Source organism: Chloroflexaceae bacterium (assembly GCA_025057155.1).
Lineage (GTDB): Bacteria > Chloroflexota > Chloroflexia > Chloroflexales > Chloroflexaceae > JACAEO01.
This window is the reverse complement of sequence record JANWYD010000009.1, coordinates 1-115,343: the sequence shown is the minus strand read 5'-3', so window position 1 is coordinate 115,343 and position 115,343 is coordinate 1. Positions and strand designations below refer to the sequence as shown.

Genomic DNA, 115,343 nt, shown 5'->3' with positions numbered 1-115,343 from the left:
GCGTCTCCGGCATGCGCCAGGTTACCGTCACCGGCCAGGGTGAGGTGCGCGTCACTCCCGACATGGCCGTGGTGCACCTCGGCGTCGAAACCAGCGCCCCGACCACGCAGGAGGCCCTGGCGCAAAACACCGCCCAGGTGCAGGCCATTATTGACCGGCTCAAGGCCCTCGGCGTGGCCGAGAAAGACATTCAGACCAGCAATTTTAGCATCTACGCCGCATATGCCAACGAAGGCCGCACCGTTACCGGCTACACCGTCAGCAACATGGTCCAGGTCACCATCCGCGACCTGGCCCAGGCCGGCGCCCTGCTCGACCAGGTGGTGCAGGTTGGCGCCAACCGCGTCTACGGCATCAGCTTTGGTCTGAGCGACCCTGCGGCCGCTCAGGCGCAGGCCCGCGACGCGGCGATGGCCGACGCCCGCGCTCGCGCCGAACAGTACGCCCGCGCTGGCGGGGCCTCGCTTGGCAGTGTGCTGGTGATCACCGAGAGTCTCGGCGCCGTCACCCCTATGCCCGTGCTTATGCGCGAGGAGGCCGCCCAGGCCGGCGCGCCGGTTCCGGTGCAGCCCGGCGAGCAGACCATCACCGCGCAGATTCAGGTTACCTTTGAGCTGCGCTGAGAAGGCGCGGCAGACCCATGCCCTGCCAGGGCGACGCCCGTCACCCCCAGGGTGTCGCCCTCATCCCCGGCAGCGACGATCCGGCGGGCCGTCGCTGCCGGCGCTTCTGGACACGCGCCAGATACACGGTTTTGATACAATGCCCTTACCTGATCGTCATCTGCACGTATAAGGCGCATCCGGCAATTCTGCTTGCCCTTTAGTTACACCATACATTCAGGGAAGAGCGTTTCGCAAGCCCAAAGTCCCTCTAGAACCCTCTCGCGCTCAGGGATCCTTGTAACTTCACCGCGCACCAAGCAAATATGAGGAGAGGTTCTTCGATGAGGGGTTTGTTCTCTTATCCGGCGGGCCAGAGCGTAGGGAAATCCGGTTGCCTGTTGTGACGGGCCGTTTCTTTACAGGACTCTTAGGGAACCGGGTATGGCGTCTGCAAACCCCTCTTGCGAACTGGAGGCCCTGCGCCAGCAGCTGGCCGGACTCGAAGCCGAGAATCGACGCCTCCGCGACCTGATCACAATGCCCCCTGCGCAGATCCTGGCGCGGTTGCGCATTTTTGAAACCTTGCCCCTGTATGCACAGGCAGCCATTGTCATCGTCGAGGCTGTTCCTCTTGACCTGCCCGGGCCACGGGTCATCTATGCCAACCCGTCTTTCGAGAGGTTGAGCGGAACCCCGGCAGAGCAGGCTATCGGCCAGCCCCTTGCCCCCCTGCTTGATCCCGAGATCGCCGCCGTCGTGTTGTTTCACCTGCGGCAGCTCCACCCCAACCAGCCCTCTCTTCGCACCACGTGTACCACCCGAATGGAGAAGGGCGAAATACGTGCCTTCGAACTTGAAGCGGTGATGGTTCCCGACATGCAGGGGCACGTTCCGCACGTCATCGTGTACCTGCGTGACATCACCGCCCAGCAGCGCGCCCAGTTTGAGCGCGAGGCCCTGCTTGCCCGTCTGGCCGAGGCCAACCGGAAACTCCTTGCCGAACTTGAGGCCCGCCGCCGGGCCGAACGCAAACTGGAGCGCCTGAACTGGCGTCTGGAGCAAGAGGTTGAGGATCGCACGACCCGGCTCCGCGCCACGATTGCGGAACTGCAAGCCGAGGTCCGCGAACGCCAGCGGATCTCGCTTGAATTGCAGCAGCACCAGGCCTTTCTGCAGGGCTTCCTCGATCACGTTCCGGCGATCATCGCGGTGCAGGATCTGGAGGGACGCTTTATTCTGGTGAATAAGAACCTGTTGCGCTCGCTTGGCCTGACCATGCCCGAGCAGATTCTGGGCCAGAAAGCCGATCGGTTCTATCCGTCCGAGGTCGTCCAGAGCGCCCGGCAGGATCACCACCACATCCGGCAGACCGGCGAGCACATTACGCGCGAATATGGCAGTCTCGACCAGACCGGCAAGGTGTGGCTGGCGCATACCTTTCCCATCCGCGCGGCCGATGGAACGATCATCGCTATCGGGCGCATCGCGATAGACATCACCAGGCGCAAGCGCCACGAAGAGGAGCGCCTGGCCTTCGAGCGCCGGCTCCAGGAAACCCAGCGCCGTGAGAGCATCGGCATCCTGGCCGCCGGTCTGGCCCACGACTTCAACAACCTCCTTGCCGCTATCAATGGCCATGCCGAACTGGCAATGCTTGATCTACCCCCTGGTTCGCCCCTTCGCGAGTGCGTTGACGCCATTGTCCGGGGCGTCCAGCGAGCAACCGATCTGACCGCGCAGATGCTTGCCTATGCCGGCAAGGGCCGGTTCCTGACCCAGCCCGTCCAGCTCAACGAATTGATCAACGAGATGGTCAACCTGCTGCGATCAACGCTCAGCCGCCACACGACCGTACATCAGCGCCTCGGCGCCGATCTCCCTCTCATCGAGGCCGACGCCTCCCAGATCCGTCAGGTGATCCTGAACCTCCTGGTTAACGCCGACGAAGCTCTTGGCGACCAGCCAGGCCAGATCACCCTGGAGACAGCTGTTGAGGATCTTGAGCAGGCCCGGCTCGAACAGTTGATTGGCGGCGCCGGTCTTGCGCCGGGCCGCTACGTGCGTATGAGCGTTAGCGATACCGGCTGTGGCATGGACGAAGCCACGCGCGCGCGGATGTTCGAACCGTTCTTCAGCACCAAGTTCACCGGGCGTGGTCTGGGTCTGGCCGCGGTGCAGGGGATCGTCCGCAGCCACCGCGGCGCGATTGAGGTCTTCAGCGCGCCTGGTCAGGGCACCACGATGCATATCTACCTGCCGGCGAGCGTCTCGACAGCGCTGTCCGAGCCGGATCCTCTGCCGGTAGGGTTGTCTTCTGCACTCTAGAAACTTGCCATTGTGGGTTGGCGCAAAGGCGCGCAGACGCAGGGCGTTCGTGGTTGCAAGGCTTTGCCCCTGTGCGTCGTGGCAGGAAGCGCGCGCAGGGGGGCCGTAGCCGCTACCCGGGGTGCGAGCCTGGCCTGCCGGCGGGCGAAGACCGTGCCTGCCCATGCAAACCTCTGCCCGGTGCGCTATAATGAACATGGTTTCGCGGCAACCACCTCCCAGAAAGAATCGCTACTTTTGAACACGCCATGTCTTTCCGTGTTGAAGCGCCCTATGCGCCTACCGGCGATCAGCCCCAGGCGATAGAAAAACTCGTCCAGGGCCTGCGCAATGGCTATCGCCATCAGACCCTGCTCGGGGCCACCGGGACCGGGAAGACGTTCGTCATGGCCAACATTTTTGCCCAGGTCCAGCGCCCCACTCTGGTCCTCGCCCACAACAAGACCCTCGTCTCCCAGCTCTGGGCCGAGTTTCGCGACTTTCTGCCCGATGCCGCGGTGGAGATGTTTATCTCCTACTATGACGAGTACACCCCCGAGGCCTATGTTCCCTCCAAGGATCTCTATATCGAAAAAGAGGCCAAGATCAACGAAGAGATTGACCGCCTGCGCCACGCCGCCACCCAGGCTCTCTTCACCCGTCGCGATGTGCTGATCGTGGCCTCGGTGTCGGCCATCTACGGCCTCGGCTCTCCTCACGACTATGGTCAGGTGGTCGTCTCTGTGCGCCAGGGCGAGGTTCGCAACCGTGACAAACTGCTGCGCCAGTTGATCGATCTACAGTTTGAGCGCAACGATGTTGATTTTCACCGCGGCACGTTCCGTGTGCGCGGCGACACCCTCGACATCCTGCCCGCCAACAGCGAGACGGCTGTGCGCATCGAGTTCTGGGGCGATGAGGTCGAACGCATCAGCGAGTTCGATCCCCTCACCGGCGAGGTGCTCCTTACCCGCACCGCTGTGGACATTTACCCGGCAAAGCACTTCGTCACTACCAGGGAACAGCTTGCCATCGCTATGCGCAGCATCCAGGACGAACTCGCCGAGCGCCTGCGCGAACTGGAGAGCGCCGGCAAGGTCCTGGAGGCCGCCCGGCTCAAGCAGCGCACCATGTACGACCTGGAAATGCTCAGCGAGGTCGGCTACTGCTCCGGCATCGAGAACTATTCCCGCCATATGGACGGGCGCGCCCCTGGCCAGACACCCTGGACGCTCCTCGACTATTTTCCCGACGATTTTCTGATCTTCGTTGATGAGAGCCACATCACCCTGCCCCAGTTGCGCGGCATGTACCTCGGCGACCGCCAGCGCAAACAGACGCTGGTGGATTACGGCTTCCGCCTGCCCTCGGCCCTCGACAATCGCCCGCTGCGCTTCGAGGAGTTTGAGCAACACATCTACCAGGTCATCTATGTCTCGGCCACGCCCGGTCCCTACGAGCGCGAGCACAGCGAACAGATCGTGGAACAGATCATCCGCCCCACCGGCCTGCTCGATCCGGTGGTTCACGTGCGGCCCACCAGGGGCCAGATTGATGACCTGATCGCCGAGGTGCGCCAGCGCGTCGAGCGCAAGCAGCGCGTGCTCGTCACCACCCTCACCAAGCGCATGGCCGAGGACCTGGCCGATTACCTGCGCGAAGTCGGCATTCGCACCATGTACCTCCACGCCGACATTGACACCCTCGAACGGGTGGAGATCCTGCGTGACCTGCGCCTGGGGGTGTACGATGTCGTCGTGGGCATCAATCTGCTCCGCGAGGGCCTCGATCTGCCCGAGGTCAGTCTGGTCTGCATCCTCGATGCCGACAAAGAGGGCTACCTGCGTTCCGAGACCTCGCTGATCCAGACGATTGGCCGCGCCGCCCGCCACATTGACGGCCAGGTGATCATGTATGCCGATAGTATGACACCCTCGATGGAGGCCGCCATTCGCGAGACCCGGCGCCGTCGCGATATCCAGATGGCCTACAACCTGCGCCACAACATCACCCCGGTAGGCATCTCCAAAAACGTGCGCGATCTCACCGACCGCATCAAGCGCATGGCCGAAGAACGCGCCGCCTACAGCGTCAGCGCCCGCGACGAGCCTCCGCGCCCCGTGCTGGCCGAGATCCCGCGCGATGAAGTGAACAAGCTGATCAAGGATCTGGAGAAACAGATGAAGCAGGCCGCCCGTGACCTCCAGTTCGAGAAGGCCGCCAGCCTGCGCGATCAGATCATTGAACTCAGGAAGACCCTGGCCCTCGATGCTTGATCCATCCGGCAGGAAATCGGGCAGGCCCCTTAGACGCATCATCACCAGGTCTGATCGGAAAGCTATCTCCAGCCATCCAAAATCCAAAATCTAAAATCCACAATCAAAGACACATCACCCGTTACGCCCATGGCAGTTCAGGTCTGGATCGGCGAAAAACCAGAGCACCCCAACGAGCGCCGCGCGATTATGGCCCTGGCGCAGGGCCTGGATCGTCTGGAGGGGCTGTACCTGATTCTGGCCAACTTCAGCGTGGGCGGGCGCACGATTGACCTGGTGATCGTCAAACACGACGCCGTTTTCATTATTGAACTGAAGCAGTGCGATGGGCGGGTGATCGGCAGCGTCAACGGCCCCTGGTTCGTCGAAGGGCGCAACGGCGAACGCAAGCGCCTTAATCCGGGTCGCAAGAACCCCTACAATCAGGTCATCTCGTACTTCCACGCCCTCACCAACTATCTCAACGAGCACCGCAGCGAGTTTTTGCCCGCCCAGAAGATCAACGACGTTGATTTTCGCACCTGCAAGCGGGTGGTAGTGATCGCGCCCTCCATCCAGGAAGGCTCGGAGATCGAGCTTGACTGGAAGGTCGAACTGAAGGGCATGGACGAATTGCCGGCCTACCTGATCACCGAGCGCTCCTCGGAGATCGAGTTGACCGACGAAGAGATGCTGGCCATCCCTCAGATGTTGCGCCTGACGCCCTGGCAGGAGATCAACGCGGTGCTTCGCGGGGTGATCGGCGACCCGGAGCTGGCCGCCGACCCGGTCGAAGCCGGGGGCGGGCGGGAAAAAGCCGTCGCAGCAGTGTCGGGTTCGCCACCAGGCGGCCCTACCACGGCTCCTGACGGCGATGGCGCCCCCGCGCCGCCCGCGGGCGAACCCGACACTGCTGGCGTTGCGCCTTCCGGCGGCCTCTGGCAGCGCGCCCTGATAGCTTTCCGCAGCGCCAGCGGGCGCCTGGCCCTGGCTATGGCGGCGCTGGTCATCGTCCTGGCCCTGGCCCTGTTCCTTCGCCCTGCCCGTCTCATCCCCGTTGCCGATGCGCCCCCCGCGCCGCTGGTCGAGGTCACTGGCCTGCCCGCTGGCGGCGCTGCCTTTCCCATCGGCGCCGCCGAACAGGGCTGCCTGTGGATCGGCTACCAGGTGGTGGCTAAACGCTTCGACACCGCCAGCGGCAACTGGCTCAGCATCGCCGAAGGCGGCAGCGCCACCGCCGATCAGCCAGAGGTGGTGGTGGCCCTGGAACGCATCTCCGCCTGCGATGGGGCCGTCCATCTCACCTGGAGCGTGCAAAACAACTCCGACCGCATGATCGAGTTCCCGCTCGATCGCGACAACATCCACATCAGCGATGGTCTTGGCAACGAGTATCTGATTGATGACGACGCTTCGGAACCCTCGGCTATTCGCGTGGCCCCTGGCGCGCAGGAGCGCGGCACGGCCGTCGTCAAGCAGCCGTTGAATAGCAGCGCCGCCACCCTGCATGTGCGCCTCAAAGATCAGCCGTTTGGCGAGGCGAGTTTCGTAGTCGCCTTACAGCGCTAGGTCCGGTTGCTCGCCGCGGCCTTACACCCCATCACCCGCCTCGCCCTCATGGGAAGGGTCGCGCTGCGCCTGGCGCCGGGCCACCGCCGCGCGCAGCGCCTCGGGCACGGCGACGGTGCGCTCCGTCGCGTAATCATAGGCCACCTGCACGCTCTGGCCGGTGGCAATCATCGCGCCATCGCCTGCCCGCGCTACCACGTATTCCATTGTGAAACTCTTCGTGCCAAACATGGTCACCCGCACCCCGATCCCCAGCCGTTCTCCGAAATAGGCCGGCCGTTTGTAGCTGATGGTCTGCTCGGCCAGAATGATGCCTATCTCCATTAGCGAGGCCCCGGTCAGTTCGAGCAAATATGCGATGCGCGCAGCCTCCAGATAGGTGGCGTACACGGCGTTATTCACGTGCCCGAAGGCGTCGAGATCGCGGAAGCGCACCGTCTCCCAGTGTACGAACGGATACTCGGCCAGCAGCGGTGGGAGGTCACTCATACGGCTCCTGCGGGTACAAAGAGAGGAATAGCGCAACCTGGAGGGGTGCGCTCCCGTTCTTCCCCAAGAAAATACAACGTGTAAAAATACGGGCCGGAAACCCTGTTATAATGGCGAACAATTCTCGTGACGCCCGGCACGTTACAGCGTCGCCACGACTGGCAGTGCGGGAGGGGACCATGGCGGAGACGAAGGGTACGATTTTCATCATGGACGATGACCTGGCGCTGCAGGCCGTGTTAGAGTACGCCCTGCGCAACGCTGGTTACGACGTCGTGCTGGCGCCCGATGGTCTTGAGGGGTTGCAGATGCTTGAAACCCTCAAACCAAGCCTGGTGTTGTGCGATGTGATGATGCCCAATATGGATGGCGTTGAAGTGTTCCAGCGCATCAAAGAGCGCCTCCAGGACGACGGCATTCCGATCATTTTCATGACCGCGTTGAGCCGCAAGCCGTGGTTTGCCGATCTGGAGGCCGAAGGCGCGGTGATTATCCAGAAGCCGTTCGATGTTGATCGCTTGCTGGAGATGATTGATATTACGTTGTTGTAGCGCGGCGCCGCCATGCACCTGCGGGCGGCAAAAGGGTTTCTCGAGAGGGCGCAGTCCTTCCAGACGCTCACAGCAGGCAGGTGCATGGCGTTATCGCGAAGGGAGCAGGGTCCTCCCAGAACCGCCCCTCTAACCTTCAACGCTAGAGCAACAGACCGACCCGCTCGAACGTTCTTTACCCTCCTGGCGCGGCATCGCGCGCAGTGCGTCGAACCGTGGTCGCAGCCGCTGGTAGGTGGCGCTCAGATCTTCGGGGATCAGCCGGGTGCCGCCCACGATTGGCAGGAAGTTGGCGTCCCCGTTCCAGCGTGGCACGATGTGCATATGGAGATGCTCAGCAATGCCCGCCCCCGCCGTTCGTCCGAGGTTGATCCCCAGATTGAAGCCGTGCGGCGCGTACTCTGCTTGCAGGATCCCCACGCTGTGCCGGGTCAGTGTGAACAGTTCTTCGGCCGTAGCTGCGTCGAGGCCGGCGAGGTCGGCGGTGTGAGCATTCGTCACCACCATCAGGTGGGCAGGGTTGTAGGGGTAGAGGTTCATCACTACGAAACAGCGTTCGCCTCGATACAGCACCAGGCGCTCCGCATCGCTTTCGGGCTCTGACGCTGCCATGGCGCAGAAGATGCACCCTCCATCCGCTTTGCCGTCGCCTTGCTTGATGTACTTCATCCGCCAGGGTGTGAATTTGATTTCCATCCTTGGCTCCTCGTTGAGCGTGTCTGGATCGTCGAGGGAGGGTTGGGAAGGCGAGTCCCTCCCGAAGGCGGTGTGTAACCGCGAAGGTTGCGCTGGCGTGACGGGCTGAGGCGCGGGGGGCGGTGATCGCCCCTCAGCGCCTCTTTGTGGCTGTCGAACGCCAGGAGCGAACCAGCGCCACCACTCCGGCTAGCAGGAGAGCGGCGCCACAGAGCAATGCTCCGACCGCCACGGGCCACAGAGGAACTCCCGCTAACCCTGGCCCGCCAGGCGATGTCACGCCTGCACCCGGGAGACTCGCTGCCGGTTCGGTGAAGCGGTCGGCAGGCGCGGTTTGTGGGACCGGAGTGGCGACCGTGGTCTGCTCTGGAGACGGGAGGGTCGCGCGCCACTCGGCGTCCAGTTCGTCTACGCCGCGCCCGAGCACCGTTTGCAGCGCCTGGTCTACCGGCATTGCCGCAGCGAAGGCCAGCGCCAGCGCCCGCACCCTGTCGGCGCCGTAGGTCGCGATAAGGTACTCTACCACTGCCTGGCTCTGGGCATAGGAGAGCAGGGCCTGATCGGCGTCGGCGGGAAAGCTCGCCGCGAGGGCCTCCAGCGGGATCAGGCGCCCCTCTCGCGCGGCTTGCTCCAGTTGCGCGTCGATCCAGTCGTCGCGCCGGGCCTGGGCGTACATCGCCAGCCCTTCATCGAACCATGACGGCGGCCCGCCATAGGGGTTATCGGTCAACTGCGCCAGCACCTGGTGGGCCAGTTCATGGGGGATCAGCCGCCCGGCCTCGGCTTCGTCGCCGGGCGCGATCGCCCCGATGATGACGCCCAGGTCGGTGAAGGCCTGCCCGCCGATCCAGTCAACCGAGTTCGCCTGGAGCGCCGTGCGCAGATCGGCATTGGAAGCGTAGATATAGATGCGCACCGGTTGTTGCAGTTCTGCGCCCAGCGCTGCGGCGATGCGGTCAAGCCCGGCAGTCGCCGCGGTAATCAGCGCCTCGCCGAAGGCCGCGCCGCCCTGGTACCAGAACACGGTGACGTTGCGTTCCGTGCGTTCGGCCCAGGGAAAGCGCTCGTCGTGATGGATCACCTCGGCGAGCGGGGTAGTCACCTCGGCGCCGCTGGCATCGCGGAGCGCCCAGCGGTAGGCGATGGCCGTCCCCGGCGGATAGTAGTACACCTCGGTGTCCAGCACGTGGCGCGCCTCGATCCGCCGGCCCGGCGTGACGGGCACGTCTACGACCGTCAGCACACGCTGGCGCGTCGCGCCGTAGAGCAACTGCGCCGCCACGATCTCAGCACCCTCCGCCCTGGCGGTGAGGTTGAAGGTGATGCGGGCAGGAAACTCGGAACGCGCGCTCGTCGAGACCACCTCGATGCCCGCCACGGCGCCGGCGGTTTCCACCGGCGCCAGCAGGCCAGCCATCAGCAGCGCCAGGATCAGAAAGTGGCGGGCAAGCGGTTTCACTGGTTGGCGACGTTCCAGCGCAGGTAGGCTTCAATAAAATCGTCAATCTGCCCATCGAGCACCGCCTGCACGTTGCTCGTCTCGTAGTTGGTACGGTGGTCCTTGACCAGCGTTGAGGGATGCAGATAGTAGGTGCGCATCTGGCTGCCGAAGGCGGCATCGCGATACTCGCCGCGCAGGCGCGCTCGCTCTTCGGCCTGCCGCTGCAACTCGCGCTCGAGCAAGCGGCCGCGCAGCACTCGCAGCGCCGTCTCGCGGTTCTGCAACTGTGAGCGCTCATTCTGGCAGGTCACCACGATGCCGGTAGGCAGATGGGTCAGCCGCACGGCCGAGTCGGTGGTATTCACCCCCTGGCCGCCGTGGCCGCCTGAGCGAAACACGTCTACGCGCAGATCTTCGGGCTTGATCACCACCTCGGGCGCATCATCCACCTCGGGCATCACCTCGACGCGGGCAAAGGAAGTTTGCCGCGTATGGGCGGCATTGAAGGGCGAGAGGCGGATCAGGCGATGCACGCCGGCCTCGGCCCGCGCGTATCCGTAGGCGTAGGGACCGCGCACTTCCAGCGTGGCGCTCTTGATCCCCGCCTCGTCGCCCTCGCTCCGGTCAACCACGTGCACGTCGTAGCCTCGCGACTCAGCCCAGCGGATGTACATGCGCAGCAGCATTTCGGCCCAGTCCTGCGCATCGGTGCCGCCCATCCCCGCCTGAATGGAGATGAAGGCGTCGCGGTCGTCGTAGGGGCCGCCGAGCAAGAGGGCCAGTTCAAACTGCCGCAACTCCTGCGCGGCGCCGCGGAGATCGCTGGTGATCTCGTCGCGCAGCGAGTCGTCGCCTTCCGCCTCGGTCAGTTCAAGCAACTCGCCCAGGCTGCGCAGGCGCTCCTCTAGAGACGTTAAGCGGCCGACTTCTTCTTTCAGGCGCGTCAGGCGCTGCATCACCGTCTGCGCCGTGCGCGGATCGTTCCAGAGGCTCGGATCGGCGGCCTGTTCTTCGAGGGTCGCGATCTGCGCCTGTTTGCCGGCCAGGTCAAAGATGCCCCCGGATCAGAGCCAGCCGTTCGCGTAGTTCATCAAGTTCGGTGTCGAGTTCTTGCATGGGTCGGGTCCTCCTCCAGGTAATGAGCGGTTGCTTCATGGTACCACATGTCGTCGGGTGTTGCCCCCAATGCGGGCAGACGCAGCGCCCGACCCCGCGCGCGACTCGGGGGGCGTTGCCGCCCATTCCTGGAAGGGCAAGGGGGAGATCCGGGCTCCATGTCATCGTATCAGACTGTCAAGATCACCGATAATACGTAGACCGTAGTAAAGGCATGATCGCCTCAAATACCCTTGACAACACACCGCACGGCGCTATAATGCGCATAGAGCCTTTTCCCCCCGTGACGCGCTGGAAGGGCGATGGGTCATCGCGGGCATGGTTGAACCGGGCGACCGGAGCGACGTTTCTGGCGCTTTGCTTTCTGAACCCGCGCCATCTTCACGTCCGTCGTGGTGCAAGTTTGCCTCAGAGGCCGGTACCGGGCCGCCGCGTACCATCAGGATGAACAAGAGGTTTCCCGAAAGGCCGAAGCCTTTCTGCCGCTTCCCATTGATACGGATGTGCACAGCAGGAGTCGATCATGCGCTTCCGGCTCACCCGCCGCTTTCTCGAGGCGTGCGTCGTCAGTCTGGTGCTGGGGATCGTTGTCGGGGCGTGGGTGGCGCCGCGCCGGAGCGTGGCGATGGATCAGGCGCTTTTCTTTGCCGCCACGGGCCAGCGTTTGAGCAACGAGTACGGCTTTCTGGGCCACTGGCGCGATAGCAATGGCCCGCTAACCCTTGGCCCGCCGATCACCCCGCACCTGGTGGAGAACGGGTTGACGGTGCAGTACTTCGAGCGCGGGCGCCTGGAGTTGCACCCGGAGTATGGAGGCGCCATCCTGCGCGGGCGGCTGGGGGCCGAATACAGCGAAGCGCTCTGGCGGCGCTTCGAGCCGCCGGCGCCCGTGGCCGACCTGCCGCTCGACACGCGCCTGTTTCCCGAAACGGGGTACACGGTCGGCCCGCCATTTTTGAGCTACTGGGAAGCTAACGGCGGCCTGGAGGTCTTCGGCCTGCCGATCAGCGCGCCAGCCTGGGAGTACGTCGGCCCGCGGCTGGCGCTGGTCCAGTATTTCGAGCGCGTGCGTCTCGAGCATTACCCCGACGCGCCAGCGGCGGAGGCCGTCCAGATCGGCAGCCTGGGGCGCGATCTGGTCCTGCTCCGCGGCTTGCCCACCTTGCCGGGCGCGCCTGAAGGGGCGGTGGTGGTTGATAACGGCGGCCAGCCCCTCGCCCAACCGGCCCCGCCCGCCCAACCATTCGTTGTGGCCGCCGATGCTCCGCCGGCCACCGAGGCGCCCGCTGCGCTGGCGGCGCCGGCGCCCCCGCCCACCGTCGCCCCTCCCGCGCCATCCCCGCCCCGGGCCGCCCCCGCCCCCTCCTCCGGCGGTAAAAGCATCATTGTGGATCTGAGCGACCAGTGGCTCTACGCTTACGAAGGCCAGCGCCTGGTCTTCGACGCTCCGGTTTCCACCGGGCGCGATGGCTTCAACACCCCGGTGGGCCGCTTCGCCATCTATTACAAGGTGCGCTCGCAGACGATGCGCGGGTGCGCTGGCGGCGAGTGCTGGAACGTGCCCAATGTGCCCCACGCGATGTACATTGTTGGCGGCGTGGCGCTGCACGGCACCTACTGGCACAATCAGTTCGGCACGGGCGTGCGTCGCAGTCACGGTTGCATCAATCTGCCGCTTGCGTCGGCGGCCTGGCTCTACGGCTGGGCGCCCCTGGGCACCCCCGTGAACGTGCGCTGGTGAGCGCCACCTTACGCCTCAGGCCCCCTCCCATCAGGCGACGCCAGCGAGCCGGCGTCGCCTGGCATGCCTTCGGCGCGCAGCCGGCGTCGCCGGGTCCGACGGTGTGCTGACGGCTATCTCCATCCAATGCATACGCATCATTCCCGGCCCCTGTTCAGATGACGTGGGCAACAACCCGAAATCCAAAATCCAAAATCCTAGATCCAAAATCAGTCAGGCGGAGTGCCGGAGGGCGAACCATGCTATAGTTCTTCCACCACCAAGCGGATCCTGGAGGAGAGACCCATGCCCCCATCCCGTAACCGCCTCGGCGTCGTCGTTAGCGGCTCACTCAGCGAGGGGCTGACCGTCCGGCTCGACGCGCATACGAGCGTCGAAGACATGCGCGTCGGCAAGTTCGTGGTGATCCAGGGCGACCGGCACGCCTTCTTCTCAATGGTCACCGATGTCGCCCTTGCCGCAACCAACCAGGAGGTGCTGCTCGACCCGCCCGACGGCGACCGCTTCGTCCATGAGGTGCTCGCCGGAACGGCCACCTATGGCGCCCTCGAACTCACGCCGCGCCTGATGCTGCCCCTGGAGCGGAGCGAGCAGTCCCTGCTGCCGGTGAAGACCATTCCCCGCCACTTCGCGCCGGTGTATGAGGCCGAGGCGGAGGATTTCGGGCGCGTGTTCGGGCAGGCCGGCGGCGCCTCGTTCGAGATCGGTCGCCCCCTGGATATGGACGTGCCCGTGTGCCTGAACCTGGAACGGCTGGTGGAGCGTTCCAACGGCATCTTCGGCAAGAGCGGCACCGGCAAGAGCTTTCTGACCCGCCTGCTGATCTGCGGGACGATCTATGCCGATGTGGCCAGTAACCTGATCTTCGATATGCACAGCGAGTACGGGTGGGGCGCGCCGTCGGAGGGCGGGACGTTCGTCAAGGGCCTGCGGCAACTCTTCGGCAGCGACGTGCTGGTCTACACGATTGATGCAGAGGCCTCGCGGGGACGGCCCTACGACGGAGACCTGGTCATCGGCCTTGACCAGATCGAAGTCGAGGATGTGATCGCTCTGGAGGAGGAACTCAACCTCAGCAGCACCGCTACCGAGTCCTCGTACCTGCTCTTCGACCGCTACCGGCAAGGGTGGCTGGAGGCGCTGCTGGAGATGGACAGCGAGGCCATCCGGGAGTTCGCCGAGCGCAGCGGGGCCCACGCCGGGGCGATCAGCGCGCTCAAGCGCAAACTGGCCCGCATCGCCCGGCTGAGCTTCGTGCGCGAGCGAGCCGATTTTTCCGCCGTTGACCGGTTGATTGACGCCCTGGCCGCCGGGCGTCACGTGGTGCTGGAGTTCGGGCGTCACGACAACAGCCTGATCTACGTGCTGGTGGCGAATATCATCACCCGGCGCATCCACCGCCGCTGGGTGGAGCAGACCGACCGCGCCATCCAGACCCAGAACCAGGCCGACCGGCCCCGCCCGCTGATGATCACCATTGAGGAGGCCCACAAGTTTCTCAACCCGCGCGTGGCGCGGCAGACGATCTTCGGCACGATTGCCCGCGAGATGCGCAAGTACGGGGTGACGCTGCTGGTAGTTGACCAGCGCCCGTCTTCGATTGACCCGGAGGTGATGAGCCAGCTCGGCACGCGGGTCACTGCCCTGCTCAACGACGAGCGCGACATCGAGGCGGTATTCACCGGTGTGAGCGGCAGCGCGGGGCTGCGGGCCGTGCTGGCGTCGCTCGATAGCAAGCAGCAGGCCCTGGTGCTCGGGCACGCTGTGCCGATGCCGGTGGTGGTCAGAACCCGAACCTATGACACGGGCTTCTACGCGGCGATGGAACGGCGCGGGCCGCGGCGTAGGACGGCGTCGCCCGGCCCGGCCCGCCCGGCTCAGGAGGAAATGGACGAGTTGTTTCCCGATTGAGTGAGCGGGGGAAAGCCATGTTCTCAGGTGTAGAGTCTTTCGAGCGAGAAGCGGTTTTCGGCATTCCAATGCGCTTACGATCCTCACCCCCCGCCCCCCTCTCCCGCGCGCGGGAGAGGGGGGAGTCAGGCGTCCCAATGCCCCGGATGGCGCATGCGACGCGAGCATGCGCCGGAAAACCCTACATCTGAGAAAGAAAGCCATGCCCGCCCTGGAGGGAAAGCGCCTGGGAGGCTGCTGGCGCCGCTGGTTGGCGTGAAGGAGCAGGCGAGTCTGGCAGGTGTCACTCGCCGGATATCCCGGCCTCTCTGAGAGCGGCAGCTTGCTCCTCAGTGGCCTTCGCCTCAGCATCGGCGAGCCGTTCGACTTCGATCGTGCGCGCCATTCGCCGGTCGAGGGGATAGGTGGCGCTGCCAAGCCGAATGGTCAACGGTCCGTCGAAGGGGGCGCTGCCGGTCACTTCAATCTGCGCTCCGGGCACCAATCCCAGATCGGCCAGGTAGCGCAGGCGCTCGCCGCTCTGATCGCGCACCCGCACAACGCGCCCGCGCTCATGGACGGCAAGGTCCGCCAGGCGCGTGCCGGTGGACGCCGGGAGGTTGCCCTCGAGGGTGGGTATCGGGTCGCCGTGGGGGTCAAAGGAAGGGTGGCCCAGGTGCTCGGCGATGCGCGCCTCCAGCTTCTCGCTGATATGGTGCTCGAGCCGCTCGGCCTCTTCGTGCACCTCGTCCCAGCTATATCCGAGGGCCTCGACCAGGTAAAGTTCGAGCAGCCGGTGATGGCGGATCACCTCCAGGGCGATGCGTTCCCCGGCCGCGGTAAGCATAACCCCCTGGTAAGGCGTATGCTGCACCAGGTTCATCTCGGCGAGCTTCTTGATCATCCCGGTGACCGAACCGGGCTTTGAGCCGCGCTGTTCGCCGAGCAGTGAGGTGGTGACCACGCCGTGCTGCTGTTGCAGGGTATAGATGGCTTTCAGGTAATCTTCAATGGCAGGTGTGACGCGACCGTGTTCCTCTGAGTCGGGCATCAGAGCGCTCTCTTTCTGCGGGCGAGCCGGCGCCGGATTGCTGTCCTGGTCAGGACAACTTTATCACACCCCCGCACATCGTCGCAACCACCGTTGCGGGGGTAATGCCGCCGTGCTATGCTGATGTGAACATAACCGGCTGCCTGCAGGGCAACCTTCAGGGTCGCCCTGCTCCAGCCGCATCACTCCGAATTAATGCCATCGGATAGCCTGGGAAGGGAACCATGACCATCACTGATCGGATGCTCACTGGAGCGATTGCCAACAACCCGGCCAACTATGAAGGGGATGGCGAATGGCGCTACTCCATTCCCCATCGCACCCTCTACTTCACCAGGGCCTCCGAACCCGATCCGCGGGACGCCGAACCGTATTTCGCCCTCCCTTCGCTCAACCCCGACGGCTCGCAGCGCATGGAGCATGCCTTCCGGCAGTTCATCAAGCGGCGCTGGCCGCCAAGCCGGCAGCGCGAACTGGAGCGTTTTGCCGAGAAGCGCGGGTGGCACCTGGCGATGGAGCTGAAGTACGGCGGCGGCGCTTTGGAGGATCACGAGGCCGAGGAATGGCAATACGTGGTCAACCGTGAACTGCAGCGCCTCGCCGCCCAGGTGCGGGCGAAGATCGCCGAGATTGAGGGCAACGCCTGATGCCAGGCAAGCGCGGCGGGCAGGACGCTTCGCCAGGAGTTGCCTTTTGATGATCGTGCAAGCGCAGGAAAGCCGTGAGGGACGCAGGGCCTTTCCCCAGAGACTTTACTGGATGGCGCCCCCCGCTTCCTTCTCCTCGAAGCGGCGCACCTGCGTATAGGGAAACCCGAATAGCCGGTAGGTGGCGCTGGCAGTGATGCGACAGGGGCCGTTGGGCGCGGCGCTCAAGGGGATCTCGGCCTCCAGCGCCTCGCCGTCGGTGGTGGCGCTGCCGTAGCTGTCCCCCAGTTGCAGATCAAAGATGATGCTGATGGGGCGCACCCCCAGGCCATACGACCAGGTGATTGTCGCGTAGAACGGGCCAGGGCCGCTGATCGCCGCCAGTCGCGCCTGGCGCACCCGACCAGGCAGCAGGGTCGCGCCCGCCAGCCAGAGGCCGCCGATGAGCAAGGCCGCGCGCCAGAGCCATTTCTTGCCGGTGCTGCTACCCATAGGCTCCTGGCCGGGGCAACCCGGAGGATTGTCCCGGCCTGTGTGGTTTCCAGAGGCAAGGGGGAGGAAGACGTGACCTGCCCGGAACACCGAGTATCTATCGCGTTTCTCGAAAAGATTGACCCGCAACGCCAGGCGTCCGCAGCGGATCAAGCGTTCCGGTCAGTGCTCTAATGATGGTGAATGGTTTCCGGATCGCTGATGTATCGGGGAGCTTCACGATAGCGCCCCCGGAGATCGTTCAGGCGCACGGCGAACACGTCACGCAGATTGCGGAGCGAGTCGCGCACCGGGTTCACCTTGGTCTCGGCGCCGTAGCGCCAGCGTACCGGCACCTCGGCGATGCGGTAGCCGCATTTGCGGGCCAGGAACAGCACTTCGACATCGTAGGCGGTCACCGCGGCGCCACGCACCACCGGCGCATTATCGCCGTAGATCCGCACGCGGGAGAACAGATCCCGGGCCACCTCGCGGCGCAGCGCCTTGAAGCCGCACTGTGTGTCGTTGATGTCCCGCAGGGCCACCAGGCGAATGATCCAGTTGAAGACCCGGCCCATCACGTGGCGATGCCAGGGCTCGCCTTCGCGGGTGGCGCCGATCCCTTCGCGCGAGCCAATCACCACATCATAGCCGCTGGCGAAGAAGCCCTCAAACTTCACCCATTCCTCGATCGGCACGGCGAGGTCGGCGTCGCACAGCAGCACGTAGGCGCCGCTGGCCGCCAGCGCGCCCGCGCGCACGGCAAAACCCTTGCCGCGATGCTCGCGTCGCAGGACCTGAACCTCGGGGAAACTGGCGGCCACGGCCGCGGTCCGGTCATCGCTTCCATCGTCAACCACGATCAGTTCGCTGGCGAAGGACTGGGCCGCCAGGTAGGCGCGCAACTGCTGGAGCGTGGCGGGAAGCCGGCGCTCCTCGTTGTAGGCCGGGATGACAATCGAAAGGTAGACTGGCTGATCAGAAGGTTCAAGCATGAGCGTGGTGGCTGCACTTCGGCTATAGCGCCAGGGAAAGGGTCTCATCAGGTTGGAGGCGCCGGCGTTTTCGCAGGAAGAGGGGCAGGGCGCGCAGGGCGGCGAGCTGGCCGCGCAACCGGGCGCGGGCCGCCGGTTCACGGATATGGCGCAGGCTATGGAGGGCGAAACGCGCCTGTGAAGCCAGCAGCGCCGGCCAGTAGCGCCGGGCCAGGGGGCCGGGCATATTCTTGGCCCACACCAGGGCGAAGTTGCGCCCACAGTAGTAACTGGCCAGCGTGCCGCCGCCGGTGGCGCTGAGGCGATGGTACACCACAGCCGTCGGCACGAAGATCGTCCGCATGCCGCGGCGCCGGGCCCGCAGGTTCAGGTCCACATCTTCACAGTACATCCCCAGATCCTCGTCGAACACCTTGCCGTCCTCTGCCACAGCCTCCAGGGCCGCGCGGCGGTAGGCCGCGGCGCCGGCGCAGGGGCCGAACACCTCCATCACCGCATCGTACTGGCCGCGGTCGCGCTCCCATACGCCCCGGCTGCCTGGTTCGCCGTCGGGGCGGTAAAAATCGCCCGCCGAGTGCAGATGATCGCGCCGGTCAAACAGCAGCAGCTTGCTGGCGGCGAAGGCATATGCGGGGTAGCGTTCCAGCGCGCCGATCAACCGTTCGAGCCAGGCGGGATGGGCCTCGGTGTCGTTGTTCAGCAGGGCGACGAAGGGCCGCTGCGTGGCGGCGATGCCCGCGTTGACCGCGGCGGCCAGGCCCCGGTTACGTGGCAGGGCCACGACCTGAACCTCACGGTAGCGCGTGGCGAGCAGGGCGCGCGAGTCGTCGACGCTGCCATCGTCCACGACGGTCACCAGGAAATCGCGGCGCGTCTGCGCCCGCAGCGCGTCGAGGCAGGTGGGCAACAGCGCTGCTCCATTGTAATTCGGGACGATTACGTCAATCATACCGCAGCCAGCGTGGCGAGATAGGCGGCGACGGCTTCTTCCCAGGGGCGCAGGGTCAGCCCGATGGCCGCTCCGGCGTGGTTTGCGAGGGGCGAGTAGGGGGGCGGCGTGCTATCGCGGCGGTAATCGGCCAGCTTGATCGGGGTCACCGGCGTGGTGAGACCGGCCAGGCGCAGCACCGTCTGCGCCAGTTCATAGCGCGAGCAGGCCCCGGCGTTGACCAGGTGATAGGTCCCAAAAAAGCCCGTTGCAATCAGAGTGGCCACCGCCTCGGCCACATCGGGCGCATAGGTCGGGCTGCCCACCTCATCATCCACCATCCGCAGGCCGGTAGGGGGAGGCTCCTTGGCGAGACGCAGCACCGTGCGCACAAAATTGCGTTCCCCGCCAAAAAGCCAGGCCACGCGCACGATATAAAAACTATCCAGCAGCTCCCGTACCGCCTGCTCGCCAGCCCACTTGGAGCGCCCGTAGGCATTGATGGGACAGGGTGCATCGTATTCGACGTAGGGACGGCCGGCATCGCCGGGGAAGACCTCATTGGTGCTGATGTACACCAGCGGCGCGTCGAGCCGGCGGCAGGCGAGGGCGACATAGCGCGTCCCCAGGCCATTCACACGGTAGGCCAGATCGGGGTTGCGGGCGCAGCCGTCCACATCGGTATACGCGGCGGCATGGATAACCAGATCGGCGCCGGTGGCGACAACCCGTTCAACGGTAGCGGGAGAACTGAGTTCGAGTTGATCGTGGCCGAGAGGAACCAGTTCGTAGCCCGGCGCCAGGGCGTCGCACAGGGCGCGCCCTAGCTGGCCGCGGGCGCCGGTGATGGCGATCCGCACGTCGGTTGCTCCTTGCTTATGCCAGTTCCGGTTGAGGCATGCGCGGCAGGCCAGGTCGCTCTGGAACGCCGGATATGGCAATCCGCCATTCGAAACGGCAGGAATGAGCGCCACGGCATACTGCCGCGCAGGTCTCGAAGAGGAAGAGTAGCAGAAGGGCGGAGAAGCGTCAACCTGTCTGATGGGCGCCGCGGAGGCGGTGTCAACGGCGCGGCGCCGCAAGACAGTGCGACCTGCGGGGCCGGGGCGGCCGGTGAAGACACTGTAACCGCCGCGGAACAGCTTTTTACCGTTTCTAACCGGCGAAGGATGTACCCTTCATAACGTGGGAGATCAAGCGGCATACAGCGATCGTACGCCATAGGGGGCGACTCGTTCGCGCATCGGCGTGACGCCGGCTGGAAGCGTCGGGGGTCGCCCGCAGGCGGCAAGCGCGCTAGAGCGGCCCGACACGCCCGCGAGCCAGTTGCACCAGGGCCAGCAATTCTTCATCAGAGGGGCTGCCGCCATGCTGCTCCCACCAGCGCCGGTACCAGCGCAGATTCTCGGTAAAGGCCGCCAGTACCTCCTCACGGGTCAGGGGAGGGACTTTCTGGCGCAGCGCCTCCATGGCTTCGGCGCGGTCGCTATCGCTCAGTTCGGCGATGGAGTCGAGAATGCGTTCGGCGCGGAGGAGAAACAGTTCGCGCTCGATGGTCGGGAACTGATCGCCGATTTTACGGATGTTGCCCAGGTAACAGATAGTACGCTGACGGGGCGCCCCCTGATCATCGCGATAGCTTTCGACCAGGTAGGCGTCGTAGAAGCTGGTGTCGGCGCTCAGCAGGTTCTTATGGCGTCGGACAACCCAGCGGACGTACATGGCCCGCCTCCGTGTTTGCAGTGACTTTCAGTATAGCATAAAAGGAGCTTTTTTGAATATAAGAACAGAGCCTTTCTTTCCTTTCGAGCGACTCGTCGGGTAATATTGTTGCTGATCGCACAAGTTTTTAATGGTCTCGGAGAACGCTTTCGATCTGGCGTGCAATCCGTTAGTTGCTTTTCATCCATTGCTCCTAAAAGAGGAAGGAGCGTCGTTCGTCCGAGGCTTTGCCCAAGGTGATGTCATAAAAACAACATCGCGATACATCGAGGTTTTGCACAAAACTTGCAAACGTTGCGGCCTTTTTTACCATATGCTATACTCAGGCCGTCGTACCCTGCCATGCCGCTACTGTGCTGGTGAAACCGCACCTTCCCCTTGTTCCGTCTGCGCGATGGGCGCCAGCGTCTGAGAACCTTCCACGAGGCCCCAGCCTCGACGATATATCAACACAAGGCGATTTAAGGTTCATACCATGGTTGTAGTTCACAGCCTGTACTACAATCGTCTGGTCCCCATCCTCTGTTGCAGAAAGGGGAAGTGTGTATGGCCCTCCTGCGTCTCCTGGTCAAGACCATCCGCCTGTCCATCTTGCGGATCGGGGCGGGGTGGATGTTCGCCCTGCTGACGTTCAACTTCAACCGGATCACCATCGCTGACCTGGGCGCCATCGCGGTGATCGTCACCACATTGATCGGCATGCACCATTTTATCTCATTCTTCCAGGTCTACTGGGGACGCCTGGCCGATCGTCACCCGATCTTCGGTTACCGGCGCACACCGTATATCCTGCTCAGTTCCCTGGTAGCCTCGCTGGTCTTCCTCTTCCTGCCCTCAATCGCCATTGGCCTGGGACAGCGCGATCCTGTCGCGACCGTTGAGGCCTTCCTCTTCATCGGCCTCTTCGGCGTGGCCATGGCGATGAACGGCAGCTCGTCCAACGCCTTGATGGCCGAGGTGACCACCGAGAAGGATCGCGGCTTTGTGGTGGCGGTGATCTGGGCCACGGTGATTATCAGCGGAATCGTCTCTGCCGGGGTCTCGCGGGTGATGATGCCGGTCTACTCGCCCGAGGCCATGCAGCAGCTCTACAATCTGACGCCGATTGTGGTCATGGTGACGACCCTGCTGGGCGTGATCGGCATGGAGCGGCGCATCAGCAAGGAGGAGCACGCTGCGCTCCTCGCCGAGCAGCCCGCCGAGGGGGCCTCGCCCCTTGAGACCTTTCGCGTGGCGCGGCGCTTGATGGCCGTCAATCCCCACGTCCGCGGCTTCTTCTTCTTCGTTCTTCTTGGCATTTTCGGGATTTTCCTCCAGGACGCCATCCTGGAGCCGTTCGGGGCCGAGGTGTTCGGAATGACCCAGGCCGAAACGGCCCGCTTCCAGCAGGTCTGGGGGGCGGGGGCGTTGCTCGGCATGCTCATTATCGGCATTCTGTGTAGCTTGTTCCCCATCCCGAAGAAGCTGATCGCCACCATCGGCGGCGTAGGGATCGTCGCCAGCCTGGCGGCCATCGCCTTCTCGGCTTTCTCCCACCGTCCGGAGTTGATACTGCCCAGCCTGATCGTGATGGGGCTGAGCATCGGCCTGTTCGATGTCGGCGCGCTCTCCATGATGATGGATATGACGCTCGTGGGGCAGGCCGGGCTCTTCATGGGCATCTGGGGCATGGCCCAGGGCTTTGGCAACGGCTTCGCCAATGTGCTCAGCGGCGCGTTCCATACTATCTTGATCGAGCAAATGTCGCTGGCGCCGACGGTGGCCTACGGGCTGATCTTTGGCTTCGAAGCCGTGATAATGGGTCTGGCCATTGTCATCCTGCGCACTGTCAGCGTGCAGGAGTTCAAGGGCCTGACCCGCAAGGAAATCGGTACGGTGCTGGCGATGGATGCAGCCGGTTGAGATGGATTTCGGCTCGCCCGGAAAGCGCGCTCAGCAGCGCTGCGCTTTCCGGGCGGTCACCCGCTCGCCCGCGGAGTCACGAGCGATGATGTACACCCCGGAACAACTGCGGCGTCGTGAGGCTTCACGCTGGACGCGCGTGCAGATCATCCTCGCGCCTATCCAGTTCATTGTCTTTATCATCAGCTTCGCCCTGGTGATTCGCTATCTTATGACCGGCGAGGGGTACTGGATCACCACGATCAGCATCTGGGTCAAGATTGCGCTCATCTGGGCCCTGACGATCACCGGGATGCTCTGGGAACACGATATGTTCGACCACTACTTCATGGCCAGGGAGTTCTTCTGGGAGGATCTCGGGAATCTGATCGCCATTATCACCCACAATCTGTACTTCGTCGTCCAGTGGCTCGGCGCCGATACTCAGACGGTGATGTGGGTAATGGTGTTTGCGTATGTGACCTATCTGTTTAACGCCGGGCAGTTCCTGGCGCGAGGCATCCGCTCTGCGCGCCAGCGTCGCGCGCTGGCCAGGCAGGCAGTGAACCTGGGCGCGTCCACCCAGGATTGATGCGGCCGCCTGTGGTCCAGACGCGCTTTGCGTGCCGATAGCCGCTTCCGGCAGACTCCTTTGCGGCGAGCCAGGCGCTCAAAGCGGCGCCCGCTCGCGATCTAGAAAGTGATACCGGTATGCCGATCAAGTCACGCGCCGTGGTGATCCCGCGCCGTAACACGGTTGAATTGCGCACCGTGCAGGTCCTGGAACCGCGGGCCGGCGATGTGTTGATCCGCACCGCCTATACCTCGATCAGCGCCGGCACGGAACGGATGCTCCTCGATGGACGCATGCCCCATCCGGCGTTGCTCTTCCCCGTGGTGCCGGGTTATGAGACGGTGGGAAAGGTGGTCCAGGTGGGGGCCAGGGCGCCGCAGTCCCTGCTTGGCCAGTGGGTGTACGTTGGCGGCGCCCGTTGCTTCCGTGGGGTGAATCCGGCCTGGGGCGGCCAGAGCGAATATATCAGCGCCGAGGCCGAACGTGTCGTTCCTCTTGGCTCGATTGATCCGCCCACCGGGGTGGTTCTGGCCCTGGCGGCTTCGGCGCTCCATGGCGTCAATGTAGCCTCGATCCATCGCACGGATCGCGTCCTCGTTCTGGGCCAGGGCATCGTCGGCCAGCTCGCCGCCCGCATCGCCAGGATCCGGGGGGCGCAGTTCGTGGCCGTCGCCGACCGCGTGGCCGTCCGGCTTCAGGTTTCGCAGGCCGATCAGATTATTGATGTGACCCGCGAATCGCTTGATGAGGCCATTCCCGAGGCCAATATCAATGTGCTGATCGAAGCCACCGGTTCCATGGCGGCTCTCTCCGGGGCGCTGCCCCTGCTGGCCAACCACGGCCGGGTGTTGCTGCTGGGCTACTATGACCACGTGGATTTTCCCTACGCTCCGGTCTTTATGCGTGAGGCTCAGGTGCTGGTGGCCCGCGAGTGGGTCTTCGGCCCCGATGGCGACCTGCCCCGCGTGCGCGATATGATCGCCTCGGGCGAGCTTGATGTGCGCGGCCTGCTGACCCACCGGGTGCCCCTCGAACGCATCCAGGCCGCCTATCGCCTGGCGCTGGAGGATCCGAGTTGCCTCAAGGTGGTGATTGAGTGGCCGCACGACGGCAATGGCGTCGTCAAGTCGTGAGGACGTGGGGAAGCGAGGTTGCGATGCCCGCGAATCGTAAGCCCGCCGCGCCTGGCGCCGCGCGCATGCTGGCGATCTATGGCAAAGGGGGCATGGGGAAGTCGTTCTTCACCACCAACCTGGTGAGCAAGCTCGCCCTGCTCGGCTATCGCGTGTTGCAACTGGGGTGCGATCCCAAGCACGATAGTTGTAATGCGCTGTTCGGCGGCGTGAGCCTGCCCACCCTGGGCGATGTGTGGCGCGCCTTCAAAGAAGCCGGACGGGAAGAAGAACTCCAGGCGCAGCATGTGATCTTTAAGACCCGGATCATGGGCGGGGCGGCCACCGTGTATGGCTGCGAAATCGGCGGCCCGGAGGTGGGGCGCGGCTGCGGCGGCCGTGGGATCACCTTCGGCTTCGATCTGCTTGAAAAGCTGGGCCTCAGCCGCTGGGCCCTCGACTATGTGGTCATGGATTTTCTCGGCGATGTGGTCTGCGGGGGCTTCGCCACGCCCCTCTCGCGCTCGCTGGCCGAGGAGGTGATCATCCTCTGCGGGAATGACCGCCAGAGCCTCTACGCGGCCAATAACATCGCCAGCGCCGCCAAGTACTTTGCCAGCATGGGCGGCCGCACGCGCCTGATTGGCCTGGTGGTCAACCGCGACGATGGCTCCGGTGTGGCCGCCCGCTTCGCCGAACGGATCAACCTGCCGGTGCTGGCCAGCATCCCCCTCGACCGCACCGTGCGCGAACTGGCCGACGCATGCAAGCTGGCCCTCAGCGAGCCGCGCTTCGACGCCATCTTCGACCGCCTGGCGCGCCAGATCGTCGCCCGCGCCACCCCGCCGGTGGAGATGGACGCTGTGCGCCCCCTTGAGTACCGTGAGTTCCTCAGCGTCTTCGGCGCCGATGAACCCGATATCGTTCCCGAAGGCGCCTGCGCCGACGAGTTGTTTGGCGGCCAGCCCGCTCCGAGCGTGCCCGTAATCGAACTGGAGTTGATCAGCCGCGCCGTGGGCGATCAACCCGACCTCGATCCGGCCGCCCGCCGGGTGGTTAACCGCCTGCTCAAGGATCTGGGCATGTATGTTACCGAGGCCAGCCGGGATCCCCGCAAGGGCCTGACCCTCACCGTTGATGGCCATACGACCATCTGCTTCGGTGATGAGCGCGAACTGGATAGTAAAGTGGCCATTCTGGCCGCTCTGCAGAAGTCTGGCGAGCCGTTTCGCTATGTTGACCTGCGACGGCCCGGCAGTCCGGTGTATCGGTAAGATATGTTTCGGACCCGGGCCTTCCACGGTGACCGTTGCTCCACTCAGGCAGTGAGGTGCTGCGATGAAGCTGCGAACACCCTCCACAACCGCCCTGACCGAGTATCGTCTGGCGCCCTGGCATCTGCGCCTGCGCTGGTGGTTCGCAGCGTGCTTCTGGCGCTGGTGCCGCAGCTTTGCGGAGGTCGGCGCGGAGACGCCTGAACAGGTGAATCCCTTCTGGCATCGCTAAACGTTGTTACCCCTGAGCGGATGTGTGGTACAATACAGGAGGAAAGTTCATAGAGGTTCAAAAAGTTGCGCGAAGTGATATGGCGTCTTTCTTCGCGCAAGTTCTGGAGGCTAGATAGGAGCAGCGCCATGACCGAGACCTACGCTCAGGCTACGCAAATGATCGGGCCGCTTTCCCCGGCGCTGGTATGTTGGGCCTGTCTGATCATCACTGTGCTCGCATTGGGCCTGTCATTCCTCTGGACGAATATTACCGCCTTTGCCCGTCGCCTGCCGAATGGGCAGCGGCAGCCGACCGTCGGTTCGACGCCCAAGGAACCTAGAGTTCGCTGAGGCGCCGGCGCAGCGCTTGATGCGTTTCGTGACCGGCGTCTGACGCCCGTATACTGGCCCGCCGCCCTGCGCGACGAGCTATGCTGGGAGGGCCCACCGGAGGGAAGCACCCTCCCTGGTAGGCTTTCCTGCTTTTTTCTAATACCGAAAGTCGCGCCCCTATGGCAACAGAGACAGAGACGCTCGCGCCCCGTCCCGCCGAGAATGGCGCTACACCCGCTCCCCACGGGCCCGTGCCGCCATATCCGTTTGTTGCGATTGTCGGTCAGGCCGAGTTGAAGCTGGGCTTGATCCTCTGTGTCGTGAACCCGACCATCGGCGGCGTTATGGTGATGGGCCATCGCGGTACGGCCAAGTCAACCGCCGTGCGCGCCCTCGCCGCCATGCTCCCGCCGATCAAGGCGGTTGCCGGTTGCCCCTACTCCTGCGCCCCCGAGGCCGATGGCTTCTGCGAACATACCCGGCTCCAGCAGCCGCCTAATGGCAAGGCGCAGCCGCGTAAGCCGCGGGCCATAACCATTCCCGTACCCGTGGTCGATCTGCCCCTCGGCGCCACTGAGGACCGTGTCTGCGGCACCCTCGATATCGAGCGCGCCCTGACCCAGGGGGTGCAGGCGTTTGCCCCCGGCCTCCTCGCGCGCGCCAATCGCGGCTTCCTGTACATTGATGAGGTGAACTTGCTGGAGGACCATCTGGTTGATGTGCTCCTCGATGTGGCCGCCAGTGGCGTGAATGTGGTCGAACGCGAAGGGATCTCCGTCCGCCACCCGGCCCGATTCGTGCTGGTTGGCTCCGGCAACCCCGAAGAGGGCGATTTGCGTCCCCAGTTGCTCGACCGCTTTGGCCTGCACGCCCGCATCACTACAATTACCAATGTGGAAGAGCGAGTAGAGATCGTCAAGCGCCGCCGCGCCTACGATGCCGATCCCTTCGCCTTTGCCGCCGCCTGGGAGAAGGAGACCGCGCGCCTCCAGCGCAAGATCAAGCAGGCCCAGAAACGGCTTCCCGAGGTGCAGCTCCCCGATCCGGTGCTCTACAAGATCGCCGAGTTGTGCGTCAAGCTGGAGGTGGACGGGCACCGCGGCGAGCTGACCCTCAGCCGCGCCGCCACGGCCCTGGCCGCCTTCGAGGGGCGCAATGAAGTGCGCATCGAGGATGTGCGCCGCATCGCCATTCTTGCCCTGCGCCATCGCCTGCGCAAGGACCCCCTCGAAACCCAGGACGACGCCACGCGCATCGAGCGGGCCGTGGAAGAGGTGCTGGCGTGACCACGGCGACCCTGCCCTTCTCCGCCCTGGTCGGGCTGGACGCGGGGCGCCAGGCGCTCTTGCTGCTCGCGGTTGACCCAGGTCTCGGCGGGGTGGTGATCGCCGCTGGTGTGGGTACGGGCAAGAGCACCCTGGTGCGCGCCTTCGCCCGCCTGCTCGCCGGCGGCGCCGACGCAGCGGCGCCGGGCCACGGCGGGCTGGTCGAGTTGCCCGTCGGCGTCACCGAGGACCGTCTCCTCGGCGGTCTTGACCTGGAGGCGACCCTGGCGCGGGGTGAGCGCGTCCATCGCAGCGGCTTGCTGGCTCGCGCTCACGGGGGCTTGCTGTACGCTGACGGGGTCAATCTGCTCGACGATAGCACCGTCAACCATCTGCTGGCGGCCCTCGACAGCGGCGTGGTGCGCGTGGAGCGGGACGGTCTCAGCCTCGTGGAACCGGCCCGCTTCGCGCTGATCGCCACCTACGACCCCGCCGAGGGGCCGCCGCGCCGCCATCTGCTCGACCGCGTCGGCCTGATTGTCGCCCCCGTGTCGCAGGCGCCCGGCCATGCCCGCGCTGAGGTGGTGCGCCGCAACCTGCTCGTGGATCGGGCGCGGCTGGTCGCGGCGGCGCGGCGCAAACCCGGCGCGGAGAATGCCGAAGGGGTGGCCGAGGAATGGGCCGATGAGGATGCCATGCTCCATGCGATGATCATGGCTGCCCGCGAGGCCCTGCCGCAGGTGCGCATCAGCGAGGCTCAGATGGCGCAGTTGAGCCAGGCGGCGCTGGCGCTGGGGGTGGAGGGGCACCGGGCCGATATTTTCGCCGTGCGCGCGGCCCTGGCCTCCGCGGCTCTCGCCGGGCGCGATGAGGTGGGTGAGGAGGATCTGGAACGGGCGGTGCGCTTCGTGCTGTTGCCCCGCGCTACCCGCGTTCCCCAGGCCGCCGAGCAGCCGCCACAGCCGGAGCAGCCCCCGCCGCCGCAGCCCGAGCAACCGCCTCCCGATGAGCAACAGCGTAACGACGATGAGGACGAGAGCGAGCAACCGCCAACGCCTCCTGAGGATCTAACAGTCGAGGATCTCATTCTCTCCGCGCTGGACGCCGAGGTGCCCCCTGACGTGCTGGAGACGCCCTTTACCGTGCGCCGGAGCGGGCGCAGCGGCTCGCGGGGCAGCACCTCCGGCACGCGCGGACGGCACATCCGTTCCATTCCCGGCCTGCCCTCCCAGGGCCGGCTGGATGTGGTGGCGACCCTGCGCGCCGCCGCGCCATGGCAGCCGGTGCGCCGCCGCGAGGCCCCGCGCCACCACGGCCACATTCGCCTCAAGGCCGATGATCTGCATATCAAGAAGTACCGCAGCAAGGCCGGAACGCTCTTCTGCTTCGTGGTTGACGCCAGCGGCTCGATGGCTCTCCACCGCATGCGCCAGGCCAAGGGCGCGGTGAACACGCTGCTCCAGCAGGCCTATGTGCATCGTGACCAGGTGGCCCTGCTGGCCTTCCGCGGCGAGACGGCTGAACTGCTCCTGCCGCCCTCGCAGAGCGTGGAACTGGCCAAGCGCGCCCTCGATGTGTTGCCCACCGGCGGCGGCACCCCCCTGGCCGCCGCGCTGCTGGCAGCCTACCAGGTGGCCGAACAGGCCCGCGCTCGCGGCATCCACCGCACCACCCTGGTGCTGATCACCGATGGGCGCCCCAACGTCCCCCTGCGTCCCAACCCGGCCCACGACAAGCAGCAGCGCCTGGAGGCGGCCCGCGCCGAGGTGCAGACCCTCAGCGCCCGCATTCGCGCCGCTGGCATCGGCGCCGTGGTGATTGACACCCAGCGGAGCTTTATCTCCCGCGGCGAGGCCCAGCAACTGGCGGCCTGGCTCGGAGGCCGTTACGTGTACCTGCCGCAGGGTCGCGGCGAGCAGATCGCCCAGGCCGTGCTCGAAGCCAGCAGTGAAGCGTAGCGAATACCATACACTGAGGACGCTGAGACGTTGAGACGCTGAGGAAGTTGAGAACGTTGAGCCATGGGGCTTGCTGCGCTCGCGCCGCCATCATCAGTCGTTTCGATAAACGCCATAAAATCCAAAATCACTACGGGATGCTCGTCTACATCGCCTACCCGACCAGCCTGACCCTCCAGGCGGCCAATGCCATCCAGACCTACGCTACCCTCCGCGAGCTACGCGCCCGCCGTCCCGATACGCTGGCGCTTATCCCCCGCTGGGGGCGCGAGCCGAGCCGCTTCGGCGAAGTTGGCGCTGTCCATCTGCCGCGACCGGCAATTGGCAAGCTCTCACGGTTCTACAAGAGCACGCTGCTCTACTACCTGGAGCACAGCGTCTTCGCCCTGATGACCGCTGCCTGGCTTGCGCCCCGGCGCCGGGCGGTGGAGGCCGTATACGTGCGCCAGGTGATCGCTGCGGCCTGGTGGGCGGGTGCGCTGGGACCGCGCCTGGGCCTGCCGGTGATCTACGAGGCCCACGATCTCGAAACGCGAAATCCCTCACGCGCCCGCGAGCCATGGGCCGAGGGGTTGCTGCACCTGATTGACCGCGTGGCGCTGACGCGCTCCGCGGCGGTGGCGTCGCTCACCGCCGACTTCCGGCGCCTGCTTGCCGCCATCGGCTGGCGCGATCCCGCCGATGTCTTCGTGATTCCTGACGCCTACGATGAGCGCCTGTTCGCGCCCCGTCCGCGCCTGGAGGCTCGCGCCGCATCGGGGTTGCCCGCCGATGGGCCGATCATCGCCTACGCCGGGATGACCTTCGCCCATCGCTGGCTTGATGGCCTGCTCGTCGCCGCCGCTCGCCTGCGCTCCCGCTATCCCGATCTGACCCTCGTGCTGGTTGGAGGAAGGCTGGCGGAGCGCGAAGACCTGCGCTGCGAGGCCACCCGTCTCGGCATCGCCGCGGCCCTGCGTCTCGTCCCGCCGCTGCCCCAGGCCGAGGTCGTCACCTATCTGACAGCTGCCGATGTGCTGGTCATTCCCGATACGGTGACCGACGTGACGGCCTCGCCGCTGAAGCTGTTCGAGTACCTGGCCCTGGGCCAACCGCTGGTTGTGCCGTCCATCCCCGCGCTGCACGAAATTGTGCCCCCGGCGCTGTGCCACACGTTTCCCCGTCGTGATCTCGAGGGCCTCACGGCAGCTCTCGGCGCCGCCCTGGAGGCCGCCCCCGACGCCGCAGGCGCGGCGCTGCGGCGCGCCATTGCCGCCGAGTATACCTACGGTCGCCGCGCCGAGCGTATTCTTGAAGTCGTGGAGAGGGTGCGCGTCTGACAACAGGAGGGTCCAGGAGGGCGAAGCACTTCCGGGGACGCCTTCCTGGTCTGGAAGCAAAGTCCTTCGCTGAACCCCCACCCCCTCCCCGGCTCTCCCCCGCCGGGGGAGGGCGCCCGGCTCCTCACCCCAACGGGAGGAGGCTGGGAGGTGTGGCGGAAAGGCCAGGAAACGTACCTTACAGACTACTTACGTCCCCGAAATCTTCCAGAGGTAGATCCGCCCATCACGGGCGCCACTGGCGATTATTGACCCGTTGGGACTGTAGGCGAGACTGGCTACGCCTGCACGGTGTTCCAGCGTAGCAGGCAGGCCGGTCCAGTCACTGGCGCGCCACAGGCGAATCAGCCGATCTTCGCTGGCGGTGGCAAGGAAACGCCCATCGGGGCTAAAGGCTATCGCGTGGACCGGCCCCTGGTGCCCCGACAGGCTCTCAATCGGCTTCTGGTCGTCCAGCCGCCAGACGCGAGCCTGGTTGCCGCTGCTGGCGACGAGCCAGGTTCCGTCGGGACTGAAGGTGACGCTATTGATAAAGGTGGCTGATCCGCTCAGCACGCCCACCGGGTGCGCATCGTCAAGTTGCCAGAGGTAGACCGAGCCGTCATAGGCGCCGGCAGCGATCAGGCGATTGTCGGGACTGAAGGCCAGGCTGTGGACGAAGGGCGCCGACAGGCTGTTGATAATCGTGATACGATCCTTCTCCACCTCGCAGAGAGTAATCGCGGCGCCCCACCCTCCCACGGCAAGATAGCGCCCATCGGGGCTGAAGGCGATGCTCTCAATCGGGCAACCCGGCACGCGCAGGAGCCTCAGAAACGCGCCGTCGGCGACCTGCCAGAGCCGCACCGTCTCATCGTCGCTGGCCGTGGCAAGGATGCCACCCGTCGGGGCGAAACGCAAACAACGGATTCCGCTGGTATGCCCTTTCAGCGTTGCCAGGTGAGTAAAATCGGCGAGACGCCAGAGACCGGCCGTGTGGTCGTCGTACCCGGCGCCCAGCAGCGCGCCGCTGGGACTGAAATCAAGAGAGCGGATGGGGCTGCCGGTTGTGAGCATGCGCAGCAGGGTTCCTATAGGCTTCGCTGTCAACTGCGTGGATGGACCGGCGATATTGGGAGTGATTGCGCCGGGGTGGCTCATCGCGCTGGTGCTCAGGCCCTCAACTGGTGGGCGCGGTTCTGACGCTGGCGTCTGATCAGGGACCGCGCGGGCCTGCGGCGCAGGCCGGTCGGCAGGTTGGCCGGTCGCAGCGGCGCGAGCCGGAGGAAGGCCGCCACGCAGGCGTAGCAGGGTCTCGCGCATCTCTCTGGCCGTCTTCGGGCGCTCGTCAATGGTCACGCTCAAGGCTTGTTGCAGCAGCTCAGCGATACCCTCAGGAACGTGGGGCGCCAGTTCACGGATCGGGCGCAGCGGATCGGGCTGTCCGCTGGCCAGTTTTGCCATACGCGACATGGCATCAACCGGCATTGTTGCCGTCAGCAGGTGGTAGACGGTCGCGGCCAGGGCGTACAGGTCACTGCGGGCATCCGGTTCGCCATCGCGCATCTGCTCCAGAGGAGCGTATGGCGGCGTAAAACCGTAGATCTTGCGGGCCTGCGCCTGCGAGGCAGTGGTCTGATTCAGATCATACGCCACCGTCACACCGCCGCGGGCCAGCCCGAAGTCGAGCAGAATAATCTCGTAGGTCGCGGTAAGCTTCAGGTTCTTGGGCTTGATATCGCGATGGTAGACGGGAACCGGCCGCGTGTGCAGGTAATGCAGGGCGTCGAGGAGCTGGTCGGCCCAGCGTAGAATGGTGGGCATTGCCTGGGGGGTGGCGAAGCGGGAGCCGAGACGAGCAAGCTGGCTGCCCAGATCCTCGCCGGGGATGTATTCCATAACTAGAAACTGGCCCTGGCCCTCACTGAAGTGGTCGAGCACCCGCGGCAGAGCCTGATGGCGCAGACGCGCCAGGATCTGCGCCTCCTGCTGAAAGGCGCGGCGGTAAGCGGGGTCGGCGAACAGGGTCTCCTTCAGCGCTACATCGGTGCGTAGCCGCAGATCGCGCGCGCGATATACGGCGCCCATACCGCCTTTCCCGATAGGCGCGACGATCTGGTAGCGATTTTGAAGTATTGTGCCTGGTTCAAGCATCTTGCCTGTCCTGGCGAGGCTGCGGTCTGCCTACGCCATCTGCGATCCGTTAAGGTTAAGTATAGCCGCAAAGTTGCGCTCCAGTGTTACCACGCACCAGTGGAATCAAACATCCTGGCTGCGTCGCGGCTGGCAGGCCCGACGGGTGTTCAATGGTATTCGAGTATCTATCCAGAGTATACTAAAGAACACGGATATTGAGACAGAGAGATCATGTCGCACGGCGCCTGGCGGATCGTGGCGCCGGCCGGCAGTGGCCCCGGCGACGATGCAATGAGGTGTGCTATGACGGTGCCAATGGAGGAGCCATCACAGTATCGCACGCTCACTATGACGGTGTTAATGACACCGGACACGGCAAACTTCGCCGGAAATGTCCATGGCGGGCACATCTTGCGCCTGCTCGACCAGGTGGCCTATGCCTGCGCCTCACGCTATTCAGGTACGTATGTCGTGACCGTCTCGGTGGATCAGGTTGTGTTCCACGAGCGTATCCATGTCGGTGAACTGGTGACGTTCCTGGCTTCAATCAATTATACCGGCAGCACTTCGATGGAAGTGGGCATCCGGGTGGTGGCCGAGAACATCACCAGCCGCACCCAGCGTCATGTCTTGACGTGCTACTTCACGATGGTGGCGGTGGATGAACATGGGCGGCCCTGCAAGGTGCGCCAGGTGCCGATCGAGACGCCAGAGCAGCGCCGGCGCTGGGCAGCAGCCAAACTGCGGCGCGAGCTGCGCCGCGAAATTGAGCAGCGCAGCCTGGAGATCCGCCAGCACCCCGAGGAGTTGCTGAGCGAACTGGATAATGAGCCGCATTGAGGTAACCTTCCAGGTTGCGCGCGCATCGGCTCTCAGCCTCGCGCTCCTGCCCGGAAGAAGCCGCGCGGAAACAAGAGCGGCGCCAGGTGTTATCCTGGCGCCGCTGTATACTGGTAGCGGCGGTAGGATTCGAACCTACGACCTTCGGGTTATGAGCCCGACGAGCTGCCACTGCTCCACGCCGCGTCGCCTATAGGATAGCAAACATGTCGCGCCGTGTCAAGGGAAATATACTCCATTTGGTCGCCTGTACGGCTGCGTCGCGGACGCCGTCAGGGGTATGGGCAACGCCGGGTTCCCTACGCTTCACCGGGCAGGAATCGGGCCGTCGCTCCTCACCCTCCCCCGCTTCGCCGCGCTCGGCGCCCCTCCCTCTCGCGCAGGTGGAGAGGGTTGGGGGAGGGTGAGAACCTTCTACATCAGAGCCTCGGCCACCACCCGGTGGGTCACGGCGCGAAAGACGCCCCAGGCGCGCCAGGCGCCGCCGATGGCTTGATCGCGACGCGGCTCGAGTTGTTCGAGCCGGGCGGCGAGGGCCGGCAATTCGTCGGGCGCGATCTCGCGGAAAGCCTCGACGCGTTCGTGGGGGTCCTGCGCAGCCAGCCTGCCGCCCTGTTCGTCGAGCAGAAAGGCAAAGGTGTAGAACGCGGCATCCCTCGTGGCCGTGTCGGGAATGTAGTAGGCAATAACGGCCAGAAAGCGGCTGATGCGCACCTCCAGGCTGGTCTCCTCGGCAACTTCGCGCAACAGGCCGGCCTCGATAGGCTCGTCGGGAGCGATGCCGCCGGTTGGCAGGCGGAACACGCCGGGCGGGTAGATCTCCTTGCGCATGGTCAGGAGGCGGCCATTTGGTCGCCGGATGACCATGCAAACCTCGCCGATGCGGTCGGTGCGGGTCAGCGGGTCGAACACGCCGTCGCTCAGATGCGCTTCGACGCGGGCCGGCGCGCCGTAGCGAGCGGCCAGGGCGGTGATTTCCGCCAGGTGCGCTGGTGACAGGGGCGCCATGCGGTGAGCCTTTCTTAGCGGATAACTCCTTCGGGAGGGTCCGGAAGGACCAGGTCCTCCCAGGGACCTTCGTTCCTCGCTCGATCAGGAAGGTGGGGGAAACCGGGTTTCCCCACGCCCCTGCCTGAGCCGGAGGGGTCGCCTAGCTCCGCGCCTGGCGCGGCTCGGCGACGGCCAGGCGCTGGTGTTCGGCCCTGATATTAATCCAGATTCCAGCAAGCATCACCACGGCGCCGAGCAGCACGGTCCATTCGAGCGGCTCGCCGTAGGCCAGGGCGCCGACGATGGCGATCAGCGGCAGTCGCAGAAAGTCCATTGGCACAACGACAGTGGCCGGCGCCAGGGCCAGAGCGCGCGCCATACAGTAGTGGGCGCTCAGCGCGCCCAGACCCACGATGAGCACCCAGGGCCACAAAGGGAGCGATGGGGTGGTCCAGCCGACCAGGGAAGGCGCCAGCGCCAGCGGGGTCTGGATCAGGGTCATGTAGAACAGGATTGCCAGCGGCGTTTCACTCAGCGCCAGGCGGCGCGTCAGGGTGTGGGTGAGGGCGAAACACACTGCGCCGGCAAGAACGGCCAGGGCTGCCGGATGCACGCTCTGCATGCCAGGGCGCAAGATGATCAGCAGGCCGGCGATGCCCAGACCAATGGCGGCCAGGCGTGGCGCTGTGATGCGTTCGCCGAGCAGCAGCGTCGCCCAGATCGCCGTCCAGATCGGCACGGTGAACTCGATTGCGAAGACTTCGGCCAGGGGGATGAAGGCCAGCCCGTAGAACCAGCCAAACTGCCCGCCGAAGTGGGCCAGGTTGCGGACCAGGTGCAGCCCGAGGGGCGGGTTGCGTACCTGTCGCCATCCGCTGCGTGTGAGGAGCCAGCCGACGACAAGCAGGCCCGCCAGGCTGCGAAAGAACAGGATCTGAAAGGTGCTCAATTCCGCCGAGAGTTCGCGCCCCCCGACAGCCATAGCCATGAAGGAGAACAGGGCGCCGCTCATCCAGAAGGCGGCTGACACGACCGTATTGGAGGTTGAGCGTGCGGGCACGGCCACCTCGTCGCTACGGCTCAACGGGGTGACCCGCGTCGCGCCAGGCCTGGAAACCGCCCTCCAGGGCGATCACGCGGGGGTAGCCGAGCTCCATGAAGATCTGCGCGCCCCGCTGCCCTGACTCAGGGCGCTCGGCGTCGCCATAGGCGATGATCACCGTGCCGTCTGGCAGGTTCTTCAGACGCTCTTCCAGTTCCCGCGAGGTGATCGTCAGGGCGCCGGGGATGTGACCGGCGCTGTAGGCGCTGCCGGAGCGCACATCAACAAAGATCGCCCTGCCGGCGTCAAACAGCGCCCGCGCCTCGGCCAGGCTGATCACTTCTACAGGCGGTCCCTCTGGCTTCAGCCCCCCGTGAGCCTGGGTCACCGCCTCGCTGGTGGCGCCGGCGTGGGCAGTCGCAGCGGCCTGTTGTTCCGGCGACATCGCCGCGGGCGACGGGCGGGCCGGCCCCAACCCGCCGGTCAATACGACGGCCACCAGAGCCGCCAGCATGATGATGGCGCCCACCAGGGCGGGCAACAGCCAGCGCGGTACGCCGCGCTCGCGTTCGGTGTCAGGTTGCGGTGTCATAGGTGGTATTGTAGCACAGGGCGAGTCGCTGGAATCATTCCGCAGGCAAGCTGGAAAGTTGCCCTGCGAGGCTAAACAGACCCCGACAATAGTTTGCTATGATACGGCAACCAGTTGCCATCACCCTGGAGCAAAGCCATGTCCATCAGCGAAGTTGCCCGCAACGTCTTTCTCGTGCGCTTGCCGTTACCCTTTGCCCTCAACAGTGTGAATTGCTACCTCTTGCGCGATTCCGAGGGGTGGACGGTGTTCGACGCCGGGTTGCACACCCCTGACGGCGAAGCGGCCTGGCGCGCTGCGCTGGCCAGCCTCGATGTAATGCCGGAGGCAATCCGGCGGATCATCGTCAGCCACCATCACCCCGACCACTACGGGATGGCCGGCTGGCTCCAGGCGCTCAGCGGCGCGCCAGTGCTGATGACGCTCCGCGAGACGGACCTGGCGGCAGGGGTCTGGGGCAAGCCGCCCGATGCGCTCGAACCAATCGCGGCCCTTTTTACCGTCCATGGCACGCCTGATGACCTGGTAGCGACCATCGCGCGTGACGTGGCGCTGCTGCGCCGGGCAACGTTTCCACATCCACAGGTGCAGTTCATCACCCCCGGCGAGCGACTGCGGATGGCCGGACGTCACTTCGTGGCCCTGCATGCGCCGGGCCACAGCGACGGGCAACTGATCTTTTTCGACGAAGCCGATGGGTTGCTGCTCTGCGGCGACCATGTACTCAACACCATTACGCCGCACATCGGGCTATGGCCGGGGAGCGAGCCGAACCCGCTGGGGCGCTACCTGGCTTCACTGGAAGCGTTAGCCGATCTGCCGGTTCGTCTGGCCCTGCCAGGGCACAGGTCGCTCATCCATAACTGGCGCGAGCGCGTGGGGGAGTTGCAGCGCCACCATGCCGACCGGCTGGCGGCGATGCGCGCCGCGCTGAACGGCGACGCGACCGCCTACGAGGTGGCCCGACGGGTGTTTCCCTTCGACGAGTACACCACCCACGAGATGCGCTTCGCTGTGGCCGAGACGATCGCCCATCTGGAGTATCTGGTGCATGCGGGGGTCTTGCGGCGCTTTGAGGAGGAGGTGGTGCGGTACGGGTAGGTGTGGAGGTGTGGAGGTGTAGAGGTGTGGAGATGTGGAGGTGTTTTCGGATCTCCTAGAAGATCTACAACTCTACACCTCCACACCTCCACACCTCCACACACACCTACGGTGTGGGGCTGGGATTGCTGCGGGTCGGCAGCCCGCGCTCGACGATCAGGTCCATAGCCCGATCAATGGGGATATGAATGTTCCCTTCGCTTGTTTTGCCATAACTGTTGAGCAATTCGCGGTCAGGAACGACATAATCCTTGTAGGTTGGCCCATCGAGCGGCGTCACGCTCGGCACGAAGGGTACGCGTCCGGCGAGCATCACCAGCAGGCTGACTACGAGGAAGGCCACCAGGAGGCCACTCATAATCTGCACCGCCCCCGGCGCTCCTCGCTGGGCCGGCCGGTAGGCAGCCTGCCGTTGCTCAGGCGGGTACGAAGACTGAAACCGGTAACTCATCAGTGGTGACCTCCGGCGTGCAAGCTTTCCATTTGAGGAGCATTCAGCGGCAAGAGCGAGGCCCGTTGCATAAAGAAGGCCCACAGGGCCACCCAGACCCCCAACAGGCCAATGGGGGCGGCCAGGTTCGTGAAGGCGAGCAGCGCCTCGGTGGGGGTGGCGTGGAACTCGGGCAGAATGATCCAGGCGGTGTCAATAAGACGGACAACGACGATCCACGCGGCGACAATCGCCAGGTAGTTCAGATTCCGTTTTGGCTTGCGCCCAAGCAGGGCGAAGAAGGGCATCAAGAAGGCGGCGAGCATCAGGAAGATCACCACGACCAGCCAGCCCGACTCACTACGCCGCGCGTACCAGGGCGTGAACTCGGCCACGTCGCCCGACCAGATGATCACGTACTGGCCGAAGGACATGTAGGTCCACAGCACGGTGAAGGCGAACATCAGCTTGCCCAGGTCGTGGATCGGTTTGACGCCCACGTGTTCCTGAAAGATCTCCGTATGGCGAACCTGAGTCAGGGCCAGGATGGTAAAGGCCAGAACGGTCAGACCGGTGTTGACAATATAGTGCGCGCCGTAGATCGTCGAGTACCAGTGGGCGTCGAGCGACATACCCACATCGATGGCGAAGAAAGTAACGGTCAACACGAACAGGGCCACACCGATGCCGCTGAGGCGGCGCATGCGCGTCGCGGTCACGATGGGATCGGCCCCGCGATCCTGCTGGAGCGACCATGTGCGCAGCAGGAAGGCCAGGATGCTCCAGACGGCGAAGTAGAGCACCATCCGTCCGGCGAACCAGGGCGGACTCATCCACGGCACCTTGTGAGCGACAATCGGGTCAAACTCCGGGCTGCCGGGAGTGATGATCTTGGGATCGGCCCAGTGGTAGACAGCATGCTCGAAGCCGAAGGTATTGTAGGCCACCATGATCACCGGGATGCTGGCGATGAAGAAGATCGGCAGGACCATGGCCCCGGCCTCGAAGATGCGCCGCGCCGTAACGCCCCAGGCGCCGCCGGTGAGGTGCTGCACCATCAGGAGGCCCAGGCAGCCCAGGGAGAAGGCTATTGTGTAGTAAAAGCCAAAAATGTAGGATTTGGCGAATTGCTCGGGGTTGAGCACAAAGCCCAGACCAAGCAATACCAGGCCGATCACCGCGGCGCCGATGCCAATTACCTGCACGCGGTTCAGTTGGGGCGCCTGGGTTCGGGGAAAAGTGGTTGTCGCCATACGCAGCTCTCTAGATACACCGCAGCCCGTTACTGCCCCAGATTGGCCCGCTGCTCGGGGGGCACGTCCTCGAGCGTCGCATTCTGGCTAAGTTGCAGCGCGCGAATGTAGGCGGCAATCGCCCAGCGATCCTCGACGCTGATGCGCGAGGCGTAGGAGTACATGGACTGGTAGCCGCCCTTCTCCGGGTCGCCGCGGTACACGCCATTGGTGATAATCACGAAGAAGTGGCCAATCGGCGCGTCGCGGAGGCGTTGCTGGTGGAAGTTAGCCGGCACGATGCCACCGCGCTGGGCCACGACGCTCTGGCCGTAACCGGCTTCACCGTGGCACACGGCGCACCAGATATTGTACTGCTGCTGGCCGCGTTCCAGGACGGCGCGGGTCACCTCGAAGGGCATCACATCACCCTCGACCCCGTCAATCAGTCCGGTGTAGAGGTAGGTGTCGGTCTGGGCTGCGCCAACGGCGACCGTGCCGGGCACATTCGGCCGCGACCCGCGCCCGTCGGCGAAGAAGGCGCTGGGGTCGTAGGTCTGCACCTTGGGCTGGTTGTACATATCCTGGTGGCAGGCGGCCAGCAGCAGCGCCAGGAAGGCGACCCAGCCGTAGCGCAACAGGCGCGTCGGTGAGACATTCCGGCAGAAGCGTAGCGGTTGCATCGTCGCCCCCTAGTTGGCAACCTCGGACACCTGAACAGGGCCGAGGCTACGTAGGAACTGCGCGGTCTGGGCGCGGTCAAACAGCGGATCGCGGGCCTCGATGCAGAGGAAGAAACTGTCCTGGGAGGCGCGATCGAAGCGCGGCGCGTTGAACACCGGATGGTAGGGCATTGGCAGGCCGTTGAGCACCACCATGCTGATTGCCGCGGTAAAGGCCGCGAGGAGGACCATCGCCTCGAAGGTGATCGGGATCATCGCCGGCCAGTTGGCGATATCCAGCGGGCGCCCGCCGATATTGACCGGGTAATCCACCAGGTTGCCGATGTACTGGATGATGAACCCGGTGGCGGCGCCGATCAACCCGGCCAGCAAGACCAGGCGCGGCACGCCGGTATCGCCAGGCGCTATCTCCTCGATGACCTCTTCGATAGGGAAGGGCGTAAAGGCATCGAGCCGGCTGTAGCCCGCCTGCTTGACCTGATGGGTGGCGGCAATGAGTTCCTCGGGAGTGCGGAACTCAGCCATCAGGCCATAGATATCGGTTGCGGTTGCTGCTCGTCTCTGCATAGCTGTGCTTCCAGGCTAGGGGAAACCGCCGGGGCTCCCTGAAGGCGCCTCCCGCGCTAATCGGCGCCAGCGGCGCCCGGCTCGCTCTTCCCGGTCACAATATCGCGGCCCGTATCGCCGTGGCCGGCCTTTTCGCGCCGGTGCAGGCGCTCATTCTCCTGGAACTGGAACATGCGCATCTCAAAGATGTTGATCATCGGCAGGAAGCGGATGAACAGGAACAGCAGAGTGAAGAACAGGCCGAAGCTGCCGATGTAGAGCGACCAGTCCCAGATCGTGGGGATGTAGATGTCCCACGATGACGGCAGGAACTCGCGTTCGAGGGAGATGACGATAATGACGTAGCGTTCGAGCCACATCCCCACGCTGACGATCAGCGAGATAATGATCAGGGCGGGGATGCTCTGGCGCACGCGCCGGAACCAGAGGGGCTGGATGGCCACCGCATTGCAGAAGAGCAGCCCGTAGTAGGCCCAGGCGCTCGGCCCGTTGAGGCGGTTGAAGAGCAGGTACTCCTCATAGCGGCTGCCGCTGTAGAGGGCGGCCCACACTTCCATGAAGTAGCCGTAGACCACCACCATGCCTGTGGCGAGCATCACCTTGGCCATCACATCGAAGTGACGTATGGTGATGTAGTTATGGAAGCCATACCAGGCGCGCACAGGGGCGACGAGCAGGATCACCATCGCGAAGCCGGCGAACACCGCGCCGGCGACGAAGTAGGGCGGGAAGATCGTCACCTGCCAGCCGGGCACCTGCGAAATGGCGAAGTCGAGGGAGATGATCGAGTGCACCGACACCACCAGCGGGGTGGAGAGGCCAGCCAGCAGCAGCGAGGCCATCTCGTAGCGATGCCAGTGGCGGGCCGAGCCGCGCCAGCCCAGGGCGGCGATGCCATAGGCCCGCTTGACCCAGATGTTGGTGGCCCGGTCGCGCAGGGTGGCGAAGTCGGGCAGCAGGCCCACGAGCCAGAAGATCAGCGACACGCTGGCGTAGGTCGAGATGGCGAACACGTCCCAGGCCAGGGCGCTGCGGAAGTTAGGCCACATGCCGTGGGTGTTGGGGTAGGGGATCAGCCAGTAGAACAGCCAGGGCCGCCCCAGGTGCAGAATGGGGTAGAGACCGGCGCAGGCCACGGCAAAGAGGGTCATCGCCTCGGCGAAGCGGTTGATCGAGTTGCGCCAGCCCTGATTCAGCAACAGCAAAATGGCCGAAATCAGCGTCCCGGCGTGGCCGATGCCGATCCACCAGACGAAGTTGATAATGTCCATGCCCCAGGCCACGGGGATGTTGATGCCCCAGATGCCGACGCCTTTGATAAACAGCCAGGCAATCGACACAAAGTACACCATCAGCAAAATGAAGGCGATGGTGAACCCCAGCAACCACCCTCTGGGGGTTTGCAGCGGGCTGACCAGCGGCACATCGCCGATCTTGCGGCTGATGGAGGTGTACGTTTCACCCGGCAACAGGTACGTTTCCCCGGTGTCGGGTTGCGGACCGGTGCGTAATGGTTGCGCCTGTGCCATTGGCAATCCTTGCTAGAGCTTGGTCTGATCTACCCTGGTACGAGCCTCCGGGTCGCTGGCCGCAGCATAACCCGGACCATTGCGCTCAGGAAAGCAGGTTCGTCCCCGCTGCTGTTGAAAAGGCGACCTTTGCCAGGAAGCATATTCCGGGCTCACCGGCGGCCAGGCCGTCCTCACCCTTCGCCGTGGGCCTCCAGTTCCTCATTCGGGTTCCGGATGCGGGCCAGGTAGGTCGTGCGCGGGAAGATGTTCAGCAGGTTCAGCACGCCGTAATTATGCGGCTCCGCCTTCCACTTCGCCACCCGGCTCGCGGGGTCGTTAATATCGCCAAAGACAATCGCCTGGGTCGGGCAGGCCCCCTCGCAGGCCACCACAATCGCGCCATCTTCGATGGTGTAACTGCTCTGGCCATTCTGCACCGCGGCCTTCTTGGCGGCGATACGCGCCGCGCTGATGCGCTGGATGCAGTAGGTGCACTTCTCCATCACGCCCCGGTTGCGGACAGTCACTTCGGGGTTGCGCGCCAGTTGCAGGCTGGGGGTGTTCAGATCGGCGTACTGCAAGAAGTTAAAGCGGCGCACCTTGTAGGGGCAGTTATTGGAGCAATATTTAGTGCCGACGCAGCGATTATACACCATGTTGTTCAGCCCCTCATAGTCGTGGACTGTAGCGATGACGGGGCAGACCACCTCGCACGGGGCCTGTTCGCACTGCACGCAGGCCATCGGCATCATGTAGGTGTCAGGATTGTCGAGATTGTCGCCAGCGTAGTAGCGGTCAATGCGGATCCAGTGCATTTCGCGGCCACGGGAGACCTGATCCTTGCCGACGATGGGGATGTTGTTCTCCGCCTGGCAGGCCACCACGCAGGCGTTGCAGCCGATGCAGGCGTTGAGGTTGATGGTCATGCCCCAGGCGTTGCGTCCGGAGTAATCCACTCCCGGCTGCAACGAGATGTAGCCATCGGTGCCGGGGCCGGGCGTCTTCTTGCCGTACTCCTCCATGTACACTTCTTCGGCGATGTACTTGGGGTTCTGCTTGAACTCTTCGAAGACGCCGACGCGCACAATGTCGCGCCCCTCGAGCGTCCAGTGGTCCTGCGTGGAGACGAGGAGGTACTTGCGGTTGGCGTTGCGCACCTCCACCCCCGTGCCGAACCAGGGCGCGGCGCTGGTGCGTACCGGATACACGTCAACGCCCACGCCATTGCCGACCCGCCCGGCGTTACGGCGGCCATATCCTAGGAACACCGTCATCGAGTTCTCGGCGTGGCCCGGAGTGAGCCAGAGGGGCAGTTCCAGCGCGCCGCCAGCGTAGCGGATGCTGACCATCGTGCCATTGGCGGCGGTCATGCGCTCCAGGGCGATCTGGCGCTGGTCGCTGTCGGGATTCTTCAGATCGTCCACATTAAAGCCCAATCCCAGCAGCCGGGAGGCGGTGCCGATGCTCATAAGCACCGCATTGTCCCAGACCAGCTTGGTCAGGGGGCGGGGCAGTTCCATCATCCAGCCGTTATTGGTATAGGCGCCGTCCCACACTGAGGGATCAGGGCGGAAGACGATCTCCAGTTCTTCAGCGGCGGGAGCGGTCACCGCGCCACCCGCGGCCGGCTGCAACGTGGGCGTGACGGTGGGCGCGGCGCTGCCGCTGATCACTCCGCTGGCAAGGGCGCTCTGCCAGAAAGCCTCGAAGTTGCCGTTGACCAGGTTGCTCTTCTGCCAGAAGGCGCGCACCAGATCATACGGTCTGGCATCGGGCTGACCAAGCAGCGCGGCGAGCACTTCGTGCTCGGTCTTGCCGCCATAGAGCGGCTCGATCAGGGGTTGCACGATGCTGGCGGCGCCATCGTAGGCCCGGGCGTCGCTCCAGCTTTCGAGCTGGTGGGCCGCCGGAATGTGCCAGGTGCTCAAAGCCGAAGTCTCGTCAACAAACAGGCTGTGGTGCACGCTGAGCGACACCCGCTGGAGCGCCTCGGCGAAGCGCAGATCGCCGGGGGCGTTATAGGCCGGGTTGCCGCCGAGCATCACCAGCAGTTCCACCTGCCCGGCGTTGATCTCATTGACCAGCCCGGCAATCTCATCCGTCTGGTTGGTGGGGCGGGCCTCAACCGGCTCGGTATAGATCACCGTGCTGCCTACATTGCCCAGAGCGGCATTGATGCGATGGGCCAGTTCGTGCACGATCGGCGGCTGCTGATCGCCGGGGATCACCACACAGGCCCCGCGATGCGCCTCCAGGTCTTCGGCTGCCACCTTCAGAAAGGCAAGCGCCTCTTCGGACAGACCGGCGCCGGCTCCGCCGAGACCCAGCTTCTCGGCCAGAGCGAAAGCGAACACGCCCACATTACTGGCCTTGAGCGCCAGGCGGTGGTCGGCGGCGGCGCCGGTGGTCGAAGGCGTCGCCTCGACCACATAGAGGCGGTTCATCTCCTTGCTTGCCTTGGTCACCCGGCGGCCATCGGCGAAGGCGCGGGCGTAGGGGATGAAGCCGGGACCGGGGGCGAGGAAATCGGCGTCGAGGGCGAGGATCACCTGCGCCTTCGACAGATCGTAGCGCGTGCTCACGTACTCGCCGAAGGCCGCGCGCGCACCCTCGTAGACATTATCGCGATTGATCGGCTCGTACTGGTACCAGCGCGCCTGCGGGAAACGCTGCAAGAACTGCGCGATCTGGTCGGCCAGGGTAGGCGAGCTAACGGTCGTGGTGAGCAGGCGAATGCCCGCGCCACGGGCGGCTTCCTGGGCAGTGAGGCTGGTGTTGAGGGTGGCGACAAACTCGTCCCACGTGCTGGGGGCGCCGCGGTTGAGCACCGTCTGCGAGCGATCGGGGTCGTAGAGGTTAAGGATCTCGGCCTGGGCGAAGAGATCGGTGCTGCCGAGGCTGGCCGGATGCAGCGGATTGCCCTCGACCTTGGTGGGGCGGCCCTCATCGGAGCGCACGAGCACACCCGTACCGTAGCCGTTGAGCGTCAGCGTGGTGGCGAAAAAGCGCGGAACGCCGGGCACGCGGTCGAGGGGTTGCCGGTCGAAGGGAGCGATCTGTTCGGGCGGCATATAGGTGCAGCCCGCGACCCCGGCGAGAGCCAGCGAGGCTCCCATCAATTTCAGAAACGTTCGCCGGGAGACCGGATCGTTCATCTCCGAGGCGCCGCGCGGAAACTCGCGTTCAACCAGCTCACGGAAGGCGGGCGTATCGGCGAGTTCGTCCAGCGAGCGCCAGAACTGCTGGCCACGGGCGGCGCGCAACCGCGCGCGGATGGCCTCAAGATCAGGATTCGGGGTAATGCTTGTCATTGCCGCAATCGCTTTGCTAGTGCGAAGGATGCGTCAGGGAGAACCGCGCGCCAGCGATCCAGGGTCAGGCGGCACGGCGCGGGCGCATCTCGCATCCTATCGGTGGCAGACCCAGCAGTTCGTGAGCTGATCGGCGGGCATGATGCCATATTCGGCGACAAGCTGGCGGCCCAGGGCCGCCTGGTTCGCCGGCGCCACGTACTCCATGTTGTAAACCTCATCGCGCGGGCGCACATACTGTTCAGGGTTCCGGTGGCAGTTGAGGCACCAGCCCATGTACATCGCCTGTTGCTGCCAGACCACCGGCATCTCGTTCACCTGCCCGTGGCACGTCGAACACCCGATGCCCTTGTTGACGTGGATGGCGTGGTTAAAGTAGACGAAGCCGGGCACGCGATGCACTTTGTTCCACAGGATGGGCTTGCCGGTGGTGTAGCTTTCGATGACCGGCGCAATCTTGGGGCTGAACGTCTTGATCTGCGAGTGGCAGGTCATGCAGGTTTCGGTGGCGGGGATGTTGGCGAAGTATGACTCGTTGACCGACACGTGGCAGTAGCGGCAGTCAATGCCAAGGACGCCATTGTGCAACTGATGGCTGAAGGCGACCGGCTGCTCGATGGCGACATTGACCTGCCGGAAGTAGTTCGACCGAAAGTAGACCGCCAGGATCAGCACCAGCTCTGCGATGAGCAACAGACCAGCGAAAACGCTCAGCCAGGCCAGCCGGTTGGCGTTGCGAGGGAAGATCTGTCCCATGCCTCGTTGCCTTCTAGGGGAACCCTGTGCATAGCGGGGAGCGCTATCTGAAACCTATTATAAGCCGCTATTACTTTTGTGTCAATCAAGCTGCCTTCGGCGACGATCGCGAGACTGTCAAATCGCAATATAATGCCATATTTTATGTATGCTGGATCACATCACTGTATGGGTAATTACATATAAAGCAATCCACCTCTCGTAAAAGCCTGCCTGCCGGCGCCCCGGCGGGTCGCGCACGTTCCATCTTTCCCGCACGGACAGGGGCAATCATACCATACATCTTGTGTTGTTATTAACAGTACGACCAGGAGTTACATCCCAGGGTGGGGCAAACCGGTGGGGCGACTCGCCGGGTGGCCCCACGGGCAGGATAGAAACCGCGTTCCGTGTTACGATGGTAGGGATGTTCTTGAGGAGGATATGCTGATGCAGAATATGGTTTCAGATGGGACCGGACGTGACGGCGCTGTTCCGCCGACGCCCCTTGATCCCGCCGCCATATACCGGCGCTACGGCGCCCGCCCCTGGCCCTCGGCGCGGCCACGGGTGATCATCGTCGGCGCGGGCTTTGGCGGTCTTACCGCCGCCCGCGCCCTCGGCGGCAAGGATGTGGATGTGCTGGTTATAGACCGTAACAACTACCACGGCTTCTGGCCCCTGCTCTACCAGGTGGCGACCGCGGGTCTGGAGCCGGAGTCGGTGGCCCATCCCGTGCGGGCGATCCTGCGCCGATACAGCAACGTCAGTTTCATGATGGCCGAGGTGCTCGGCGTGGATTTTGAGCAGCAGGTGGTGATGACCGCCACGGCCCATTTGCCCTACGATTATCTCATTCTGGCCGCCGGCAGCGAGAATAATTATTTCGGCAACGAGGCCCTGGCTGCGCATACCTATGGCCTGAAGGATCTTGAGGACGCCGAGTTGCTGCGCAATGCGGTGCTTGCGAACTTTGAATACGCCGTGAGCGAGGCCGACCGCGCGCAGCGCCGCAAGTTGAAGACCCTGGTGGTGGTCGGTGGCGGGCCGACGGGCGTGGAACTGGCCGGGGCGTTTGTGGAGTTGATCAATCATGTTCTGCTCCACGATTATCCCATGCTCGACATCTCTGAGGCGCGGGTGGTGCTGGTAGAAGCCGGTCCGACCGTGCTCGCCGCCTTTCCTCCGCAGTTGCAGCGGGAGGCCATCCGCCGTCTGGAGGCCATGGGCGTGGAGGTGCGTCTGCAATCTCCTGTGGCTTCAGTAGACCGCGGCACTGTGACCTTCGCCGACGGCAGTCAGATCGAGGCGGGGGTGGTGGTCTGGGCCGCTGGAGTGCGCGCGGCGTCCCTGGCTGACCGGCTGGGGATCGCGCAGGCCCGTGGCGGACGCATCCCCGTCGAGCCGACGCTCAACCTGCCGGGGCGTCCCGAGGTCTTCGTGATCGGTGATATGGCCTACCTGGAGTCCCCGCCTCGCCGCGGGCGGCCGCCGACACCCTACCCCATGGTGGCGCCGGTGGCGATCCAGATGGCTGAACGGGCGGCGCACAATATTCTCGCTCGTATCCGCCGCAGGCCGATGAAGCCGTTCCGGTACTTCGATAAGGGCAACATGGCCACCATTGGCCGGCGCGTGGCCGTGCTCGACGCCTTTGGCATTCGCCTGAGCGGCTATCTGGCCTGGGCGGGCTGGCTGGTGGTGCATCTGATGTCGCTGGTGGGCTTTCGCAACCGCATCGTGGTCTTCTTGAACTGGGCCTACAGTTACTTCACCTATGACCGTGGTCTGCGGTTGATCACCGGGCCGAAGCCTGAACTACCCGGCTTGCCAGTGGGTGCAACTCGGAGAGTTGCACCGCAGGGTCTTGCTGAGCAGCCAGGGCCCGGGGAGTCTGGTTGAGCTGTCTTCGGGCATGAGGCCAATCCATGGTGGATATTCTGACGGGGGTGCTCTACCCGTTCCGCGCTCTGGCGCTGCTCAACCGCACGCCGCGACTGTGGGGCTACGTGATCGCGCCCATCCTGGTGAACGTGGTGGTGGCCGCCCTGCTCTACTTCGGGCTGTTCGCAGCGGCCTGGCAGGCTGTTGATCGCTTCCTGACCTGGGAAGGCGCGCTCGGCACGGCGCTCCTGTGGCTGGCGCGGGCGGTGGTAGGTCTGACCCTGGCGCTGGGGATTGGCTTTTTGCTGGTGCGCTTCGGGGTAGTGCTCGGCGCGCCCTGGTACAGCCAGCTCTCCGAGGAGTTGGAGGCTCTCTACGTGGGCGAGACCCACATCAAGCGCCCGTTTTCGCTGCCCGCGGCGGCCTACGATGTCTGGCGAGCCTTGCTGTTTGAGAGCAAAAAGCTGGCCCTGGCCCTGGCGATCTGGCTGCCCTCGCTGCTCTTGCTGCTCGTGCCTGGCGTTGGCGCGTTTCTCCAGATGGCGGCAAATGTGCTCCTCGGCGCGACCATTGCCTGCCTGGATTTCTTCGACGGCCCGCTGGAGCGGCGGCGCTGGCGCTTCCGCGCCAAGCTGGCCATTGTGCGGCGCATGCTGCCGGGCAGTCTGGGCTTTGGCCTCCTGGCCTTCGCTCTGGTCTCCATCCCTCTGGTCAATCTGCTGGCCATCCCTCTCTGCGTAACCGCCGGGAACATGCTGGTCATCGAGCGCGGCGGCCTGGTAGGCTCAGACGCCGCGTAGGGCGATCCCTTTCACCCCTACACAAACCGCTCGAACACCCGGTTGCCCAGCATACGCCCCCGCGCGGTGAGCCGCACCCGCCCTGCGCCTTGCTCGATCAGGCCCCGGGCCGCCAGGTCGCGCAGGACGGGGCCGTAGGCCGCTTCCAGGCTCCTGCCGCAGCGGGCGGCGAAGTGCTCCGCGCCGACGCCGCGGCTGAGCCGCAGGCCCATCATCATCGTTTCGGCCTCCAGGTCGGCGAGCGTAAGCGCTGTTGTCTCAGCAATGGGTCGCCGTCCGGCTTGAACGGCCCGGATATACTCGTCAATCCCCAGAATGTTACAGTAGCGGAGCGGATAAATGTGGCCGTGGGCGCCGGCGCCGGCGGCCAGGTAGTCGCTGTTCAGCCAGTAGGCCAGGTTGTGGTGGCAGGGCTGGCCGCGGGTCCAGTTGGAGATCTCGTAGTGCTCATAGCCGGCGGCGCCGAGGCGCGCCATCGCGGCCTCATACATCGCGGCGGTCGCGTCGTCGTCAGGCACGCTCACCCGTCCCGCGGTGACCTGGGCGTACAGGGGCGTGCGCTCTTCGAGGATCAGCGCATATAGTGAGAGGTGCTCAGGCGCCCAGGCGACGATGGTTTCCAGGGTGTGCTCCCACTGCTCCAGGGTCTGGCCGGGTAGCCCGAAGATGAAGTCGAGGCTGATGCTGGCAAACCCGGCGGCGCGGGCGTCCTCGAAGCTGCGGCGGGCCTCCGCAGCGGTGTGGATGCGGCCCAGGACGCGCAGGGTGGGGTCGTGGAGGCTCTGCACGCCCATGCTCAGGCGGTTGACCCCCAGGTCGCGCAGGCCGCGCAGGTAGTCGCGTTCGAGCACCGTGCCGGGGTTGGCTTCGCAGGTGATCTCGGCCCCTTCCAGGGGCACGAGAGCAGCGGCCGCCGCCAGCACCCGCTCCATCTGGGCCAGGGTGAGCATGGTCGGCGTGCCTCCGCCAAGAAAGATCGTCGGGCGCAGCGCGGCGGCCTCAGGCGAGAGCGCAGGCGGCGGTTGCGGCCCGGCGGCCAGCATCGCCAGTTCGGCGCACAGCGCATCTACGTAGGCTTCAATACGCGACTCCATATTGGCGTAGGTGTTGAAGTCGCAATAGCTGCAACGCCGGTGACAGAAGGGGATGTGGATGTAGAGGTGCTTCATTAGTCTGTAAACAACGTTTTTCGCTAAACCCCCTCCCCAACCCCTCTCAGGTGTAGGGTTTTTTGGGCGAGCGGGGGTTTTCGGCATTCCAATGCGCTTACGGTCCTCACCCCCCGCCCCGCTCTCCCGCTCGCGGGAGCGGGGGGAGTTGGGCGTCCCAATGCCCCGGATGGCGCATGGGACGCGAGGATGCGCCGGAAAACTCTACACCTGAGAACTCCCCAACCCTCCCCGCTGGGGGAGGGATCCCGGCTCCTCCCCCAACCGGGGGGAGGTCAGGAGGGGGACGGAAATGCAAGGCAACTTACTTTACAGACTATATCAAGGCTCCGGGAGGAGAGCAACGACCGGCGCGGCGCGGCGGGCGCGCGGTTCCACAGGACCCCATGCCAGCCCCCCGGCCCGTTCGCGGGTGCCGGGCAAGACGGTCGCCACGTCGCCGATCGGGGTCCAGCGCAGTTCGACCCCCTGCTCGGTGTCAATTTCGAGCACCGCCCCGGCGCCTCCAGGAGCCCACAACGCCCGTTCCAGGCGATCGCTGAAAGCCGGACCGATTTCGCGCGGCTCAGCGCCGGGGGCGGCGAGTTCCGCCGGGGTAAAGCTGCCGCCGGTCACGACGCCGCTGGCGTCGCGCTCCACACGGGCCAGAAAGTAGCGGATCGCCCCGTTGGGGAGGGCAATGGGCGCGCGGGCGTACCGGTCGCCGCCGACGATCAATTCGGCAGCGCCGCTGGTCGCGTCGGCGCGCCAGAGCTGCGGACCAGCCCCCGGCCCTTCCTTCGGGCCGGCAAGAAAGAGCACCGACCGCCCATCGGGCGCCCAGGCTGTTTCGCCACAGTAGCTGCGCGTGTCTGGCGGCAACGTGACCCGGAGCACCTCGCCGCCGCCGGCGGGCATGAAGCCGATGCCGCAGTCTTCGTAGAACAGGGACTGCACCTCTACCAGCAGTTGAGCGCCGTCGGGGCTGAAGGCCACCGGCAGGTAGGAACTCACCGCGCGCGAGGGGTTGGCCGGATCGTCCACCGGGTCATCGGCCAGCACCAGCTCGGGCGCGCCGCCGGTCGCAGGCAGGCGGTACATCCCGCTGGGAACGTCAGGGGTCTGGTTGTTATTGAGCAGGCGCAGGAAGATCGCCCCGCTGTCCGGGGTAAAAAGCAGGTCGCTCAGTTCGTGGCCCGGCACGCTGTAGAGCACGGTGACATTCTCGCCCTCCGATCTGGCGATGGAGAGCCGGTCGGCGTCCAGGTCGCCAACGACGTAGGCCAGCGCCCCGGAGGGCGCGACGGTAAACGTGGCGATCGGTGGCACGCCGGGGAGCGCGCTGCTCTCGCTGGTAAGCAGGACGCGGGTAGTGGCGTCACGTTCGATGCGGGCGATCTGGCCCCGTTCGAGCACGTAGAGCGGCGCAGGCATGCCCGGCGCGGCCGGAGGAACCGTGGCGACGGGCGGGATGGGCAACGCTGTAGCCGGAGCCGCTGTCGGTGTAGCAACCGGGGTAGCTGCGGGCGGAGGACCGGCGCAGGCCGTAACCAGCAACGCCAGGATGAAGAGACGTAAGATCTGGTTCATGGTTTATAGTGTAGCAGATGTGGAGGCGTAGAGAGAGACGGTTCCCAGAAGGGCGTTGCCCCCCCGCCTCTCCCGGTTTAAGGGCGGACAGAACGCATGAGCGCAGATGTGATTCACGGCGTTGGGATGCGCCGTTTCACCCTCACCCCCTGCCCCTCTCCCGCACGCGGGAGAGGGGCGGCCAGCGCCGTGCTCGGGGCTGTCTCAATGCGATAGCGGCGGTGTTCGCTCGGGTGTTCTGTCCGCCCTTAAACCCCTTCCGGGCGGGGAGCGGTGTTCCGCTCCCAGCGGGCCGGGGCGCGGAGAACCCCCGGTTTCTCCACATCGCACCAACCGGCGTGGGTTGTGGGAGGACCGGCAGAGCCTGGCTCTCCAGCACATGGCGCGTGGGGGCGCATGGTCACCTCACCTGCGCCGGGGGCGCAGAAACAAAAGCGTATTGGCGACGACGGCGCAGGCGTAGAGGCATGCGGTGGCGACAAAGAGAGGGCCGAAGCCGTAGCGTTGCTGCACGATAGCACTGACGGTCGGACCAATAATGTATCCAGCGGAGAAGGCGCCCTCGATAAGTCCTATCACCGTCGGGCGAGCGGCCTCGGGGGTGCGTTCCATAGCGTAGGCTTCATAAATCGGCATGGACATGTTCATCAGCGATCCTCGGGCCAGAGCCACCATAACGGCGAGCCAGAGCGTGGGCGCCAGGCCCAGCAGCAGCAGGCACGGGATGGAGAGGGCCTGGGTCAGCACAACACTGCCAATCTTGCCAAAGCGTCGCGACAGCCATGGCCCCAGGAGGGTAGCGGCCCCGGTGGCGACGCCGATGGCCGCAAAGATGATGCCCAGAGCGGCATCGGAAGCGTTGTAGCGCTGGCGGAAGTAGAGGTTGAGGAAGGGGATGAGCAGCGCCGCGCCGAGGGAAATCAGCAGCGGCGAGAGGGTGAAGGGCCAGGCGCTGAAGGCGGCACGGACCAGTCCGCTGGCGCCGAGCGGTGCAGGCTTTCCGGGCTGCGGTGTGCAGGCCGGTTCCGCTGGCAGCAGCAGCGGCAACGCGGCGAGGGTGACCAGCGTCGCGGCAATGGCAAAGGTGGCGCGGTAGGCCGGGGCGCCCGGCGGCACTCCCAGGACGCTGGAGACCAGGCCTGGGAGCGGACCGCCGATCAGGTTGCCCAGGCCCGCCGCGCCAATGAGCAGCGCGCCATTGAGGGCGAAAAGCGTATCGCGTTCAGCCGGGCGGCTGTGGCGCATCATGAAGGGCGCGGCGCTGACCTGGAAGAGCACCGCTGCCGGGCCGCTCAACGCGGCGCAGAGCAGCAATGGGGCCGGATCTGGCCACAATGCTACGCCCAGCAGCGCCACAGTGTGAAGCAGCGCGCCGAGGATCAGCGAGGGGCGCAGACCGATCCGCTGCACCGCCCACAGGATTGGCAGGCTGCTCAGCGCAGCCGCCAGCACCGGCAGGCTGTTGAGCAGCCCCAGCAGCGGCGTCTTGCCGGCCAGAGGCAGCCCGACGCCGCGCCGGTCATAGCCAAGTTCCACCAGCAACAGGTTGTAGAACAGGCCGCTGATGGCGAGGCCAGAGGTCAGAAGCGCGGCGTGGAACAGGTAGCGCCGCGCGGGGCGGGTCAGGCTGGGCATGGATCTGCGAGGTCTGCCTTCTCATGCGGCCGGAGGGCGTCCCCTGTATCATAGTCAGGGGTCGGGGGGTGAGGGGTGAATAGATAAGGGCCAAACGTGGTGGACGTTGCAACGGCCCTGACAGCCCTCCCACGGGTGTGCAGTTTCTTCGCTAAGGGTTACAATAAATCCTACAGTCTTTCTCACGGAACTGAGCAGGCTGTGAACGATGTTTCCTTGCCTTTCTGCCCCCCTTCCAACCTCCCCCCGTTGGGGGGAGGAGCCGGACTCCCTCCCCCAGCGGGGGAGGGTTGGGGAGGGGGCGTTGCCGAAAAACTTCGTTCACAGAGTACTGAGGCTTCCCCGCCTGAACCGCCGGTAGTGACGCAAAGGCGCAGAGGCGCAAAGTCTCGAAAGATCAGTATCACCAACGCCTTGCGTCTCTGCGCCCTTGCGTCAGCTTTTCTGAGAAGCCCTCTATGAGTATAGAAACCCAGATCCTCCATCCCGACGCTGCTGGCATCGCCGCCGCCGCGGCCCTGCTGCGCGCCGGGCAACTGGTCGCCTTTCCCACCGAGACAGTCTACGGGCTGGGTGGCGATGCCCTCAACCCGGAGGCGGTGGCGGCGATCTTCGCCGCCAAAGGTCGCCCCGCCGACGATCCGCTGATCGTCCACCTGGCCGATGCCGCCGATCTGCCCCGGGTCGCGGCATCCGTGCCGCCCGTGGCGCAGGAGCTGGCTGCGGCGTTCTGGCCCGGCCCGCTGACCCTGGTGCTGGAACGCGGCCCGGCGGTGCCCCTCGCCGTAACCGCCGGAGGGCCGACGGTGGCCGTGCGCGTTCCGGCGCACCCGGTAGCGCAGGCGCTGATCGCCGCGGCGGGCGCGCCGATCGCCGCGCCGAGCGCCAATCGTTTCGGCCATACCAGCCCCACCACCGCCGCGCACGTGCTGGCCGATCTGGGCGGGCGCATCGCCGCGGTAATTGACGGCGGACCGACACCCATCGGGGTCGAGTCCACCGTGCTTGACCTGACGCGCTCTCCGCCGACGGTGCTGCGCCCCGGTGGAGTCAGTCTGGAAGAACTTCAGGCCCATCTAGGCGAGGTGGCCGTGGAGAGCCGAAGCGCGACAGCGGAGCCATTGCGCTCGCCGGGCTTGCTGGAGCGCCACTACGCTCCGCACAGCCCGTTGTGGCTGGTGATCGGCCCCGCGGACGCCGCGCGGACCTGGCTGCGCGAGCGCGCTGCCGCCGAGCGCGCCGCCGGGCGGCGAGTGGGGCTGCTGGTGCCCGACGAAGACGCGGCGCTGCTCGCCGATCTTGGCGCGGACATCGAACCCCTCGGCCCCTCTGCGGCCCTCGACGTCGTGGCGCGGCGCCTCTATGCCGCCCTGCGCGCCCTTGACAGCCGGCATCCCGACTGCATTCTGGCCCGCGACCTCGGCGAGCGCGGCCTCGCCCGGGCCATCCGCGACCGGCTGAGCCGCGCCGCCGCCGGGCGGGTGGTGGTGCTTAATTCGGGGTAGGGTATGGTTGTACGTGTTCACGCTTCTCCTGGGAGCCAGGGCGGTTTGCCCTCGTCAGCGTTCGAGGGCAAGCCTCCCCGGCTCCCGGACGTGCGTGGTTGTCCCGGTGCCGAATATGCGCCGCCGCACCATCCGGGAGCAAGCCTATAATGCGCGCACCCTTCGTCTTCCAAAACTCTTTCCTCAGCAACAGGATCATGCCCGGAGTGAGCCTCGGCGCGCTCATCGTTGGCGGTCTCATGGCCGCCTCGTCGGCCCTGCACCTGGTCAACCTGAGTTCCATCGGCTATGCCAACGAATACTATACCGCAGCGGTTAACGCTATGCTGCAATCCTGGAGCAACTTCTTCTTCGTGGCGGCCGAGCCGGGAGGCTCGGTGACGGTGGACAAACCCCCGCTGGGTCTATGGGTCGAGGCGCTCTTCGCGTACTTCCTGGGCGTGAGTGGGTTCAGCGTCATTCTTCCCAACGTCCTGGCGGGAGCCCTGAGCATTGGCGTGCTCTACCAGATGGCGAAAACACACATGGGCGAGCTGGCTGGCGTCACGGCCGCGTTGACGCTGGCGATTACCCCGGTGTTCATCGCCACTAACCGCAACAACACCATGGACGGGATGCTGGTCTTCACGCTTCTGCTCGCGGCATGGGCCTGCCTCCACGCCACTGAGTCAGGCGACGCACGCTGGCTTCTGCTCGGGGCCTTCCTGGTAGGCCTGGGTTTCAATATCAAAATGCTGCAAGCCTTTCTGCCGCTGCCCGCGTTGTACGCGCTGTACTTCTTCGGCGCAAGAGGAACCTGGCTTAGAAAGAGTCTGCATCTCGGCGCGGCAACCCTCCTTCTTGTGGCGGTCTCGCTTGCGTGGGCGGTGGCAGTGGATCTGACGCCGCCCGAAAAACGACCATATATTGGCTCCAGCGGCAATAACACCGTGATGGGATTGATATTCGGACACAACGCTGCGGCGCGGTTGGGCGCGGTCATAGACGCAAGAAACGCGGCGCCTTCTGACGCCTCGCCTGCCCGCTTCCCCTATCCCGATGCCCCGCCCCCGTTGAACGCAACGCAAGGAAGGAATGGACAGGCCGATCCCTCGGTCAATCCGGAGATTCGCCCGCAAGAACTGGTCGGCCAGTTTCGGGAACTGCCTCCCGCCGCGCTTGAAGCGTGTTTCGGGCGGACTTGGGGCGCGCCCTGTTCGTTCATCCAGCCCAACGGGCAGATGATTGGCGGGACGTGCATTACTCCTCCCGCTATCGCGGAACTGGTCTGTGCTCCTGAGGCAAGGCCTCCGCAGAACGGTCAGGCGGCCAACGGACGAATCGGCAATGTCCCCTTTCGCGACGAGACCGGTCTGCCCGGCGTCTTCCGCTTCTTTGTCGCGCCTCTCTCCAAGCAGATGTCGTGGCTGCTGCCATTTGCGCTCATCAGCATGGCGCTGGCGCTCTTCGGAGCGCCAATACGGCTTCCCGTCCGGTCTGGCGTCCACAAGGGGCTGATCCTCTGGGGCGGCTGGCTGCTCGTCTGCCTGATCTTTTTCAGCGCGACGTCGGGCATTTTTCACGCCTACTATACCATTATGCTGGCACCGCCGCTGGGTGGCCTGGTTGGGATCGGTTTCGCGCAACTCTATCGCTGGAACACAGGTATGCCCCGGGCCATAGCGGGACTGATCCTCGTGGTTCTAATAACCCCGGGCTTTCAACTGTTCGCCGCTTCGCAATACAATGAACGTTCGTGGTGGATGTTCGGAACGGTGCTCCTGCTGGGGGCGGGGATCTTCTTTATGCCCCTTTCGAGACGGGCGGCGTATGGTCTCATCCTCAGCGCGATGCTCGTCATCCCCGCCTATTGGAGCGTCATGACCGTGCTGCATAGCCCGGATAACCGCCTGCCCACGGCGTATATGGGTCGAGGCCATCAGGGAGCTTTTCCTGCCCGTCCAGGCCCGGATGTCGCCTTGATGGACTTCCTGCAAGCCAACACCGGTGACGTGCGCTATCTGGTAGCGACACCCTCTGCTCAACAGGGCGCGCCTTACGTGATCGCTACGGGGCGGCCCGTGCTCTACATCGGCGGCTTTAGCGGACAGGACAACGTGGCGACCGCCCGCGATCTGGCCACGCTGGTCGCCAGGGATGAGTTGCGCTATGTGCTCTATGGCCGAGGGAAAGACAGCAAGCCGGACATTACCGCCTGGCTGGCTTCCTCCTGTGCGGTGGTGAAAGAGGTTTCTCCTGCGCAGGATGGGCCTGGTCAGGAGGGGTTGGCGCTGTACGAATGCCGCCGGTAAGCATGATTCGGGCAGGTGTTGCCGGGGAGCCGGATCAACGACGAGTGTTCATGGCCTGCTGCCGGTTCATGGCTCGCGCTCCAGCCGGCGCAGCGAAGCGGCGGAGCGACGTCCGGTTCAAAGGCGTGTTGCCTGGAGTTGTGCTGGCCCGTGTTCACGACACAAATGCTCCGCCCCCCATATCTTGATGATAACCAGCACTGCTATCGCTAGAAAGCCGATCATAAATCCGCTGGCAGCCAGATCCATCTTCATGTCTGGCATTGCTAGCCAGATAGACCAGTTCATCGAGTTGTGGGTCAGGATGGCCGCCAGAATACTGCCATTGGTGTTGTTGTAAATCCAGGTGAACAGGATAGACGCCAGGGTAATAACAACCAGCAGCGATAAGAAAACCACGAGATTGTCTGTCATGAACCTGCCAGGAATGAAAACGGCCGGAAGATGCCATAACCACCAGAAGAATCCCAGGATAATGCTGGAAGCCAGAGCGTTAAAGCGAGATTGCAGGCGCGGCAACGCGTAACCTCGCCAGCCGAACTCTTCCTGGAGCGGCCCGGCGGTGAAGAGAATGACGAAAAAGGCGATCAACGCATAAGGCGGATTGGAAACGACCGAGAGGTCAATCGGTCTGAAGCCCGCCAGCGCCGCAACCCAGATAGACCCGCCGAAGAGAACGCAAGGCAGAAGTAAGATTGCCGCCAACCAGATTTTCTTAAAGCGAAAGTCAATCCCCCGTTGCAAGAGCTGGAGAACGCCTCTGGCGCCCTGTTGGAGAAACGTCAGCGTAAAGGCGGCAACGAACGGGCCGAAGGCGGCAGGGTTAAGAGGACCGGCCAGAAAAGCAGTCCACCCTGCAGGAAAAGCGACACCGTGTGCTACCAGAGCGTTGGGTATCCAGCATGCCCACGTAAACGCGTAGGCAACGGCAAAATACCACCACAAACTCTTATCGTTACTCTTGATCCCCATCGTGGTCTTCGTGTGCGGGCTGTCTTGAGTTCTGCCTGGCGTGATGGCAGTGTAGATTGCGGACTGCTTGCTGTCAAGGAGTTGCTGCGTATGCGCCTCCATCCCGCCTTGACATCCTCACCCTGCCGCTAGTATACTCCGTGTGAGCGTCTCCCAGGTTAAACGATTAAGCAATGGCTACCATCAAGGATGTCGCGCAGCGCGCGCGGGTCTCCACTGCTACAGTGTCGTATGTGTTGAACGGCACCGGCGCGGTGACCGAGGCTACGCGGCAGCGGGTGCTGGAGGCGGTGGAAGCTCTTAACTACCGCCCCCACCACGCGGCCCGCAGCCTGCGCACCCGCGCCCGTACCCTGGGCCTGGTTCTGCCCGCCGATTCCCCTGGCCTGGCCGACCCGGCCCTCGCCGAACTGGTGGCTGGTCTGGCCGAGGGCGCCGCGGCGCTCGGCTATGGTCTCCTGCTGGCCTCCGCCGAACCTGAGGTGGCCGAGGCCGAGCTGGCCCTGGAACTGGTTGCGACCAATCGCGTGGACGGGCTGGTGCTCCTCGAGCCGCGGGTTGACGATGCGCGAGCGGCGCGTCTGGTCGCTGCGGGAGCGCCCTGCGTCTGCGCCGGCCCGTCCGTCGCGCCGGGGTGCGCGGCGCTCGGCTACGACCTCGAAGGCGGGGCCCGCGAGGCCACGCGCCACCTGCTGGCCCTGGGCCACCGGCGCATTGCCCTGATCGCCCTGCCCTCGGACCTGGCGGCCAGCGAGCCGTTTACCGAGGGCTACCTACAGGCTCTGGCCTCCGCCGGCCTGGTCCCTGACCCGGCCCTGGTGATCGAAGCGGGCATCTCCGAGGACGGTGGCATCACCGCGATGCAGGAACTGCTGGCGTTGCCCGAACCGCCAACCGCGGTGCTTGCCGCTGGCGACGCGCTGGCCTTTGGCGCCATGCACGCCCTGCGCGATGCCCGGCTTGCCGTCGGCGGTGATATATCGCTTGTCGGCATGGGCGACCTGCCGCTGGCAGCCCATACCGACCCGCCGCTCACCACTCTGCGGGCCCCGCGGCGGGCCCTGGGCAGGGCGCTGGCGCGGCGGCTGGCGCTCCTGGTGGAACGGCGTGACGACGCTGCGCCCGACGCCCCGTTCGGCCTTCGGTTGATCATCCGGCGCACCACGGCTCCGCCCCCACGCCACGGGTAGAGACGGCCCGCCGGGCCGTCTCTGCGACGGATGCATACAATATCCAGAGGAGGATTTGCCCGTATGGCCGGCATCAAGTTCGATCATGTCTGGAAGCGGTTTGGCGAGGTCACCGTACTGAAGGACCTCAATCTTGATGTTCTTGATGGCGAGTTTCTTGTGCTGGTCGGCCCCTCGGGCTGCGGGAAGTCCACGGCGTTGCGCTGCCTGGCCGGCCTGGAGGAGGTGACCGACGGCCAGATCTGGATCGGCGACCGGGTGGTCAATGATGTGCCGCCCAAGGACCGCGACATCGCCATGGTCTTCCAGAGCTACGCCCTTTACCCGCATATGAGCGTGTACGATAATATGGCCTTTGGCCTGAAACTGCGCAGGGTGCCCAGGCAGGAGATTGACCGGCGCGTCAGAGAAGCCGCTGAGATGCTCTCCATCGGCCACCTGCTCGACCGCAAGCCCAGGGCCCTCTCCGGCGGCCAGCGGCAGCGCGTTGCTCTCGGACGGGCCATCGTGCGCGACCCCGCCGTCTTCCTTATGGACGAGCCGCTCTCCAACCTCGACGCCAAGTTGCGCGTGCAGACGCGCGCCGAGATCTCCAAGCTGCACCAGCGCCTCAAAACCACCTTCATCTACGTGACCCACGACCAGACCGAGGCCATGACCATGGGGTCGCGGATCGCGGTGATGCGTGACGGCATTCTCCAGCAACTGGATACGCCCCAGCACCTCTACGACCACCCTGCGAACATGTTCGTCGCCGGGTTCATCGGCAGCCCCTCGATGAACTTCTTCGCGGCCCGCCTTGAGCGCCTGAACGGCGGCGTAAGCGTCGTGGTCGGCAATGACTTCATCGTGCCTGTGCCGCGGTCAAAAGTGGAGCGAGTCGGCACCCACATCGGGAAGGACATCTACTTCGGCATTCGCCCCGAAGACGTGCACGACGCTCATTACGTGGCTCGCGGGGTGGACGAGAGCGCCAAGCTCACCGTGCAGGTGAACCTGACCGAGGCCATGGGTTCCGAGGTCTATGCTTATGTGGAGAACAGTGGCCGGGAGTTCATCGGGCGGCTTGACCCGCGCACCACGGCCCGCCCCGGCGAAATCCTCGAGGTGGTTCTCGATATGGAGAAGATGCATATTTTTGACCGCGAAACCGAGAAGGCGCTGGTGTAGCACGTGTGTCCGCGAGGAGGCCACGGAGGGGCGCAGCCTCCCTGACCCTTTCTCCAATAACCAGACCTCATGGGCACACCCAGCCTCGGCCAGACAAGTAGTAGCACCCCTTGACCGTACCCCAGTAGCTGGTATCGGCCGGTACGAAGCTGCCCAGCGCCGACGAATTCGGCCCCCAGCCGGGGTTGATCCTGAAGTACGGGAAGGCCCATTTGTTCACGCAGTGATTGCCCTTAAACAGGTCCCAGCCACACTGGCGCACCCAGGCCTGGGCCAGGCCGTAGGCCAGCGGGTAATGCGCCGAAGCGAATGAGCCGGTCAGGATAATGCCCGGCGTTTTCTCGAACTCAATGGCGTTGGCGATGTGCCGCCACTCATTGACGACGAAGTTGTGGCCTCCCACTACGGCCATCCAGGCCGAGGCCCGCTTCTGAGGGTACAGGTAGGCCCCGCCCATGTTCCAGGGCCAGGTCGGGCCGGCCGACCCCAGGCAGAAGCCGCCGATGTAGCTGCGGATTTCCATCTGCATATTGTTGACCCCGCCATCCACCACCACCGGCGCAACCACGTTCGGGGTGTTGACGCCGCCGTTCTGCCGGTAGACGCCCCATTTGTTCACCCAGCCCGGATTACCGGCCGCCGCTCGTTCATCCACCCAGCCGAACAGCATGGCCCACGCCGTGGCGCCGCAGCCGCTCCAGCAGCTATTGGTGTTCGGCCAGGTGTAGGGCGGGATCTGGCGGTACAACCGCTGCGCGGCGAAGCCGCCATCGGCTTCCCAGAAGTGCCACTGGATAACCTGAACGCTGTGGGTAATGGCCGGACCAGCCGTCGCCGTCTCGGCGGGTGGCTGCGCTGGAACCGGGGACGCGCGGCCGGGCTGGCCCTCGCTCCTGATCAGCGGCAAATACACCTGCGCGATCAACGCGGCAGCCAGAAAGCGCACCCGCTCGGTCTGGCCGGCCTGGGTAGCCAGCACCGCCTCGAACGGCGTAATCTCAGCGGGCGGTGCCAGCAGCGTAACCCGGCAGCCATTGCCGATGGCCTCAATCCGCGCCAGCCCTGCGGCCGGTCCCGTTAGATCGCAGGTGACCGGGCCGGCCGCCAACACGGTGAACGACTCGCCGGGCAGCAGTGAGATGCCCCACTGCTCCCACTGGCGCACGGTCTCCCAGTCGTCGCTGGCATGTTGCCGGCGCACGGCCAGAATCGGGGCGTAGTTGGCGGCAAAGCCCGCCTTCAGCTCCGGCCAGCTTTCCCATTCCGCCAGTGCCAGGCCCGCTGGCGTGCTCGTCAGGCCGGTCTGCACCAGTGTGCCGGGACCGGGGTTAGCCGGATCGGGTCCTGGCGTCCACTCGAAGGTCCCGTGCAAGCTGTTCAGGTTCACCCCCTCCAGGCCCACAATCTTGAGCAGGGGGTTCTCGGCGCCCTCGGCGCGGATAAGTTGCTGGCCGTCCGGCGTCTCTGCACCATAGGTCAGAGTATCTAGCTTGTAGAACGTCAGGGCGCGGCCGTCCGCTGCCGACAGCAGTCCCCGCGACACGGGATCGCCCTCCGTCTTCCAGTGGGCCAGGGGGTAGTCATGCTCGCCAGTGCTGACGATGATAAAACCGGACGGCGCGCCCGTCGCCGAGCGCACGGCGAACTCATAGTAGGCCGGCGCGGGGAGGTCGGGCCGGAAATAGGGGTAGGCGACGTTGTCGAAGAACGCGCCCGACCACTCCGGCGCGCTGGCGCGCAGCAGGGACAGGAAGTTGAGCGCCCGGCGCAGATGTGGCGTCGGCACATCGTTCAGCCGCGGCAACACGCGCAGAGGGGCGCTCACGTTCTGGGGATGGTCGGGAACGCCGCATGTGCCGCGGGAGCAGGCTGTCAACGTCCCTAGACCGGGTGTGGCAGCGGCCGGAACATCGAAGGTGCGGCTGAAGCTGCCGTTGCCGGTCTCGGCGTAGCTCAGCACGTCGCCGTTCAGCCGGATCTCGATCACCCCGGGCAGAAAGTTGGCGCCGGTGATCCTCAGCGGCTGCCCCGGCGCCACGGTGTAGGCATCGAGGGTCACACTGGCCCGTGGCGGCGTCTGTGATTGCGCCAGACCGGGCAGCATGGTCGCCAGCAGGAACAGCAACGCCAGCCAGGTCAGGTGTCGTGTCGGAAAGCGTATCGGCTTCATCTGTCTCACTCCTTCTCTTGCAGACGTCGGAACAGCACGGCCAGGCAGTCGGCAATCTGCGCCTCGCTGCTCAACGCCAGGTTGCTGGAGGGGAAGCGCAAGAAAACGTAGCGACCATCTTGCAGCGCCTGCACGGCGCGCAACTGGCTCTCGGGGATGACCCAGGTGTAGCCCTCCTGCACATAGTCCGCCAGGCTGTTCACGACAACCCCTGGCAGTCTGTTGGCGGGATCGGTGTCCAGGCGCCATTTGACGAGGGTCTCCTCACCGGTGTAGGCCTGCACCGTGAACTCGGCCTGCTGGGCGGCGCCGGGCGGGGTGTAGAACCACGTGCAGGCGGTCCAGCCCGGCAAGACGGTATCCATCAGGTTGTCTGGCTGCGTGCCGATCAGCCGCTGGAGCTCGTCGGCAGGCGCCAGCTCGGCGCAGGGGATGGTCAACGGGGCCGACGCGGCGGCGGGTTGCGTGGTCGCTGGCTCAGCCGGGGTTGTGGCCGCGGGCGATGGCGGGATGGCCGCGGGTGTCGGCGCGCCCTGTGAGATGGGTTGACCGCCCCCGCAGGCGGCGAGGACGAGGGCCGCAAGAACCGTGAGCAAAACCACGGGCATGTCGAATTCGTGTCTCACGTTCGCCTCCTGGCCACTCTACGCCAGCGACGGATGCCAGCGTTCCGTCACTGGCGGCTGTTACTGGAACGGCGCATCGTCGTCCGCTGGCGGGGCCTCGGCGGAGATGCCCGGCGCGTAGGCAGCAATAAAGGCCACGGCATGCTCCAGGGAGGTGAAGCGGCGGGCCGCGCGGTCGGGCAGGTGGATGATCTCCCCGCGCCAGACCATGCTGCCCGCCTCGCGCCACAGGCGCACGATGAAGGTTTCCTGTTGCAGAGGACGATAGGGTGGTGACGTCATGCTGCCAGGCTATGCCAGTGCGCTTACAGAAGTGCTTACAGAGGAAGCGGCCAAAAGATACAGGGACGCCAACGTTCCGAACGTTGGCGTCCCTGAGCTGGTTGTGCGGCTTCCGGTGAATGTCCGTTTCGCCTCAGGCTACCCCTCGCTGCGCTCGGGGTGACAAACACCGGGAGTAGTGCACAGACTACTAACGATATCCGTCCTGCGAATTTGCGGGTATTTTCGCCTTGTGGGAGCGGACACCCTGCCTGCCGCCTTATTAGCTCTCCTTTGTCATATCCGCAGCTTCCGCTACGAGGAGGTTCGGAGGGACCATACCCTTCGAGCTTTCCCCTTCCTGGTGGGGCGCGGCTTTGCCGCGCCGCGCCAGGAAGGGTAGATCTTCGAGGGCCTGCGACCTCCCAATCGCCGCCAGGGGCAAAGTGACAAAGGAGAGCTAAAAACACCTTGCAAGATCACACATCGTCGCCTCGCCGTATCCGCTCGTACAGCAGCGTCGTCTCCGGCGAGGGGGTGGCCTTGAGATCGGCGGCCAGCAGGTCGGTCAGCTCGCGGTACCGGCGCAGGGCCTGGCCGCGTTCCCCCTGTCGCGCCAGACAACGCATCAGCTCCCGCTGCGCCAGTTCGAGATAGGGGTCCTCGGCCAGGCATCGGCGATAGATGGCAGCGGCGCGTTCGTACTGGCCGTCCAGCAGGTGGAGCCGGCCCAGGTCGAGCAGCGCCTGCAGGTAGGTCATGCGCAGCTCCTCCCTACGCAGGATCGCCCATTCGCCGGGGTCGAGGTCGGCCAGGAACTCCCCGCGCCACAGCCCCACGGCTTCCTCCAGCAGGGCGATGGCCACGGCGCGCTGCCCGGGGGACAGCGCATCGGCCGGGCCCATCGCCGCCGCCTGTCGCAAGGTGGCCTCCAGCGCGGCCACGTCGTACCACAGGGGCAGCTCCCGGTTAACCGCGTAGGCGCCGGCGGCGAAGCGGATGCGCTCGGCGTCGCCCAGGGCCCGGCGGATGAAGTGCAGGCTGCGGTGCAGGTAGTTGCGCAGTTGCGCTGGCGAGGCGTCGGGCCACAGGTCCAGACCAATGGTCGTCCTGGTCGCCGCGGGCCGGTCCAGCAGATAGAAAAACAGCTCACACGCCTTACGGTAGTTCCAGGCCGACGCGGGCACGGGCTGACCGCCGACCGTCACCTGGACCGGCCCCAGCGCGCGGGCGCGCAGCTCCGGTGTTGGCGGCTGCATAGTCACTGCTACCGCCGGGGACGGTCGCTCGCCAACGGCCAGGCGCGCGGCTGCTTCCAGGGATATGGGCAATTCGACCGCGGCGGCGAGCCTCTCGACCGTCTGCTGTATCAGGTCGCGCCAGGGCGGTAGCCGGGGAACGCGCAGATGCTCGCGCTCGGCCGAGGCTGCGGTCAGCAGCCTGGCGGCTGTGTCGGGATCGGTCGCGGCCAGGGCGACGGCGACCGCCTCCACCGCCTCGATCAGCGGGTGGCGGTGCCCGGTCGGCGCCAGCAGCGTCACCGCTTCGCGGGCCTGGGCGAGGGCCCCTGCGGTATTTCCCTGCCGGGCTGCCAGCAGCGCCAGCCGGGCCAGCAGGACCCCGCGCCCGCGGGTCGAGCCGGCGCGAGCGTAGGCGGCCAGCCCTTCGTTGTAGCGTGCCTGGCTGGCCAAGAGGTCTCCCTGCGTGGCTGCCAGGTCGCCCAGTTCGCGCAGCGCGTCTCCCTCCCAGGTCGGCCCGTCGAGGTGGCGGCAGAGGGCCAGCGCCCGTTCACCCAGGCGTGCGGCTTCGGTCAGATTGCCGTTCAGACGGGCGATCGAGGTCAGGACGCCCGTCGCAGTGGCAAGGGAATGCTGGTCGCCGGCGGCTTCGGCCAGGGCCAGGAGGCGCCGGGTGTGTGCGCCTGCCGCCTCACTGTCGCCGCGGGCCAGGGCGATCTCGGCCAGGTTTTGCAGGGCGGGCAGCAGGTCCACCCCGGCGCGGGCCGCGACTTCGAGGCCGGCGGCGAAGCTCGCCGCAGCCTCGTCATAGTCGCCGCGGTCAAAGTGGACCAGACCCAGGTTGTTCAGCGAGACGGCCACGGCGTAGTCATCGCCCAGTTCGCGGCGCAGGCCCAGGGCGGCCCGATGATGGGCGATGGCCCCGTCGAAGTCGTTCAGGTCGTGGTTGACGAGGCCCAGCAAGTCGAGGGCGCGGGCCTCGGTCGCGCGGTCGCCCGCCTCTTGCGCCAGGCGCAGGCTCTCGGCCCCGCGGGCGAGGGCGACGCGGTCGTCCCCCTGGCGGCAGGCCAGCCGGCCGGAAACGAAGGTCGCGCGGGCGCGGAGGATCGGTGGTACGGCATCGGCCTCGGGGAGGGTGAGCAATTCGTCGGCCCAGCCGCGTCCCTCGGCGAGCGGCCCGCGGTTGAACCAGAAGCGGAAGAGCGCCACCACCAGGCGCAGGCCCGCCTCAACCTGCCGCGTCGTGACGGCCCAGCGCATTGCGGCGCGCAGGCCATCGTATTCCGCCTTCAGCCGGACCATGGCCTCGCCGGAGATCGGCCCCAGCGGGGCGCCCGCCGCCTCCTCGGCCAGGCGCGTGGCCCAGTCCAGGTGCCGGTCGCGGGCGATCGGCCCCTCCCCGGCTTCCTCCAGAAGCTCGCGAGCGTAGATGCGCACCGGCTCCAGCAGGCGATAGCGGGCCGGGCCACGGGCGGGCAGGTCGGCGACGATGACCATAGACTTGTGGGCCAGCCCTGCCAGGGGCGCCAGCGCCGTCTCCTCGTCCTCGCCGGCCACAGCGGCCGCCATCGCCAGCGTAAAGTCGCCGGGGAAGACCGACAGGCAGCGGAAGAGGCGCTGTTCGTCGGTGGTCAGCAGGTTATAGCCCCGGGCCAAGGTCGCCGTCAGGGTGCGCGCTCGCGCAGTCGCGCCCGCCGCTGGCCCCCGTTCCGGCATGGTCAGACCCTCGGTCAGGCGGCGCTCGATCTGCTCGAGGCCGAGGATCGCGGACCAGGCCGCGGCCAGTTCGATGGCCAGGGGCAGGCCCTCCAGCCGCCGGCAGATGGCCGCAATCAGGGGGGCATTCTCGACGGTGAGACGAAAGTCGGGCACTGCGGCCATTGCGCGGGCGACGAACAGGGCGACGGCAGGGTGTTCGGCCAGGCGGGCGGGAGGCAGGTTGGTCGGCGGCAGGGGCAACGGCGGCACTGGCCAGACCTGCTCGCCAGGCACGCCCAGGGGTTGCAGGCTGGTGGCCAGGACGCGCAGGCCGGGGCAGCCGCGCAGCAGGGCATCAGCCAGGGCGGCCACGGCCACGGTCAGATGCTCGCAGGCGTCCAGCACCAGCAGCCGTGGCGTCGGGCCGATGGTCGCCATTAGCGCCGCCAGCGGCGAGCGGACAACATCCGCAAGGCCCAGGGCCGAAGCTACGGCCTGAGGGACGAAGGCCGGGTCGGAAATGGGGCCAAGGTCGCACCACCAGGCGCCGGCCGTGAAGCGCGGGGCCAGCGACCCGGCCACGTGCAACGCCAGGCGGGTTTTGCCACTGCCTCCCGCGCCAGTAAGGGTTACGAGCCGGGCCTCGCTTAGCCGGGCCTGCACCGCCCGCGCCTCGCGACGTCTGCCCAGGAGCGGGGTGAGGGCCAGGGGCAGCTTCCCGGCAGCGGCTGGCTCGGAAACAGGTAATACCATCACTGCCCTTTAACCATTCCGCTCAGACGTTCGGCTGATTTGCCGCATCGCGCTGCATCCGGTACAACAGGATGCGCCACGCAACTGTCAACCGCAGAAGCGCGATGCGGATGCCAACTTGCCGGTACCACTGGGCAGCACGTCACGATTGGCGACGCACAGCGCGCCATCGAGCGAGCCCACCGGGTCGATCTGCTCAATTGGTTGCGCCAGCAGTTTCAACATCAGGAAACCTTCGCCGTTATCGTCCGGCAGCTTGCTGCGTAATGGTGGTTAAAAGCGCAAGGATAGTGAGGGCAAACAGCTTGCCCTGCGCCGCCCCCGTTCTTCAGCTCAGCCCCATCGTCTCCGGGAAGCCCAGCATCAGGTTCATGTTCTGCACCGCCTGTCCCGAGGCCCCTTTCAGCAGATTGTCCACCGCAGACACGATGATGTAGCGGCCTGTCTCCGCTTCCACTGGCTGGAGGCCAATCGCCAGGTACATCGTCTGCTGCACGTGGCGCAGTTCGGGCAGGCGACCCTCGGGCAGCAGTTTGATGAACGGCTCATCGGCGAAGACAGCGTAGGCCGCCCGCGCCTCCGCCAGGCTGGTGTGGGGGCGCAGGGTGACGTAGATCGTGGAGAGGATGCCGCGATAGACCGGCAGCAGGTGCGGCGCGAAGATAATGTGCAGTCCAGTCTCCTGCTCCATCTCGCCGAGGTGGCGGTGGACCCGGCCCACATTGTAGGCGCTGAAAGTCTCGTGGGTCTCGCCGAAGTGGGTGCGGAGAGAGAGGGAGCGCCCGGCCCCCGACACGCCCGATTTGCTGTCTACGATCACCGTCGGGTCGGCGATCAACCCGGCGCGCGCCAGGGGCCACAGGGGTAGAATGGCCGTCAGGGGGTAGCAGCCGGTGTTGGCGACCAGACGCGCGGCACGGATGCGCTCGCGGTGCAACTCGGGCAGCCCGTAGACCGCTCTGGCGAGCAGGTCAGGCGCGGGGTGCTCGTGGCCGCGTCGCCGCCGGTAGTCCTCCGGGTCACGCAGGCGAAAGGTGTCGGAGAGGTCTATCACCTTCACGCCCTGCTCGAGCGCCTGCCGCACCAGGGGAATCAACTCCGGCGCGCCGTGGGGCAGGCAGGTGAAGACCAGGTCCACACCGTCCAGTTCGGCTTCCTCAGCATTCACCAGCGGCAGATCAATGAAGGACGGAAACACGTCGCCGAGTCGCTGCCCCGCCGCCGAGCGCGCCGTTGCGAAGGCGATCTCCACCTCAGGGCGCCGCGCCAGGAGCTTGATCAGCTCAAATCCGGTATACCCCGTCGCTCCGTAAATCCCTACACGGGCCATTTGCTCTCCTCAACAGTCCTGCTAGAACCTGTACGGCGCGGAACCGCGCTGATCCGATCTCCACGTCGCACGGCCCCTTGCCGATCATCTCCCTTCGTCCCCGGACGTATGCCGTTCAGGAGTCTGCAGGAACGTTTTCAGCGGGCCATCACCCAACCGTTATCCCCAGCGGTTGACATGAATAAGCTCGTGCAGGGGTAAGTGGTTGACGCATTGGCGCTAAATATCCAGCTCGCTCACCTCGGCCGCGTGGGTCTGGATGAAGCGGCGCCGGGGCGGCACCAGATCGCCCATCAGCATGGTGAACGTCTCATCGGCGCGCTGGGCGTCTTCCAGAGTGACCTGGAGGATGACACGGTTAGCGGGGTTCATCGTCGTCTCCCAGAGCTGTTCGGCGTTCATCTCGCCAAGCCCCTTGTAGCGCTGGATCTCGACCTTCGTCCCTGGCGGGAGACTGGCGATGTAAGCATCGCGCTCAGCATCGGAGTAGACGTAGCGATGCTCCTTGCCGTGCTTGATGCGGTAGAGGGGCGGCTGGGCGATGTACAGGTGGCCGTTGGTGATCAACGGGCGCATATGGCGGAAGAAGAAGGTCAGCAGCAACGTGCGAATGTGGCTCCCGTCAACATCGGCGTCGGTCATGAGCAGAATGCGGTGGTAGCGCAGTTTATCGGGGCTGAACTGCTCGCCGATGGCCGTGCCGATGGCGGTGATCAGCGCCTTCACCTCGGCATTGGAGAGCATGCGGTCGAGGCGGCTCTTCTCGACATTGAGGATCTTGCCCCGCAGAGGCAGCACAGCCTGAAAGCGCCGGTCGCGGCCCTGCTTGGCGGTGCCGCCGGCCGAGTCGCCCTCGACAATGTACAGTTCACAGCGCGCCGGGTTGGTATCCGAACAATCGGCCAGCTTGCCGGGGAGCGAGAAGCCCTCCATCGCGCTCTTGCGCGCCGTCTCCTTCACTTTCTGCACCGCCAGGCGCGTGCGGGCGGCGGCCAGGGTCTTCTCGATGATGCGCCGCGCCTCACTCGGGTTCTCGTCGAGCCAGGCGGCAAAGGCGTCGTTCAGCACGGTGGCGACCGCCCCGGCGGCCTCCGGGCTGACCAGTTTCTCCTTGGTCTGCGAACTGAACAGAGGGTCCTTCAGCTTCACGCTGATCACCGCCGTCAGGCCCTCGCGCACATCGTCGCCGGTGAGATTGGCCTCGTTCTCCTTAAGCAGGTTCTTGGCGCGGGCGTAGTTATTGATGATGCGCGTCAGGGCGGTGCGGAAGCCCGAGAGGTGCGTGCCGCCGTCGGTGTTGTTGATATTATTCGCGAAGGCGTAGATCGAGTCGGTGTCGTAGGTGTCGGTGTACTGCATCGCCACCTCGACGGCCACATCGTTCACCGTGCGCTCGGCATAGAAGGGCTGCTTGTGCAGCGGCGTCTTGTCCTTGTTCAGGTGGCGCACGTAAGAGACGATGCCGCCCTCGAAGTAGAAGTTCACCTCCTGGCCGTCGCGCCGATCTTCGAACTTGAAATGCAGGCCCTTGGTGAGGTAGGCCATCTCGCGGAAGCGCTGGGCCAGGACCTTGAAGTTGTAGTCAATGCCATCTTTGAAGATCGTCACATCGGGCTTGAAGTGAATGGTCGTGCCGGTGCCCTCGGCGGGGCCTACGGCGCGCACCTCGGCGATCGGCTTGCCCGCGCGATACTCCTGCACCCAGAGTTGCCCGTGCCGGCGCACCTCGGCGCGCATCCACTCCGAGAGGGCATTCACCACCGAGAGACCCACGCCGTGCAGCCCCGAGGAGACTTTGTAGCCCCCGTCGCCGAACTTGCCCCCCGCGTGTAGCTCGGTGGCGGCCAGTTGCAGCGCCGACACCCCGTACTTCGGGTGGATGTCCACCGGGATGCCACGTCCGTTGTCCGTAACCCGTACCGAGCCGTCCTCAAAAATCGTAATCTCAATGCGGTTAGCGTACCCGGCGAGGGCCTCGTCAACCGAGTTATCCACCACTTCTTTGATCATATGATGCAGGCCGTTGATGTCGGTCGGGCCAATGTACATGCCTGGGCGCTTGCGCACCGCATCAAGGCCCTCAAGGACGGTGATCTGGCTCGCGTCGTAGCTCTGGGGTTGGGGAGCAGTAGTGTTTTTGTCGTTCATTGCTGGCGCTTTCTTCCACGGCGTCGCGCCTACCGGACCGATCGGCGTTCCGTGGCATTGGAATGCTTCAGTTGGCCCCCTCACAACCTTATTATTATACCACACGCGGGCGGCATCCGTTACAATCCCCAGAACGCATGAGCGCATGTCCCGGCAGCGCCGTGGCCGTCCCACCTGCCGGGCGGCTCTCTCCTGGGAAAACATCCGCCGGTTATACCGGTTCCTGTTGCACACAGTGCAGACGCATCACCGTCAGGTCCCATTGAGACGCCATACCGGCAATCCCAAATCCCAAATCCCAAATCCAAAATGCCATCACCCTCGGCGTTCTGTTGGCTCCGCGACCGGAGCGCGAGCAGGCGGACGCTGCCCCGGTCGCAGGGGGCGGAAGCCCTCGCCGATCACTTCGCTCGCCTCGCTGATCACCACAAAGGCGTGCGGATCGGCCGCCGCCACCGCTGCCCGCAACGTGCTGACCTCGGAGCGGTTAATGATGCAGAGCAGAATGGCATGGGTCGCGCCAGTATAGCCTCCGACGCCTTCCAGGCGGGTCACCCCTCGTCCCAGATCGTAGAGCAGGGCGCGCATGATGCCTTCGGGCCGGTCGGTGATGATCAGCGCCTGCCGCGCGCCGCGCCCCGCCGAGAGCACGAAATCAACTGTGCGACTGCTGACGAAGGCCACCAGCAGGGCGTAGAGCACCTTCTCGGGGCCATAGGCGAACAGGCCCGCGCTGAAGACCACCACGTCACATACCAGCAGCACGCGGCCAGGCTGCACCCCTGTGCCCGCTTCGACCAGCCGCGCAATGATGTCGGTGCCCCCGGCGGTGCCGCGCGCCCGCAGGATCAATCCCAGCCCCAGGCCGTCGAGCAGCCCGCCGTAGAGACTGTAGAGCAGGGGGTCGCTCGTCACGGGCCGGGCGTAGGGGGCCAGGGCGTCAATCGCCACCGACATGACGAGCAGGGCATAGACCGTGCGCATGCCGAAGACAAAGCCCCCCAGGCGTCGCCAGCCGAGGATCATCAGCGGTACGTTGAGGGCCAGCACCACCCCGCCGACCGGCGTGCCAAGGTAGGTGCTCGACAGTTGCGCCACGCCCGTCACTCCGCCGACAATCACGTCATTCGGCACCAGAAAAATGCGAACTGCCAGCGCGACCAGCAGTGCTCCCAGGGTGATCATCCCGTAGTGGGTCAGGGTGGTCAGTGCGCGCCGCGCGCGCAGCTTGAGTTTGGGTCGCATTGAGTTTTACCTTTGCGGTTGGATGGTCCGCAGAAATCTGGTTTCCCCATACCCCCGCCGTTGGAAAGGGCGCTCCGGCGAACGCCCCCACCTTCGCTCCAGACGTGTATAATACAAGGTATAACATTACCCGGGGATTGCCATGCTAACCTACGAGAACTTTGTCTCAGTGCTGCTCGGCGCCATCGAGCGAACGGGGCTGAACATCGCCTACACCCAGGAATTGCTCGATACGCACGCCCTTGGGCGCAGCCTGAGCATTACCTGTCTGCCCGACGGGGTGGTGGACGACTGCGGGCCGCAGGAGCCGCCGCTGCGTGCGGTGATTGCTTTCCGCTGGTCGCCCGAGTTCACTGTGTTCTCGTTGCGCGGCGCCGAGTCCCTCGATGGCATCGAACGCTATGTGGACGAACGTCTCTTCGCCCAGGCCCGCGGCGGTCCTTCCCTCGATGTGGAAGTGACCTATCACCTGCCCGTTAATGGCAGGGCCCAGATCGAACCGCGCGATCTGCCGGCGATTGCCCAGGCCCTCCAGCAACTCCATGCCATGCTGGTGGACAATGAGGACGGGCTGAGGGTGGACGGCACACTGTCCTTCAATCCCGGCGGCGCCCCGCACGTGCAGTCACTTGTCGCGGTGCGCCTCTGGAGCCTGGATGAGGCGCTCTACGACGCCGATCTGCTCGAGGTCACCTTCGAGGAGCTGTGCGCCGAGTTGCGGGCGATGCTCCAGATGCTCCACGAACAGTACGGCTCGCGTTCCGACGCCGCTCCTGGCGCCAATGGCCTCTCACTTGATCGACGCTATCTGAAGCCCCCCACGGCCTGAGTGTATGGGGAGGCGTAGAGGCGTGGAGGTGTGGAGGTGTCGAGGTGTGGGTCTGCTTGCACCTCCACATCTCCACATCTCCACACCTCCACACCTCCACACTACCCTGATATCCCCATATGGCGCCCCTTTTTCCACCCGAGGCTCTGGCGGCCCTGACAACGCCGGGCGTCGCCGAACGCTGGACGGCCGTCCAGGAGCGTTTGCACCCCCTGCTGGCCGCCCTGGCCGAGCGCGTGCGGACGGCGGCTGCCCGGCGCTATCCTCGCCAGTGGCCGCTCTACGAGATCAGTTTCAAGAGCCAGCGCTACGTGCACCGTGGCCGGGGGCAGCGCGATCCGATCGAAGACTACTGGGTGGCCTTTGACCGGCCGCCGCGCGGCGCAGGAGTGCTGGTGGCCGTGAGCGCGGCCGACCGCGCCGTGCTGGTGGGGCTGCAACTCTGGCGCGCCCGCAAGGAGGATCTGGCGCGTCTCTGGGCCGGCGCGCCCGCCGTCTGGCGCCCGCTGGTGGAACGCATCGCCCGCGAAGGGCAGGCCCGCTTCGCCGCCCCCGAAGGCGCCACGCCCGATCTGTGGATCGAGCGCTACCTCGGCGCGCGCAACGCCGGTTATCTCTGGGCGGGCTTTGTCTATCCCTGGTCGAACCTGCCTGACGATCTGGAACAGCGCATCGTCGCCGATGTGCTCGATCTCCTGCCCCTGAACGAGGCATTAATGGAGCAGGCCGAGGCGGGCGCAGCGCTTCCCGCGGCGCGCCTCCGCGAGCGCCCGGTCACGTATGCTCCTCACGAGATGCCGCCCATTGAGGTGATCGCCGAACGCATCCGCGCCCGCGGCTTTCGCATCGCCGACCTGACCCTGCGCGCCTACCACGTCGCCCTCCAGACCCGTCCGCTGGTCATTCTGGCCGGCATCAGCGGCGTCGGCAAGACGCGCCTGACCCGCCTCTACGCTGATGCCGTCTACGATCTTCCACCTGGACGCGATAATCCCTACTATTTGATCGTCGCCGTACAACCCGACTGGCACAACGCCCACGACCTGCTCGGCTACTACCATACGCTCACCGGCGTCTACCATCCTACGCCATTTCTGCGCTTCCTCTTGCAGGCGGCCGCCGATCCCCAGCAGTTCTACTATGTGTGCCTCGACGAGTTGAACCTGGCCCGCCCGGAGTACTATCTTGCGCCCATCCTTTCGGCAATGGAAACCCTCGAAGGGTTCCTCGATCTGGGCAGCCCCCTCGCCGAAACGCCCCTGGCCGGCGGCGGCGTGCTGCAGAACCCTGTGCGCCTGCCGGTTAATCTGCGCATCATCGGCACGGTGAACGTTGATGAAAGCGCCTTTGTCCTGAGCGACAAACTGCTCGATCGGGCCAATCTGATCGAGTTGACCGAGGTGGACCTGGAGGGCTTCCGGGCGATGCACGCAGCCGCCGTGGACGAGCATGTCTGGCGGACGCTGGTGGCGGTGCACAGCCTGGCGACAGAGGCCGGGCATCCCTTCGGCTATCGGGCGCTGGGTGAGATGCTCCGCTTCATCGAGCAGGCCGCGGGCGCCCTGACCCCGGCCCAGGCCCTCGACGCGCAGATCAAACAGAAGGTGCTTCCCCGTCTCCGCGGCGAGGATAATCCCCGGCTGCGCCGCGCCCTCACCGGCCTGCTCAGCCTGACCCTGGGTCTCGAGCCGCGGGTGTGGGGGCGCGCCGCTCAGGTCTCTGACGAACAACTGGCTGCCGCGCCCTTCCCCGAGAGCGCCGCCAGGCTGCGCCGCATGCTTGAACGCCTTGATCAGGACGGGGTGACCGATTTTTATGCCTGAAGAAATAGTGGGGAAAGCGCAGCCCTGCTTCAGCGGTTCTCGAAAACATTGCTCCGCAAACGATAGGGGCAAGAGCGCAGCGAGGCACACAGCTCATGGGCCTCAGGGGATTGAGCATTCCGGTCGGTGCGCTCGATTATCCTTGCCCCACAATCCGTAACGCCGCGATACACGTGATGGCTGCCGGCTCCCGGCCTGCTTCCTGCCAGGTGCGCCCGCGATCCTCGGAGCGCAGCAGTTGCCCCGCGCTCGTGCCCGCCCAGATGTAGTCCATATGGTAACTGGCAGGGGCCAGCGTCTGCACGCGGCCATCGAGACCGCCTTCGACCGTGGACACGCTCCAGGTCGCGCCGCCGTCTTCGCTGCGGGCAAGGATTGACCCTCCGGCGCGGGCGGCGATCAGCGTCTCCTGTTTGCCGGCCAGGAGGGCCAGCGCGTTCGCTTCGGGGTCGGGCGATGCGGCGCCGCGCCACTGTGCCGGTCCCTGGGCGGTGTATACCAGCGGTCCAGGACTCCTGAGCAGTGCCAGCAACCTCTCGGCGTCAGCGGCGTCGGCGAGCGCCCAGGATTGCCCGCCATCGCTGGTGCGCAGGGGCGGGCCATCGTCCACCGCCGCCACCAGATTGAGGGCGTCTGCGGCCAGCAGGCCGCGGATAGCCTGTCCCTCCAGCACCCGGCCCACTCGTCGCCAGCGCCCCGTCCCCCCCGGGTCGCTGTAGATTGCCAGTCCTTCCGTTGTGCCCACGTAGACAATACTGGCCCTGGCCATCACAGGTTCTCCCTCTGTTGCTTGCCTTGCTCCACGTCCGGCAGGATAGCACCGTCCTCATGGTAACGCAAAGCGCACCCTTCCTGCCAGTGTTCCTCCATCTCGCCCGAACGATACTCGGCGCGGAGCGTTGCCGGATCCCCCTCCCCTGCGTGCGCGGCAAAAAGCCTGAACGAGCGCCACATCCTCGGCCAGTTATGCTATCCTATTCGTATCGGTTCTTCGGCTACCCTCGTCCATTCAGAAGCGTGCGCCGCCACGTCGGCTCGTCGTACCCGCGCAAGGCGCGCTCACGTGAGCGCACGGTGCAGGTGAGAGGGTTGGCCCCCATTTCGCGGGCGCCGCGTCAATCCGCGCGGCGCGGTAGAGCAAGGAGCGTATGGAATGCGACGTATCGTGCTTCTGGCCCTGGCGAGCCTGGCGCTCATTGTCCTCGCGGCCTGCGGCGGCGGCCCGGCCGTTTCGCCCCCGCCAACAAATGTCCCCGCCAGCGGCAGCGCGGCCCAGCCAACCGCCGCCGCCGGCCAACTGCCCGACCTGGGCGGGCGTCGAGTGACCATCGCTGTCGAGAACGCCTATCCGCCGTTCAATTACATCAACCCCGCCACCGGCAAGGGCGAGGGTTGGGACTACGATGCCTGGAACGAGATCTGTCGCCTGCTTAACTGTGTGCCCGTGTTCCAGGAGGCTTCCTGGGAGGGCATGATCCAGGCCGTGGCCAACGGGCAGTTCGACGCCGCCGCCGACGGCATCACCATCACTGAGGAGCGCGCCAGGCAGGTTGACTTCTCCGACGGCTACATCCAGGTGGCCCAGCGCCTCATGGCCCGCGTTGATGAGACGCGCTTCAGCAATATGGACGAGTTCATCGCCAACGAGAGCCTGCGCCTCGGCACGCAGACCGGAACGACGAACTACGAGACCGCCGCGCGCCTGCTGCCCGAGTCGCGCATTCAGGCCTTCGAGCAGTTCCCCTTCGCTGTGGCCGCGCTGATCAACGGCGATGTGGATGGCGTGATCATTGACGAAACTGCGGGCCAGGGTTACGTCGGAACCAACGCCGAAAAGGTCAAACTGGTCGGCGAGCCGCTTTCCAGCGACCAGTTAGGCTTCATCTTCCCCAAGGGCAGCGATCTGGTTGAGCCGGTCAACCTGGCCCTGGCGGAGATGCGGCGCAGCGGCAAGCTCGATGAACTGGCAAAGAAATATTTCAGCGCGGAGTTCAAGCTGCCGGGAAGCTAACCGCTGATGGCCGGTTGGGGTGGCGCAACCCGGAGGGTTGCGCCATACAGGCCACCCGGCTAATCCGCGTCCACCAATGGAAGGACCCCGCGCCGATGGCGATAGAACACGATCAGATTATTCCCTCGAGACCAACTGTAACATGGCGCACCGGTCTGGCCCAGTTTCCATGGTGGCTGGTGATCATTCTGACGATCATCGCTATCATGGCGATGCGGATCATCTTTGATCCAATTTACCGCGATATTTTCGTTACCATTGTACAGGGATTAGGGCTGACGCTCTACGTCACGGTGGTATCCTTCGGCCTGTCGCTGGTGCTGGGCCTCGTTCTCGGCCTGGGGCGGGTGGCGAAGAACCCGGTGCTGCGCAATCTGGCCATTACCTACATCGAATTCATCCGCGGCGTGCCCATGCTGGTGCTGATCTTCACCATCTCCTTTGCCGTGGTGCCGATGGTGGCGCGCACCTTTGGCCTGCCGAACAACGCCGTATCCCTCACCACACGGGCGATCATCGCCCTGGTGCTGATCTATGGGGCCTATATCGCCGAGATCTTTCGCGCCGGGATCGAGTCGATCGGCCGTGGCCAGATGGAGGCGGCCCGCTCGCTGGGCATGTCGCATGTGCAGGCCATGCGCTACGTCATTCTGCCTCAGGCCGTGCGCAACGTGCTCCCTGCCCTTGGCAACGACCTCATTGCCATGCTTAAAGATTCCTCGCTGGTCTCGGTTCTCGGCGTCCGTGAGATGACCCAGGTGGCGCGACTCTCGGTGAGCACCAGTTTTCGCTATGAAGAGACCTATTTTATTCTGACCCTGTTTTATCTCTCCCTGACGCTGGTGCTGTCGCTCCTGTTGCAACTCCTCCAGCGCCGCTTGCGCCCCGGGGGGTAGTTCGATGAGTCGATCGACCAATCAACCAATGATTTTGATTGAGAATGTAAGCAAATACTTTGGTTCCTTTCGCGCTCTGGATCGGGTGAACCTGAGCGTGGGCGCCGGCGAGGTATTGATGATCATCGGTCCCTCAGGCTCGGGCAAATCAACTCTGCTGCGCTGCATCAACCATCTGGAAGTGCCCGACACGGGGCGGATCGTCGTTGACGGCATTACCGTGAACAACAACGAGGCTCATATCAATGCCGTGCGCGCCGAAGTGGGCATGGTCTTCCAGCGATTTGAGTTGTTTCCGCACCTGACGGTGTTGGAGAACATCTGCCTGGCGCAGCAGAAGGTGCGCCGGCGCTCCCGGCGCGAGAGCGAGGAGATCGCCTGGCGCTTGCTTGAGAAGGTGGGTATTCCCGAGCAGGCCCACAAGCACCCCGGCCAGCTCTCAGGCGGCCAGCAGCAGCGCGTGGCGATCGCCCGCTCCCTGGCCATGCAGCCCAAGATCATGCTCTTCGACGAGCCCACCTCGGCCCTCGACCCGGAGATGATCAAAGAGGTGCTTGACGTGATGCTGGCCCTGGCCGCCGAGGGCATGACCATGGTAGTGGTGTCGCACGAAATGGGCTTTGCCCGCAACGCCGCCCATCGAGTGGTTTTTATGGATCAGGGCCGGATCATTGAACAGGGGCCGCCGGAGGCGATTTTCACCAATCCCCAGCACGAGCGCACAAAGCTCTTCCTATCGCGGATTCTTCACTGAGGATACGGGGAAACCGGCTTGCTCCGCACCCCTGCCCGGAGAAGGAACTGATCGCTTCCCAGCAATGGGGGGGAAGGTGTTCTCAGGTGTAGGGTTTTCCGGCGCATGCTCGCGTCACATGCGCCATCCGGGGCATCGGGACGCCCAACTTCCCCCTCTCCCGCTCGCGGGAGAGGGGGGCGGGGGGGTGAGGATCGCAAGCGCAGTGGAATGCCGAAAACCGCTTCTCGCTCGAAAAACCCTCCGCCTGAGAAGGGGGAAGGTGCGCCTGGCGAAGCGAGCGATTACCGACCTGCCAGCAGCGCAAACGCCAGCGCCATCATGCCCGCGCTGCCCACCAGTTGCCCGATGCTCCAGAATCCCAGGCTGTCCCAGGCCGCCGGGTCGCGCCAGGCGCCCCGCAGCACCCGGTAGGCCAGCCAGGCGGCGATAGGCAGGGTGGCCATGGGCGCCAGCGCCGTCAGCCAGGGCAGCCCCGCCATGACCAGCGCCGGCAGGCTGCCGTAGGCCAGCCCCAGCGCCGCCAGGTAGAGTTGCGCCGAGCGCTCCATCCCGAACTGCACCACCAGGGTGCGCTTGCCCACTGCCGCGTCGCCCGCCGCGTCGGGCACGTTGACTGCCACCAGCATGGCGAATTGCAACAGGCAGAGCGGTACAATGGCCAGCAGCACCGGGCCGCCAATCGTTCCCGTCTGCGCCTGGTGGCCCACCAGCGCCGTCAATCCCGGCACAATGATCGCGCCCGTCACCTCCCCCAGCGAGCGCCGGTGCAGGAACAACGGCGGCCCGCTGTAGACCCAGGCCAGCCCGATGGCCGCCACGAGCAGGGCCAGCGTGGTCGCCGGGGCCGGGGAGTCCAGGGCCGTCAGCGAAGCCAGGCCCAGGGCCAGCGCTCCGAAGCTCAGCGCTGCCGCCAGCGCCGTCTGCGCCGGCAGCCGGTCCTCCGCCAGCACCCGGCTCCCTCCCGACCACTTCGTGGGCGTGGGATTGGCCCGGTCGGCCTCGAGATCGAAGTAGTCGTTGCAGTAGTGGTTCATCAACTGGGCTGCGGCCACGGTCAGCAATCCCAGGAGCGCCGCGCGCCCGTTGAACGGCGCCCCGACGTAGCCGGCGACGGCCACCCCCAGCCCGTAGAAGATTGCCCCGCCGATCAGGTGCAGCGGCCGCCCCAGGGCCGCGAAGTCGGCTGCGCGCGCCAGCAAACCGCCAGTGCTCATATGCTTGTCCGGGTTAATTCATACATGCTGAGAACCCCGAACTCCAGATAGAACATGCCCCAGAGAAACATATAAAACGAGGCCACCGAGCGGCGCTGTTGCAGATCCACGCGCATGCTCATCACCCAGAAGAGAATGATCAACGCTGCATGGGTCACTAACAGGAACAGCGCATCACTCCGCGGCAGTCCCGCCAGCGCCAGCCCGATCGGCAGGGCGTAGCAGGCCGTCAGCACCGCTCGCCCCAGGTTCAAGGCGCGGCGCGGACCCAGCCGCGTGGTGAAAGTCTCGATCTGATAGAGACGGTCGCCCTCGCTGTCGGGGATGTCCTTGTAGATTGCAATGACCAGGCCGAAGCCGAAGAAGAACAGCCCCAGCATGGCCAGCGTCGCCAGCGGCATGCCGCTCCGGAAGAGTTGCTGGTAGTGCAGGGCCAGCCCCAGGTTAGCGATGACGCCCCGCGCGATGGCGATGCTCAACGCGGCAGCCACCGGGAAGCGCTTGAGGCGCAAGGGCGGCAAGGAGTAGGCGCTGCCGATGAGCATGATCAGCGCCACCGTCAGCAGCAGAAACGGCCCGCTCAACCATGCCAGCAGCAGACTGATCCCTGCCGCGCCGAAGGTTAGCAGCCGGCCCTCTTCGTGCGTCAACACCCCCGCCGCCACCGGCAGCCAGGGCTTGTTCACTCGATCAATCGCCACGTCGGTAAGCTGGTTCAGGCCCACCACATACAGGTTCAGCGCCAGACAGGCCGCCAGCGTTACCGCAATCGCCATCAACGCCCCTGGCGCGGTCGTCCACCCCGCCACAATTAGAAAAATGGTTATTACCTGAACGGTTGTCGCAATGACCGTATGCGGTCGAGCGAAACCGATCAGTGTTTTGAATGCCTGCATGGTGTCCTTATGTTTATAAGTAAGAAAACCAGGTTTCCTCAACCCCTCGGGGCTGGCGCGACTCTGCCTCCCACGGTGGAGTCCAGGACTTGCCTCACAGATCTGGCATCGGCCCTGCGCAACCCTCAGTGTTTCGCATGAATCCATCATACCATGTATACCCTGTCGAAACCTCTGAAGACGCTCAGGGCTCAGGGCTGAGGCCAAGCCTTCGAGGGAGTCTCCAGATTCCAGGTTTTTTTGTTCGGAAATGACCGTATCGGGCGGCTTAGCCGCCCCTCCTCCCCGCCTCTCTTCTCAGGTGTAGGGTTTTCCGGCGCATGCTCGCGTCGCATTCGCCATCCGGGGCGTTGGGACGCCCAGCGCCCCCCTCTCCCGCTCGCGGGAGAGGGGGGCGGGGGGGTGAGGATCGTAAGCGCATGGGAATGTCGAAAACCGCTTCTCGCTCGAAAAACCCTACACCTGAGAGGGAAGGCCGCGAGAGTGGCGGAAAGGCCAGGAAACTTCGTGCACAGACCACTAAGTAGTCTGTGAACGAAGTTTTTCGGCAACTCCGCCCCCTCCCCACCCCTCCCCCGCTGGGGGAGGGAGTCCGGCTCCTCCCCCCAACGGGAGGAGGCCGGGAGAGTGGCGGAAAGGCCAGGAAATACAGGGCGAGCGAAATACCGGAAAACTTAATGCACAGACTACCAGGCCGTCCGCCATGCTGAATCTGGAGTCTCAGGCTTGCCCCGCAGACCTGGAAGCTCTCACTGGTCGTATACCAGTTCCTGTTGAACACCACGCGTGTGCATCATCGCCACGCCTGATTGGACGCCATCTGCGGCAATCCGAAATCCACCATCCGAAATCATAATTATGGCCCTACAAGGTCTCCAGTCTCCCGATCCTCAAAGATCGGCACATCCAGAAACTGGCTGATTACCGAGGCGAGCTCCTCAGCCGCGTCTCTGGTCGAATAACTTTCAAAAGGCGCAAGATGGGTGCGATCATCCAGGCGCAGGCGCACCCGATACGCCGACTCCTCTTTGTGGAGGTCCACCTCCACCACCCTGTCGAGCGGGAGGCGCCGTTCTTCCTGTCCCCTGAACAGATAGCGTCTGGCAACCGTCAGGAGGTTATCGGAACGGTTGAAGGTTACCGTAACGCGGGAGGGTTGGGATACGAGAATCCCAAAGCCCATCGCGCCAACGGCGAGGGTCGTGAGAACAACGATGACGAAGATCGAAAGCTGGTATGTCAATTGACTCGGGCTGAAGTCGCCGGAGGTGTTATAAATGGCGCTCCAGGCCCCGCGCACCGCTACGATGCCCAGCGGTATCATCGCGATGAAAAAACAGCCGACAAAGAGCAAGGATGGCGTCCCGCTGAGGACCAGCCGGTCCGCTGTTTGTTCACGGATCTTCATCGTTAAGACGCTCCCTGTTATTCGCTGACAGTCCGGAAGGGAACAGTTCCTCCGACCACCCCGCGTATCACCTCGAAGGTTGCGCTACGTCAGCAGGGGCGTGGGAACTCCGCTTTCCCCACGCCCCTCCATATGACCAGGCAAAGAGTTTCTGGAAGCGGTCATCCGCGCAGACAACTACGCCCGTGGCCGGGCGAACCCCTTACGCTCCATTGTTCCCCAACTTTTGTTGCCGCGCCAGTAATCTACGAAGGCTCTGATCCGCCACCAGACGGTAAGCTGCCGGTAGCCGAATTGTTCGAGCAGGGCGAAGGCGACGAGGATGAGCAACTGGCTGAGCCGGGGAAAACGATGGTAAGCGATCTCATCGAGCGTCACCGAGGCGACTGATAGAAGCGCCCCCAGAAGAATGGCAAGGGTCAGAAAGAGCAAAAAGAAAGGCAGATTAATCAGCTTCAGGAGAAAGGCCATTGTGACAAAGAGATAGCCAAACATTTCTATTACCGGGCCGATCAGTTCGATAATAACAAAATATGGCATCGCTACCATGCCGATTCGCCCGTAGCGCGGGTTCAACGTCATGCGCCGATGGATCTTGAGGGTGTCAATCAGCCCGCGCTGCCAGCGGTTGCGCTGCCGGCCCAGCACGCGCAGCGTCTCTGGCGCCTCGGTCCAGCAGACGGGGTCAGGGAGAAACACGATCCGGTAGGCGCGCTTCTGCTCGCGCAGGCGCCGGTGCATACGGACCACCAGTTCAAAATCTTCGCCCACCGTGTCGTGGCGGTAGCCGCCAGCATCGAGCACGGCCTGGCGTTTGAAGACGCCAAAGGCCCCGGAGATAATCAGCAGCGCGCCGAGGGCGCTCCAGCCGACGCGCCCGAAGAGAAAGGCGCGCAGGTACTCCACATGTTGAAAGATGACCAGTGGATTGCGAGACAGGCCGACCGCTTTCACCTTCCCCTGCTCGACCTGACAGCCGTTGGCGATGCGTACAATCCCGCCCACGGCGACCGTTTCCGGGTGTTCGAGGAAGGGCCGGGTAATGCGCAACAGAGCATTGCCTTCAAGCAATGAGTCGGCGTCCATGGCGCAGAAGAGCGGATGAGAGGCCATAATGATGCCGGCATTCAGCGCGTCGGCCTTGCCGCCATTCTCCTTGTCAACCACGACAAGGCGCGGATATCTGGCCGAGCGATAGACATGCCGGATTGGCTGGCAGGGAATGGCATACTCGATGCGGGCAGGTATCGGTTGTAACTGGAAGTGCTCGATCAGGGTCGCGAGGGTGCTGTCGCGCGAACCGTCGTTCACCACGATCACTTCGTATTCGGGATACTCCAGCGATAGCAATGAGCGCACGCTCTCGATGATCGTCCGCTCTTCATTGTAAGCGGGGGCAATGAGCGAGATGGGCAGGGTGAGGGGCGACTGGATGATGCTGCGCCAGTGTTCGTCGGCCACAATGTGGCGATAGCGCAGTATCGCCATCGAGGAGATCAGCAGCAGGATCAGGTAGCTCCCTTGCAGCAGGAGGAAGTAGCCGAGAATAAGCGTGTTAGCGACCAGGAGCGCGAGCGCGCCCGGATCATGCGCCTGCATACGAGCCGGGCCGGGCTATACAAGACCATACGCAAGTTCGCCAAGCGCCTGGAGGGCAAGAGGGACGATGCAGGTTTCGCTGGCTTCAGGCGCCTCCTGGAGCATCGCCCGGCCCTTGCCGCGCAGCGTGATCAGGCTCTGCGCAGCGCTGTAGCCCACTAAGTATACCGGATCATCAAGCAGGCGCTCAAGCATCGGCGCGCTCTCCAGATCCATAAGCGCGCCCAGCGCAGTTGCCGCTGCGGCACGAATTTCCCAGCGCGGATCACTGAGCATCATGCGCACACGGCTGGCCGCCTCGGCGTCGCCAATGGCGCTCAGGGCTTGAATAGCGGCAATGCAGAGGGGGAGTTCGGGAGCGTCGAGCAGGGGGAGCAGGAGAGGCATTGCCGCCGGATCGCGCAGCAGGCCAAACAGACGCACGTAGACCGCCCGGATCTGCGGCTCGCGCACGGCGGCAAATCGCTCGATCAGCAGCGGCGCAATTGCCGCACCCGCAGCCAGCACGCTGTCGGCGGCCCGGAGGGGCGACCAGCGGGCCGGCGTCTCCAGGGCTTGCAGCAGGAAGGGGTAGGCGCGCTCATCGCCAATCTCCCCCAGGGCGCGCAGGGCCGCATGGCGCACGATCCGGCTGCGGTCGTTGAGCGCGGCGATCAACTCCGGCACTGCCTGACGGCTGCGCATGATCCGCAGCTTCTGCACCGCGGCGAGTCGTCGGCAGCAGCCGGGGGAGCGCAGTTGCCGCAGCCCGCGCGCCAGGCCGCCGGTCTCCTCGAAAATATCCGTAAGCATCTGCCGCTCTGACCCGCGCAGCTCTCGGGCGACTCGCAGCAGGCTGCGTTCAAGCGCCCGGACGTCAAAGGGGCGCAGGCCGGGCGCGCCGCCCCACCGGCGCGCGTACACCCGGCGCGCAATCTCGCGCAGGCGCTCGGCATGCTGTGGATCCAGGATGGCATGGAAAATCAAATCTTCAAAGAAGGCCTCCCGCCGGTGGTTGTAGGCGCGAGCCGCTCTCAACGCCAGGCGTCTCAGGATAAGAACGCCGACCAGGACCGTAATCAGGCCGCCGCAGACAAGGATAATGCTGAGAACCAGTGTGGTGGACACTGACACGCGGCCCTCACATCGTAGTCACCCGCGCCTCGCGCCGGCTGAGCGCCGCCTCTATGCGCGCGATGACCTCCGGAAAACTGAACGGCTTAATCACATAATCGTCGGCCCCGTGCCGCATCCCCTTGACAACGTGGTTCTCCTGTCCGAGGGCCGTTAACATAATCACGGGAATATCTTTGAGTTCCGGATCAGCTTTGGCATGCGTGAGCACCTGAAAGCCATCGTAGACCGGCATCAACACATCAAGCAGCACCAGATCGGGATGCCGCTCGCGCATGGCGATCAGGGCCTGCTCGCCATCGCGGGCCCAGATCGTCTCGTGGCCCAGGTGGGTAAGCCGAAAGTCGAGCAGCTTGAAAATGGTGGCGTTGTCTTCTGCGATGAGGATACTGGCCATAGCTGTCTCACGTTAGATCGCTGCATTTAGTCGCACAATCGCGAGGGCGAACCGGGCCGGTGGCGCGCCAGGCCCGGTTCGCCGCGCCCGGGTATCTGGATGCCCTCGGGGTCGCCTCGCCATCTTGTCCGACCCGCGTGGTCGGCAGTAAAGGTGCTACGTGCTGTAAGCGATGCGCTGTAAGAGTAAAGATATTCGATAAATCTCGCGTTCTGAATAGCCTGTTCGTCGTATATTCCCATAGTCCATGTGGTGAAAAGGGCAGAGTATTACTATCAAATATCGTTTTCAATGGTATTCCTGTTTTGGCATCGTCTGGTTTTATATAGCGAAAGTTTAGTTGAAAGCCGCTTCCATAACGTATTTATGCGGGTATTCCACTCCGAGACTGTCAGAGGGCGGGAGCGAAACCCGCCCGCTGACCGGCTCAGGGCGCTGCCGGCAAGAGATGCCGGATCTAATGCATAAAACTTAAGAAACCCGCCCCTGCCCGCGGATAATCCGTCGCGTCTGCAACCGACGAACAAATCAGAAGGGGCGACCCGGCGGTCGTCCCTTCCGTTTCCGACTGGCAGAAAGGCCGGAGGCTGAGCCGTTCCTGCCGATCACGCGCGACGTTCCACTCGCTTCGACAAGGTTTCGTAGGGAGGCGCGAGTGGCCGCTCCTACTCCACCACGAAATCGAGCCGGACCGTTTCGCCGGGACGCGTCTGCACCGCGCCGGTTCGCGGAGCGTAGCCGGTCGCGTTCACCTGTAGCGTGTAGCGTCCGGCGATCAACCCGTCGAAGCGGTAGCGTCCCTGTGCATCGGTCAGCGCCGCGATGTCGGGATGGGGCGGGCTGGGAGCGGTGATCATCACCACCGCGTCGGCGACGGGCGCACCGCTGGCGGTGCGCACCTGCCCGGCGATGCTCGCTTCGCTCCGCGCCCGGGTCTGAACATCCATGCCTGCCTCCTCCTCAAGCCGGTTCCCTTGAACGGACTTCATGCGCACATCGCCACCTGCCCTCCGGACGCCAGCCATAGCAATCCAAAATCCAAAATCCAAAATCCAAAATCTGAAATCATCCTACCCTCCCTCCTCGATCCAGCGCCGGATGTTCGCCGCCACCGGCGCGCAGACGCGGGTGGCCGAGTTGCCGCTTGCGTCACCATTGGTGTGAATGCCCACCACGTAACGCTGCCCGTCTTTGATGCGCCACACCGGCGAACCGCTCTGGCCGCCCATAGTGTCTATCAGATAGGTGATGGTCCGCCGGTCAACCCTGGTCACTTCGCGGCCATGGAACCACTGGGTCTTGAGGGGTTTGTCGCCAGGATAACCCGCCAGATTGACAATCGCCTGGCTCAGTTCCACATCGGGCAGGTTTGCATAGCCGAACCAGCCGATCTGTTCGCCGGCGGTGTAGCTTCGGGGCAGAATAATCGCGCCATAGTCGTGGGTCCGCAGGCGCTTCTCGGTCCAGCCGCGCACACTGCGCAGATCGCCGCTGCTCAATGCGCCGAACGGCGCTTCGGCGCCGTTGGCTCCTGGAACGAGGCGAATGCTTCTCGCCCATCCGCCGCGCCCGTGGATGTAAACGCAGTGACCGGCGGTAAGCACGGTGCGCGGGCCAACGAAGAAACCGGTGCCGATCCAGCGCGTTCCATCGGCGGCGGTGATCTCCAGCGCGCAGATGCAACGCCAGGGGTACTCCCGCGTGCTTGTCACCTGCACCCGGTCATCGGGGCCGATGAGTACTTCCTGGACCATGCCAAGCACTTCCGCGTTAGAGCGTAAGGGCAGATCAGCGAACCAGGCATCGAGCAAGCGGGCTGCGGGTCTGCTCTCCTCCGCCGCCAGCGTGGCGGCGCCGCCAAGGGCGCGCGCTTCGGCTCGCTCCACGGCCCCCGGCAGATGGTAGCCTGGCAGGTCCTCCAGCACCCGGCCCGCGCCAATCGGCGCGGGTTCGCCACCGGCGCCGTAGCTGGGGGCGCCGCCCTGGATGGCCGTCTCAGTCTCGTCGAAACTGGTGACCGGCGTGTCGTCGCCCTCTCCGCCGGTCTCGTAGACGCTCCTCTCCTGTCGCCGATCAGTGCTGATCTTTTGGAGTTGCTCGCGACCGATGATCCCGGTCGGACTGGTCTGGTCTGCCATCACTGTTCCTCCTGGTTGGGCGGTTCCACCGTGAAGGCTGGTCCGGTCGTCGTGCCGGCGAGCGCAAACTGTGGCACGCGCACCGTCGCGCACGCCTGGAACCGTCCTACGGCATACGGCGCGAACTCGAGCGTCAGGGTGTACTCGCGGCGTCCGGGCTGAAGCCGGTGGCGCGTCGAAGCAAGAGGAAGCTCCTCACCCCGTTCGCCCGCGCAGCCGCACAGTTCAATCTCGGCCAGCGCCCCGCTGTCGAGCGCCTGCCTGACGTTCGCGCCACCCAGCCTGAATGACAGGGTCGCCCGTCCGCGTTGGTGATCCAGCGCCTGCAGGGTGAGCGGCCCGACTTCGAGGATCAGCGCCTCGGGCGCCTGCGGCGCGGGCGAAGTTGCCAGGGCTTCCTGAGGCGGCGCTGAGACTTCCGGCGCGGGGGGCGCAGGTGGAGCCGCCGGGGCCTGAAGCTCAGAAGATAGCGTCGCAGGCTCAGAGGCCGCTGGCGTTTCAAGCGCCGGGGCGCGCCCTGGCGGCGCACCCACCGGCTCGTCGTCGCTGACGAGGGTTCCAATTTCGCCCGTGAGGCTCAGATGACAACCGGTCTGGGCGACGATGAAGGCCTCGAGCCGGCGCGCATTCCAGCCGACCCAGCGATCCCAGACGCCGGTTGGCGCATAGGTCGCTTTGGTGCTGAAGACGCCGCGCCGTTCGGTCAGCACCAGCTCCAGCGTAACCACGTGCGTCTTGTCGGGCATCTGAACGGACCCTGCCGTCTCGGCCAGGGCGCGGGCCAGGTTGCGCCACTCCTCAATCTGCTCGGGAGTCAGCCCCTTGATCCTGCTGCCCAGACGTTCGGCGATCGCGGTCGCATCGAGGCGCGCCAGTTCGCTCCAGGTATGAATGCCGGCCTCGTGGAACGCCTGGGCGGTTTGCTTGCCGATCCCCTTGATGACGCCGCCTTTGATTGCGCCAGGTTCATCCCACGTTGACAGGGATCGCTCCGGGTGCGCGGTTTCGGGCTCCATAGCCACCTCGTGGTTCTCTATGCTTGCGAGCCGTTGGAAGAAGGTGGACACAACCTTCCAGGTTGCGCCATGGATAAGCCAGGGGATCGCACCAGGGAGGAATCCGCCTCCCTATGGCGATCCCCCGCTCCTCCCCGGCGGAGCGACGCGGCTGCGAAGCGCGCGCCCCGCCGGGTCAGGCGCTGGCTACTGGGGGAAGACCAGATACTGCATCGGCATGCCGTGCCGCCACTGCGGAGGAACCGGCGGCGGGAAGCCCCAGAACCAGGGCAATTCCATATCCACGTCGTAGTGCCAGGTGGCGAAGGCGGCGAATGGCTGAGCCGGGAACTCAATATCGGCGGTGATGTTGACCTCGATCAGCTCGGCCGTGGTCGTAGCGGGGGTCTTGATATAGAATGGCCACCAGCTCAACGCCGGCACGACCGCCGGGAAGGTGCCGGTGTAGCTCATCGGCGGCAGCGCCGCCCCGGTGGTCTTGCTCAGTTGATGGCAGGTGACGCGGTAGGGCCGCCCGCCAAGCTGCATATTTGCAGGCACCTTATAGCCGTGAACCGGGTCGGACACCGGGTTGGCCCACATCAGGGCATAGACGACGATCCAGCTTCCCGCCGGAACGATCTTGTTCGGTTCACCGATCAATCCGGCGCCGCCAAGTTCAATCGGCGAATAGGCCACCACGTCCCAGGGCACGTAGGGGCCAACCCGCGGGCCGCCTATTTCCTCCGCGCCTTTGCCATTGCCCTTCGCCGCGGAGGCGATCAGACCGCGCACGTATCTTTCGGCTGCCTCGATCAGACGCGGCTGGTGGCTCAGGCGCCAGTTCTCGGCCGGCTCCAGCTCCTCAGGCGTCAGAGCAACCTCGGGCCCACGGGCGCCCAGTTCCGCGGCAGTGACCACTTCCAGCCTCTTGCTGAGCTTGAACGTCGGCTGCTCGATAGCGGTCGTCATAGCATGGCTCCTTTCGTGACCTCTACGCAGACAACCACCATTGGTTGCCCGGCTTCCAGATAATTGCGCCTCTGCCTGGAAGCGAGGCTACTTTAGAGAAACCCGCTTAATCGAGTCTAAAGCAAGGATAATTTCGGACTAAATCATGAGGCGCTGCGCGCGCCGTGTCCGGACGGCGCCGCGGGAGAGGCTTAAATTTCGCTTATTGCGGTTGTTGAGACCCTGACTTTTGATTTTGGAATGTGGATTTTGAGGGGTCGTATACGGCGTCGCGCTGCGACCAGGCGATGATGCCTGCGCGCCCGTGGTTGTCAGGAAATGGCGTGAGGACTCTTCGCGAGAATGCCTTTTTTACAAGATCGTATCAGGAGCTTTCGCTTTTCCACAGGCTCAGATTGGCAAACACGGCCTCGTTGAGCCGCACCGCCGCGCTCCCTGCAGCGTCGCCGCCGGTCTGCATGCCAATGACATACCGCTCGCCATTGCGCAGCAACCAGATTGGCGCGCCGCTCTCGCCGCCCGCCGTGGTGATGGGGTATTCCAGGGTGCGCTCCGTGCCCATCTCTAGCCGGCGAGCCTGATACCACAGGGTGCCGCGCGGCTTGTCACAGGGATAACCGGCCAGGTTGAGCGCGCGCTCGCGCAGATCACGATAGGCGGGGCGCATGAAGCCGAGCGAGCCGAGGCGCTCCCCGTAGCGGCGATCCACGGGCAGCACAATCGCGCCATAATTGTGGGCGAGCGAAAGTTTGTGCACCCAGCCGCGCACGCTACGAAAGCTCTGCGCAATTGCCGATTCGAAGGGACGCGCGTTGCCGTTCCAGCCGGGGATCACCTCAACCTCCACCACCCAGCCGCCACGAAAGGGCATATACACACAATGCCCCGCCGTCACCACCAGGCAGGGGCCGGCCAGCCAGCCGGTGCCCAGCCACTGGCTGCCGTCGGCGGCGGTGATAATCAATCCGCACACGCAGCGCCAGGGGTAGGCCGTGGTGTCGGTGATCGCCACGCGCAGGTCACTCGGCTCGGGCACGCTGAAGAGCATCTCGGCCAGTCCCGGACGCTGGAGGCGCGCAGTCAGTCCTGGATGACCAAAGGTTGCGTACCACGCATCAAGGAGATAGGCTTCAGCCGGCCTCTGTGGCTGTGACGTGGTGAGTAGCGTGGCGGACGGCGAGAGCGGCTCGATCTCCAGATCGCGCCGCATACGTCCCGGAGGGGCCAGTTCGCCGTACACGGGGGCGCCGATCTCCTCTTCCCAGGTGCTCGGCGCCTCGCTGGTGACTGGCGAGTCGTCCTCAGGCTCTGAAGGGGTGCGTGCGGTTTGGCCTGTCAAGGACGGCTGCTCCAGAGCATAGGAATGTGAGGAAGGGTTGGAAGGTTGCTCCTGGCGCCGGTCGTGCTCCTGGCGCGGATCGTCCCCGACCTCCATGGGTCACCGTTCCTGTCGCGCGACCCGGATCACGGGGCCGGCGGCCACGTCGAGCAGGCTCATTTCGGGCACAAAGACGGCGCTAATCAAGTGGTAGCGCGCAGCGCCGGACGCGCGCAAGGTCATCGTGATGGTCTGGTCGCGCCGGCCCGCCTGGAGTTCCCGGCCTTCCCCGCCCAGGATCAGCATTCTTCCCGTGGAGGCTTCGTGCGCCAGCAGGCAGGCAAAGCCCGTCGCGCCCCGGGCGGGGGCCGGTTCGACCCGGAAGCGGATTGCCGCCTCGACGGGGTGGTCGGCGGCCAGGAAGGGCGCGCCGGACGGAGCATCGAGGATGATCCTCTGAATTCGCGCCGACACGTCTGGCGGCGCGAGGCGGCGCGCGGCGGGGGGGCGTGGTCCGAACAGATAGGGGCCGGAAGCATGCCCCACTACCGCTTCATCGGCGAGAAACGCTATCCCCGCCAGGTGATAGCGGTCATCATCGGTCAGGGCGCCCGTGAGAGCCGGGCTGTAAACCAGCCGGTCGGCGCTGAGGCGCGCTCGACCGCTGCTCAACACCCGCGCCGCTCCCGTGGCATAGCTCCATGCCAGCAGCAACGTGGTAAACCAGAGCCGTTCGGCGGCTACGGGGAAGGCGCGCGGGCCGCGCAAACGCAGATACAGACGCGCCTGAAAGCGCCGTGCCGGGCGCGGCAGTCGTCGGTCGTCCGCCACGTCATCGAGGCTGATCGCCACGACCTCAACGCGCACGCCGCGATCACCGGCCGGCAGGTCGTATCTGGCGGCCCTCTCTCTGGACCGTTCCGCGGCCAGCCGGCGCGCCTGACCGGTCCAGTCCTGGCGGATGATCCGCTCGACCGAGAGCAGGGGCAGATCCTTCGCCAGACGGATGATATCTTCCGGCGCGATGGCTGCAAGTTGCTGAAAGGTGCGAATGCCTGCCGCGTACAGTTGCCGTTTGATTACCGGACCAATGCCGGCGATACGAGTGAAATCATCGCCCGGTAATCCGGATTCGCTCGCTTCTTCGTGCCAGTCGTAAGCGTCGGTCATAGACGATCTCGACAGCGCGCCTGAAAGATGGACGGAGAGACGCGAAGAGATGGTTTCCTCCTGCTGGAACCCTGCAAACGAAATGCTCCTACTGGCGCGCGGGAGGCATAGACCGCCGGACGCGGCATCTCGGCGGGAAGAATATCACAAGTGTCGCCGGGCGGCAACACGCGTACCGGGCCGGAAAGGGCGCATCACACCGTCTCCCGGCGCCGGAGCTGCTCGTAGAGGGTCTCAATCATCGGTGAAGGGCCGATGTTCAGTTCGGTGGCGAGGGCCTGCACGCACAACTGGTACTGGCGAATCGCCAGCGGCAACTGGCCCTGGCGGCTATAGCAGCGCATCAAACGGGCATGAGCGTCCTCGCGGCAATTATCCCGGGCGAGGATAAGCTGGCACAGGCTCGCCGCCGGCCCGTAACGTCCCTGGCTCATATAGATCTGGCTCAGGCGATCCAGGGCTTCCAGGTAGATCAGCCGCAGCCGCTCGCGCGTCAGCACCGTCCACTCCTCATACGGCTCATCAACCAGAAAGTCATCTTGATACAGGCCCAGAGCCGCCTCATATGCCGCGCACGCCTCTCCTGGAAACCCTTCGGCCTCGAGCTTGCGGGCGTGCTGCACGTGCCGTTCAAAGGAGACGAAGTCTATCCAGAGCCGGAGATCCGGATTGAGGCTGTAGGCTCCATCCTTGTAGAGGATGATCGGCGCATTGGTCAGGGGGCGAAAAGCCTGCCGCGCGTGGTGCACGGCCACGTTCAGGCTGTTGCGGGCCGACTCGGGGGTTGCGTCGGGCCAGAAGCAATCCATCAGCACCTCGCGCGGCGCCGGGCGGTCATGATGAACGATGAGATACTGGAACACCGCCCGACCTCGCCCGCTGTTGAAGCCTTCAACCACGTGTTCATTCAGCATCACTCGGAAGGAGCCGAGCATCGAGACGCTCAGCCGTGGCGGGGCCGACGCCTCGCGCGTCCGTTCGGCGACCGCCGCCCCGGTCGCGGCAGGACGCGCCGCCGTCTCTGGCTCAACTGCGGCAGCGACCGCCTGCGCTGGCGTCGCTCGTGCGGAGGCAGCGCCGGGCGCCGCCGGTACAGTCTGGATGTGGAGCGGTCCGGCCGGCGAGCGCTCGCTGGCGCCGATAATGGTTGTCCCCTCCGCTATCCGCGTCCGCCCTGCGCCGTTCCGCGCTCTCTCCCCACCAATCGGCTGCCGGTATCCGCCACGGAGCATGTCCAGCAACCGGCCCCACAGGCTGGTTTTGCGCCCCACTTCCAGGGCATGCTCTACGCGCGCGGGCGCGGCCAGTTTCAGCATCAGGGGCAGATGGGCCCAGCCATAGGCTTCCAGCAACTGCTCGATATCAAGGGTGGTCGAGGTGAGCAAGGCCCGCAGCGCTTCTCCCACCTCGCGCTCGGTTTGCTCCAGGGCTTGCAGCGTTTGCCGGTGAAACTCGCAACGCACTCGCAGGTCGCGCTGGTTTAGAGCCAGGCCACTGGCTCGTTGCGGTAACGCTGCCATCAACGCGTCGCCCGCGGAGGAGGCGATATTCGTGGCGCGCTCGAAATAATCCAGGGCCGTATCGAGATCGTCAGCGACCACCGCCAGGCATCCCAGTTGCCAGCACGCCCAGGCTTGCTGCGAGGACAGGCCGGACGACTCGGCCAGGTGGCTCGCGGCCAGTGCGCGGGCGCGCGCCAACCCGCTCTCGCCCTGCCAGACGGCCAGGGTGCTCTCCGCCAGCAGGCTCTGGCAGGCGCCCCGCGGGTCGTGCCGGGCGGTAAACAGGCGCGTGGCGAGGTGAAAGGCCCGCTGAGCGGCGTCGTTCTGCCCCTGGGCCGCGCTCAACTCGCCGCTGATGTACACCAGCCATGGCCATTCGCTGAGGATCTGGAGCGAGAGCTGGCTCAACCACTCTTCCAGCGTGTCCCACTGCCCCAGGTCCATTGACGTCGGCGCGATCCGGGCGATGATCCGCGCCGCGCCGGCCCGCTCACCCGTGTCGAGCAGCAGGGCCACGGCTGGTTCCACCGCTCCCTGCACCAGCAGCGCCTCGACGGCGCGCTGGATGGCACGGACTTCTGCCGGGCGCTGGCGCAGCGCGATCCGGAGCGGTTCGCGCCACAGGGTCTTGAGGTGGTGCCAGTCGCCTTCGAGCGCTTCGAACCACGGGCCAGAGGCCGGGGCGGGATCGCTCAGATCGGGGTGACCGTACCCGATCCGCAGCGCGATGTCGAGGTTGCGCTGCGCCGCTGGATCCGCCAGCGACAGATGGGCCTGCGCCAGCCGCGTGAGGAGTTCAAGTAGCCCGCCTGAGGTTTCGAGCATGCGGCTGACCAGGTCGCAGCCCAGCGTTGCGCAACTGGACCGGAGGGCCTCGAATGCTTCAATCCGCCCTTCCGCCAGCGCGTTGGCCCGACGGAGGAGCGGCAGCGGCAACACGCCCCCGGTGTGCTCATGCACTGCCGGCAACTGGTAATCCCTGATACGCACATCATCGGCGCCGAGGATCTTCATTCTCGCGGGGAGCGCATCGCTTGCCGGCGACCGTTCGGTGATCACCACACAGGTCGTCTCAGGCGGCAGGTTGGCAAGCACGTGCATGCCAAGGAGCCGCAACGCGCCTGTGGCCCCATCGAAAGCATGGCAGGCTTCGAGCACCACCGCTCCGTCCGGGCCGAGGGTTTCGAGCAGTTCTTCCGCGAAGCTGGCGAAGAGCGGCGGCCAGCCGGCCACCGGGCCGGGGCGCCGGCGCATCAGTTCGAGGGTCTTGCCGCCGGCAGCGGGCGCCAGCCGGCGCAGCGCGCCGATCAGCGATACCAGCAACATCCCCGGATCGCGATCTTCCAGGCCAAGCCGCAACCACAGGCAGCGACGTTGCAGCGCGTCTAGCGCCCGGGCGAGACCGGCGGAGGATACAAAGCCAGGCCCGGCGCTCACCAGGGTCATTCCCCCATTGATGGCCCGTTGCAGAGCTGGAGGAAGCAGCACCGTCAGAGATGATGGCGAATAGAGCGGAGCGGACGCTTTTGCAACCAGTGGCATACGACCTTCTCCGTGCGCTGCGATATCGCTCCTTGCTGCCGGAAACACAGCGGGGGGGCGTCAACCAACGCACCCCCCGCGAGGATGATGTCTGATCGCAGTGTTAGCGTCGCATCCTGCGAGGTCTCAAGCAGGAGGGTCTGGAAGGATGGAAGCCTCCCGCCAACTCCTCTTTACCGAACTATGTGCAGCACGGAACCTGGCGGATGCGCCGATGAGCACTGGCGCCGTATTGAACATACAGCGATTGTAAGTATACACCTCTGCTCGCGCCGGATCAAGCGAAAAAACGGTTAGAATTATACTATGATAATGTCTCAAAATGTTGCTTCATCAATTAGTGGCGTCTCCGGCAAGTTCTCCAGCGGAGGCGCAGCCCTATTCCGCCCGCAGCGGCGAGCTGGTGCTGACTTCTCCAGAGCGCGCATCCGCCATCGGGGGAACAGGGGGCGCAGGGAGGCGCTGCCTCTCGGCGCCCCTCAATTGCGTATGCCACCAGTGCACGGCGATCAGCGTGTACCAGACAACGAGCATCCAGAGCGGAAAGGGGGGCGTCTGCGCGCTGGCCCAGCGCGGCGCGGCGAGGAGGCGCGCCCATTCGGTGATCCACGTCAGCGGCAGCCAGGCCGCCAGCGCCAGCCACTGGCCCAGCGGCAGCCACACCAGGCCCCCTAGCAGCACAAGCGCCCCCAGGCCCATCGCAAAGGGCACCACGGGCACGATGACGACATTGGCCAGCGGCGCCACCAGCGAGAGGTTGCCGAAGGCATAGAGGATCAGCGGCAGCGTGAGCGCCTGCGCCGCGAGGGTGGCCGCCAGAGCCTCCGTCAGCGGCGCCATGACCGGCCAGTTGAAGGGCCGGCGCCGGGCGAACCACGCCGCCACCGGCGCCCCGTAGGCGAAGAGGCTGGCCGTTGCCAGCGCCGAGAGCTGGAAGCCTACGTCCCAGAGCGTGTGGGGGTTTGCCAGGGTGATCAGCCAGCACGCGCCGAAGAGCAGATGCCAGGGCTCGGTGCTGCGGTCGGTGGCACGGGCCACGGCCGCCAGGCTCGCCATCGCTGCCGCCCGCAGCACTGCCGCCGACGCCCCGGTAAATACGGCATACACCCACATCACCGCCAGCGCCAGCGCCAGGGTCGCTCCGCGCCCCAGACGCAGGCGCGCCGCCAGCGCCCCCAGCATCCCTGCCACGATGGTGAAGTTCCATCCCGAAACGACCAGGATATGGCTCGTGCCGGTGATCGAGAAGGTGCGGTACACCTCGTCGGGAATGCTCGACTGAATGCCCAGCACGACGCCGATGGCCAGAGCGGCCTGGGGTTCGGGCAAGGCGCGCAGCAGCACCCCCTGGCAATGGGCGCGAAAGGCCAGCACCGCCGCCAGCGGCGCCAGACCGCGCCTGCCGGGCAACAGACGCGCCTCTTCCGGCTCGGTCATGATCACGAAGATGCCACGGTGGGCCAGGTAGGCGCGGTAATCGAACTCCCCGGAACGCTCGGCGGCGCGAGGGCGGCGTAGTTCACCCCGGACCTGGAGCCGATCGCCGTAGGCATACGCCGGGTAGGGTGGCAATACCACGAGGACCAGGCCCTCATAGGCCGCCGTCCGCCCATCAACCGTGGCCGTTTCGACCCGCAGCGTTACGCGCTGCTGCTCCTCGCTCCGCCGCGGTTCGCCGGCCACGCTGCCGGTGAGCGTCACTTCGCCATGCTCGAGCAGGCTGGTAACGCTCTGCGGCCCCAGATTTGGCAGCGTTCCCAGATAGCGTAGCCCTCCTAGCGCGGCGCACAGCAGTATCAGGGCTGCCAGGCGCACTCGCTGGCGGCCCTCGCCGCGCAGCGCCAGCGCCGCGAGCAGCCCTGCTATGGCCCCGGCCCAGAGCCACGGCGCCGGGGGGCGGACCTGCTCGACAACAACGATCCCCAGCATCCAGGCAATCGCCAGACGGACGAGCATCTCTCTCTCCGCGAAGTGCTTCTCTCTACAATACACCGCCTGAACGGGCTGTGCGATACGGTGAAGGGTCTGTGGTCGGCGAAGCTCTCCCAGATTCCGGGCGCAACCCCGAGGATTGCGTTGCTGTCCGTGACTCTGGGGCAGGCCCATCCTCCAGCTTTTGCGTTAGTTCTGGCGGCATGGCTGCCAGAACTAACAAAAAACCCCGGCGGAGGGCGCAGCCGCGTCAAACCCACTGCCGGGGATGGGCGTTGTCCCTATCCGCAGGGCAAGCTCGCCCGCTTGACAGATCATACGCAAAAAGACTATGATAAAGCCCATGATCGCCGATCACCCGTAAAACCGGGATGGTGCGGCGGTCTTCCTACACAAACGACTCTGGCAACGGGTCGAAGGAGGTCGGGAGATCGCGGACCCTGTCGTGGGTCACCTCGCCGGTCTTCACGGGATCACGTCGCGGATGTTCGGGCGCCCCTGCCGGGCCGCCTGCGCCACGGTTGACCCCGTTTCTGGAACCGCGCCTGATAGAAGGAGGACCGCATGGCTGCACGACCGCTACGTCGCCTGGCCGCGCTCCTGGGAGGGGTGGCGCTGGCGCTGGCCCTGCTGCTGGGTGGCCTGCCCGCGCTCCGGGCGCAATCCGATGTGCGCTTTTTTCCCGAGACCCAGCATTCCCTGCGCGGGGCCTTTCGGGTGTTCTGGGAAGCCAATGGCGGCGTTGAAATCTTTGGGTTTCCCATCACTGAGGAGTTCACCGGTCCCAATGGCCGCATCACGCAGTGGTTCGAGCGGGCGCGTTTTGAACTGGCGCAGGGTGGCAGCACGCCGGTGGTAGAACTGGGCAACCTCGGCGTGGAGTTCACCCAGGGACGGATCTTCCCCAAGTCGCCGCCCATTCCAAACACGGCTGACCGCCGCTACATTCCGCAGACCCAGACCATCATTCAGTACGGTTTCAAGGAGATCTGGGAAACCCGGGGCGCGGAGCGGATTTTTGGCTTCCCTATCAGCAACGAGATCCAGGAACAACTGGAGAGCGGTCGCTGGCACACGGTGCAGTACTTCGAAAAGGCGCGCTTTGAGTACTGGCCCGAGTTCCCTCCTGGCCGCCGGGTGCTGATCAGCAACCTTGGCCGCCGGCTGGCCCCGCCCGCGCTTCAGGTCCCCGCGCCGCCTCCGGGTCCGCCCACGCCGCCTGCGCCTTCACCAACCCCGCTGCCGCCGCTCCCGCCCGGCATTAACGGGCGGGTGACGCCGGAGATCGGGCCGCCTGGCGCCACCTTCCTGTTTGTTGCCAGCGGTTTCGCGCCTGGCGAGCGCGTTGGCATCTGGGTGACCGCGCCGAACCAGGCCACCTTTAGCGTGGGCTTCCAGGCGACCGCCGATAACCGGGGCACAATTGAGGGCGAGAATATCACCTTCACCGCCGACCGGAACGCTCTCGAAGGCATCTGGTCGTTCAATGCCCGCGGTATCAGCAGCCGGCGCGAGGCCATCGGCTACTTCCGCGTGAGCCGTGTCACGCCTGCGGGCGATCCTGACCGTCTGGGCCGCGTGGCGCACGACCAGCTTGGCCGACAGGGTGACGGGTTCATCGTTCCGGTCGCCGCGCCGCCGGGTACAAACTTTACCTTCCTGGCTCGCGGCTTTCAGTCGGGTGAAGAGGTGAGCGCCTGGATCACCGGGCCTGCCGGTCGCTCCGCGCCGATCAATCCCGCGCAGGTGCGCCGTGATGGAACCACAGCACAGGTCAGTGTGACCACCAGCGGCCTGGCGGAGGGCGTGTATACCGCCGTGGCCCGTGGGCAGCGCAGCGGGGTGACCGTGGCCGCCGCCTTCAGTCTCACCCGCGACTTTGTAGCCGGGCCGGGAACGCCGCTGCCCGGCAACAATCGCGGCAGCGCCGCGCCTGCGAATGTTCAACCGGGCGGGGTCGTCCAGATCCGTGGTGAAGGTCTGCGTCCCGGCGAACCGCTGGAGTTCTGGATCACTGATCCGTCGGGCGCCTACGTGCTGTTCCCCGAAACCCCCGTCGCCGATGATCAGGGACGCATAGGCTACAATCCGCCGCGCGACCTGCAGATCCAGCCCAACTCGTTGCCCGGCGTCTACGGGGTGCATTTCCGTGGCAAAGCCAGCGGCGCGCGGGTGGACGTCTACTTCAGTGTCACCCCGGCTACCCGCGCCGCGCCTGATCCGGATGGGATGAGCAGGCAGTTCCGCGCCTTCGCCGGGGTCGCTGTGCCTGCCTGGTGAAGTCCGGGCTTCCGAAAATGTGGTAGACTATCATTTAGCGTAATCAGTTAGAAAGAAAGGCTCTGGAAGGGCTGCGCCCTTGCCCTGGCAGGGAGATCTCTTTGTTCCCTTTGCCGTCTGGCGCCATTGGTTAACCCTGGAGGGGTATGGGGAAGCCTGGTTTCCCCGCACCCCTGGCTGCCAGGCGGGGGTATCTCGCTTTTTCCAGTAAAAACATGGAAATCGAAGCTAAATACGCTGTGAGCGGCGACGATCTGGAAGCCCTTGCGAGTGTCAGGCAACTGGGTAGATACACGGTCACGCCGGCGCCGGCGCCGGAACTTCAGGAAAACATCTATTACGATACTACCGACGCTCGGCTAAGCGCGGCGCGCTACGGCCTGCGGGTCCGACGCACTGGCGATCACGCGCTGATCACTCTCAAGGGTCCTTCCGAGGTCGGTCAGGAAGGCGTGCATCGTCGGGCCGAGTTCGAGTTCCCCGGCGCCGATCCTGATCCCCAGACCTGGCCCGACGGCGTCGCGCGCGACCTGGCGCTCGCCCTTACCAGGGGCGAGCCGCTCCTGCCGCGGGTGCTGATCCGCACCGAGCGGCGCGTGCTGCATGTCACGCGAGACGGCGCTCCGATTGCCGAACTCTGCCTCGACCGCGGGATAATGCGCTCAGGCGCGCGCGAGCGCTCCTTCACCGAGGTGGAGATCGAGTTGCGCGAGGCCGGCACAGCTGCTGACCTGAGCGACCTGGCCCGCGAGCTGGCCAGTCGCGTCACGCTAACGCCCGAACCACGCAGCAAGCTGGAGCGCGCCCTCGCGCTGTGAATATTGGGGGTCCCTGTAGAGCAACCCGGAGGGTTGCTCTACACATAGGAATCTGCTCCCCCTCATCTTCATGTTATGTTGCACCTCAGGAGGAAGACCAATGCCAGAAGTAGAAGAACTTCTCGACACCTATCGTGTTGACGTGGCCCACGCGCGCCAGGTGGCCGATCTGGCGCTGGCGCTCTTCGATGCTGTGGCCGAACGCTATGAATTACTGCCCGCGCAGCGCCGCCTGCTCGAAATCGGCGCCCTGCTCCACAATGTCGGGATGACCACCGACCCGCCGGAGCATCACCTGGTCGGGCGTGACATCGTGCTGAACCGGGAGATTGAAGATCTGTCGCTCCGCGAACGCGCGATTGTGGCCTGTATGGTCGCCTTTCACCGCAAGAAGGTGCGTCCCGACCTCGAACCGGCCTACCTGGCCCTGGGCCGGCGCGGGCAGCGCGACGCCCTGCGCCTCTCGGCCATTCTGCGTGTGGCCGATGGCCTGGATTACAGCCAGTCGCAAACTACTCGCCTGCTGGCGGTGACGCCTGCGGGCGACGGCCTGACGCTGACCCTGAGTGGTCCATATGCCGCGGAGGACGGAGCGCGCGCCATCGCCAAGGCCGATCTGTGGCGCAAGGTCTTCGGCGAGCCGCTTCAGGCGCGGGTGGAAGGGGTCGGGGCGGACGCCGCGCCGGCCAGCCATGCCCCGGATGGGCCAGCCGCCGGGGAAGCGGAAGAGGCTGGCGCGACCGTCGCCCCGGTTTCCGAAACGCCTGACGGGCCGGCCACCGACGAAGCCGAACAGGTCGCCGTCCCCGGACGCTGGTACGCCGATCCCGAGGCGCCCCTGGCCGAACTGGGCCGGGTGCTCCTGCGCCGCCACCTGCGGCGCCTGCGCCTGGCCGAACGCGCGGCGCGCGGCGATGCGCCAATCGAAGCGGTGCACGATCTGCGGGTTGCCACGCGCCGCCTGCGCGCCACCCTGCGGCTGTTGACCCCCGTCTTCGCGCCGGGCGGCCTGCGGGCCTACAGCAAGGGCCTGGGGCGGCTGGCCGGCGTCGCCGGGCCGGTGCGCGACCGTGACGTGCTGCTGGCCGATCTTGCGGAGCGCGCCCCGGCCTTGCCGGAAGAGGTACAGCCGGCGGTCGCGGCGCTGAGCGAGCGGCTTGGCGAGGAGCGCGACAAGGCCTTCGCGGACATGATCGGCTTCCTGGAAAGCGATGCCTACGCCGGGTTCCTGCGCGAGTTCGCCGCCCTGATGAACGAACCCGATGGTTGGGATGATCGGCAGCGCATATGCGATCTGGCCGGCAGCACCATCTGGCGCCACTACGAGTTGCTACGCGCGCACGACCACGGTGGCCTGCCGGTTGATCCCGAAGCACTTCACGCGATGCGTATCGACGGCAAGCGTCTGCGCTACGTGCTCGAGCTCTTCGCCGAGACCCTCGGCCCCCAGGCCGACGAGGTCATCAAGCCGCTGATGGCCTTTCAGGATCACCTGGGGGTGCTCAATGACATCAGCGTAGCCCGGCACCTGCTGACGCCCCACGCCGATGATCCGCGCACCGGCCCCGCCGTGGCGGCCTATCTGGCGCTGCGGGAGCAACAGGCCGCCCAGCTTGGCACCGAGCTGCCCGCCCGCTGGGAGAAGCTCAACAGTCTGGACTACCGGCGCGACCTGGCGGCGTGTCTGGTCGGTCTGTGGTAAACGTAAGTAGGGCCGAAGCATAATACTTCGGCCCTACGAATGGTGCCATCTATTCCTCGAGGGTGGAGATATCACCCTCAGGCAGGCCCTGGGCGCGCGCCTTGAGCACGCGGCGCATAATCTTGCCCGAGCGCGTCTTGGGCAGGGTGCTGACGAACGTGATCGCGTCGGGCCGGGCGATGGGACCAAGTTCGTGGCCCACGTGGGCGCGCAGTTCCTCTTCGAGCTTGGGGCTGCCCTCGAAGCCGGCCCGCAGGATCACGAAGGCATGGATGGCATTGCCCTTCACATCGTGGGGCAGGCCGATGGCCGCGGCCTCGGCCACCGCCGGATGGCTCACCAGGGCGCTCTCCACCTCCGCCGTGCCCAGGCGGTAGCCCGAGACCTTGATCACATCGTCCAGGCGCCCGATGACCCAGATGTAGCCATCCTCGTCCTTGCGGGCGCTGTCGCCAGCGGCGTACATCCCGGGGATGCGCGTCCAGTAGGTATCCACGTAGCGTTGCGGGTCATTGAGAATGGTGCGCATCATCCCCGGCCAGGGGCGCTTGATCACCAGCAGGCCGTCCTCGTTGGGGCCGCAGGAGGCGCCGTCCTCACGCACCACGTCGGCCTCAATGCCAAGGAAGGGCCGGGTGGCGCTGCCGGGCTTCAGCGGCACGACCGGCGTGGGGGTAATCATGAAGTGGCCCGTCTCCGTCTGCCACCAGGTATCCATGATCGGGCAGCGCTCCTTGCCGATGACGGTGTAGAACCACTTCCAGGCTTCGGGGTTGATCGGCTCGCCCACCGAGCCGAGCAGCCGCAGGCTGCTCAGATCGTGGCGCGAGGGCCACGCCTCGCCGAAGCGCATCAGGCCGCGAATGGCGGTGGGGGCGGTGTAGAGGATGCTGATCGAATGCTTGGATATCAGCGACCACCAGCGGTCGGGGAAGGGGTAGTTCGGCGCGCCCTCGTACATAAACGACGTGGCGCCGGTAATCAAGGGCGCGTAAACGATGTAGCTATGGCCGGTGATCCACCCCGGGTCGGCGGCGCACCAGTAGCGGTCCTCTTCCTTAATGTCGAAGACCATCTTCAGGGTGGCATAGATGCCGACCATGTAGCCGCCGTGGGTATGCACCACCCCCTTGGGCTTGCCGGTCGTGCCCGAGGTGTAAAGGATGAAGAGCGGATCCTCGGCGTCCATCACCTCGGTGGGGCAATCGGCGGCGGCGATGGGCAGGCCCATCAACTCATGGAGCCAGAGGTCGCGCCCGATTTCCATGTTGATGGCGTGGCCCGTGCGCTTGACCACCAGGCAGGTCTGCACCGTGGGGGTGCGGGCCATGGCCTCATCGGCGATTTTCTTCAACTCGACGACCTTGCCGCGCATGAAGCCGCCATCGGCAGTGACCAGCACCTTGCTCTGCGCGTCGGCCAGGCGGTCGGCCAGGGCCGCCTCGGAGAAGCCGCCGTAGACCACCGAGTGCGCCGCGCCAATCTTGGCGCACGCCAGCATCATCATGGGCAGTTCAGGGATGCGGGGCAGATAGATGGTGACGATGTCGCCCTTCTTCACACCGACGCTTTTGAGCACGTTCGCCATCTTGCTGACCTCGCGGTTCAGCGCGTGGTACGAAAACGTGCGCTGGGTGCCGTCCTCGCCTTCCCAGACTAAGGCGAGCTTGTTCTTGCGCCAGGAGGCCGCATGGCGATCAATGGCGTTGTGGACGATATTGGTTTTCCCGCCGACAAACCACTTGAAGAAGGGCTTGTTGCTGTCGTCGAGCACCTTCTCCCAGGGCTGGAACCACTCCAGCTCAGACGCCATATCCGTCCAGAACTGCTCGGTGTTGTCGAGCGTCCACTGGTAGAGTTCCTCGTAGCTGCTGAAGCCCCTGGAGCGCGCATAGGCCATCACATTCGAGTTCTCGACAATGGCGTCGCTGGGCCGGTACACGTCCGAGGTGGTCGGCAGCGCAACGTCGCGGATCTCGGCCATTGGATAACCTCCTTGTTCCACTGACACTACAGATCGCTCTTGAGCACATCAATGGCCTCGCGCACCATATCCACGGTGGCGTCGTCCTCGATGGTGCTCAGGTCGCCGATGTTGTCGCCCTGATAGACGGCGCGGATCACCCGGCGCATAATTTTGCCCGAGCGGGTCTTGGGCAGCATGCTCACGAAGTGGATGGCGTCAGGGGTGGCGATGGGGCCGATGCTGTCGCGCACCAGGGCCGTGATGCTGCGCGCGACGCTGTCCTGATCGGCGGGAGCGATGTGCTGCTTGAGCACGGCAACGACCAGGACGCCTTCGCCCTTGAGTTCGTGGCGCACCCCGATCACCGCGGCCTCGGCCACGGCCGGATGGCCGGAGATCACCTCCTCGATCTCGCGGGTGCCGAGGCGGTGGCCGGAGACGTTGAGCACCTCGTCGGCGCGGCCCAGCATCCAGAAGTAGCCGTCGGCGTCTTGAATGGCGTAGTCGCCGGTCATGTAGAGCAGTTTGCCCTTGAAGTGGCTCCAGTAACTCTGAAGGTAACGCTCGTCGTCGTTCCAGAGCGTCATCAGCATCCCAGGAGGCAGAGGGCCGTGATCTACCAGGAAACCCTTCTCGCCGCGCGGCACGGGATTGCCGTCGGCGTCCACGACTTCGAGATTGTGGCCGAACGCCGGCATAGTCGGCGAGCCGGCTTTGACCGGCAACATCTCCACGCCGACGGGGTTGGTGAGCATGGCCCAGCCGCTCTCCGTCTGCCAGTAGTGGTCAATGACCGGCACGTTCAGCGCGGCCCGCGCCCACTCGTAGGTGGGCGCGTCGAGCGGCTCGCCGGCAGCGAAGAGGATCTTCAGCGAGCTAATATCGGCGCTCTGCATCCAGTGCTCGGGGAACTTCCGCAGCGCCCGCAGCGCCGTTGGCGCCGTAAAGACGTGGGTGACGCCATATTTCTCGATCACCCGCCACCAGACGCCCGGATCGGGGTGGTCGGGGCGGCCCTCGTAGACCACCGTCGGCACGCCCTTGAGCAATGGCCCGTAGACGATGTAGCTGTGCCCCACGACCCAGCCGATATCCGACGTAGACCAGTACACATCGCCGTCGCCGCAGTTGTAGATCTGACTCATCGAGGCGTGCAGGGCCACCATGTAGCCGCCAGTGTCGCGCACGACGCCCTTGGGCTTGCCAGTGGTGCCGGAGGTGTAGAGGATGTAGGAGGGATCGGTCGAAGCCACGCGCGCTGGCTCGACATAGGTGGAGCCTGACTCCTTGATCTGCTCGGCCCAGTCCAGGTCGCGGCCTTCCTGCATCTCAATGTTGACCAGACCGCGGTTGAGCACCAGCACGTGGCGCACGGTGCGCTTCTCGACCGTTTCCAGGGCCCGGTCCACGATCTCTTTCAGGTGCACCGGCAGGCCCTTGCGCATACCTGCATCGGCGGTGACAATGAGCACCGGCTCGGCGTCGTCAATGCGCGAGGCCAGCGAGGCGATGGAGAATCCGCCGAACACCACGGAGTGCACCGCGCCCAGACGCACGCAGGCCAGCATGGCGAAGACCGCTTCGGGCACCATTGGCATGTAGATGATTACCCGGTCGCCCTTGTTCACGCCGAGCCGCTGGAAGGCCGCGGCGAGCCGGTTCACCTCCCGGTAGAGTTCGAAGTAGGTAAGCGTGCGCGACTGGCCCACCTCGGGACTCTCCCAGATCAGCGCCGCCTGGCCGCGGCGCGCGCCCAGGGCGTGCCGGTCAACCGCGTTGTAGCACAGGTTCGTCTCTCCGCCTACGAACCAGCGGTAGAACGGCGCCTTGCTGTCGTCGAGCACGGCGTCCCACTTCTTGTACCAGTGGAGTTCTTCGGCCAGTTCCTCCCAGAAGCCCTGCGGGTCCTGGATCGACCGACGGTGCATCTCCGCATAGCCCATAGCGGAAGCCTCCTCTCTGAGGATCTGCTGCGGATACGATGAAACAACAGCCCATGTTGCGGTGGCGACACAATACCACGTCCTGCGGCGCCTTGCAACCGCCACGCGCGCATGGCTGGAATCTAACGCACTATCCCTGCTGTGTTGCTGAGTAAGTCAATTGTAGGATAGTTGCGTCAAGAAATATTAAGCTGGTTGTAAACTTTTGGTAAAGAAGCGACAACCCCGGAAGCCTGCATCGCTCTTGTGCCTGTAAGGGCGAGCCGGCGGGCGGCGCCAACTGACGCCTGGCTGCCGAACCTCTCCGGCGCGTACAGGGGCGGGCCTCGGCAGATCAGCTCTGGCGTTAGATGCCGCTGTAAGAGTGGAAAAATCCCTGTTCCGCGGGGATATCGCCCCTACGTTACCCCTCTAGCGCGCTCTATATATTGGGATCGGATAGTAACACCCAAAAGCAATAAAACTCAATGAATAGTAGCGATCTCCGGGATCGTTTGCAAGGAATGCTTCTGGCTCGGCTTCTGGCGGCATATTAAGCAATCCCTTAATCTTCGTGAAAGGGTTGCCATGACTACGTCGGTGATCGAGGTCGAGGAGCTCCGCAAAACTTACGGCGCAACCGTTGCCGTTGACGACATCAGCCTGCGTGTGAGCGACGGCGAGATCTTCTGTCTCGTCGGCCCAAACGGCGCTGGCAAGACTACTACCGTAGAGTGCATCGAGGGCTTGACCATCCCCGACAGCGGTCGGGTGCGCGTCTTCGGCCTCGATCCGGTACGTGAGCGGCGAGCCCTCTATGCTCGCACGGGGGTGCTGCTCCAGGAGTCCACTCTGCACCGGCGCCAGCGGGTGCGCGAGGCCCTCGAGGTGTTCGCGAGCTTTTACCCCGACCCCTGGCCGATTGCCGACCTGCTGGAGCGGTGCGGCCTGGAGGGGCGCGAGCGGAGCTTCTACGGCGAGCTCTCAGGCGGACAGAAGCGCCGGCTGCTACTTGCCCTCGCGCTGATCGGTCGCCCGCGCCTGCTCATCCTCGATGAGCCCACTGCCAGCATGGATCCGCAGGCGCGCTATAACATCTGGCAGTTGCTACACGAGCGCCGCGCGACCGGTACGACCATCCTGCTTACCACCCACCTGCTCGAGGAGGCCCAGGAGCAGTGCGACACGATCTGCATGGTTGACCACGGACGAGTCATTGCCATGGGCTCACCGCGGCAACTACTCGCTGAGCGGCGCATCGAGACCCTGATCAAAGTGCCGGTGTCCAATGGCTTTGACCCCCGGCGCCTCGAGGCTCTGCCCGAGGCAACCCAGGTTGAGGCATTGGATAGCTACGTGCTGATCTACGGCGCCGGCGACGATCTTTACACCAGGCTCACCCCGGCCCTCATGGCCCAGGGTGTGGCGCCTCGCCAGATCGAGACCCGCCCTGCGCGTCTCGAGGATCTCTACCTCCTGATGACGGGCCGGGCTTATCGAAAGGAGTGAGCCTATGGCTGCGCGAGCTTTGCGCACCATGTTTCTCGCCGAGTCGCGCCTCTTCCTGCGCGACCCGTTCTCGCTGTTTTTCACCCTGTTCTTTCCAGTATTGCTTCTGCTGCTCTTCGGCGCCGTTTATGGCTCCTACGACATCGGCAGTGGCTATCGCTATGTAGACGCCTACGTTCCCGCCCTCTTCGCCACGGTGATCGGCAACCTCGCCCTGATGGAAGTGCCGATCACCCTGGCGAGCTACCGCGATGTCGGCATCCTGAGACGCTATCAGGCGACGCCGATCCCGACCTGGTGGGTGCTGCTGGTACAGGTTCTGGTCAAGGTTTGCATGTTCTTCGTCTCCGCGCTGCTGATTATCGTCTGCGCCACTCTGGTGTTCGGGTTGCGTTTTGGCGGCAACCCTCTGCTCGTGCTGCTGGCGGTACTCCTGAGTCTGGCCGCTATGTTCGCCCTGGGGATGGTTCTGGCCGGCATGGTGCCGGATGTGCGGGCGGCGCAGATGATCGGCTCGGCTCTCTTCTTCGTGATGCTGTTCACGTCGGGCGCAGCGCTGCCGCGCGAGGAGTTTCCGCCCTGGCTGCGGAGCGTTACCGAGTTCGTGCCGCTCACCCAGGCCGTGGAACTGCTGACCGGGCTGTGGCTCGGCGCACCCCTCAGCGACCACCGGGTCGCGCTCGTCTCGCTTACTGCCCTCTTTGTTGTCGCTGCCCTTATCGCGGGGCGCGTGTTTCGCTGGCGAGTGTAAGCCTGTCGGCTGCGTGGTGAGGAGGTAGCGCGCGGCATGAGAACTCGCAACACGTTCGGCGAGCTGACCCGCACCATCGAGCGCCTGCCCGACAAATCGCTTCAGGTAAGCGCCTTCTCCGGCGCGACCAGGCTCGTTATTCAGCCTTCCGCCCTCCCGTCGAAGCAGCACAGTCTGACCCCCTCATCCCCCCAGCGCCGCCAGCGAGCGTTCGGCGAGCAACACAATCGGTGTGGGCAGCAGGCCGAGGAGCAGGGTGGCGACCCCGGCGATCAGGATCTCGGCGTTCAGCCCGCGGGTGAGTTCGGGGCGCACGTCGCGCACCGGCTCCTGCATGAACATCTTTACCACCACGCGCAGGTAATAGTAGGCGGCGATAGCGCTGGTAATCACGCCGATGAGCACGAGCCAGCCCAGGCCCCCGGCGTAGGCCGCGGTAAAGACGAAGAACTTGCCCATGAAGCCTGCTGTGGGCGGCACGCCGGCGAGTGAGAACATGAACAGGGCCATGGCCACCGCCAGCAGGGGCCGGCGCTGGTACAGCCCCGCGAAGTCATCGATGCTCCAGGCCGCCTCGCCCCGCTGCTCCAGGGCGATCAGCACGCCGAAGGCCCCCAGGTTGGTAAGGGTGTAGGCCAGCATGTAGAACAGAAACGCCTCCGCGCCCCGCTCCGCCGTGACCATGATCGCCAGCAGAATGTACCCGGCGTGGCCGATGCTGGAGTAGGCCAGCATGCGCTTCAGGTTGCTCTGCCCCAGAGCCCCCAGGTTGCCGATGATCATCGTCGCCGTGGCCAGCGCCGCCAGCAGCGGCAGCCAGAACTCGCGCGCCGCGTCCATCGCCAGCGTAACCCGCAGCAGCGCCGCCAGGGCCGCGCCCTTGGTGCCAACGCTCATGAACGCGGCTACGGGGGTGGGCGAGCCTTCATAGACATCCGGGGTCCACATATGGAAGGGCGCCAGGGCGATTTTGAAGCCAAAGCCGATCAACACCAGGCTCGCGCCGACGAGGAACAGCGTTTCATCCTGAGGCCGGAAAGGTTGCCGGCCCAGGTAGTCGGCGATCCCGGCCAGGCTGGTCGTGCCCGTGGCGCCAAAGATCAGCGCGATGCCGTACACGAAGAAGCCTGCGGCGAAGGCCCCCAGCACCAGGTACTTGATCCCGGCCTCTTCCGAGGCCACCCGCGGGTAGGCGAAGCCGGTCAGGATGTACAGGGTGATGGATAGCAACTCGATCCCCAGGAAGAGGGTGATCAGGTCGGCGCTCTGGGCCATCAGGATCATGCCCCCGACGGCGAACATGATCAGCGGGTAGTACTCCCCCTGCTCGATCGCGTGCCGTGGCAGGTAGTCCAGCGCCACGGCGATGCTCAACGCCCCGGCGATGAGGAAGATCCAGGTCAGCGCCAGGCTGTAGCGGTCGAGCACCAGCATCCCCGAAAAGGTGCTGCCGCTCACGCTCCACAGGGGAATGCCGGCCAGCCCCGCCACGGCCAGGCCGGCTACTGCCAGGTAGCCGGTGATTTTCTTACGCCCGTCGGGAACGAAGAAGACATCAATCAGCAGCAAGGCCGAGGCCCAGCCCACGACGATCAGCAGAGGCGTGAGCAGGCGCAGGTCAACCGGGGGAATCTGTAAACTCTCCATACGCGCATGTCCCTGTCTGTTGCGCTTACCTTCCGGCCACGGCGGTGGCGATCCCGGCGAGCGTCTCGCCCACGCTGGCCTGCATCGGCCCGAAGGCGAAGGCCGGGTAGAGACCCAGGGCGATGATCGGCACGCACAGGGCCGCCAGGGCCGTCAGTTCGCGCGGGTTCAGGTCGCTCAGGTTCTGGTTCTGCGGGTTGCGCAGGTCGCCCATGAACACGCTCTGGTACATCCGCAGCAGGTAGACCGCCGCCAGCACCACGCCGAGTACGGCGAAAGCCAGGAAGGGCCAGCCCAGCTCGGGCGCCAGGAAGGCCCCCTGCATGATCGTGTACTCGCCAATGAACCCGTTGAGTCCCGGCAAACCCGCTGAGGAGAGGGCCACCAGCAGGGTGATGCCGGCGTAGACGGGCATGACCTTCCAGATGCCGCCGTACTCGGCCATCTCGCGGGTGTGCCGCCGTTCGTAGAGCACGCCGACGATCAGGAACAGCGCCCCGGTCGAGAGACCGTGGTTGATGCTCTGGAGCATGGCTCCGCTGACGCCTTCAAGGTTGAGGGCGAAGATCCCCAGCACGATGAAGCCCATGTGGCTGACGGAGGAGTAGGCCACCAGTTTTTTCATGTCGCTCTGGGAGAAGGCGACGATCGCGCCGTAGATGATGCCGATCACCGCCAGAATGGCCACGGCGGGGGCCGCCCAGCGTGAGGCTTCAGGAAAGAGGGTCAGGTTGAAGCGGATCAGGCCGTAACTGCCCAGCTTCAGCAGCACGCCCGCCAGGATCACCGAGCCGGCGGTCGGGGCCTCGACGTGGGCGTCGGGAAGCCAGGTGTGGAAGGGCCAGAGGGGCACCTTGATCGCGAAGGCCAGGAAGAAGGCCCCGAAGAGCAGCCGCTCGACGGTGGCATCCAGTTGCAGGGCGCCGCTGCGCAGATTGGCCAGGATGGCGCTGAAGTTGAACGTCCCGGCGTAGCCCGGCTGAGTGGCGGCAAGGGCGTCGCGGTGCAGCACGTACAGGCCGATGATCGCCACCAGCATCAGCACCGATCCGGAGAAGGTGTAGAGGAAGAACTTGCGGGCGGCGTAGATGCGGTTGCTTCCCCCCCAGATGCCGATCAGCAGGGTCATCGGGATAAGCGTGAACTCCCAGAAGATGTAGAACAGCAGCAGGTCCAGGCTGATGAACACGCCGATCATCGCCGTGGCGAGCAGCAGCATCAGGATCTGGAAGTTCCGCACCTGGACGTGCACCGAGTCCCAGGTTGAAAGGATGACGATCGGCAGCAGAAAGGTGGTCAGCAGCACCAGCCAGAGGCTGACGCCGTCAATGCCGAGGCTATAGCTGGCGCCGAACATCGGCAGCCAGGGCAGGTTCTCGACGAAGCGCATGGTGGTGGCGTCGCCGGGTGTGGCGCGGTAGCCGAAGGGCAGCGCCAGCGAGACCAGGAAGGTCAGCAGGGCGACGATCAGCGCCGCCCGGCGGGCCAGTTCGGCGTTCTCCCGCGGCACGAGCAGCAGGCCGAGGGCCCCCAGCGCGGGCAGCCACAGGACCAGCGAGAGGATCGGGAAGGCGTCCATAGGCTCTTTCTATGGTTCTTGCGTTAAGTAATCCGCAATCCAAAATCTGCAATCTAAAATAGAAACTTAACGGCTGAACACCAGCACAAATCCAAGCACAAGCACCACCCCGGCGGTGAAGATCAGCGCGTAGGTGCGTACATACCCGCTCTGTAACCGCCGCACCTGCTCGCCAGCCTGGCCGAACAGGGCGCCAACCCCCAGTACCAGCCCGTCAATGCCCTGCGGGTCGAAGACGCCGGCGAGGAAGGCCCCCAGCCGCTGGAAGGGCCGCACAATCACCCGCTGGTAGAGCCGGTCAAAGTACCAGGCCTCTTCCAGCCCGTCCCAGATGTCGCCGGTGTAGCGGTAGGCGGGGTCTTTGCCGCCGACCTTGATCTTCGCCGCGTTGCTGGCATAGATCCACCAGCCCAGGTAGCTCATTCCCACCGCGCCGGCAGTGGCGATCAGCGCCAGGGCCAGATTGAACTTGCCCGCCTCTTCGTGCAGCACCGGCTTGAGCCAGTCGGTGAGCCAGTGGCCCCAGGGCAGGTTGATCGCCCCGCCGATGATCGCGCCAAGCGCCAGGAGGATCAGCGGCGTCGTCATGACCCGCCCGCTCTCGTGGGGGTGGTAGTGGCTGTCGCGCTGCTGGCCGAAGAAGATCAGCGCCACCTGCCGGCCCATGTAGAAGGCGGTGATCAGCGAGGTGAGGAAGAGGACGATCAACTGCGGCCAGTGGTCGTGGCTGAGGGCGTGGGCCAGGATCTCGTCCTTCGACCAGAAGCCCGCCAGAGGAACGATCCCCGCCAGCGCCCCCGCGCCGACCAGGTAGGTCCAGTAGGTTGTGGGCATGGCCTTGCGCAGCCCGCCCATCTTGCGCATATCCTGGGTCTCGTGGGTGCCGTGGATCACCGAGCCGGCGCCGAGGAAGAGCAGCGCCTTGAAGATGCCGTGAGTCAGCAGGTGGAAGATCGCCGCCACGTAGGCGCCCATGCCGCACGCCGCCACCATGAAGCCCAGTTGCGAGACGGTCGAATAGGCCAGGACGCGCTTGATGTCCCACTGGGCAATCGCCGAGGTGCCGGCGATGAAGGCCGTCAGCACGCCGATCCACAGCACCCAGCTCTGGGTGGCGGGCGAAGCGGCGAAGAGGGCTTCGTTGCGCGTCATCATGTACACGCCGCCGGTGACCATGGTAGCGGCGTGGATGAGCGCCGAGACGGGCGTGGGGCCGGCCATGGCGTCAGGCAGCCAGACGAACAGGGGGAACTGCGCCGATTTGCCGGTGGCGCCGATCAGCAGCAGGAAGCTGATGAGCGTGGTCAGGGCGATGGGCTGCCAGGTCGGGCCAACCGTCTGCCCGATGATCTCCGGCACGCGCTCCAGGAAGCCCGGCTGCACCTGCCCCCCAACGCTCACCTCGTAGAAATTGAGCGTCTTAAAGTTGGCGTAGATCGCCAGCATGCCCAGAATAAAGGCCGCGTCGCCGATACGGTTGACCACGAAGGCCTTCACCGCGGCGGCGGAGGCCTCGGCGCGCTCGAACCAGAAGCCGATCAGCAGGAAGGAGCACAGGCCCACCCCCTCCCAGCCCAGGAAGAGCATGAGCATGTTGTTCCCCATCACCAGGAACAGCATCATGGTGATGAAGAGGTTCAGGTAGGCGAAGTAGCGCACCACCCGCGGGTCGCCGTGCATGTAGCCGATCGAGTAAACGTGGATCAGCGCGCCCACGCCGGTCACCAGCAGCACCATGACGGCGGTGAGCGGGTCGAGCATGATGCCGAAGGGTACCCGCAGGTCGCCGGTGTTGATCCAGTGCCAGCTCACTGACATGATGCGCCGCTCTTCTTCGGGCAGGCCGGATAGGGCGGCGATGGCGATCACCGCGACGATGAAGGAAGCCACTACCAGCCCGCTCGCCACCAGCCCCGCGGGGCGCTCGCGCCGGATCACGAAGACGTTCAGCAAAAAGCCGATGAACGGCAGCAACGGGATGAGCCAGATCAACCATTCCATTGTGTACCTCGGATCTTCCGTGCTCAACCCCTGAGCGTACTGACCTCGTCAACGTCGGCGGTATGCTTCGTGCGGAAAATCGCCACCAGCAGCGCCAGACCCACGGCGACCTCGGCGGCGGCCACGGTGATCACGAAGAACACCAGCACCTGCCCGTCAATGCTCAGGCGTTCGCGGGCGAAGGCCACCAGCGCCAGGTTGGCCGCATTGAGCATCAATTCGACCGACATAAAGAGGACCAGCGCGTTGCGCCGGATCAGTACGCCGAGCACGCCGATGGCGAACAGCGTCGCGCTGAGGATGATGTAGTAACTGGTGGGCACCATGGATGTGGTCTCCTTGTGTGGAGGTGGGGAGGTGGGGAGGTGTAGAGTTGGAGGGAAGACGTTCAGACTGGTTAGCGTGCTGAACAATCTGCTCCCCGGGTCTCCATCTCTACATCTCCACACCTCCACAGCTCTGCAGGCTCAAGTGGCGCGACCATCAAACTGGAACGTCCCAGGCGGAACCGCTTACTCGACCCCGGTCCCGCGCCTGGCCGCCGAAGCAGCGCGCCCGCGCTGGTTCAGCACCGCCACCCCGACCACGGCGATCAGCAGGATGATGCCGGTCACCTGGAAGGGCAGCAGGTAGCCGGTGAAGAGCAGCGCCCCCAGTTGGGCCGGGTCGCCAAAGGCGGCCGCGGCCTCGCCGCCGGGCGGCGCTGCCCGGGCCCCGCGCAACACGCTGACCACCGCCACGGCCACGAGGGCCACTCCCAGCGCCAGGGCCAGGGGGCGCTGCCAGGCGATGCGATCAGGCGTGTCCTCGACCCGCTCGGCCCCCAGCAGCATTACCACAAACAAGAACAGCACCATGATCGCCCCGGCGTAGACGGTGAGCTGAATGGCGAACAGGAAGGGCGACTGGAGGAGCAGGAAGAGCACAGCGATGGCCGCGAAGTTCAGTAGCAGGAACAGGGCGCTGTGCACCGCGTTCCGCGCCACGAGCATGGCAATCGCCCCGATCAGGGCCACTGCCGCCGTTATGAAGAATAGGACGAAATCCATGCCTTCACTCCCGTATCTCTGCAACTACAGCGGGCCTCTAACTAACCGCAGAGGACGCAGAGGGCGCAGAAGTGTTTGACATGCTATCTGCACCTCACCTCCGCCCCTCCACCCCACTACAGATCGATCTGCGCTGGCGGGCTGGGCCGGCGTCGCAATTCCTGCAAGATGGGCGGCGGATCGCCGTGACCCTTGTCGGGCGGCACCAGCAACATCTCCTTGGTATAGATCGAGGCGCGCCGGTCGTAAAATGACAGTTCGTACTGGTGCTCCAGCACAATCGCGTTGGTGGGACAGGCGTCTTCGCAGTAGCCGCAGAAGATGCAGCGCAGCATGTTGATCTCGTAGACCGCCGCGTAGCGTTCCCCGTGCGAGACGGGGTTCTCCGGGTCGTTTTCGGCGGGTACAACCAGGATGGCGTCGGCCGGGCAGGCCGCGGCGCACAGCGAGCAGCCGATGCAGCGCTCCTTGCCGTCGGCGAAGCGTTTGAGTTCGTGGCGCCCGCGGAAGCGTTCGCGCACCGGTCGCTTGACCTCCGGGTACTGCACCGTCACCGGAGGCTTGAAGATATAACGCAGGGTGGTGCCAAGACCTTTGAATAGCTCTCCGAGCATTGGATGCTCCTCTCAGAAGTTTGCTGCGCAGTTGGTTGTCTGCTTGTTCGAGGGAGGTGTGGAGGGCTGTGCCCTCCGCGACCTTTTTTTCCGCCCGCGGCGGCAGACTTGTCCCGGCTTCGCCAGAGCGGGTAACCGCCGAAAGGTGGTTGCAGGGAGGCTACGCCTCCTCTCAGGTGCAGGGTTTTTCGAGCGAGAAGGGGTTTTCGGTATTCCAATGCGCTTATGATCCTCACCCCCCCGCCCCCCTCTCCCGCGAGCGGAAGAGGGGGAGCTGGGCGTCCCAATGCCCCGGATGGCGCATGCGACGCGAGCATGCGCCGGAAAACCCTGCACCTGAGAAGGCTACACCTCCCTGCGCCCCTCCAGGGCGGTAACCGGGTTATCCTCGTGAACTCACCGGCTGGCGGGGGCTGGTTGAGGCCGGCTGGCTCTCCTCGGCCTCTGCCGGGGCGGGAGGCAACACGCTTCCCTGGCGTAGATCCTTCACGTAGGTCACGTTGTCCACCGGTCGCGGCACTGAACTGAACCCGACGGCCACGGCCAGCGTGATCAGGCTCAGGGCCAGCAGAATGAACGAGGCCAGGCGCTGGTCGGGAACGATGACGAAGGCGACCGCCGTGTACGCCAGGTTGAGCAACCCCAGGGGCAGCAGCCACTTCCAGCCCAGGGTCATCAACCGGTCATAGCGCAGGCGCGGCCACGAGGCGCGGATCCATACCGAGACGAAGAGAAAGGCCACCAGTTTGAGCAGGAACGCGCCCAGCGACACCAGCCCCACTACCAGACTTGCCGCTACCGGGCCGGCCAGGTTCTCGATCCCCTGCCCCAGGGTCTGGAGGCCGGGGAAGCGCCAGCCGCCGAAGAAGAAGGTGACGGCGATGGCGCTGATGGCGATCAGCTTGATATACTCGGTCATGAAGAAGAGGGCGAACTTCATCGAGCCATACTCAGTGTTGTAGCCACCCACCAGTTCCTGTTCCGCTTCGACCAGATCGAAGGGCGCGCGCACCACCTCGGCGGTGGAGGCGACCATGAACAGCACGAAGCCCAGGAACTGCGGCACGATCCCCCACAGCCCCGCCTGCTGGTAGACGATCTGGGCGGTGCTCAGAGTGCTATAGGTCATCACCACGCCCAGTACGGCGCAACTCAGCGCCAGTTCGTAGCTGATCAACTGGGCGGAGGAGCGAATGCCGCCGAGCATCGAGTACTTGTTGTTGCTGGCCCACCCCGCCAGGGTGATGCCGTAGACGCCGATGCCGGTTACCGCGAACAGGTAGAGCACTCCGACGTTGATCTCGGCGATCTGAAGGATGTTCCGCACATTGCTCGTCTGCGGGTCGGCAAAGCAGGCGCGATAGTCCCAGTTCAGGTTGAGGCAGCCGAAGGGGATCACTGCCCAGATGATAATCGCCGGGATCACCGCAATCGCCGGCGCCAGCAGGTAGACGGGCTTATCGGCGGCGGCGGGAACGACGTCTTCCTTGAAAAAGAGCTTTACTGCGTCGGCGACCGGCTGCAAAAAGCCCCCCGGTCCGGCCCGATTCGGTCCGACGCGATTCTGAAAACGGGCCAGCAGGCGCCGCTCGAAGAGCGTCAGGTAGGCGAAAGCAGTTGTTACGGCCAGGGTAATGACAAAGGCCTGTATGACCAGGATGAGCAGGTTGAGCCAGTTCATACGCACCTCTGTAGGGCCGAAGCACCGGCCCCCCCCCCGCGGCCGCCCGCCCCAACACCCCCCCCGTCACCCCAAGCCCCCCGGGGCGCGGGCCCGGCGGCACCGCGGC

The 115,343-nt window shown here is 65.2% G+C and carries 92 protein-coding genes and 1 tRNA gene (1 of these 93 running past the window's edge); 35 read left to right on the top strand and 58 right to left on the bottom strand.

What is annotated here, in order from left to right:
* The 4 genes from NZU74_09945 to NZU74_09930 form a co-directional block, all read left to right on the top strand.
* Positions 1–623: the 3' portion of an SIMPL domain-containing protein gene (locus NZU74_09945; GenBank protein ID MCS6881644.1), read on the top strand. It extends 127 nt beyond the left edge of the window; only the last 623 of its 750 coding nucleotides appear in the window; the start codon falls outside the window, past its left edge; the stop codon is at positions 621–623.
* 423 nt (positions 624–1,046) lie between these two features.
* Positions 1,047–2,930, top strand: coding sequence for a PAS domain-containing protein (locus NZU74_09940; protein MCS6881643.1), 1,884 nt, complete (start codon positions 1,047–1,049; stop codon positions 2,928–2,930).
* Between the two features lie 248 nt (positions 2,931–3,178).
* Complete coding sequence (gene uvrB / locus NZU74_09935; protein MCS6881642.1) at positions 3,179–5,185, top strand: excinuclease ABC subunit UvrB; 2,007 nt, start codon at positions 3,179–3,181, stop codon at positions 5,183–5,185.
* Positions 5,186–5,314: 129 nt separating this feature from the next.
* Positions 5,315–6,733: an NERD domain-containing protein gene (locus NZU74_09930; GenBank protein MCS6881641.1), complete on the top strand. Its 1,419-nt coding sequence runs from the start codon at positions 5,315–5,317 to the stop codon at positions 6,731–6,733.
* Positions 6,734–6,754: 21 nt separating this feature from the next.
* Here the strand turns inward: NZU74_09930 and NZU74_09925 are convergent, their stop codons facing one another.
* Complete coding sequence (locus tag NZU74_09925; GenBank protein ID MCS6881640.1) at positions 6,755–7,222, bottom strand: acyl-CoA thioesterase; 468 nt, start codon at positions 7,220–7,222, stop codon at positions 6,755–6,757.
* Positions 7,223–7,401: 179 nt separating this feature from the next.
* Between NZU74_09925 and NZU74_09920 the strand changes: the two genes are divergently transcribed.
* Positions 7,402–7,773, top strand: a complete 372-nt coding sequence (locus tag NZU74_09920) for a response regulator (protein MCS6881639.1) — start codon at positions 7,402–7,404, stop codon at positions 7,771–7,773.
* A gap of 129 nt (positions 7,774–7,902) precedes the next feature.
* On the opposite strand, the gene NZU74_09915 is transcribed toward NZU74_09920, so the two are convergent.
* The 3 genes from NZU74_09915 to prfB all read right to left on the bottom strand — a co-directional run bounded on the left by NZU74_09915 (position 7,903) and on the right by prfB (position 11,026).
* A complete protein-coding gene (locus tag NZU74_09915) occupies positions 7,903–8,469 on the bottom strand; it encodes an HIT domain-containing protein (protein MCS6881638.1) in 567 nt (188 codons plus the stop codon).
* Between the two features lie 133 nt (positions 8,470–8,602).
* Positions 8,603–9,928: a peptidase MA family metallohydrolase gene (locus tag NZU74_09910; protein MCS6881637.1), complete on the bottom strand. Its 1,326-nt coding sequence runs from the start codon at positions 9,926–9,928 to the stop codon at positions 8,603–8,605.
* Positions 9,925–11,026 (bottom strand): peptide chain release factor 2 gene (prfB, locus tag NZU74_09905; GenBank protein ID MCS6881636.1). Its coding sequence is split into 2 segments (ribosomal slippage): positions 9,925–10,959 and positions 10,961–11,026, totalling 1,101 coding nucleotides; the frame shifts between segments, so codons are not numbered across the junction. Before prfB ends, NZU74_09910 begins: the two co-directional genes overlap by 4 nt.
* Before the next feature lie 523 nt (positions 11,027–11,549).
* Between prfB and NZU74_09900 the strand changes: the two genes are divergently transcribed.
* Positions 11,550–12,767, top strand: a complete 1,218-nt coding sequence (locus NZU74_09900; GenBank protein MCS6881635.1) for a L,D-transpeptidase — start codon at positions 11,550–11,552, stop codon at positions 12,765–12,767.
* A 285-nt stretch (positions 12,768–13,052) separates the two neighbouring features.
* Entirely contained in the window at positions 13,053–14,678 is a 1,626-nt protein-coding gene (locus NZU74_09895; protein MCS6881634.1) for an ATP-binding protein, read from the top strand.
* 283 nt (positions 14,679–14,961) lie between these two features.
* Here the strand turns inward: NZU74_09895 and NZU74_09890 are convergent, their stop codons facing one another.
* Positions 14,962–15,708, bottom strand: coding sequence for a metal-dependent transcriptional regulator (locus NZU74_09890; protein MCS6881633.1), 747 nt, complete (start codon positions 15,706–15,708; stop codon positions 14,962–14,964).
* A gap of 224 nt (positions 15,709–15,932) precedes the next feature.
* Here NZU74_09890 and NZU74_09885 point away from each other — a divergent pair, with 224 nt between their 5' ends.
* Entirely contained in the window at positions 15,933–16,355 is a 423-nt protein-coding gene (locus NZU74_09885) for a hypothetical protein (protein ID MCS6881632.1), read from the top strand.
* Between the two features lie 105 nt (positions 16,356–16,460).
* On the opposite strand, the gene NZU74_09880 is transcribed toward NZU74_09885, so the two are convergent.
* The 5 genes from NZU74_09880 to NZU74_09860 form a co-directional block, all read right to left on the bottom strand.
* On the bottom strand, positions 16,461–16,847 hold the full coding sequence (locus NZU74_09880; protein MCS6881631.1) for a hypothetical protein: 387 nt from the start codon (positions 16,845–16,847) through the stop codon (positions 16,461–16,463).
* A 170-nt stretch (positions 16,848–17,017) separates the two neighbouring features.
* The gene (locus tag NZU74_09875) at positions 17,018–17,821 is read right to left on the bottom strand and encodes a glycosyltransferase family 2 protein (protein MCS6881630.1); all 804 of its coding nucleotides are present in this window, start codon (positions 17,819–17,821) and stop codon (positions 17,018–17,020) included.
* A 22-nt stretch (positions 17,822–17,843) separates the two neighbouring features.
* A complete protein-coding gene (locus tag NZU74_09870; GenBank protein MCS6881629.1) occupies positions 17,844–18,770 on the bottom strand; it encodes a glycosyltransferase family 2 protein in 927 nt (308 codons plus the stop codon).
* Entirely contained in the window at positions 18,767–19,609 is an 843-nt protein-coding gene (gene rfbD / locus NZU74_09865; protein ID MCS6881628.1) for a dTDP-4-dehydrorhamnose reductase, read from the bottom strand. Before rfbD ends, NZU74_09870 begins: the two co-directional genes overlap by 4 nt.
* A 436-nt stretch (positions 19,610–20,045) precedes the next feature.
* Positions 20,046–20,471: a hypothetical protein gene (locus NZU74_09860; GenBank protein MCS6881627.1), complete on the bottom strand. Its 426-nt coding sequence runs from the start codon at positions 20,469–20,471 to the stop codon at positions 20,046–20,048.
* 546 nt (positions 20,472–21,017) lie between these two features.
* Between NZU74_09860 and NZU74_09855 the strand changes: the two genes are divergently transcribed.
* The 9 genes from NZU74_09855 (at position 21,018) to NZU74_09815 (ending at position 30,400) form a co-directional block, all read left to right on the top strand.
* Positions 21,018–22,373, top strand: a complete 1,356-nt coding sequence (locus tag NZU74_09855; GenBank protein ID MCS6881626.1) for a BCD family MFS transporter — start codon at positions 21,018–21,020, stop codon at positions 22,371–22,373.
* A complete protein-coding gene (gene bchF, locus NZU74_09850) occupies positions 22,360–22,944 on the top strand; it encodes a 2-vinyl bacteriochlorophyllide hydratase (protein MCS6881625.1) in 585 nt (194 codons plus the stop codon). The genes NZU74_09855 and bchF overlap by 14 nt, the downstream gene beginning before the upstream one ends.
* Positions 22,945–23,063: 119 nt before the next feature.
* Complete coding sequence (locus tag NZU74_09845) at positions 23,064–24,059, top strand: zinc-binding alcohol dehydrogenase (protein ID MCS6881624.1); 996 nt, start codon at positions 23,064–23,066, stop codon at positions 24,057–24,059.
* A 23-nt stretch (positions 24,060–24,082) separates the two neighbouring features.
* A complete protein-coding gene (locus NZU74_09840; protein ID MCS6881623.1) occupies positions 24,083–25,312 on the top strand; it encodes a chlorophyllide a reductase iron protein subunit X in 1,230 nt (409 codons plus the stop codon).
* Positions 25,313–25,376: 64 nt separating this feature from the next.
* Positions 25,377–25,544 (top strand): hypothetical protein, encoded by a 168-nt coding sequence (locus NZU74_09835; protein ID MCS6881622.1) that lies wholly within the window; start codon positions 25,377–25,379, stop codon positions 25,542–25,544.
* 128 nt (positions 25,545–25,672) lie between these two features.
* The gene (locus tag NZU74_09830) at positions 25,673–25,876 is read left to right on the top strand and encodes a hypothetical protein (GenBank protein ID MCS6881621.1); all 204 of its coding nucleotides are present in this window, start codon (positions 25,673–25,675) and stop codon (positions 25,874–25,876) included.
* Between the two features lie 161 nt (positions 25,877–26,037).
* A complete protein-coding gene (bchI, locus tag NZU74_09825; protein ID MCS6881620.1) occupies positions 26,038–27,144 on the top strand; it encodes a magnesium chelatase ATPase subunit I in 1,107 nt (368 codons plus the stop codon).
* Positions 27,141–29,081, top strand: coding sequence for a magnesium chelatase ATPase subunit D (gene bchD, locus NZU74_09820; protein ID MCS6881619.1), 1,941 nt, complete (start codon positions 27,141–27,143; stop codon positions 29,079–29,081). Before bchI ends, bchD begins: the two co-directional genes overlap by 4 nt.
* Positions 29,082–29,218: 137 nt before the next feature.
* Entirely contained in the window at positions 29,219–30,400 is a 1,182-nt protein-coding gene (locus NZU74_09815; GenBank protein MCS6881618.1) for a glycosyltransferase, read from the top strand.
* 189 nt (positions 30,401–30,589) lie between these two features.
* On the opposite strand, the gene NZU74_09810 is transcribed toward NZU74_09815, so the two are convergent.
* The gene (locus tag NZU74_09810) at positions 30,590–32,533 is read right to left on the bottom strand and encodes a serine/threonine protein kinase (GenBank protein ID MCS6881617.1); all 1,944 of its coding nucleotides are present in this window, start codon (positions 32,531–32,533) and stop codon (positions 30,590–30,592) included.
* 285 nt (positions 32,534–32,818) lie between these two features.
* Here NZU74_09810 and NZU74_09805 point away from each other — a divergent pair, with 285 nt between their 5' ends.
* Complete coding sequence (locus NZU74_09805) at positions 32,819–33,355, top strand: acyl-CoA thioesterase (protein ID MCS6881616.1); 537 nt, start codon at positions 32,819–32,821, stop codon at positions 33,353–33,355.
* A gap of 111 nt (positions 33,356–33,466) precedes the next feature.
* On the opposite strand, the gene NZU74_09800 is transcribed toward NZU74_09805, so the two are convergent.
* The 4 genes from NZU74_09800 to NZU74_09785 all read right to left on the bottom strand — a co-directional run bounded on the left by NZU74_09800 (position 33,467) and on the right by NZU74_09785 (position 35,979).
* A tRNA-Met gene (locus tag NZU74_09800) sits at positions 33,467–33,541 on the bottom strand.
* A gap of 228 nt (positions 33,542–33,769) precedes the next feature.
* Positions 33,770–34,363, bottom strand: coding sequence for an NUDIX hydrolase (locus tag NZU74_09795; GenBank protein ID MCS6881615.1), 594 nt, complete (start codon positions 34,361–34,363; stop codon positions 33,770–33,772).
* Positions 34,364–34,505: 142 nt separating this feature from the next.
* Entirely contained in the window at positions 34,506–35,405 is a 900-nt protein-coding gene (locus NZU74_09790; GenBank protein MCS6881614.1) for a DMT family transporter, read from the bottom strand.
* Between the two features lie 13 nt (positions 35,406–35,418).
* Positions 35,419–35,979, bottom strand: coding sequence for a rhodanese-like domain-containing protein (locus tag NZU74_09785; GenBank protein ID MCS6881613.1), 561 nt, complete (start codon positions 35,977–35,979; stop codon positions 35,419–35,421).
* A gap of 138 nt (positions 35,980–36,117) precedes the next feature.
* Here NZU74_09785 and NZU74_09780 point away from each other — a divergent pair, with 138 nt between their 5' ends.
* The gene (locus tag NZU74_09780) at positions 36,118–37,080 is read left to right on the top strand and encodes an MBL fold metallo-hydrolase (GenBank protein ID MCS6881612.1); all 963 of its coding nucleotides are present in this window, start codon (positions 36,118–36,120) and stop codon (positions 37,078–37,080) included.
* 106 nt (positions 37,081–37,186) lie between these two features.
* On the opposite strand, the gene NZU74_09775 is transcribed toward NZU74_09780, so the two are convergent.
* From NZU74_09775 to NZU74_09745, 7 genes are all read right to left on the bottom strand, one after another.
* Complete coding sequence (locus tag NZU74_09775) at positions 37,187–37,531, bottom strand: hypothetical protein (protein MCS6881611.1); 345 nt, start codon at positions 37,529–37,531, stop codon at positions 37,187–37,189.
* Positions 37,531–38,763: a hypothetical protein gene (locus NZU74_09770; GenBank protein ID MCS6881610.1), complete on the bottom strand. Its 1,233-nt coding sequence runs from the start codon at positions 38,761–38,763 to the stop codon at positions 37,531–37,533. The genes NZU74_09775 and NZU74_09770 overlap by 1 nt, the downstream gene beginning before the upstream one ends.
* A gap of 29 nt (positions 38,764–38,792) precedes the next feature.
* Positions 38,793–39,425 (bottom strand): cytochrome c, encoded by a 633-nt coding sequence (locus tag NZU74_09765; GenBank protein MCS6881609.1) that lies wholly within the window; start codon positions 39,423–39,425, stop codon positions 38,793–38,795.
* 9 nt (positions 39,426–39,434) lie between these two features.
* Positions 39,435–39,992 carry a DUF3341 domain-containing protein gene (locus NZU74_09760; protein MCS6881608.1) on the bottom strand — a complete coding sequence of 186 codons (558 nt, stop codon included), beginning with the start codon at positions 39,990–39,992 and terminating at the stop codon, positions 39,435–39,437.
* Positions 39,993–40,048: 56 nt separating this feature from the next.
* A complete protein-coding gene (gene nrfD / locus NZU74_09755; protein MCS6881607.1) occupies positions 40,049–41,521 on the bottom strand; it encodes a polysulfide reductase NrfD in 1,473 nt (490 codons plus the stop codon).
* 173 nt (positions 41,522–41,694) lie between these two features.
* Positions 41,695–44,814, bottom strand: coding sequence for a TAT-variant-translocated molybdopterin oxidoreductase (locus NZU74_09750; protein ID MCS6881606.1), 3,120 nt, complete (start codon positions 44,812–44,814; stop codon positions 41,695–41,697).
* Positions 44,815–44,910: 96 nt separating this feature from the next.
* Positions 44,911–45,570: a cytochrome c family protein gene (locus NZU74_09745; protein ID MCS6881605.1), complete on the bottom strand. Its 660-nt coding sequence runs from the start codon at positions 45,568–45,570 to the stop codon at positions 44,911–44,913.
* Positions 45,571–45,999: 429 nt separating this feature from the next.
* Here NZU74_09745 and NZU74_09740 point away from each other — a divergent pair, with 429 nt between their 5' ends.
* Both NZU74_09740 and NZU74_09735 read left to right on the top strand, forming a co-directional pair.
* The gene (locus NZU74_09740; protein ID MCS6881604.1) at positions 46,000–47,451 is read left to right on the top strand and encodes an NAD(P)/FAD-dependent oxidoreductase; all 1,452 of its coding nucleotides are present in this window, start codon (positions 46,000–46,002) and stop codon (positions 47,449–47,451) included.
* A 26-nt stretch (positions 47,452–47,477) separates the two neighbouring features.
* Positions 47,478–48,233 (top strand): EI24 domain-containing protein, encoded by a 756-nt coding sequence (locus NZU74_09735; GenBank protein ID MCS6881603.1) that lies wholly within the window; start codon positions 47,478–47,480, stop codon positions 48,231–48,233.
* A 17-nt stretch (positions 48,234–48,250) separates the two neighbouring features.
* Here the strand turns inward: NZU74_09735 and hemW are convergent, their stop codons facing one another.
* From hemW to NZU74_09720, 3 genes are all read right to left on the bottom strand, one after another.
* Positions 48,251–49,402 (bottom strand): radical SAM family heme chaperone HemW, encoded by a 1,152-nt coding sequence (hemW, locus tag NZU74_09730; GenBank protein MCS6881602.1) that lies wholly within the window; start codon positions 49,400–49,402, stop codon positions 48,251–48,253.
* A 321-nt stretch (positions 49,403–49,723) separates the two neighbouring features.
* A complete protein-coding gene (locus tag NZU74_09725; GenBank protein ID MCS6881601.1) occupies positions 49,724–50,971 on the bottom strand; it encodes a hypothetical protein in 1,248 nt (415 codons plus the stop codon).
* 405 nt (positions 50,972–51,376) lie between these two features.
* The gene (locus NZU74_09720; GenBank protein ID MCS6881600.1) at positions 51,377–52,606 is read right to left on the bottom strand and encodes an MFS transporter; all 1,230 of its coding nucleotides are present in this window, start codon (positions 52,604–52,606) and stop codon (positions 51,377–51,379) included.
* Between the two features lie 458 nt (positions 52,607–53,064).
* Here NZU74_09720 and NZU74_09715 point away from each other — a divergent pair, with 458 nt between their 5' ends.
* Positions 53,065–54,111: an L-threonylcarbamoyladenylate synthase gene (locus NZU74_09715; protein ID MCS6881599.1), complete on the top strand. Its 1,047-nt coding sequence runs from the start codon at positions 53,065–53,067 to the stop codon at positions 54,109–54,111.
* Positions 54,112–54,308: 197 nt separating this feature from the next.
* Positions 54,309–56,402: a glycosyltransferase family 39 protein gene (locus tag NZU74_09710; protein ID MCS6881598.1), complete on the top strand. Its 2,094-nt coding sequence runs from the start codon at positions 54,309–54,311 to the stop codon at positions 56,400–56,402.
* A 117-nt stretch (positions 56,403–56,519) separates the two neighbouring features.
* Here the strand turns inward: NZU74_09710 and NZU74_09705 are convergent, their stop codons facing one another.
* Positions 56,520–57,476 (bottom strand): CPBP family intramembrane metalloprotease, encoded by a 957-nt coding sequence (locus NZU74_09705; GenBank protein MCS6881597.1) that lies wholly within the window; start codon positions 57,474–57,476, stop codon positions 56,520–56,522.
* A 71-nt stretch (positions 57,477–57,547) separates the two neighbouring features.
* Here NZU74_09705 and NZU74_09700 point away from each other — a divergent pair, with 71 nt between their 5' ends.
* Positions 57,548–58,564 (top strand): LacI family transcriptional regulator, encoded by a 1,017-nt coding sequence (locus NZU74_09700; GenBank protein MCS6881596.1) that lies wholly within the window; start codon positions 57,548–57,550, stop codon positions 58,562–58,564.
* 63 nt (positions 58,565–58,627) lie between these two features.
* Positions 58,628–59,734 carry an ABC transporter ATP-binding protein gene (locus tag NZU74_09695; GenBank protein MCS6881595.1) on the top strand — a complete coding sequence of 369 codons (1,107 nt, stop codon included), beginning with the start codon at positions 58,628–58,630 and terminating at the stop codon, positions 59,732–59,734.
* Between the two features lie 67 nt (positions 59,735–59,801).
* Here NZU74_09695 and NZU74_09690 read toward each other — a convergent pair whose 3' ends face one another.
* The 8 genes from NZU74_09690 to NZU74_09655 form a co-directional block, all read right to left on the bottom strand.
* A complete protein-coding gene (locus tag NZU74_09690; GenBank protein MCS6881594.1) occupies positions 59,802–61,904 on the bottom strand; it encodes a hypothetical protein in 2,103 nt (700 codons plus the stop codon).
* A gap of 5 nt (positions 61,905–61,909) precedes the next feature.
* Complete coding sequence (locus tag NZU74_09685) at positions 61,910–62,530, bottom strand: DUF3558 domain-containing protein (GenBank protein ID MCS6881593.1); 621 nt, start codon at positions 62,528–62,530, stop codon at positions 61,910–61,912.
* A gap of 60 nt (positions 62,531–62,590) precedes the next feature.
* The gene (locus NZU74_09680; GenBank protein MCS6881592.1) at positions 62,591–62,812 is read right to left on the bottom strand and encodes a hypothetical protein; all 222 of its coding nucleotides are present in this window, start codon (positions 62,810–62,812) and stop codon (positions 62,591–62,593) included.
* Positions 62,813–63,270: 458 nt separating this feature from the next.
* Positions 63,271–66,480, bottom strand: coding sequence for a tetratricopeptide repeat protein (locus tag NZU74_09675; protein MCS6881591.1), 3,210 nt, complete (start codon positions 66,478–66,480; stop codon positions 63,271–63,273).
* 87 nt (positions 66,481–66,567) lie between these two features.
* Entirely contained in the window at positions 66,568–66,705 is a 138-nt protein-coding gene (locus tag NZU74_09670) for a hypothetical protein (GenBank protein ID MCS6881590.1), read from the bottom strand.
* Between the two features lie 103 nt (positions 66,706–66,808).
* On the bottom strand, positions 66,809–67,810 hold the full coding sequence (gene argC, locus NZU74_09665) for an N-acetyl-gamma-glutamyl-phosphate reductase (protein MCS6881589.1): 1,002 nt from the start codon (positions 67,808–67,810) through the stop codon (positions 66,809–66,811).
* Between the two features lie 219 nt (positions 67,811–68,029).
* Positions 68,030–69,958, bottom strand: a complete 1,929-nt coding sequence (gyrB, locus tag NZU74_09660) for a DNA topoisomerase (ATP-hydrolyzing) subunit B (protein MCS6881588.1) — start codon at positions 69,956–69,958, stop codon at positions 68,030–68,032.
* Between the two features lie 315 nt (positions 69,959–70,273).
* The gene (locus NZU74_09655) at positions 70,274–71,203 is read right to left on the bottom strand and encodes a YitT family protein (protein MCS6881587.1); all 930 of its coding nucleotides are present in this window, start codon (positions 71,201–71,203) and stop codon (positions 70,274–70,276) included.
* Between the two features lie 142 nt (positions 71,204–71,345).
* Here NZU74_09655 and NZU74_09650 point away from each other — a divergent pair, with 142 nt between their 5' ends.
* Entirely contained in the window at positions 71,346–72,032 is a 687-nt protein-coding gene (locus NZU74_09650) for a hypothetical protein (protein ID MCS6881586.1), read from the top strand.
* Between the two features lie 119 nt (positions 72,033–72,151).
* Complete coding sequence (locus NZU74_09645; protein ID MCS6881585.1) at positions 72,152–73,855, top strand: GTPase; 1,704 nt, start codon at positions 72,152–72,154, stop codon at positions 73,853–73,855.
* Between the two features lie 136 nt (positions 73,856–73,991).
* Here the strand turns inward: NZU74_09645 and NZU74_09640 are convergent, their stop codons facing one another.
* Positions 73,992–74,624 carry a hypothetical protein gene (locus NZU74_09640; protein MCS6881584.1) on the bottom strand — a complete coding sequence of 211 codons (633 nt, stop codon included), beginning with the start codon at positions 74,622–74,624 and terminating at the stop codon, positions 73,992–73,994.
* Positions 74,625–75,008: 384 nt separating this feature from the next.
* Here NZU74_09640 and NZU74_09635 point away from each other — a divergent pair, with 384 nt between their 5' ends.
* The 3 genes from NZU74_09635 (at position 75,009) to NZU74_09625 (ending at position 77,516) form a co-directional block, all read left to right on the top strand.
* On the top strand, positions 75,009–75,866 hold the full coding sequence (locus tag NZU74_09635) for a transporter substrate-binding domain-containing protein (GenBank protein ID MCS6881583.1): 858 nt from the start codon (positions 75,009–75,011) through the stop codon (positions 75,864–75,866).
* 95 nt (positions 75,867–75,961) lie between these two features.
* Positions 75,962–76,762 (top strand): amino acid ABC transporter permease, encoded by an 801-nt coding sequence (locus tag NZU74_09630; GenBank protein ID MCS6881582.1) that lies wholly within the window; start codon positions 75,962–75,964, stop codon positions 76,760–76,762.
* A gap of 28 nt (positions 76,763–76,790) precedes the next feature.
* The gene (locus tag NZU74_09625) at positions 76,791–77,516 is read left to right on the top strand and encodes an amino acid ABC transporter ATP-binding protein (GenBank protein MCS6881581.1); all 726 of its coding nucleotides are present in this window, start codon (positions 76,791–76,793) and stop codon (positions 77,514–77,516) included.
* Between the two features lie 284 nt (positions 77,517–77,800).
* Here the strand turns inward: NZU74_09625 and NZU74_09620 are convergent, their stop codons facing one another.
* The 14 genes from NZU74_09620 to NZU74_09555 form a co-directional block, all read right to left on the bottom strand.
* Positions 77,801–78,733, bottom strand: a complete 933-nt coding sequence (locus tag NZU74_09620; GenBank protein MCS6881580.1) for a prenyltransferase — start codon at positions 78,731–78,733, stop codon at positions 77,801–77,803.
* Positions 78,730–79,629 (bottom strand): homogentisate phytyltransferase, encoded by a 900-nt coding sequence (locus NZU74_09615; protein MCS6881579.1) that lies wholly within the window; start codon positions 79,627–79,629, stop codon positions 78,730–78,732. Before NZU74_09615 ends, NZU74_09620 begins: the two co-directional genes overlap by 4 nt.
* An 856-nt stretch (positions 79,630–80,485) precedes the next feature.
* Positions 80,486–81,037: a DUF4564 domain-containing protein gene (locus tag NZU74_09610; GenBank protein ID MCS6881578.1), complete on the bottom strand. Its 552-nt coding sequence runs from the start codon at positions 81,035–81,037 to the stop codon at positions 80,486–80,488.
* 177 nt (positions 81,038–81,214) lie between these two features.
* A complete protein-coding gene (locus NZU74_09605) occupies positions 81,215–82,636 on the bottom strand; it encodes a glycosyltransferase family 2 protein (protein ID MCS6881577.1) in 1,422 nt (473 codons plus the stop codon).
* A gap of 15 nt (positions 82,637–82,651) precedes the next feature.
* Positions 82,652–83,743: a HEAT repeat domain-containing protein gene (locus tag NZU74_09600; protein MCS6881576.1), complete on the bottom strand. Its 1,092-nt coding sequence runs from the start codon at positions 83,741–83,743 to the stop codon at positions 82,652–82,654.
* Between the two features lie 13 nt (positions 83,744–83,756).
* Positions 83,757–84,146 carry a response regulator gene (locus NZU74_09595; GenBank protein MCS6881575.1) on the bottom strand — a complete coding sequence of 130 codons (390 nt, stop codon included), beginning with the start codon at positions 84,144–84,146 and terminating at the stop codon, positions 83,757–83,759.
* A gap of 665 nt (positions 84,147–84,811) precedes the next feature.
* Positions 84,812–85,093 carry a carboxypeptidase-like regulatory domain-containing protein gene (locus NZU74_09590; protein MCS6881574.1) on the bottom strand — a complete coding sequence of 94 codons (282 nt, stop codon included), beginning with the start codon at positions 85,091–85,093 and terminating at the stop codon, positions 84,812–84,814.
* Positions 85,094–85,216: 123 nt separating this feature from the next.
* Positions 85,217–86,284: a serine protease gene (locus NZU74_09585; protein ID MCS6881573.1), complete on the bottom strand. Its 1,068-nt coding sequence runs from the start codon at positions 86,282–86,284 to the stop codon at positions 85,217–85,219.
* Entirely contained in the window at positions 86,284–87,300 is a 1,017-nt protein-coding gene (locus NZU74_09580; protein ID MCS6881572.1) for a helix-hairpin-helix domain-containing protein, read from the bottom strand. The genes NZU74_09585 and NZU74_09580 overlap by 1 nt, the downstream gene beginning before the upstream one ends.
* Positions 87,301–87,486: 186 nt before the next feature.
* Complete coding sequence (locus tag NZU74_09575) at positions 87,487–88,251, bottom strand: hypothetical protein (GenBank protein ID MCS6881571.1); 765 nt, start codon at positions 88,249–88,251, stop codon at positions 87,487–87,489.
* Positions 88,252–88,615: 364 nt separating this feature from the next.
* Entirely contained in the window at positions 88,616–89,686 is a 1,071-nt protein-coding gene (locus NZU74_09570; GenBank protein MCS6881570.1) for a hypothetical protein, read from the bottom strand.
* A gap of 3 nt (positions 89,687–89,689) precedes the next feature.
* Positions 89,690–90,739 (bottom strand): hypothetical protein, encoded by a 1,050-nt coding sequence (locus NZU74_09565; protein MCS6881569.1) that lies wholly within the window; start codon positions 90,737–90,739, stop codon positions 89,690–89,692.
* Positions 90,740–90,933: 194 nt separating this feature from the next.
* Entirely contained in the window at positions 90,934–93,783 is a 2,850-nt protein-coding gene (locus tag NZU74_09560; GenBank protein ID MCS6881568.1) for a hypothetical protein, read from the bottom strand.
* Between the two features lie 378 nt (positions 93,784–94,161).
* Positions 94,162–95,739 (bottom strand): ComEC family competence protein, encoded by a 1,578-nt coding sequence (locus NZU74_09555; GenBank protein ID MCS6881567.1) that lies wholly within the window; start codon positions 95,737–95,739, stop codon positions 94,162–94,164.
* Positions 95,740–96,279: 540 nt separating this feature from the next.
* Between NZU74_09555 and NZU74_09550 the strand changes: the two genes are divergently transcribed.
* The 3 genes from NZU74_09550 to NZU74_09540 all read left to right on the top strand — a co-directional run bounded on the left by NZU74_09550 (position 96,280) and on the right by NZU74_09540 (position 100,515).
* Positions 96,280–97,995, top strand: coding sequence for a hypothetical protein (locus NZU74_09550; GenBank protein MCS6881566.1), 1,716 nt, complete (start codon positions 96,280–96,282; stop codon positions 97,993–97,995).
* A gap of 215 nt (positions 97,996–98,210) precedes the next feature.
* Positions 98,211–98,813 (top strand): CYTH domain-containing protein, encoded by a 603-nt coding sequence (locus tag NZU74_09545; protein MCS6881565.1) that lies wholly within the window; start codon positions 98,211–98,213, stop codon positions 98,811–98,813.
* 100 nt (positions 98,814–98,913) lie between these two features.
* Entirely contained in the window at positions 98,914–100,515 is a 1,602-nt protein-coding gene (locus NZU74_09540) for a CHAD domain-containing protein (protein MCS6881564.1), read from the top strand.
* Between the two features lie 49 nt (positions 100,516–100,564).
* Here NZU74_09540 and acs (NZU74_09535) read toward each other — a convergent pair whose 3' ends face one another.
* Positions 100,565–102,499: an acetate--CoA ligase gene (gene acs, locus NZU74_09535; protein MCS6881563.1), complete on the bottom strand. Its 1,935-nt coding sequence runs from the start codon at positions 102,497–102,499 to the stop codon at positions 100,565–100,567.
* A 26-nt stretch (positions 102,500–102,525) separates the two neighbouring features.
* Positions 102,526–104,424, bottom strand: a complete 1,899-nt coding sequence (acs, locus tag NZU74_09530; protein MCS6881562.1) for an acetate--CoA ligase — start codon at positions 104,422–104,424, stop codon at positions 102,526–102,528.
* Between the two features lie 567 nt (positions 104,425–104,991).
* Here acs (NZU74_09530) and NZU74_09525 point away from each other — a divergent pair.
* Both NZU74_09525 and NZU74_09520 read left to right on the top strand, forming a co-directional pair.
* Positions 104,992–105,912, top strand: a complete 921-nt coding sequence (locus NZU74_09525) for an ABC transporter ATP-binding protein (GenBank protein ID MCS6881561.1) — start codon at positions 104,992–104,994, stop codon at positions 105,910–105,912.
* Between the two features lie 4 nt (positions 105,913–105,916).
* Positions 105,917–106,663, top strand: coding sequence for an ABC transporter permease (locus NZU74_09520; GenBank protein MCS6881560.1), 747 nt, complete (start codon positions 105,917–105,919; stop codon positions 106,661–106,663).
* Between the two features lie 183 nt (positions 106,664–106,846).
* On the opposite strand, the gene NZU74_09515 is transcribed toward NZU74_09520, so the two are convergent.
* From NZU74_09515 to nuoH, 7 genes are all read right to left on the bottom strand, one after another.
* Entirely contained in the window at positions 106,847–108,310 is a 1,464-nt protein-coding gene (locus tag NZU74_09515; protein MCS6881559.1) for an NADH-quinone oxidoreductase subunit N, read from the bottom strand.
* A gap of 25 nt (positions 108,311–108,335) precedes the next feature.
* The gene (locus NZU74_09510; GenBank protein MCS6881558.1) at positions 108,336–109,889 is read right to left on the bottom strand and encodes an NADH-quinone oxidoreductase subunit M; all 1,554 of its coding nucleotides are present in this window, start codon (positions 109,887–109,889) and stop codon (positions 108,336–108,338) included.
* A gap of 66 nt (positions 109,890–109,955) precedes the next feature.
* Entirely contained in the window at positions 109,956–111,890 is a 1,935-nt protein-coding gene (gene nuoL, locus NZU74_09505) for an NADH-quinone oxidoreductase subunit L (protein MCS6881557.1), read from the bottom strand.
* A gap of 23 nt (positions 111,891–111,913) precedes the next feature.
* Positions 111,914–112,216 (bottom strand): NADH-quinone oxidoreductase subunit NuoK, encoded by a 303-nt coding sequence (nuoK, locus tag NZU74_09500; GenBank protein ID MCS6881556.1) that lies wholly within the window; start codon positions 112,214–112,216, stop codon positions 111,914–111,916.
* Positions 112,217–112,402: 186 nt separating this feature from the next.
* A complete protein-coding gene (locus NZU74_09495) occupies positions 112,403–112,939 on the bottom strand; it encodes an NADH-quinone oxidoreductase subunit J (protein MCS6881555.1) in 537 nt (178 codons plus the stop codon).
* A gap of 116 nt (positions 112,940–113,055) precedes the next feature.
* The gene (nuoI, locus tag NZU74_09490; GenBank protein ID MCS6881554.1) at positions 113,056–113,553 is read right to left on the bottom strand and encodes an NADH-quinone oxidoreductase subunit NuoI; all 498 of its coding nucleotides are present in this window, start codon (positions 113,551–113,553) and stop codon (positions 113,056–113,058) included.
* A gap of 382 nt (positions 113,554–113,935) precedes the next feature.
* The gene (nuoH, locus tag NZU74_09485; protein MCS6881553.1) at positions 113,936–115,234 is read right to left on the bottom strand and encodes an NADH-quinone oxidoreductase subunit NuoH; all 1,299 of its coding nucleotides are present in this window, start codon (positions 115,232–115,234) and stop codon (positions 113,936–113,938) included.
* Positions 115,235–115,343 lie beyond the last annotated feature (109 nt).

Excerpts from the sequence above, each read along its gene's own strand:
- NZU74_09805 (MCS6881616.1), top strand. The coding sequence starts at position 32,819 with ATGACGGTGCCAATGGAGGAGCCATCACAGTATCGCACGCTCACTATG.
- NZU74_09835 (MCS6881622.1), top strand. The coding sequence starts at position 25,377 with ATGAAGCTGCGAACACCCTCCACAACCGCCCTGACCGAGTATCGTCTG.
- hemW (MCS6881602.1), bottom strand. The coding sequence starts at position 49,402 with ATGAAGCACCTCTACATCCACATCCCCTTCTGTCACCGGCGTTGCAGC.
- NZU74_09940 (MCS6881643.1), top strand. The coding sequence starts at position 1,047 with ATGGCGTCTGCAAACCCCTCTTGCGAACTGGAGGCCCTGCGCCAGCAG.
- NZU74_09810 (MCS6881617.1), bottom strand. The coding sequence starts at position 32,533 with ATGCTTGAACCAGGCACAATACTTCAAAATCGCTACCAGATCGTCGCG.
- NZU74_09870 (MCS6881629.1), bottom strand. The coding sequence starts at position 18,770 with ATGATTGACGTAATCGTCCCGAATTACAATGGAGCAGCGCTGTTGCCC.
- NZU74_09580 (MCS6881572.1), bottom strand. The coding sequence starts at position 87,300 with ATGGAGCCCGAAACCGCGCACCCGGAGCGATCCCTGTCAACGTGGGAT.
- NZU74_09720 (MCS6881600.1), bottom strand. The coding sequence starts at position 52,606 with ATGCCCAGCCTGACCCGCCCCGCGCGGCGCTACCTGTTCCACGCCGCG.
- NZU74_09840 (MCS6881623.1), top strand. The coding sequence starts at position 24,083 with ATGCCCGCGAATCGTAAGCCCGCCGCGCCTGGCGCCGCGCGCATGCTG.
- bchF (MCS6881625.1), top strand. The coding sequence starts at position 22,360 with ATGCAGCCGGTTGAGATGGATTTCGGCTCGCCCGGAAAGCGCGCTCAG.
- NZU74_09915 (MCS6881638.1), bottom strand. The coding sequence starts at position 8,469 with ATGGAAATCAAATTCACACCCTGGCGGATGAAGTACATCAAGCAAGGC.
- NZU74_09615 (MCS6881579.1), bottom strand. The coding sequence starts at position 79,629 with ATGCAGGCATTCAAAACACTGATCGGTTTCGCTCGACCGCATACGGTC.
- NZU74_09710 (MCS6881598.1), top strand. The coding sequence starts at position 54,309 with ATGCCCGGAGTGAGCCTCGGCGCGCTCATCGTTGGCGGTCTCATGGCC.
- NZU74_09740 (MCS6881604.1), top strand. The coding sequence starts at position 46,000 with ATGCAGAATATGGTTTCAGATGGGACCGGACGTGACGGCGCTGTTCCG.
- gyrB (MCS6881588.1), bottom strand. The coding sequence starts at position 69,958 with ATGAACGACAAAAACACTACTGCTCCCCAACCCCAGAGCTACGACGCG.
- NZU74_09855 (MCS6881626.1), top strand. The coding sequence starts at position 21,018 with ATGGCCCTCCTGCGTCTCCTGGTCAAGACCATCCGCCTGTCCATCTTG.
- nuoK (MCS6881556.1), bottom strand. The coding sequence starts at position 112,216 with ATGGTGCCCACCAGTTACTACATCATCCTCAGCGCGACGCTGTTCGCC.
- NZU74_09845 (MCS6881624.1), top strand. The coding sequence starts at position 23,064 with ATGCCGATCAAGTCACGCGCCGTGGTGATCCCGCGCCGTAACACGGTT.
- NZU74_09690 (MCS6881594.1), bottom strand. The coding sequence starts at position 61,904 with ATGAAGCCGATACGCTTTCCGACACGACACCTGACCTGGCTGGCGTTG.
- NZU74_09735 (MCS6881603.1), top strand. The coding sequence starts at position 47,478 with ATGGTGGATATTCTGACGGGGGTGCTCTACCCGTTCCGCGCTCTGGCG.
- NZU74_09635 (MCS6881583.1), top strand. The coding sequence starts at position 75,009 with ATGCGACGTATCGTGCTTCTGGCCCTGGCGAGCCTGGCGCTCATTGTC.
- NZU74_09560 (MCS6881568.1), bottom strand. The coding sequence starts at position 93,783 with ATGCCACTGGTTGCAAAAGCGTCCGCTCCGCTCTATTCGCCATCATCT.
- NZU74_09925 (MCS6881640.1), bottom strand. The coding sequence starts at position 7,222 with ATGAGTGACCTCCCACCGCTGCTGGCCGAGTATCCGTTCGTACACTGG.
- NZU74_09880 (MCS6881631.1), bottom strand. The coding sequence starts at position 16,847 with ATGGGTAGCAGCACCGGCAAGAAATGGCTCTGGCGCGCGGCCTTGCTC.
- NZU74_09780 (MCS6881612.1), top strand. The coding sequence starts at position 36,118 with ATGTCCATCAGCGAAGTTGCCCGCAACGTCTTTCTCGTGCGCTTGCCG.
- NZU74_09770 (MCS6881610.1), bottom strand. The coding sequence starts at position 38,763 with ATGGCGACAACCACTTTTCCCCGAACCCAGGCGCCCCAACTGAACCGC.
- NZU74_09645 (MCS6881585.1), top strand. The coding sequence starts at position 72,152 with ATGGCGCCCCTTTTTCCACCCGAGGCTCTGGCGGCCCTGACAACGCCG.
- NZU74_09555 (MCS6881567.1), bottom strand. The coding sequence starts at position 95,739 with ATGCTCGTCCGTCTGGCGATTGCCTGGATGCTGGGGATCGTTGTTGTC.
- NZU74_09575 (MCS6881571.1), bottom strand. The coding sequence starts at position 88,251 with ATGACGACCGCTATCGAGCAGCCGACGTTCAAGCTCAGCAAGAGGCTG.
- NZU74_09875 (MCS6881630.1), bottom strand. The coding sequence starts at position 17,821 with ATGCTTGAACCTTCTGATCAGCCAGTCTACCTTTCGATTGTCATCCCG.
- NZU74_09775 (MCS6881611.1), bottom strand. The coding sequence starts at position 37,531 with ATGAGTTACCGGTTTCAGTCTTCGTACCCGCCTGAGCAACGGCAGGCT.
- NZU74_09515 (MCS6881559.1), bottom strand. The coding sequence starts at position 108,310 with ATGGAGAGTTTACAGATTCCCCCGGTTGACCTGCGCCTGCTCACGCCT.
- NZU74_09725 (MCS6881601.1), bottom strand. The coding sequence starts at position 50,971 with ATGAACCAGATCTTACGTCTCTTCATCCTGGCGTTGCTGGTTACGGCC.
- NZU74_09610 (MCS6881578.1), bottom strand. The coding sequence starts at position 81,037 with ATGAAGATCCGTGAACAAACAGCGGACCGGCTGGTCCTCAGCGGGACG.
- NZU74_09695 (MCS6881595.1), top strand. The coding sequence starts at position 58,628 with ATGGCCGGCATCAAGTTCGATCATGTCTGGAAGCGGTTTGGCGAGGTC.
- NZU74_09640 (MCS6881584.1), bottom strand. The coding sequence starts at position 74,624 with ATGGCCAGGGCCAGTATTGTCTACGTGGGCACAACGGAAGGACTGGCA.
- NZU74_09510 (MCS6881558.1), bottom strand. The coding sequence starts at position 109,889 with ATGGACGCCTTCCCGATCCTCTCGCTGGTCCTGTGGCTGCCCGCGCTG.
- NZU74_09545 (MCS6881565.1), top strand. The coding sequence starts at position 98,211 with ATGGAAATCGAAGCTAAATACGCTGTGAGCGGCGACGATCTGGAAGCC.
- NZU74_09550 (MCS6881566.1), top strand. The coding sequence starts at position 96,280 with ATGGCTGCACGACCGCTACGTCGCCTGGCCGCGCTCCTGGGAGGGGTG.
- NZU74_09760 (MCS6881608.1), bottom strand. The coding sequence starts at position 39,992 with ATGCAGAGACGAGCAGCAACCGCAACCGATATCTATGGCCTGATGGCT.
- nuoI (MCS6881554.1), bottom strand. The coding sequence starts at position 113,553 with ATGCTCGGAGAGCTATTCAAAGGTCTTGGCACCACCCTGCGTTATATC.
- NZU74_09920 (MCS6881639.1), top strand. The coding sequence starts at position 7,402 with ATGGCGGAGACGAAGGGTACGATTTTCATCATGGACGATGACCTGGCG.
- NZU74_09670 (MCS6881590.1), bottom strand. The coding sequence starts at position 66,705 with ATGTTGAAACTGCTGGCGCAACCAATTGAGCAGATCGACCCGGTGGGC.
- bchI (MCS6881620.1), top strand. The coding sequence starts at position 26,038 with ATGGCAACAGAGACAGAGACGCTCGCGCCCCGTCCCGCCGAGAATGGC.
- NZU74_09680 (MCS6881592.1), bottom strand. The coding sequence starts at position 62,812 with ATGACGTCACCACCCTATCGTCCTCTGCAACAGGAAACCTTCATCGTG.
- nuoL (MCS6881557.1), bottom strand. The coding sequence starts at position 111,890 with ATGGAATGGTTGATCTGGCTCATCCCGTTGCTGCCGTTCATCGGCTTT.
- nuoH (MCS6881553.1), bottom strand. The coding sequence starts at position 115,234 with ATGAACTGGCTCAACCTGCTCATCCTGGTCATACAGGCCTTTGTCATT.
- NZU74_09565 (MCS6881569.1), bottom strand. The coding sequence starts at position 90,739 with ATGACCGACGCTTACGACTGGCACGAAGAAGCGAGCGAATCCGGATTA.
- NZU74_09525 (MCS6881561.1), top strand. The coding sequence starts at position 104,992 with ATGACTACGTCGGTGATCGAGGTCGAGGAGCTCCGCAAAACTTACGGC.
- NZU74_09605 (MCS6881577.1), bottom strand. The coding sequence starts at position 82,636 with ATGCAGGCGCATGATCCGGGCGCGCTCGCGCTCCTGGTCGCTAACACG.
- NZU74_09860 (MCS6881627.1), bottom strand. The coding sequence starts at position 20,471 with ATGTACGTCCGCTGGGTTGTCCGACGCCATAAGAACCTGCTGAGCGCC.
- NZU74_09815 (MCS6881618.1), top strand. The coding sequence starts at position 29,219 with ATGCTCGTCTACATCGCCTACCCGACCAGCCTGACCCTCCAGGCGGCC.
- acs (MCS6881562.1), bottom strand. The coding sequence starts at position 104,424 with ATGGGCTATGCGGAGATGCACCGTCGGTCGATCCAGGACCCGCAGGGC.
- NZU74_09675 (MCS6881591.1), bottom strand. The coding sequence starts at position 66,480 with ATGGTATTACCTGTTTCCGAGCCAGCCGCTGCCGGGAAGCTGCCCCTG.
- acs (MCS6881563.1), bottom strand. The coding sequence starts at position 102,499 with ATGGCCGAGATCCGCGACGTTGCGCTGCCGACCACCTCGGACGTGTAC.
- NZU74_09930 (MCS6881641.1), top strand. The coding sequence starts at position 5,315 with ATGGCAGTTCAGGTCTGGATCGGCGAAAAACCAGAGCACCCCAACGAG.
- NZU74_09540 (MCS6881564.1), top strand. The coding sequence starts at position 98,914 with ATGCCAGAAGTAGAAGAACTTCTCGACACCTATCGTGTTGACGTGGCC.
- NZU74_09750 (MCS6881606.1), bottom strand. The coding sequence starts at position 44,814 with ATGACAAGCATTACCCCGAATCCTGATCTTGAGGCCATCCGCGCGCGG.
- NZU74_09715 (MCS6881599.1), top strand. The coding sequence starts at position 53,065 with ATGAGTATAGAAACCCAGATCCTCCATCCCGACGCTGCTGGCATCGCC.
- NZU74_09620 (MCS6881580.1), bottom strand. The coding sequence starts at position 78,733 with ATGAGCACTGGCGGTTTGCTGGCGCGCGCAGCCGACTTCGCGGCCCTG.
- NZU74_09745 (MCS6881605.1), bottom strand. The coding sequence starts at position 45,570 with ATGGGACAGATCTTCCCTCGCAACGCCAACCGGCTGGCCTGGCTGAGC.
- NZU74_09795 (MCS6881615.1), bottom strand. The coding sequence starts at position 34,363 with ATGGCGCCCCTGTCACCAGCGCACCTGGCGGAAATCACCGCCCTGGCC.
- argC (MCS6881589.1), bottom strand. The coding sequence starts at position 67,810 with ATGGCCCGTGTAGGGATTTACGGAGCGACGGGGTATACCGGATTTGAG.
- NZU74_09830 (MCS6881621.1), top strand. The coding sequence starts at position 25,673 with ATGACCGAGACCTACGCTCAGGCTACGCAAATGATCGGGCCGCTTTCC.
- NZU74_09890 (MCS6881633.1), bottom strand. The coding sequence starts at position 15,708 with ATGCCCGACTCAGAGGAACACGGTCGCGTCACACCTGCCATTGAAGAT.
- NZU74_09895 (MCS6881634.1), top strand. The coding sequence starts at position 13,053 with ATGCCCCCATCCCGTAACCGCCTCGGCGTCGTCGTTAGCGGCTCACTC.
- NZU74_09625 (MCS6881581.1), top strand. The coding sequence starts at position 76,791 with ATGATTTTGATTGAGAATGTAAGCAAATACTTTGGTTCCTTTCGCGCT.
- NZU74_09900 (MCS6881635.1), top strand. The coding sequence starts at position 11,550 with ATGCGCTTCCGGCTCACCCGCCGCTTTCTCGAGGCGTGCGTCGTCAGT.
- NZU74_09585 (MCS6881573.1), bottom strand. The coding sequence starts at position 86,284 with ATGGCAGACCAGACCAGTCCGACCGGGATCATCGGTCGCGAGCAACTC.
- NZU74_09785 (MCS6881613.1), bottom strand. The coding sequence starts at position 35,979 with ATGACACCGCAACCTGACACCGAACGCGAGCGCGGCGTACCGCGCTGG.
- nrfD (MCS6881607.1), bottom strand. The coding sequence starts at position 41,521 with ATGGCACAGGCGCAACCATTACGCACCGGTCCGCAACCCGACACCGGG.
- NZU74_09655 (MCS6881587.1), bottom strand. The coding sequence starts at position 71,203 with ATGCGACCCAAACTCAAGCTGCGCGCGCGGCGCGCACTGACCACCCTG.
- NZU74_09700 (MCS6881596.1), top strand. The coding sequence starts at position 57,548 with ATGGCTACCATCAAGGATGTCGCGCAGCGCGCGCGGGTCTCCACTGCT.
- NZU74_09570 (MCS6881570.1), bottom strand. The coding sequence starts at position 89,686 with ATGGAGGTCGGGGACGATCCGCGCCAGGAGCACGACCGGCGCCAGGAG.
- NZU74_09495 (MCS6881555.1), bottom strand. The coding sequence starts at position 112,939 with ATGGATTTCGTCCTATTCTTCATAACGGCGGCAGTGGCCCTGATCGGG.
- NZU74_09630 (MCS6881582.1), top strand. The coding sequence starts at position 75,962 with ATGGCGATAGAACACGATCAGATTATTCCCTCGAGACCAACTGTAACA.
- NZU74_09705 (MCS6881597.1), bottom strand. The coding sequence starts at position 57,476 with ATGGAGGCGCATACGCAGCAACTCCTTGACAGCAAGCAGTCCGCAATC.
- uvrB (MCS6881642.1), top strand. The coding sequence starts at position 3,179 with ATGTCTTTCCGTGTTGAAGCGCCCTATGCGCCTACCGGCGATCAGCCC.
- NZU74_09590 (MCS6881574.1), bottom strand. The coding sequence starts at position 85,093 with ATGGATGTTCAGACCCGGGCGCGGAGCGAAGCGAGCATCGCCGGGCAG.
- NZU74_09650 (MCS6881586.1), top strand. The coding sequence starts at position 71,346 with ATGCTAACCTACGAGAACTTTGTCTCAGTGCTGCTCGGCGCCATCGAG.
- NZU74_09595 (MCS6881575.1), bottom strand. The coding sequence starts at position 84,146 with ATGGCCAGTATCCTCATCGCAGAAGACAACGCCACCATTTTCAAGCTG.
- NZU74_09765 (MCS6881609.1), bottom strand. The coding sequence starts at position 39,425 with ATGCAACCGCTACGCTTCTGCCGGAATGTCTCACCGACGCGCCTGTTG.
- NZU74_09520 (MCS6881560.1), top strand. The coding sequence starts at position 105,917 with ATGGCTGCGCGAGCTTTGCGCACCATGTTTCTCGCCGAGTCGCGCCTC.
- NZU74_09885 (MCS6881632.1), top strand. The coding sequence starts at position 15,933 with ATGACCATCACTGATCGGATGCTCACTGGAGCGATTGCCAACAACCCG.